Raw genomic sequence first — 115343 nt, forward strand, 5'->3', positions numbered from 1 at the left:
TGCGGTTTTACCCAGGCTTTATGAACAATCCATCAGAGGTTGAACACACATGGCTGCAAATGACGTACGTGCAAGCACCACCCCGTTGATCGAAAGGCGTTCGATCGACTACATCCCGGAAGCGGAAAGACACGGTCGTCTATTGAGTCAGTTCACCCTGTGGCTGGGTGCCAACCTGCAGATCACTGCCATCGTCACCGGGGCCCTGGCCGTGGTGCTCGGCGGTGATGTGTTCTGGTCGTTGATCGGTCTGTTGATCGGGCAACTGCTGGGCGGCGGCGTCATGGCGTTGCATGCGGCGCAAGGCCCGCAACTGGGCTTGCCGCAAATGATCTCCAGCCGCGTGCAGTTCGGCGTGTATGGAGCCGTGATCCCGCTGGTGCTGGTGTGCCTGATGTATGTCGGCTTTTCGGCCAGCGGTTCATTGCTGGCAGGGCAGGCGGTAGCGCAGTTGCTGCACGTCGAAGACTGGGTCGGCATCGTGCTGTTTGCCGGGCTGATCATGGTGTTTACCGTCTTCGGCTACCGCGTCATCCACGGCATCGGTCGCGTGGCCAGTGTGTTGGGGGTGGTGGCCTTCATCTACCTGTTCTACAAGCTGCTGGCGGGCAACGACGTGGGTGCCCTGCTGGACAACAAACATTTTTCCCTCAGCAGTTTCCTCCTGGCGATTTCGCTGTCGGCCTCCTGGCAGATCGCTTTTGGCCCGTATGTGGCGGACTACTCGCGCTACTTGCCACGTAGCACGTCAGCATCGAAAACCTTCTGGGCCGTGGGCCTGGGTTCGGTGATCGGGGCGCAGGCATCGATGGTGTTCGGTGTGTTCGCGGCGGCCCTGGCCGGCTCGCAATTCGCCCATCATGAGGTGTCATTTATCGTCGGCCTGGGCGGTACCGGGATTGTCGCGGCGCTGCTGTATTTCAGCATCGCCTTCGGCAAGGTCACGGTGACCACCCTCAATGCCTACGGCAGCTTCATGTCCATCGCGACGATCATCAGCGGCTTTCGTGGCAGCAGGCACATCTCGAGTGCGGTGCGCCTGCTGTACATCTTCCTGATGGTATCGATTGCCGCCGCGCTGGCGTTGCTGGGCAAGGACTCGTTCCTCAAGGACTTCTCCGCGTTCATCCTGTTCCTGCTCGCATTCTTCACGCCGTGGAGCGCGATCAACCTGGTGGATTTCTACTGCATCACCAAGGAACGCTACGACATTCCGGCGCTGTCCAACCCCAATGGTCGTTATGGCCGCTGGAACTTGATGGGCATCGGCATCTACGTGTTCGGCGTGCTGATCCAGATGCCGTTCATCTCCACGCATTTCTATACCGGCCCACTGGTCGCCAGCCTTGGCGACACCGATATCTCCTGGATCATCGGCCTGGTGGTGCCTGCTGCGCTGTATTACTGGGCTGCGAAAAAGTGGCACAGCGCGATTCCTGAACACCTGATCCTGCCGATAGAGCAGGGCGCTGCACCGACGACGACAAACGGGCTGGCCGCACAAGCCTGATGGGACGTGGACAGGGCAGGATGCCTACTGACTGCCGTAATCCATTTCAAGATTGGGAGCGTCACAACAATGAAAATGCATAAAACCCTGTTGGCCACTCTGTTCTCTGCAGGCTTGCTGGCCACTGCCGGCGCCCAGGCGGCCGGTTGGTGCGAGTCCGGCAAACCGGTGAAATTCGCCGGCCTGAACTGGGAAAGCGGCATGTTGCTTACCGACATCCTGCAGACCGTGCTGGAAAAAGGCTACGACTGCAAAACCGACAGCCTGCCGGGCAACTCCATCACCATGGAAAACGCCCTGAGCAGCAACGACATCCAGGTCTTCGCCGAGGAGTGGGTAGGCCGCAGCGAAGTGTGGAACAAGGCCGAGAAGGCCGGCAAAGTCGTCGGCGTCGGCGCCCCTGTGGTGGGCGCTGTCGAGGGCTGGTACGTGCCGCGCTACGTGATCGAAGGCGACGCCAAGCGCAAGCTTGAACCCAAGGCGCCGGACCTGAAAAACATCGCTGACCTGGCCAAGTACGCCTCGGTGTTCAAGGACCAGGAAGAGCCGTCCAAGGGCCGTTTCTACAACTGCCCGGCCGGCTGGACCTGCGAGCTGGACAACAGCGAAATGCTCAAGAGCTACGGCCTGGAAAGCACCTACACCAACTTCCGTCCAGGCACCGGCCCGGCGCTGGATGCGGCGGTGCTGTCGAGCTACAAGCGTGGCGAGCCGATCCTGTTCTACTACTGGTCGCCAACGCCGCTGATGGGCCAGGTCGACCTGGTCAAGCTTGAAGAAAAACCCGGCGTCGATAAAAGCGTGAGCATCAAGGTCGGCTTGTCCAAGACCTTCCACGAGCAGGCGCCGGAACTGGTGGCCGTGCTGGAAAAGGTCAACCTGCCGATCGACCTGCTGAACCAGAACCTGGGTCGCATGGCCAAGGAGCGAATTGAGTCGCCAAAACTGGCGAAAATTTTCCTCAAGGAACATCCTGAAGTCTGGCACGCCTGGGTGAGCGACGACGCAGCCAAGAAAATCGACGCGGCCTTGTAGGTCAAGTGTGCCCGGCTACCCTCAGGGGTGGCCGGGCGCCTGGCCACAACCCACTGGATCGAGAGCACGATATGTTTCCTGAGAGTTTTACGTTTTCCATTGCCGACTGGGTCAACGGTTGGGTGGATTCACTGGTCACCAACTACGGTGATGTGTTCCGGCACATCTCCGACACCCTGCTATGGGCCATCGTCAACCTGGAAGGGTTGCTGCGTGCGGCGCCCTGGTGGCTGATGCTGGCCATCGTCGGCGCAGTTGCCTGGCACGCCACCCGCAAGGTGGTGACCACGGCGGTGATCGTCGGCCTGCTGTTTCTGGTGGGTGCGGTCGGCCTGTGGGACAAGCTGATGCAGACGCTGGCGCTGATGATGGTCGCCACGGTGATCTCGGTGCTGATCGGCATCCCGCTGGGCATCCTGTCGGCGCGCAGCAATCGCCTGCGCTCGGTACTGATGCCGTTGCTCGACATCATGCAAACCATGCCCAGCTTCGTGTACCTGATCCCGGTGCTGATGCTGTTCGGCCTGGGCAAGGTCCCGGCGATCTTCGCCACGGTGATCTACGCCGCACCGCCGTTGATCCGCCTCACCGACCTGGGCATTCGCCAGGTCGACGGCGAAGTCATGGAAGCGATCAACGCCTTCGGTGCCAACCGTTGGCAACAACTGTTCGGCGTGCAACTGCCGCTGGCCCTGCCGAGCATCATGGCCGGGATCAACCAGACCACCATGATGGCGTTGTCGATGGTGGTGATCGCCTCGATGATCGGCGCCCGTGGGCTGGGTGAGGACGTCCTCGTCGGCATCCAGACCCTCAACGTCGGCCGTGGCCTCGAAGCCGGGCTGGCGATCGTGATTCTTGCAGTGGTCATCGACCGCATTACCCAGGCCTATGGTCGTCCACGGCATGAGGCGAGCAAATGACTACTGTCAGCAAAATCGAAGTCAAAAACGTCTTCAAGATCTTCGGCGCCCGTTCCAAGGATGCGCTGTCGCTGATCGGCCAAGGCAAGAGCAAAGACCAGGTCCTGGCCGAAACCGGTTGCGTGGTCGGGGTGAACGACTTGTCCCTGAGCATCGGCACCGGTGAGATCTTCGTGATCATGGGCCTTTCGGGTTCCGGCAAGTCCACGTTGGTGCGCCACTTCAATCGCCTGATCGACCCCACCAGCGGCGCGATCCTGGTCGACGGCGAAGACATCCTGCAACTGGATATGGAAGCGCTGCGTCAATTCCGTCGGCACAAGATCAGCATGGTGTTCCAGAGCTTCGGCCTGCTGCCCCACAAGAATGTGCTGGACAACGTCGCCTACGGCCTCAAGGTGCGTGGCGAAACCAAGCAGGTCTGCGCCGAACGTGCGCTGCACTGGATTGAAACCGTGGGCCTCAAGGGCTACGAAAACAAATACCCGCACCAGCTCTCCGGCGGCATGCGCCAGCGCGTCGGCCTCGCCCGTGCGCTCGCGGCCGACACCGACATCATCCTGATGGACGAAGCCTTCAGCGCCCTCGACCCGCTGATCCGCGCCGAAATGCAGGACCAGTTGCTCGAGCTGCAAAAGACCCTGCACAAGACCATCGTGTTCATCACCCACGACCTCGACGAGGCCGTGCGCATCGGCAACCGCATTGCGATCCTCAAGGACGGCAAGCTGATCCAGGTCGGCACCCCGCGCGAGATCCTGCATTCGCCGGCGGATGAGTATGTGGACCGGTTCGTCCAGCGGCGGGCGGCGGTGGTGTAGCTGATCATTCCCACGCTCTGCGTGGGAATGCATCCCGTGACGCTCTGCGTCACCTCTAACAGCGGGACGCAGAGCGTCCCAGGTGGCATTCCCACGCAGAGTGTGGGAACGATAAACATGAAGAGGTCAACGATGTCCCAGGCTGCAAAAATCATCATCGCCGACGCCCCCTTGCGCTGGCAGGACGTCGTCGCCGTCGCTCGCCATGGCGCGGTCCTCGAACTCTCGGGCCAGGCTTGGGCGCGGATCGACAATGCCCAGGCCATCGTGCAGCGCATCGTCACCAGCGGCGAGCGCGCCTATGGCGTGAACACCGGCTTGGGCGCGCTGTGCAACGTGTCGCTCAAGGGCGAGCAACTCAGCCAGCTGTCGCGCAATACCCTGCTGAGCCACGCCTGCGGCGTCGGCCCGGTGCTGAGCGACGAGCAGACCCGCGCGATCATTTGCGCGGCCGTCATCAACTACAGCCACGGCAAATCCGGCCTGCATCCGCAGGTGGTGCATTCGCTGCTGGCGCTGCTCAACCACGGCATCACGCCGCAAGTGCCGTCCCAGGGTTCGGTGGGTTACCTGACCCATATGGCCCATGTCGGCGTGGCCTTGCTCGGTGTCGGCACTGTGAGCTACCGGGGCCGGATCGTCGCGGCGCAACAGGCCCTCAGCGAAGAAGGTTTGCAGCCGGTGGTGCTTGGCGCCAAGGACGGCCTGTGCCTGGTCAACGGCACACCGTGCATGAGCGGCCTGAGCTGCCTGGCCCTGGCCGATGCGCATCACTTGCTGCAGTGGGCCGACGTGATCGGTGCCATGAGTTTTGAAGCCCAGCGCGGCCAGATCGATGCCTTCGATGCAGAAATCATCGCGCTCAAGCGGCACCCGGGCATGCAGCATGTCGGCATTAACCTGCGTGCGCTGCTCGACGGCAGTGAAGTGATCGCCAGCAGCAAAGGCATCCGCACCCAGGACGCGCTGAGCATCCGCTCGATCCCGCAGATCCACGGCGCGGCGCGCGACCAGGTGGAGCACGCGACCCGCCAGATCGAAACCGAACTCAACAGCGCCACCGACAACCCGCTGGTGCTCGGTACCCCGGACAATTACCGCGTGGTGTCCCAGGCCAACCCGCACGGGCAGTCCGTGGCGCTGGCCGCCGACATGCTGGCGATCGCCATGGCCGAAATCGGCTCGGTGGCCGAGCGCCGCCTGGACCGCCTGATCAACCCGCACGTCAGCGGCCTGCCGGCGTTCCTGGTCAGCAATCCCGGGGTCAACTCCGGGATGATGATCGTGCAGTACGTCGCCGCCTCGCTGTGCGGGCAGAACCGCCAGCTGGCGCAACCGGCGGTGCTCGACAACTTCGTCACCTCGGGCCTGCAGGAAGACCACTTGAGCATGGGCACCAACGCCGCGCTGAAGCTGCACCAGGTGCTGGCCAACGTCACGCAGATCCTCGCCATCGAGTACCTGCTGGCGGCCCAGGCCTTTGAATTCCTCAAGGAGCAGCGCTTCGGCGCGGGCACCGACAGCGCCTGGCGCCTGCTGCGTGAAGTGGTGCCGGCCTATGAGCAGGACCGCTGGCTGGCACCGGACATTGCGGCCGCCGCTGCATTGCTTCAGGACACTGCCGTGCTGCACCAGACAATTCCCCATTTGCACTGAAAATAATTCAAAAGGAGCATGAATGTGACTGCGCTAAACCTGATTCCAGGCCAACTGAGCCTCGCCCAACTGCGGGCCATCTACCAGCAGCCGGTAACCCTCAGTCTGGATGACAGCGCCTCGGCCCAGATCGAAGCCAGTGTCGCCTGCGTGGAGCAGATTCTCGCCGAGAACCGCACCGCCTATGGCATCAACACCGGTTTCGGCCTGCTGGCCTCGACCCGCATCGCCAGCGAAGACCTGGAAAACCTCCAGCGTTCGCTGGTGCTGTCCCACGCCGCCGGCGTTGGTGAGCCGATCAGCGATGCGCTGGTGCGGCTGGTCATGGTGCTCAAGGTCAACAGCCTGAGCCGCGGGTTCTCCGGGATTCGTCGGCAAGTGATCGACGCGCTGATCGCGCTGATCAACGCCGAGGTGTACCCGCATATCCCACTCAAGGGTTCGGTCGGTGCTTCCGGCGATTTGGCGCCATTGGCGCATATGTCGCTGGTGCTGCTCGGCGAAGGCAAGGCGCGCTACAAGGGTGAATGGCTGGAGGCGACCGCCGCGCTGAAAATCGCCGGCCTGACCCCGTTGACCCTGGCCGCCAAGGAAGGCCTGGCGCTGCTCAACGGCACCCAGGTGTCCACCGCGTATGCCCTGCGTGGCCTGTTCGAGGGCGAAGACCTGTTCGCCGGCGCGCTGGCGTGCGGTGCGCTCACCGTGGAAGCCGTGCTGGGTTCGCGCTCGCCGTTCGACGCGCGCATTCACGCCGCGCGTGGCCAGCGTGGGCAGATCGACTCGGCGGCGGCTTATCGCGACCTGCTGGGTGAAAGCAGCCAGGTCTCCCAGTCGCACCAGAACTGCGACAAGGTGCAAGACCCGTACTCCCTGCGTTGCCAGCCACAAGTCATGGGCGCGTGCCTGACCCAGTTCCGCCAGGCCGCCGAAGTGCTGGTGATCGAAGCCAACGCCGTGTCGGACAACCCCTTGGTATTTGCCGCTGAAGGCGATGTGATTTCCGGCGGTAACTTCCACGCCGAACCGGTGGCCATGGCCGCTGACAACATGGCGCTGGCCATCGCTGAAATCGGCTCGCTGAGCGAACGGCGTATTTCGCTGATGATGGACAAGCACATGTCGCAACTGCCGCCGTTCCTGGTGGGCAACGGCGGGGTCAACTCCGGCTTCATGATCGCCCAGGTGACTGCCGCCGCACTCGCCAGCGAGAACAAAGCGCTGGCGCATCCGCACAGCGTGGATAGCCTGCCAACGTCCGCCAACCAGGAAGACCACGTGTCGATGGCCCCCGCAGCCGGCAAGCGCCTGTGGGAAATGGCCGAAAACACCCGTGGAATCCTCGCCGTGGAATGGCTGGCAGCCGCCCAAGGCCTGGACCTGCGTGAAGGCTTGAAGACCTCGCCGAAGCTGGAAAAAGCGCGTGGCATCCTGCGCGACAAAGTGGCGTTCTACGACAAGGACCGCTTCTTCGCCCCGGACATCATCGCCGCCACCGACCTGCTCGCCAGCCGCTGCTTGAATGAACTGGTGCCGGCCAAGCTGTTGCCAAGTCTGTAACTGCTCGTTCCCGCGCGCTGCGTGGGAATGCCGCCCTGGACGCTCTGCGTCTGCTTTTAGAGCCGTGACGCGGAGCGTCATAGGATGCGTTCCCACGCAGGGCGTGGGAACGATCTTCTCTTCATAAGAATAATTAGGGACGAGAAATGCACCAGCAAGAAAAAGGTTTGAAACGCGGGCTATCAGCCCGACATATTCGCTTCATGGCACTGGGGTCGGCGATCGGCACCGGGCTGTTCTACGGCTCCGCCTCTGCCATCCAGATGGCGGGCCCCGCCGTGCTGCTGGCCTACCTGATCGGCGGCGCCGCGGTGTTCATGGTCATGCGCGCCCTCGGTGAAATGGCTGTGCACAACCCCGTGGCCGGCTCTTTCGGCCAGTACGCCAGCACCTACTTGGGCCCCATGGCCGGTTTTATCCTCGGCTGGACCTACGCCTTTGAAATGATCATCGTCTGCCTCGCCGACGTCACCGCCTTCGGCATCTACATGGGCTTCTGGTTTCCCGAGGTTGCGCGCTGGGTCTGGGTGCTCGGCATCGTGTTTCTGATCGGCGGCCTGAACCTGTGCAACGTCAAAGTGTTTGGCGAGATGGAGTTCTGGCTGTCGTTGCTCAAGGTCGGCGCCATCGTGGCGATGATCCTCGGCGGCTTCGGCATCATGCTGTTCGGCATCCATTCGGCGGGCGAAACGCACGCCAGCGGGATCAGCAACCTGTGGGCCCACGGCGGTTTCATGCCCAACGGCATCGGCGGCCTGATCGCCTCGTTCGCGGTGGTGATGTTCGCGTTTGGCGGCATCGAAATCATCGGTATCACTGCCGGTGAAGCCAAGGACCCGCAGCGCGTGATCCCCAAGGCGATCAATGCCGTGCCGCTGCGCATCCTGTTGTTCTATGTGCTGACCTTGTTTGTGCTGATGGCGATCTACCCGTGGCCGCAGATCGGCAGCCAGGGCAGCCCGTTCGTGCAGATTTTCAGCAACCTGGGCATCGGTTCGGCGGCGACTATTCTCAATATCGTGGTGATCTCGGCGGCGGTGTCGGCGATCAACAGCGACATCTTCGGCGCCGGGCGCATGATGTATGGCCTGGCCCAGCAAGGGCAGGCGCCCAAGGACTTTGCGCAATTGTCCAGGCACGGTGTGCCATGGATGACCGTGGTGGTGATGGGGGCGGCGTTGCTCGGCGGCGTGGTACTCAACTACCTGATTCCCGAAAACGTGTTCCTGCTGATCGCCTCGATTGCCACCTTTGCCACCGTGTGGGTGTGGCTGATGATCCTGTTTACCCAAGTCGCCATGCGCCGCTCCATGACCCAGGAGCAGGTGGCCGACTTGAAATTCCCGGTACCGTTCTGGCCCTACGCGCCGGCCGCGGCCATTGTGTTCATGCTGTTCGTGTTTGGCGTGCTGGGTTATTTCCCGGACACCCAGGCAGCCTTGCTGGTCGGGGCGGTGTGGATCGTGTTGCTGGTCGTTGCCTACCTGCTGTGGGTCAAGCCCGCTGCCGGGCAGGCGGCCAAGGTCCATTACGACCCGGCTTTGTCTCATCGATAACTTAGGGAGGCGTTGATGAAAACGCTTTGGCAACACTGCCACGTCGCAACCATGGCCGGCGGCAAATACTCGATCATCGAGGATGCCGCCATGGTGACCGCCGATTCGCTCATCGAGTGGATCGGCCCCCGCAGCCAGGTGCCGAGCGCGAATTACGCGCAGGTGCATGACCTGCAAGGCGCGTGGGTCACCCCCGGGCTGATCGACTGCCACACCCATACCGTGTTCGGTGGCAATCGCAGCAGCGAGTTCGAGCAGCGCCTCCAAGGCGTGAGCTACGCCGAGATCGCGGCCCAAGGCGGCGGGATTGCCAGCACCGTGCGTGCCACCCGCGCTGCCAGCGAGGACGAGCTGTTTGCCAGCGCCGAAAAGCGCCTGCGCAGTCTGCTGCGCGATGGCGTCACCACGGTAGAGATCAAGTCCGGCTACGGGCTGGACCTGGTCAACGAACGCAAGATGCTGCGCGTGGCGCGGCGCCTCGGTGAAGCGCTGCCGGTCAGCGTGCGGGCCACGTGCCTGGCGGCTCATGCGTTGCCGCCGGAGTACAAGGATCGCGCCGACGACTACATCGAACATATCTGCAGCGAGATGCTGCCGGCGCTGGCGGCGCAGGGGCTGGTGGATGCGGTCGACGCGTTCTGCGAATACCTGGCGTTTTCCCCGGCGCAGGTGGAGCGCGTGTTCAAGGTCGCCCAGCAACTCGGCCTGCCGGTGAAGCTGCACGCCGAGCAACTGTCCTCCTTGCATGGCTCCAGCCTGGCGGCGCGTTACCACGCGTTGTCGGCCGATCACCTGGAATTCATGACCGAGGAAGACGCCATCGCCATGGCCGCCGCCGGCACCGTCGCCGTGTTGCTGCCAGGGGCGTTCTACTTCCTGCGTGAAACCCAGTTGCCGCCGATGGAGGCGCTGCGCAAGCACGGTGTGAAAATCGCCATCGCCAGCGACCTCAACCCTGGCACCTCGCCGGCGTTGTCGGTGCGCCTGATGCTGAACATGGCCTGCACGCTGTTCCGCATGACCCCGGAAGAAGCCCTGGCCGGCGCCACCCAACATGCGGCCACCGCCCTCGGGATGGGCGACACCCATGGCTCGCTGGAGGTGGGCAAAGTCGCCGATTTCGTCGCCTGGCAGATTGATCGTCCCGCTGACCTGGCCTATTGGCTGGGCGGCGAGCTGGATAAACGCGTCGTGCGCCATGGCGTCGACGTCACCGTATGAGGAGTGCTGCTGTGGATAAGGTTCTCAATTTCAAACAAGGCCGTGTGCCGCTGCTGATCAGCATGCCCCACGCCGGCGTGCGCCTGACGCCTGCGGTGGAAGCGGGCCTGATCCCCGAGGCGCAAAGCCTGCCGGACACCGACTGGCATATCCCTACGCTGTATGACTTTGCCGAGGAACTGGGCGCCAGCACCCTGTCGGCCGAATACTCGCGATTTGTCATCGACTTGAACCGGCCTTCAGACGACAAACCCTTGTACGCCGGCGCCACTACCGGTCTGTACCCGGCGACCCTGTTCGATGGCGTGCCGTTGTTCCGCGAAGGCCTGGAGCCAAGCGAGGCCGAGCGTACCAGCTACCTGCAAAAGATCTGGGGCCCGTATCACCGCGCCCTGCAAGAAGAACTGGCGCGGCTCAAGGCCGAGTTCGGCTACGCATTGCTGTTCGATGCGCACTCGATCCGTTCGGTGATCCCGCACCTGTTCGACGGCAAGCTGCCGGACTTCAACCTCGGCACCTTCAACGGCGCGGCCTGCGACCCTGAGCTGGCGAGCCGGTTGGAAGCCATCTGCGCCGCGCATCCGCAGTACACCCACGTGCTCAATGGGCGTTTCAAAGGCGGGCATATCACTCGGCACTACGGCGACCCGGCGCAGGATATCCACGCCGTGCAGCTGGAGTTGTGCCAGAGCGCCTATATGGAAGAGTTTGAGCCGTTCCGTTATCGGCCTGACCTGGCCGAGCCGACGCGGGTGGTATTGAAGCAGTTGCTGGAAGGGGTGTTGGCCTGGGGGCAGCAGCACTACCGGTAGTTTTCGCTGCTGCTGCAACAGCTTTCGCGAGCAAGCCCACTCCCACACTTGACCAAGTTCCAACATGAGCGTGCGGTCTGAATGTGGGCGCGGGCTTGCTCGCGAAGGGGGCCCTCACAGTCGCCCCAGTGCAACTGCCGGTCGCCCCAGTTCGTGTGGACAGTGTTCTCGCTGGGTAAGGTTGTGGGTACGGCGCACCAGACGCCACTCCCCACAATAAAGCTGCCGAGTGAGACCTCTTTCATGAAAAGACTGTTCACCCGTTACCTGTTGACGCTTACCGGCGCCGCGCTGCTCAGTGCGCACGCCATGGCGGCTGAACCCGCCTCGTGCAAAACCGTGCGCATGGGCGTGGTCAGCTGGACCGACGTGGTCGCCACCTCGGGCATGGCCGATGTGCTGCTCAATGGCCTGGGCTACGACAGCAAACAGACCAGCGCCGTGCAGCAGATCATCTTTGCCGGCATCCGCGACAAACGCCTGGATATCTTCCTCGGCTACTGGAAGCCGGCGATGGACAACAACATCGCGCCGTTCCTGGCCGCCAAGCAGGTCAAGGTCTTCGACACGCCCAGCCTGGCCGACGCCCAAGCTACCTTGGCCGTGCCGCAATACGTGGCCGACGCCGGCTTGAAAACCTTCGCCGATATTGCCCGCTTCAAGGACCAGCTCGGCGGCAAGATCTATGGCATCGAGCCCGGCAGCGGCGCCAATACTGATATCCAGAAAATGATCGACACCAACCACTTCGGCCTGGGCGACTTCAAGCTGGTGGCCTCCGGCGAAGCCGGCATGCTCGCCGCCGTGCAGCGAGCGGTGAATCGCAAGGAGTTCGTGGTGTTCGTGGGCTGGACGCCGCACCCGATGAACATCAACATGAAAATGGCCTACCTCACCGGTAGCGAAGACGTGTTCGGCGCCAATGAGGGCCGTGCCACGGTGTCCACCGTCACCGCCCCGGATTTCGCCGAGCGCTGCCCCAACGCCAACCGCCTGCTGGAAAACCTGACCTTCACCGCCGCCCAGGAGAGCCAGTTGATGGTGCCGATCATGGCGCGCCAGTCGCCGCAGGACGTGGCCAAGCAGTGGTTGCGCGACCATCCGGAGGACTTGCAGCGCTGGCTGGCCGGGGTGACTGCATTTGATGGCAGCGATGGCGTGGCGTCCGTACAAGCCAAGCTGAAACCCTGAGCCGGGCTCGCTAGATCAAACAATGCAAAGCAAATGTGGGAGCGGGCTTGCTCGCGAATGCGATAGGTCAGCCAACTCATCAGGCGACTGATACACCGCCTTCGCGAGCAAGCCCGCTCCCACAGGTGGATCTCCATTGTCAGGGATATTTGCGCATGTACCCGATTTCTCCGCAGATGGCAGCTTTTGTCGCCAGGACCGAGTCCTTCACCAGCGACGACTCCTCCCTGGCTGGGCTGCGCCAAAACTACGACCGTATGTGCCAGGCGTTCACCCCACCCTTGCGTGAGGGGTTGACGCTCAAGGACTTCGCCCTCGGCGGCGTCGGTGTACGCAGCTACGTGCCGACGACGCCCATGCCGGCGCAGGGCTGGCCCTGTCTTCTCTATATGCACGGCGGCGGCTGGGTGGTCGGCGGGCTGGATTCCCATGACTTCATCTGCTTCGAACTGGCCAGCGCGTTGCAGGTGCTGGTGATCGCCATCGACTACCGCCTCGCGCCGGAACACCCGTTTCCGGCGGCCTATGAGGATTGCCGCGCGGTGTGGCAGGCGCTCCAGGCGGGGGCGGCACCGTATGCCATCGACCCCCAACGCCTGGCGGTGATCGGCGACAGTGCCGGCGGCAACCTGGCGGCGGCGCTATGCCTGGGTTTGCGCGACGACGGGCAGCCGTTGCCCCGGGCCCAAGTGTTGATCTACCCCGGCCTGGGTGGCCCGGCCGATTTGCCCTCGCGCCGCGATTGCATGGACGCGCCGCTGCTCAGCACCGCCGACACCGATTGCTACCTGGCACTTTACCTGCGCGGCGCGGGCAAGCCGTCGGCCTATGCGATGCCGCTGCTGGCCAGGGATTTCAGCGGCTTGCCCAAGGCACTGGTCGCCGTGGCCCAGTTCGACCCGCTGCGCGACGACGGCATACTTTACGCCGAACGCCTGCAACAGTCAGGCGTGGCCGCCGTGCTGTACCCCGGCAAAGGCCTGGTCCATGGCTGTTTGCGCGCGCGTGGCCAGGTGCCGGAAGTCGACCGGCTGTACGGCTATCTGTTGGACTACCTCAGGAGCGAAGGGCTGACACAGGTCTAAGTGCTCAAGGACATGCTCATTGCACAATTCGGGTTTATAGTGCCAGACGGCAAAATAAAAGACGTCCCCCCAGGGATGAACCCGACCCCCTACGGAGCGCGCAATGCAGACTTGGTACCCGCAGATCAAACCCTACGCCCGGCACGATCTGGCCGTCGATGACACCCACACGCTGTACGTCGATGAAAGTGGCTCCCCCGAGGGCTTGCCCGTTGTCTTCATTCATGGCGGCCCCGGTGCCGGTTGCGACGCCCAGAGCCGCTGCTATTTTGACCCGAACCTGTACCGCATCGTCACCTTCGACCAGCGCGGCTGCGGGCGCTCCACGCCACGCGCCAGCCTGGAAAACAACACCACCTGGGACCTGGTCGCCGACCTCGAGCGCATCCGCGAACACCTGGGCATCGACAAATGGGTGCTGTTCGGCGGTTCCTGGGGGTCAACCCTGGCGCTGGCCTACGCGCAAACCCATCCCGAGCGTGTGCATGGCCTGATCGTGCGCGGCATCTTCCTGGCCCGCCCTAAGGATATCCACTGGTTCTACCAGGAGGGCGCGAGCCGCCTGTTCCCGGACTACTGGCAGGACTACATCGCGCCGATCCCGGCCGATGAGCGTCATGACATGATCACGGCCTACCACAAGCGCCTGACCGGCAACGACCAGATCGCCCAGATGCACGCGGCCAAGGCCTGGTCCGGCTGGGAAGGGCGCATGCTCGGCCTGTGCCCGAGCCCGCAGCATGTGGAGCGTTTTTCCGAGCCGCAACGTGCGCTGTCGATTGCGCGCATCGAGTGCCACTACTTCACCAACAACTCCTTCCTGGAGCCCAACCAGCTGATTCGCGACATGCACAAGATCGCCCATCTGCCTGGCGTAATCATTCATGGGCGCTACGATATGATCTGCCCGCTGGATAACGCCTGGGAGCTGCATCAGGCCTGGCCCAACAGCGAGCTGCAGGTGATCCGCGAGGCGGGCCATGCCGCGTCCGAGCCGGGTATTACCGATGCGCTGGTGCGTGCGACCGCCGAAATGGCACGCCGCCTGCTTGATCTGCCGCCAGAAGAAGCATGAAGGGCCTGTTGCAACGGGTGCGTGGCGCCCGCGTCGAAGTAGATGGCGAAATCGTCGGGGCGATTGACCAGGGTTTGCTGGTGCTGGTGGCCGTGGAGCCGTCGGATACGCCCGAAAGTGCCGATAAGCTGCTGCACAAGCTGCTTAACTACCGTGTGTTCAGCGACAACGAGGGCAAGATGAACCTGTCGTTGAAGGACATCGGCGGTGGTTTGCTGCTGGTGTCGCAGTTCACGCTGGCGGCGGACACCAAAAGCGGGCTGCGGCCAAGCTTCTCCACGGCGGCACCGCCCGCCCTCGGAGCGGCGCTATTTGATCACTTGCTGTTACAAGCGCAACAATTGCATGGCAAGGTGGCGTCGGGGCGTTTTGGCGCCGATATGCAGGTGCATTTGGTCAATGATGGCCCTGTGACCTTCCTCTTACAGACATGAATGTATTAAAAACGACTTTAATGCCTAAAAACGCAGGGTTTCGCTACAAATACTTCGTTGTCCCTGATGCGTTGTCTCGCGGGCTACTAGATAATCGCGCGCTACGGGGATCAGCGTTGTTTGGTCCATTTTTGACTTAGGTAGAGACTTGTCCGATCGCCATTGGGGAATCATTTTGACCCAGGGGAGTCGGAACAATGCTCGCCAACCTGGCATATAGATAGCTGGCCGTTGGTTTTTTGATCTGTTTTCGGCGAGGGTTGCTCGTGATTGTTAGTCCCTGTAATGCACCAAAATTGTCTGCCAAACGGTTACGAAACGCACTGGTGACGGGCTCTGCCCTGTTTTGCCTGTTCGGCGCGGGTCAACTGTGGGCATTCAGTCTGGATGATGTGTCGGCCAAGGCAAAAGAGCTGGCCGGGCAGAAATACGAAGCTCCGCGCAGCAATCTGCCGAACGAATTCCGCGAAATGAAATTCGCTGACTACCAAAAGATTCGTTTCCGCAACGAAAAAGCCGAGTGGGCCGATCAGAACACCCCGTTCAAGCTGTCCTTCTATCACCAGGGTATGCATTTCGATACACCGGTGAAAATCAACGAAGTCACTGCCGACAGCGTCCAGGAAATCAAATACGACCCGACGCGCTTCGATTTCGGTGACGTCAAGTTTGATCCCAAGGCCACCGAACAGCTGGGTTATGCCGGTTTCCGCGTGCTGTACCCGATCAACAAGGGCGACAAGCAAGACGAAATCATGACCATGCTTGGCGCCAGCTACTTCCGCGTCGTGGGCAAGGACCAGGTCTACGGCCTGTCCGCCCGTGGCATGGCGATTGATACCGCGCTGCCGTCCGGTGAAGAATTCCCGCGTTTCACCGAGTTCTGGATCGAGCGCCCGAAGCCGGGTGACAAGCACCTGGTGATCTTCGCCCTGCTGGACTCGCCACGTGCCACCGGCGCCTACCGCTTGATCCTGCGTCCGGGCACCGACACCGTGGTCGACGTCAAATCCCAGATGTTCCTGCGCGACAAGGTCAGCAAGCTGGGCGTAGCCCCGTTGACCTCGATGTTCCTGTTCGGCGCCAACCAGCCGTCCAAGGTCCTCAACTACCGTCGCGAGCTGCACGATTCCAGCGGCCTGTCGATCCATGCCGGTAACGGCGAGTGGATCTGGCGCCCACTGAACAACCCTAAACACCTGTCGGTCAGCAACTTCACCGTCGAGAACCCGCGTGGGTTCGGCCTGCTGCAACGCGGTCGCAACTTCAGCCACTACGAAGACCTGGACGACAACTACGACAAGCGCCCAAGCGCCTGGATCGAGCCTGAAGGCGACTGGGGCAAGGGTTCCGTCGACCTGGTAGAGATCCCGACCGCCGACGAGACCAACGACAACATCGTGGCGTTCTGGAGCCCGGCCGAATTGCCGGAAGTCGGCAAGCCGCTGGATGTTGCCTATCGCCTGCACTGGACGCTGGACGACGCCGCGTTCCACTCGCCGGACAGCGCCTGGGTCAAGCAGACCCTGCGTTCCACCGGTGATGTGAAGCAATCGAACCTGATCCGTCAGCCGGATGGCAGCGTTGCCTACCTGGTCGACTTCGAAGGTCCGTCCCTGAAAAAACTGCTGCCGGACGCCCCGGTGCGCAGCCAGGTGAGCGTGGGTGACAACGCTGAAATCGTGGAAAACAGCGTGCGTTACAACGAGCACACCAAAGGCTGGCGCCTGACCCTGCGCATGAAGATCAAGGACGCAGGCAAGCCGACCGAAATGCGCGCCGCACTGGTGCAAGACATCGTGCAGCCGGAGCCGGAGCAGGTTTCGACGCAAGTGCTCAAGGCTGACAAGGTCCTGGCCAAGCAGCACGAGAAACAGGCCAAGAAAGACGCGAAAGACAAGGAAGCCAAGCAGCCAGAAGCTGCCCCAGCCACGCCGGAGCCGATCAAGACCGAGCAAGTCCTGACCGAAACCTGGAGCTATCAGTTGCCTGCCGATGAGTAATTCTCAAGTCCAGCCAGAGACTCTCTCCGAGTATCTGGCGCATCTCCCGATGACCGCTGAGCAGCGCGCCGAACTGGCGGGCTGCACATCCTTCACCGAGCTGCACGAGCGCTTGTCGTCGTCGACGTTCGATGCGCCGGTCGATGCCGCCCAGGCGTCGGTCGGCCGCCGGCTGACCCTGAACACGGCCGAAGAGCTGCAAGACGCCGAAATGCTCGCGCTCGACGCCAACGGCCGCGTGTGCCTCAAGGCCACGCCGCCGATTCGCCGTACCAAGGTCGTGCCTGAGCCATGGCGCACCAATATCCTGGTGCGTGGCTGGCGGCGCCTGACCGGTCGCACCAACCCGCCGAAGCCGCCGAAAGACGAGCGTGTGTTGCCGGCTGCGCGCTGGCGCACCGTCGGTTCGATCCGCCGCTACATCCTGCTGGTGCTGATGCTCGGCCAGACCATCGTCGCCGGCTGGTACATGAAAGGCATCATGCCGTACCAGGGCTGGTCGCTGGTCGACTTCGACGAGATCCGCAACCAGACCCTGCTGCAAACCGCCACCCAGGTACTGCCTTACGCCCTGCAAACCAGCATCCTGATCATGTTCGGGATCTTGTTCTGCTGGGTTTCGGCCGGTTTCTGGACCGCGCTGATGGGCTTCCTGGAGTTGCTCACCGGCCACGACAAATACCGGATCTCCGGTAAAAGTGCCGGCGACGAGCCGATCCCGAAAGATGCGCGTACCGCGTTGGTGATGCCGATCTGCAACGAAGACGTGCCGCGTGTGTTTGCGGGGCTGCGCGCGACGTTCGAGTCGGTGGCCGCCACCGGCGACCTGGATCGTTTCGACTTCTTCGTGCTCAGCGACAGTAATGACGCCGACATCTGTATCGCCGAGCAGCAAGCCTGGCTCGACGTGTGCCGCGAAGCCGGCGGCTTCGGCAAGATCTTCTATCGCCGCCGTCGCCGTCGCGTCAAACGCAAGAGCGGCAACCTCGACGACTTCTGCCGTCGTTGGGGCGGTGACTACAAGTACATGGTGGTCCTCGACGCCGACAGCGTGATGAGCGGCGAATGCCTGACCAGCCTGGTCCGCCTGATGGAAGCCACGCCGGATGCCGGGATTATCCAGACCGCGCCGCGTGCGTCGGGCATGGACACCCTGTATGCACGCATGCAGCAGTTCGCCACCCGCGTCTACGGCCCGCTGTTCACTGCCGGCCTGCACTTCTGGCAGCTGGGTGAATCCCACTACTGGGGTCACAACGCAATCATCCGCATGAAGCCGTTTATCGAGCACTGCGCCCTCGCGCCGTTGCCGGGCAAGGGTGCGTTTGCCGGTGCGATCCTCTCCCACGACTTCGTCGAGGCTGCGCTGATGCGCCGTGCCGGCTGGGGCGTGTGGATTGCCTACGACCTGCCGGGCAGCTACGAAGAGTTGCCGCCGAACCTGCTCGACGAACTCAAGCGTGACCGTCGCTGGTGCCACGGCAACCTGATGAACTTCCGCCTGTTCCTCGTCAAAGGCATGCACCCGGTGCACCGCGCGGTGTTCCTGACCGGTGTGATGTCTTATCTGTCGGCGCCGTTGTGGTTCTTCTTCCTGGTGTTGTCCACCGCGTTGCTGGCGGTCAACACCCTGATGGAGCCGCAGTACTTCATGGCGCCACGCCAGCTGTACCCGCTGTGGCCGCAATGGCATCCGGACAAGGCGGTGGCGCTGTTCTCCACCACCATCGTGCTGCTGTTCCTGCCCAAGTTGCTGAGCATCATCCTGATCTGGGCCAAGGGCGCGAAAGAGTTCGGCGGCAAGTTCAAGGTGACCTTGTCGATGCTGCTGGAGATGTTGTTCTCCATGCTGCTGGCGCCGGTGCGGATGATTTTCCACACGCGTTTCGTACTTGCCGCGTTCCTCGGCTGGGCCGCGACCTGGAATTCGCCGCAGCGTGACGACGACTCCACCCCCTGGAGCGAGGCGGTCAAGCGCCACGGTCCGCAAACCGTGCTCGGCTTCCTGTGGGCGCTCCTGGTGGTGTGGTTGAACCCAAGTTTCCTGTGGTGGCTGATCCCGATCGTCGGTTCGCTGATGCTGTCGATCCCGGTGTCGGTGATTTCCAGCCGGGTCAAGCTGGGCCTCAAGTCGCGTGACGAGAGCCTGTTCCTGATCCCTGAGGAATACAATCCGCCGCAAGCCCTGCTGTCGACCGAGAAGTACACCCACGAAAACCGTTGGCACGCGCTCAACGACGGCTTCGTGCGTTCGGTGGTCGACCCGCAGCAGAACGCCCTGGCCTGCGCCCTGGCGACCTCGCGGCACCGTGAAGCGGAGCCGATCGAGTATGTGCGTATCGAGCGTGTGCGTCATGCGTTGAAAGTCGGCCCTGCCGGCCTCAACAATGCCGAGCGCCTGGCCTTGCTCAGTGATCCGGTAGCCCTGGCCCGCCTGCACGAGCAGGTCTGGAGCGAAGGGCACCCCGAGTGGCTCGCCGCCTGGCGTGACTCGATCAAGGCCGACCCGCACGCGCCGTTGCTGCCGCTGCAACCGCTGTCGTCCCAGGCCCAACCGGCCTGATTCAGACGCCCCCGAGGATTCTCCTCGGGGGTGTTCGTGACGCGTGTCCTACAGCGTTTCGAGCCTCTTCCGTATCTCTCTAACTCCTTGTTATTTCGAAACAAAAGACCCTCGCCCGAGGCGTATTGCCGTGCGCGCGGCTGGGTTAGCATCGCCCCGAATTTGACGTAGTCACAGGGGGATTCATGAGTAAACGGTATTGTTCGGCACTGCTGATAGTCGCTGTCGCGTGGCTGCACATCGGCCTGGTCCAGGCCGGGGCCATTGATGACGCCGTTCGGCGCGGCGTGCTCAAGGTGGGCACTACGCCCACTTACGTTCCGTTTGAAATGACCGACAAACAGGGGCATATCGTCGGCTTTGAAATCGACCTGCTCAAGGTGATGAGCCAGGCCCTGGGGGTGGAGCTGGAGCTGGTCAGCGTGCCCTATACGGAGCTGATGCCGGGGTTGCTGGCGAAGAAGTTCGACCTGATCGGCAGCGGCATGACGGTCACCCAGGAGCGCAACCTGAAGCTGAATTTCAGCGACTCTTTCATCGTGGTCGGCCAGTCCGTTCTGCTGCACCCCAGCCTGCTCGGCAAGGTCGGCAGCGTTGAAGACCTCGACGACGCCAGCTACCGCATCGCCACCACCGAAGGCACCACGGGCGAGGCGGCGGCGCAACGCTTTCTCGCCGCAGCGCGATTAAGCACCTTTGCCACGCCGGAGGAGGGCGTGCATCAGGTGGTGACCGGTGCGGCCGATGCCTTTATCCACGATGCGCCCTACAACCTGATTGCCCTGGGGCGTCCGGAAAACAGCGCGCTGCTGGCCCTGGAGCAGCCGTTCACCTTCGAGCCACTGGCGTTTGGAGTAAAAAAGGGCGATTTCGACAGCCTCAACTGGATCAACCATTTCCTCAATCAGATCGCCCAGGACGGCACCTATGATCGCTTGCACGACAAGTGGTTTAAAGACACAGCCTGGTTGAAGGAAATCCACTGAAAGTCATAACTTCTTACACATCAATCCGTTGGCGCTTTGCCGTGTGCATGCGTCTAGTCCTGCGCTTGGCTGCACCGTTGTGGGGCCTTTGCGACATACGCCGATAACAATTACCCGTGAAACCTTTGTGACAGGCATCGAGTGGGTTAGGATCGCACCCCGAAATGGTGCAGCCCGTTTGCGCGCCGACCTCATAAGAAACGTTCAGGGGACTTGATGATGAAAAAGTATCTTTCGATGCTGCTGCTCGGCGTCACGGCGCTGGTTGCCGCCACTGCGGCCCAGGCCGGCGCCATCGACGATGCGGTCAAGCGCGGCACGCTGAAAGTCGGCATGGACCCGACCTACATGCCGTTCGAGATGACCGACAAGCGTGGCGAGATCATCGGCTTCGAAGTCGACATCCTCAAGGCCCTGGCCAAGTCCATGGGCGTCAAGCTGGAGCTGGTCTCCACCGGTTATGACGGGATCATCCCGGCGTTCCTTACCGGCAAGTTCGACATGATCGGCAGCGGCATGACCCTGACCCAGGAGCGCAACCTGCGCCTGAACTTCAGCGAACCCTTCATCGTCGTCGGCCAGACCCTGCTGATTCGCAAGGACCTGGAAGGCACCATCAAGTCCTACAAGGACTTGAACGACGAGAAATACCGCTTGACCTCCAAGCTCGGCACCACCGGTGAGATGGTCGCCAAGAAGCTGATCTCCAAGGCCAAGTACCACGGCTATGACAACGAGCAGGAAGGCGTGCTGGACGTGGTCAACGGCAAGGCCGACGCCTTTGTGTATGACGCCCCCTACAACGTGGTTGCCGAGAAAAAAGTCGGTAACGGCAAGCTGGTATTCCTGGAAGAACCCTTCACCTTCGAACCATTGGCGTTTGGCCTGAAAAAGGGTGACTACGACAGCATCAACTACATCAACAACTTCCTGCACCAGATCCGCAACGACGGCACCTACGATCGTATCCATGACAAGTGGTTCAAGAGCTCCGAGTGGCTCAAGGACATGGAATAAGGCCGAGACCGAGTTGCCTGTATCGCAGGCAAGCCAGCTCCCACAGTTGACCGAGTTGTCAGGGCTGACATCGAACATTGTGGGAGCGGGCTTGCCCGCGATGGCGGCCTGCCTGGCGATACAATTTTCCGGAACCTGAAATGAAACAGAAAAAAGCCCAATGGCCCTGGCACCTGCTGACCGTGGTCGTGCTGGTCGGCCTAGCCGGCGCGTTGTACTACGCCACGTCGATGATGTCCTACGAATGGCGCTGGAATCGCGTACCGCAGTACTTCGCCTATCAGGCCGAAACGTCGCAGCGTGCCGCCGATATCTCCACCGTGGTCGAGCTGGTGCGCAAAGGCGATGTGGCCGAAGTGACCCTGCGCAACGATGCCGGCGTGGAGCAGAAGCTCAGCGTGGCCGACAACAGCCTGCAAGTGGCGCGCGGTGACGATGTGGCCGAGGGCGATGTGGTCGGTGTGACCCGGCATTGGGCGTTGGGGCCACTGATGTGGGGCTTGTGGACCACGTTGTGGCTGTCGGTGGTGTCCGGCATTCTCGGTTTGGCGATTGGTTTGGCGACCGGGTTGTGCCGTCTGTCCACTAATCCGACCTCACGCGATCTATCGACGATCTACGTCGAACTGGTGCGTGGTACGCCGCTGTTGGTGCAGATCTTCATTTTCTACTTCTTTATCGGCACGGTCCTCAACCTGTCCCGCGAGTTTGCCGGGATCGCCGCACTGTCGCTGTTCACTGGTGCCTATGTGGCCGAGATTGTTCGTGCCGGCGTGCAGTCCATCACCCGTGGCCAGAACGAAGCCGCGCGCTCCCTGGGCCTGAGTGCCAGCCAGTCGATGCGCCACGTGGTCCTGCCGCAGGCGTTCAAGCGCGTGCTGCCGCCGCTGGCCGGGCAATTTATCAGCCTGGTGAAAGACACCTCGCTGGTGTCGGTGATCGCGATTACCGAACTGCTCAAGAGTGGCCGCGAGGTGATCACCACCTCGTTCTCGCCGTTTGAAATCCTGTTCTGCGTGGCAGGCCTGTACCTGCTGATCAACCTGCCGCTGTCGAAAATGGCCAGCCGGCTTGAGCGGAGGCTCGCGCAAAGTGATTGAAGTCCGCGATCTGGTAAAAGTCTTCGACACCCGTGGCCATGTGGTGCGCGCGGTGGATAACGTCACCACTCAAGTCGCCAAGGGCGAAGTGCTGGTGGTCATTGGCCCGTCGGGGTCCGGCAAGTCGACGTTCCTGCGCTGCCTCAACGGCCTGGAGGAATTCGATTCGGGTTCGGTGAGCATCGACGGCCTGCAACTGGCCGACCCGAAAACCGACGTGAACGCCTATCGCCGTGAAGTCGGCATGGTGTTCCAGCATTTCAACCTGTTCCCGCACATGACCGTGCTGGAAAACCTGTGCCTGGCGCAAAAAGTCGTGCGCAAGCGCGGCAAGCAGGAGCGCGAGGCCAAGGCCCTGGCGCTGCTGGAAAAGGTCGGTATTGCGCAGAAAGCCAACGAGTTCCCGTCGCGGCTGTCCGGCGGCCAGCAACAACGCGTGGCGATTGCCCGGGCGCTGGCGATGGAACCCAAGGTGATGCTGTTCGACGAACCGACCTCGGCGCTCGACCCGGAAATGGTCGGCGAAGTGCTGGACGTCATGAAGACCCTGGCCCTGGAAGGCATGACCATGGTCTGCGTGACCCACGAAATGGGCTTTGCCCGGGAAGTGGCGGACCGGGTGCTGTTCTTCGATCACGGCAAATTGCTCGAGGACGCGGCCCCGGCCGAGTTCTTCGACGCGCCGAAAGACCCACGGGCCCAGGCATTCTTGCGTCAGGTCCTGTAACGCGCGAGGGGCGCTCAGACCTTGAACCGCCCCACACACTGTTGCAGATCCGTTCCCAGCCGCGCCAGTTCGAGACTCGCCTCCGCCGTCTGCTCACTGGCGGTGGCGGTCTGTTCCGAGGCGTCGCGGACTTTCAAGACACTGCGATTGATCTCCTCGGCGACTGCACTTTGCTCTTCGGCGGCTGCGGCGATCTGCGGGTTCATCTCCTGAATGACCGCCACGGTGCGGGCGATCTCGGTCAGGGCATCCCCGGCGTTGCGCGTCAGGGTGACGCTGTTGTCGGTCAGGGTGCGGCTGTAGTCCATGATGTCGGCCACTTGTTGCGTGCCGCTGTGCAAGCCCCCGATCAGCCCCTCGATTTCCTCGGCAGACTGTTGGGTCCGTTGCGCCAGGCTGCGGACCTCATCGGCAACCACCGCAAAGCCTCGGCCAGCTTCGCCAGCGCGTGCGGCTTCTATCGCGGCGTTGAGCGCCAGCAAGTTGGTCTGCTGTGACACCGACTTGATCACCTCCAGCACGCTGCCGATCTTCTGACTCTCGCGTTGCAGCGCCAGCATGGCCTGGCTCGAGCGCGCCATCTCATGGGCCAGGTGTTCAATCTGCGCGACGGCATCCGTCACCACCTGATCGCCCAATTCGGCTTGTTGATTGGCTTCGGCCGCGGCGATGGACGCCTGCTCGGCGTGGCGCGCCACCTCCTGGGCAGTGGCCAGCATCTGGTTCATGGCTGTCGCGACCTGCTCGGTTTCATCGCGCTGATGACTGACCCCGGCACGGGTTTGCACGGTGATGGCCGACAGCTCCTCGGCAGCACTGGCGATTTGCCGGGCGTTGTCGCTGATATTGCCAATCAGCCCCCGCAGGTTCAGGGTCATTTGCGCCATGCTGCGTTGCAACTGGCCCAGCTCGTCCCTACGCCTGGTTTGTATGTCGTGGCTCAGGTCGCCCTCGGCAATGCGATGGGCGACCTCCAGTGCCTTGCGCAGCGGCTTGACGATTTGCCCGGCAATCACCCAGGCGGCCAGCGCACCGAGGAGCAACGCAGCAGCGGTAACCCCCAGCATCTGGGTGCGGGCTTGCTCAGCTTCACTGTCGCGCCTGTAGGTCTGGTCCCGGCTCAATAGATCGCTTTGCGCGAGCAGTTGATCCAGCTGTTGCTCCAGTTGGTTTTGCGTATTTTCCGTGTTCAGTTGGGTGTCCTTGAGACGCGTGAGGTAAGTGCGGGTGCCGAGTACGGTATTTTTCAGCAGGTCGCTGTCCACCGGTAGTTTCGCCACGGCGGCCTGGGCGGTTTCCAGGCTGCGCTCTGCGTCACCGTTCGCCTGCGCGTAGGCCTCCAGCGAACTGGCGGCCCACGCTGGGCTTTGCGCGCGATCTTCGGCCTGCTCGATGGCCTGGCGCAGGTCTTCGATGGCATCCAGGGCTTTTGCGTCCTCCTGGTCAGGCAGGTCGCTGGCCAGTTGCGCCAGGACGTCGCCGGTACGCGATGAGCTTTGTTTCAGCTGTTCACGGGCGCCCTCGCGCTTTTCAACCAGCAGGGGCACGTCCTTGAGAGTGGTTTTGAACGACGCTGAAATGCGCGTCATTTCCTGCAGGTATTCGATGGGTTTGGGCATTTTGAGTCGGCCGGAAAGCTCCACCAGGAGCTCGTCGACTTTGCCCATGCTGACACTCAATTTATTCAGGCTGTTGTTATCGTCGAGGGTGCGATAAACAATTCTGTCGGCGCGCAGTTCTTCACCCGTCACCGCCAGTTGCGCAATTATCGTCAGCGTTTGTGATCGATAAAGCGAGGCGGCCAGGGCCTGCCAACCGGTGACGGCAATCACCAGGCTCAGGGCCAGGACCAGCGAGAATCCCAGGACCAGCTTGAGGGTGACGCTGGCGTCACCCAACAGGTGCGTCATTCGAGCAAACATGGTGACCCCTCCAACAAGAGAACGACGGGCGTTCTTGAGGTGCGCAAGCACATTGAACTGACTGAACGCTAGTTCTCGGGGCGCGACGGCGGGGCTGATAAGTGCGTAGGAAATTTCACAGGGTATGCGCGGCGACCCGGGACAGGTCGCCACGCGGGGCGGGCATCAGACGCGGAAGCGGCTGACCAGCGCTTGCAGGTGCGTGCCCAGGCGCGCCAGTTCGGTACTCGACGCGGCGGTTTCTTCGCTGGCCGCAGCGGTCTGTTCCGAGATGTCGCGCACATTGAGCACGCTGCGGTTGATCTCTTCGGCCACGGCGCTTTGCTGCTCGGCGGCGGTGGCGATCTGCGAGTTCATCGCCTGGATGGTCGATACCGTACGGGTGATGCTGCCCAGGGCGCTGCCGGCACGGCGGGTCAGCTCGACGCTGCTGTCGGTGAGGCCACGGCTGTTGTCCATGATGTTCGCTACCTGCTGGGTGCCGCTTTGCAGGCCGACAATCAGCTCCTCGATCTCCTCGGTGGACTTCTGGGTGCGCTGGGCCAGGCTGCGCACTTCATCGGCCACTACCGCGAAGCCGCGGCCGGCTTCACCGGCCCGCGCGGCCTCGATCGCCGCGTTGAGGGCCAGCAGGTTGGTTTGCTGGGCCACGGACTTGATCACATCAAGCACGCTGCCGATCTTGTCGCTTTCGCGCTGCAGATGGCCCATGGCCTCGGTGGAGTTACCCACCTCGGTGGCCAGGCGTTCGATCTGGGCGATGGCTTCGCCGACGACCTTGTCGCCTTCACGGGCTTGCTGGTCGGCGGCTACAGCGGCCTCAGAAGCTTCCTCGGCGTTGCGCGCCACTTCCTGCACCGTGGCAGCCATTTCATTCATGGCGGTGGCGACTTGGTCGGTTTCGACTTTCTGGCTGTTGACGCCGGCGCTGGTCTGCTCCGTCACGGCCGACAACTGCTCGGCGGCGCTGGCAATCTGAGTGACGCCGTCGCTGATGCCGCCGATCAGTTCGCGCAGGCCTACGGTCATGCTTTGCATGGCGCGTTGCAGCTGGCCCAGCTCGTCCTTGCGCAGGGAAGTGAGGTTGTGGCTCAGGTCGCCGGAGGCTACGCGCTCGGCGACTTTGAGGGTCTGGTTCAGCGGAATGACGATCTGGCGCGTGATGGCCCAGGCGGCGACGACGCCGAAGATCAGCGCCAGTGCGGTGGCCAGCAGCAGCAACTGTTTGGCTTGCGCTGCGTCGGTATCGCGCACCACTGTCTGGGAAGCCGTGAGTTTTTCGCTATGACCCAGCAGCACATCGCCCTGGCTGTTCATGATTGCCAGGGCCGCAGCACTGGCGACCTGGGAGTCACGGTACTGGCTGACGGCCGCGCGATAAGCTTGCAGCGAAACGCTGGCCTCTTGCAGGTTGGCCTGGAACTCGGCCGGCAGTTGGCCTTCGAGTTCGGTGATTTTCTTCAGGGCGTTGTCGATGGCATCCAGCGCCGGCTGCTCGGCCTCGACTTTGCCGCTGTAGGTGTAGCCGCGCACCTGGAAGCGTGATTGCTGGATCAGCTTGCTCAGGTCGACCACTCGATTGAACTGGGTGACGCTGTCCCCTTGCAGCAGGGTTTTTTCGACTTCGTTGATCTTGGCGACGGCGTTGTCGGCGGTGTCGCCGAGTTTGCTGCGAGCGCCTTCACGCTTTAGACCGGCCTGGACCATGGCGCCGAAGGCCTTTTTGTATTGGTTCAAGGCGTCCAGTTGTTGCTCGACCAGGGCCTTGTCGTCGGGTTGCTCGATCAGGGACTCGGCAGTTTTCAGGCCGTTTTCCAGCTGTGTGATCAGGTCATTGACCGCGCCGGTGCCCTGTTCGCCACGGCGGGTTTCGAAGTCCAGGCGCGCCAGGCGCAGGTCTTTGGTCAGCCCGGTGAGGCTGGAGATGAAGCCCAGCTTGTCACCACGGCTGATCACCTCGCCCAGCCCGGTCCAGCCGGTGAACGTGATCAACAGGGTCAGGATCAACACCAGGCCAAAACCTATGCCCAGCTTGCGGTTGACGCTTACATTCCCCAGCTTTTCGGCTAACCAACGATACATGCTGCGATCTCCCCTGGAACAAGGCTTGGACTTATCCAGGGGTTATCGGCAGAGCGGGAAGATTCTGTAGGCGGAAGGGGTTGTGGCGGGCTTGCTCCGTGTTGGACTGTGCAGCAGGCCCAATCCAGCAGAGTGCGGTGGGTCAGGTGTTCATGAGTGGTGGGTTTGGGGCCGCTTCGCAGCCCAACGCGGGGCAAGCCCGCTCACCACAAAAAGCAGATCAGCCACAAAATCTTACTGCCTTAGTCGGCTCGCGCCCTGAAACGCGTTCATCCGCAACAAGTGGGGGCTCAGAACAGCCGGGCGAGCAGGGCGGTGACGGCGGTTTCGACCCGCAGGATGCGCGCGCCCAGCTGGACTGGCTGCATGCCGGCCTTGCTCAGCAGGTCCACTTCATAGGGGATCCAGCCACCTTCCGGGCCAATGGCCAGGGTCACCGGCGTATCCAGCCCGCGCGGGCACGCCGGGTAATCGCCCGGATGGCCGATCAGGCCCAGGGTGCCCTCGGTCATGGCCGGCAGGCGGTCTTCGACGAAGGGTTTGAAGCGCTTCTCGATGATGATCTCGGGCAGCACGGTGTCGCGCGCCTGTTCAAGGCCGAGGATCAGTTGCTCGCGGATCGCCTCGGGTTCCAGGAACGGGGTTTGCCAGAAACTCTTTTCGACCCGATAGCTGTTGACCAGCACCACCTTGGGCACGCCCATGGCTGCCACGGTCTGCAGCACCCGCCGCAGCATCTTCGGGCGCGGCAGGGCCAGCAGCAGGGTCAGCGGCAGTTTGGCCGGGGGCGGCAGGTCGAAGCTCACTTGCAGCTCGGCTTCGTGTGCTTCAAGGCGTTGCAGTTGCGCATTGCCCATCAGCCCGCCAATGCGGCCGACACGCAGGTTGTCGCCGACCGCCGCGCGGTGGACGTCCTGCATATGCACCAGGCGCCGATCACGCAAGATGACGCGGTCGGCCGCGATGAAGTCGGCCTCTTCGAGCAGCAGCAGGTTCACGGCTGGGTCGCTGGCGGCTGGTCGTCGTCGGCGGGTTGGTCATCCGGATGTTCGCCGCGCTTGCTGATCAAGGCGCTGAACAGGATGCCGATCTCGAACAGCATCCACATCGGCACGGCGAGCAGGGTCTGGGAGAAAATGTCCGGCGGCGTGAGGATCATGCCGACCACAAAGCAGCCGATGATCACGTACGGGCGGATTTTCTTCAGGTACTTCACGTCGACCACGCCGATCCACACCAGCAGCACCACCGCCACCGGGATTTCGAAGGCCACGCCGAAGGCGAAGAACAGCGTCATCACGAAGTCGAGGTAGCTGGTGATGTCGGTCATCATCTCCACGCCGGCCGGGGTGGCGGCAGCGAAGAACTTGAAGATCAGCGGGAACACCAGGAAGTAGGCGAACGCCATGCCGGTGTAGAACAGCAGGATGCTCGACACCAGCAGCGGCACGGCGATGCGTTTCTCATGCTTGTACAGCCCCGGCGCGATAAAGCCCCAGATCTGGTGCAGGATCACCGGGATGGCCAGGAACAGCGAGACCATCATGGTCAGCTTCAGCGGCGTGAGGAACGGCGACGAGACGTCGGTGGCGATCATCGTCGCGCCGGCCGGCAGGTACTGGCGCAAGGGCGTGGAGACGAAGGTGTAGATCTGCTGGGTGAAGGCGAACAGCCCGGCAAAGATGATGAAGATGGCCGCTACGCAACGCAGCAGGCGGGTACGCAACTCGGTGAGGTGCGAGACCAGCGGCATGTGCTGGTCGTTTTCCGGTTTATCAGCGCTCATGGGGCTCGCGGCGGCAATGTAGGGTCATGGGGAGCGGGCGACGCAACGGGCGTCGGCGCTGGCTCTGTCGGGGCGGGAACGCTCGGTGCCGGGGTCGGTTCCACCACGGGCGCAGGCTCGGCCACGGCGGGCGGCGCAATACTGTGTTCCACCACGGGCTCCGCCGGTTTGGCGGGTTCCTGTACCGGAGACAGGATTTTGCGCGCTTCCTGCTCCAACGACAGGATATGTTCGTTGTGCAGCTGGCGACGGATCTCGTCGGCGCCGATTTCCCGTTCAACTTCCTGTTTGATGGCGTTGAAACTGCGTTTCAGGCGCCCGATCCACAGGCCGGCCGTGCGCGCGGCACCGGGCAGGCGTTCCGGCCCGAGTACCAGCAAGGCAACCAGGCCGACGAGGAGCAGTTCAGAGAAGCTGATACCAAACATTAGTCAGTGCTCACGAGTCTTTGCGGGTCGGCTCTTCGACTTTTTCAGCCTGCACGTCGAAGGTACGACGTTCGGTGATCGGCTGGGTGGCCTGTGGGTGCACAGGCTGGGCCGGAGGCACCGGGTTGACGACCGGGTCGGCCGGCTTCTCATCGTCGTTCATGGCTTTGCGAAAGCCCTTGATCGACTCGCCCACGTCGGTGCCGAGGTTTTTCAGTTTCTTGGTGCCGAACACCAGTACCACCACCACCAGAATGACGATCCAGTGTTTCCAGTCAAAAATGCCCATGCTGCAATTCCTCTGTAAAAGTTATTCAGGCGGACGGGCGCGAGGCCTTTTCGGCATGCCCGGACAAGCCGAAGCGACGGTCCAGTTCATCCAGCACTGCCTGTGGATGCTGCCCCAGTTGGGCGAGCATGACCAGGCTGTGGAACCACAAGTCGGCAGTTTCGTAGATCACATCACTGCAGTCGCCACTGACCTGGGCGTCCTTGGCGGCGATGATGGTCTCGATGGATTCTTCGCCGAGTTTTTCCAGAATCTTGTTCAAGCCCTTGTGGTACAGGCTGGCGACATAGGAGCTGTCGGCGTCCGCGCCTTTGCGGTCTTCCAGCACCTGGGCCACACGGTTCAGGGTATCGCTCATGTTCAGTGTCCTGCGGAGTAGATGGCGTGCGGGTCTTTGAGCACCGGCTCGACAACCTTCCATTCGCCGTTCTCGAACACGCGATAGAAGCAGCTGTGACGGCCGGTGTGGCAGGCGATGTCGCCGATCTGCTCGACCATCAGGATCACCACGTCGGCGTCGCAGTCGATGCGCATCTCGTGCAGGGTCTGCACATGCCCGGACTCTTCGCCCTTGCGCCACAGTTTGCCACGTGAGCGTGACCAGTAGATGGCACGCTGCTCAGCGGCAGTCAGGCTCAGCGCCTCGCGGTTCATCCAGGCCATCATCAGGACGCGCCCGGTCTTGTAGTCCTGGGCAATGGCCGGCACCAGGCCGTCACTGTCCCACTTGATCTCGTCCAGCCAGTCTTTCATGTTCGGCTCCGGCAATTTGCGACAGTGTATAACCGGATTGGCTATCGACGCACGATCAGATAAACACCCACGGCGACCATGATGCCGGCCGGCCAGTGGCCCAATTGGTTCAGCGGCCCGCCGATGGCCAGCATCACGCCACCCACCAGGTGCGCCGCGCCGAGCAGGCGCAGGAACCAGTCGTCCTTGCGCTTCTGCCATGGTGGCGCCGGGTCCTTGGCATGGGGCTGGGACATGCGCTCCAGCAGGTCGCGGGTCATGTTGGCCAGGTGCGGCAGCTGTTCCATCTGGCTGTGCAGGTTGCCCAGCAAGGTTTTCGGGCTGACGCGCTCGCGCATCCAGCGTTCGAGGAACGGCTGCGCGGTGTTCCACAAGTCGAGGTCCGGGTAGAGCTGGCGGCCCAGGCCTTCGATGTTCAGCAAGGTCTTCTGCAGCAGCACCAGTTGCGGCTGCACTTCCATATTGAAGCGGCGCGCGGTCTGGAACAGGCGCATCAGCACCTGGCCGAAGGAAATATCTTTTAATGGTTTTTCGAAGATCGGCTCGCACACGGTGCGGATCGCCGCTTCGAATTCATTCAGCTTGGTTTCTGCCGGCACCCAGCCTGAGTCGATGTGCAACTGCGCCACGCGCCGGTAGTCACGCTTGAAGAAGGCGAACAGGTTGCGCGCCAGGTAGTCCTGGTCTTCCGGGGTCAGGCTGCCGACGATGCCGCAGTCGATCGCGATGTATTGCGGGCTCCACGGGTTGACGGTGCTGACGAAGATGTTGCCCGGGTGCATGTCGGCGTGGAAGAAGCTGTCGCGGAACACCTGGGTGAAGAAGATCTCCACGCCGCGCTCGGCGAGCATCTTCATGTCGGTACGCTGGTCGGCGAGGGTGGCGAGGTCAGTGACCTGCACGCCGTAGATGCGCTCCATCACCAGCACTTTCGGGCGGCACCAGTCCCAATACACTTGTGGCACATAGAGCAACGGCGAGCCTTCGAAGTTGCGCTTGAGCTGGCTGGCGTTGGCCGCCTCGCGCAACAGGTCGAGTTCGTCGTAGATGGTTTTTTCGTAGTCGGCGACCACGTCCACCGGGTGCAGCAGGCGTGCATCCGCCGAGAAACGCTCGGCGGCGCGGGCGAGGATGAACAGCCACGCCAGGTCCTGGCCGATGATCGGCTTGAGGCCCGGACGAATTACCTTCACCACCACTTCTTCGCCGGTCTTGAGTTGCGCCGCGTGCACCTGCGCCACCGAGGCCGAAGCCAGGGGCTCGACGTCGAAGCGGCTGAACACCTCGCTGATCTTCTTGCCCAGCTGGTCTTCGATGAGCTTCATCGACTGCTGGGAATCAAATGGCGGTACGCGGTCCTGCAACAGCATCAGTTCGTCGGCGATGTCTTCCGGCAGCAGGTCGCGGCGGGTCGACAGGATCTGCCCGAACTTGATGAAGATCGGCCCCAGGTCCTGCAGCGCCAGGCGCAGGCGCGCGCCACGGCTCAGCTCCAGCTGTTTGCGCGGGAACCAGCGCCACGGCAGCACATAGCGCACCGCGAGCAGGAACCACGGCAGGGGCAGGGCGAACAGCAGGTCATCGAGGCGGTAGCGGATTACGACGCGCTGGATACGAAACAAACGGCGGACGGCGAGCAGCTTCATGCGTTATCGCTTGGATCAAGGGAACGGCTCAGGCGCTCGAAGCGGGCCTCGAGGCGTTCCAGGTCGATTTTGGCCTTGTCGAGTTCACGAAAGCGCGCTTGCGCTTCCCGTTCTCCGACCAGGGTGCGCGATTCTTCGCTCAGGTATTCGGCGAGGTTCTGATTGAGGCTGGCGAACCCCTGCTGGTACCAGCGCGAGCGGCTGCGCAGGTGTCCGCTGATCAGTTGGGTGGCCACGGGGCCGATCCAGCGGGACAGCTCGTATTCCCAGTCCAGCTCCAGGTCCTGCAGCACGGCGGCCAGGTCCATCAGCACCGCGCTGTCGCCTTCCAGCTCCACTTCGGGGCTGTGCAGGATGGCGGTCTTGTTGCGACTGAGCGCCAGGTGCAACAGGCTCGAGGCCGGCGCACGCAGGGTGCAGTCGGCCTCGGCGGCCCATTGGGTCGCGAGCAGCAGGCCTTCATCGCTGGGCAGGATAAACAGCTGCAAGGCGGGGCTGCGGCAGTCGACGGCAATCACCTTGCCGGTCAAGTGCGCCAGCCGCGCCAGGGCGGTGCTGTCCAGGCGCAGCACACGGTTGAGGCCGTGCTCTACGCTGGCGAGGAGGCCCGCGAACAACATCAGGGCTTGATGCCGCGGTGCAGGGCGACGATGCCCGAGGTCATGTTGTGGTAGGTCACGCGGTCGAAACCGGCCTCTACCATCATCGACTTCAGGGTTTCCTGGTCGGGGTGCATGCGGATCGATTCGGCCAGGTAGCGGTAGCTCTCGGCGTCATTGGTGATCAGCTTGCCCATCAGCGGCATGAAGGCGAACGAGTAGGTGTCGTAGACCTTCGACATCAGCGCATTGGTCGGCTTGGAGAACTCCAGGACCAACAGGCGGCCGCCCGGCTTGAGGACGCGCAGCATCGAGCGGATCGCATCTTCCTTGTGGGTCACGTTGCGCAGGCCGAAGGCGATGGTCACGCAGTCGAAATGGTTGTCGGGGAACGGCAGTTTTTCTGCGTCGGCCTGGACGAATTCGATGTTGCCGGCCACGCCCTTGTCGAGCAGGCGGTCACGGCCGACCTTGAGCATCGAACCGTTGATGTCCGCCAGGACCACCTGGCCGGTCGGGCCAACCAGCTTGGAGAACTTGGCTGCCAGGTCGCCCGTGCCGCCGGCGATATCCAGCACGCGGTTGCCGGTGCGGACACCCGACAGCTCGATGGTGAAGCGTTTCCACAGGCGGTGCATGCCGCCGGAGAGCACGTCGTTCATCAGGTCGTACTTGGCCGCTACGGAGTGGAACACCTCAGCGACTTTTTCCGCTTTCTGGCTTTCCGGGACGTTCTTGAAGCCGAAGTGAGTGGTGGGTTCGGCATCGCTGCCTTTGCGCTGATCAGTCATATCGCTGTCACCAAAAGAGAATGCGGGACATGATAATCCCCAAGGCCTGCTTTGTCTTGGCAAGGCTGCAGGTAAGATGGGCGGTCACCGAGACCTTTTGCCGCATCGAAGGTATTCAAATCCCTATAAAGAGGAGTCATTGCAATGGCCCGTATAACCGTTGAACGTGCACATTCCCTGGGTAAAGAAGGCGCACGGGCAAAGGCCGACAAGTTGGCGCACAAACTCCAGGAGCAATATGGCCTCGAGCCGTCGTGGTCCGGCGATACCTTGAACCTCAAGCGTTCGGGGGTTAAAGGCACGGTAGTCGTCGCTGATGATTCACTGCGTATTGATGTGGAACTGGGGCTGTTGATGTCGGCCATGAGTGGCACGATCAAATCCGAAATCGAGAAAGCCCTGGATAAAGCCTTGGCCTGATCCGCGTGTACTTAGGGTGCCGATTCTAATTTTCCAGCCTACTTTGTGCCCAAGCCCTCAACTCCTGTGGGCCGTTCCTCCCCCCTTTTTCGCGTGAGGTGCACCATGGCCAAAGTTATTCTGAAGAAAAAAATCGACGCCCAGACCACTGCCCTGAGTGACGTTAAAACCTATGCCCGCAAGATTTGGCTGGCGGGTCTTGGTGCCTACGCCAAGGTCGGAAGCGAGGGCAGCGACTACTTCAAAGAGCTGGTTAAGACTGGTCAACATGTTGAAAGTAAAGGCAAAAAAGTTGCAGTTGAACAACTTGATGCTGCCAACAGTCAGATTGATCAAGTAAAGAGTAATGTCTCCGCGGTCAAAGGTCTGGTAGAAGTTCAGCTGGATAAAGTTGAAAAAGCTTTTGATACTCGTGTCGCCAGTGCCTTGAATCGAATCGGCATTGCGTCTAAACATGACGTGGAGACACTCTCTGCTAAGCTCGAAGAGCTGACGGCATTGCTCGAACGTGTCGCGCGTAAACACTAAGGAGACATCGGGATGGCTGTTAAAAAGACTACTCAGAAAGAAGGCAGCTCGTGGGTCGGGAAAGTTGAAGAATATTCCCGCAAGATCTGGCTGGCTGGTTTAGGCGTTTACTCGAAGATCGACAGTGACGGCAGTAAACTCTTCGAGACTTTGGTCAAGGACGGCGAAAAGGCCGAGAAGTTGACCAAGAGCACAGTTGGTAAACAAGTTAATGCCGCCAAGGCGACTGCCGGTTCGCGCATCAGTGATGCGAAGAAACAGGTACTGGGTACTTGGAGCGAGCTTGAAGGGGCACTGGATACTCGCCTCAACAAAGCTATCTCGCGACTGGGCGTGCCTAGCCGTACTGAAGTGAAGGCCCTGCACACCAAGGTCGATACCTTGACCAAGCAAATCGAAAAACTCACGGGCGCCAAAGTGGCTCCGGTTAAAACCGCTGCGGCGAAACCGGCTGCCAAGCCAGCGGCCAAAACCGCTGCTGCCAAACCGGCCGCCAAAACCGCTGCCAAGCCTCTGGTGAAAGCTGCCGCCAAGCCTGCTGCCAAACCTGCGGCCAAGGCCCCTGCGAAAGCCGCGGCGAAACCCGCCGCCAAGCCTGCAGCCAAGACCGCCGCGGCCAAACCGGCCGCCAAGCCTGCGGCTAAACCTGTAGCGGCTAAAGCTGCAGCCAAGCCAGCGGCTAAACCGGCTGCCAAGCCTGCCGCCAAAGCAGCAGCAAAACCCGCCGCCAAGCCGGCAGCGAAAACCGCAGCAGCCAAACCTGCCGCCAAGCCAGCTGCCAAGCCTGCTGCCGCGAAACCGGCTGCCAAGCCCGCTGCTGCCAAACCGGCCGCCGCGAAGAAGCCCGCTGCAGCGAAAAAACCCACAGCGGCCAAGCCCGCCGTAGCGGCCAAGCCTGCCACCGCACCAGCGCCAACCGCGTCCTCAGCCAACTCGGTTTCCGCACCGACGTCCGCTGCTGTCACCCCGACTGCAACGCCGGTAACCCCGACGCCATCCAGTCAGTCCTGATTTCTACAGGACAGAAAAAAACGCTCGGCCTACAGAGGTCGGGCGTTTTTTTTAATTTTTAATCGGTGTGATCCAGGTATTTGAGGGCCAATCGCTCGGTCGCCTGGCGTGCCGGCAACATCAAGTGCGGCGCCACCAGCATCATGATCTGGTACACCACCACCCGCACTTCGCCGTCGCGGTCGATAATGCGCTGGTAGTCCAGGGAGAACAACAGGGTCAGGGTGATCTGCTCCACCAGTTGCCCCAGTGCCTGGGTATCGCTGACCAGTTGCCCCGCCGTCTTCAACCGCGCCAGCAATGACGCCAGGGTGCGCTTGAGTGCAGTCAACAGGCCACGAATCCCCTTGGCCAGCTTCGGCAGGCGGCCGGCCAGGTTGGACAGGTCCTGGAACAAAAAACGGTAGTGCGCCATGCGCTCGACGATCAGGTGCAGGAACAGCCAGTAATCCTGGGCCTCCAGTTGCGCATCTGCCGGTGGGTCGAGCAGCGGCGCCAGCTCGTTCTGGAAGCGCTCGAACAGCCCGAGCACCAGCGGCTCCTTGCCATGGAAGTGGTAGTAGAGGTTGCCGGGGCTGATCCCCATTTCATTGGCCACCTCCATGGTCGACACGTTCGGTTCGCCCTTCTGGTTGAACAACTGCAGGGCACATTCAAGGATACGGTCGCGGGTCTTCATCCAGTCTTCTTAATGTGATCGTTGAGCTCAGCGCACCCGCACGTAAGTGCCTGGCGCCGCTTCCATCGGTGGATAGTTCTGGTTGCCCAGGGCGGTGAGGGTTTCGCGCTGTACGCCCGAGCGTTGCTGGATCCAGGTCAGCCACTGTGGCCACCAGCTGCCTTCGACGTGATCGGCGTCGTAGTACCAGGCACGCGGGTCGCTGCTCAGCTTGGGGTTTTCGACGTAGTTGGCCTTGGGGTTGCCCGGCGGGTTGAGGATGCTCTGGATATGCCCGCTGTTGGACAGCACGAAGCGCCGCTCGCCGCCCAGCAGTTGGGTGGAGCGGTACACCGCGTCCCACGGCGTGATGTGGTCGTTGATCCCGGCGACGCTGAAGCTGTCCACCGTGACCTTCTGCAAGTCGATGGGCGTGCCGCACACCTCCAGGCCGCCCGGATGGCTCAACGGGTTGTGCTTGAAGAAATCCAGCAGGTCGCCATGCAGTGCGGCGGGCAGGCGCGTGTTGTCATTGTTCCAGTACAGGATGTCGAACGCCGGTGGCTCCTTGCCCAGCAGGTAATTGTTGATCCAGTAATTCCAGATCAGGTCATTGGGACGCATCCAGGCGAACACGCGCGCCATGTCGCGGCCGTCGAGCACGCCTTGCTGGTAGGAGCGGCGCTTGGCCGCCTCCAGGGTTTGCTCGTCGACAAACAGCGTGGCGGGGCTGTCGATCTGGCTGTCCAGCAGGCTCACCAGGTAGCTGGCACTGGAGATGCGCCGCAGCTGGCGCTTGGCTTGCAGATGGCCTTGCAGGGCCGCGATGGTCAGGCCGCCGGCGCAGGCGCCCATCAGGTTGACTTCACGGGCCCCGGTGATCGCCCGGCACACGTTCAGCGCTTCTTCCAGCGCGGCCACATAGGTGGACAGGCCCCATTCGCGATGGCGTACGTCCGGGTTGCGCCAACTGACGATGAACGTCTGCAGGCCGTTCTTCAGCGCGTACTGCACAAAACTGTTGGCCGGGCTCAGGTCGAAAATGTAGTACTTATTGATTTGCGGCGGCACGATCAGCAGCGGCTTGGCGTACTGCTTTTCGCTCATGGGCTTGTATTGGATCAGCTCCAGCAGCTCGTTGCGAAACACTACCGAGCCCGGCGTGGTGGCCACGGTCTTGCCGACCTCGAAGGCCTGCTTGCTCACCTGGCGTGGCAGGCCGTGGTTGTGCAGCAGGTCGTCGAACAGGTTGCTCACGCCGCGCACCACGCTGTTGCCGCCGGAGTTGAGCAGCTCCTTGATGGCCAGCGGGTTGAGTAGAGTGTTCGACGGCGAGACGGCGTCGTTGATCAGGGCGAAGGCAAAATGCGCACGGGCGCGGTCATCGGCGCTCAAGGTGCTGTCATCGATCCAGTGGCGGGTCTGCTTCTGCCAGCTCAGATAGGCTTGCAGGCTGCGCCGGTAGAAGGGGTTGAGGGCCCAGGTCGGGTCGACAAAGCGGCTGTCGCGGGGATTGGGCTCGTGAACCGTTTCCCCCAGCAGTACGCGGCCCAGTTGACCGCCCAGCGCGAGCGCGTGACGGGCGGTATGCACCGGGTTGCGCAAGCCATGGGCGGCGACGCTGCGCAGGGTCGACAGCAGATCCCGGCCGCGCAGGCCGGTGATCGCATTTTGCGCGTTGATGAACGCAGCGGGGGTGGGCGCCGGGTTCGTCACGGGTCTTTCTCGCATGAGCCAACACTCCTTCGTCAAGCCATCAACAGGCACGCCAATTCAGAACCATAGCCGGTTCTCGGCAAGTTGCGCGGCGGCGCAGTCCTTACACCGCCGGTCGCGGGTGAATCACCGCCCGCAGACGCTCCTCCTCGAGAAACTTCATGATGATCGGAGCCACGGCTTCCGCGCGGGTGATCAGGAACAGATGGCCGTCATCGATGATGTGCAACTGCGCGTTGGGAATGCGCCAGGCCAGCATGCGCATGTTGATCAGCGGGATCAGCGGGTCGTCGTCCCCGGCCAGCACCAGGGTCGGCTGGCGGATCTTGTGCAGCCAATGAATGCTGGTCCAGCCAAGCCCCGCGAACAGCTGCCAGTAGTAGCCGAGCTTGCCGGCCGAGCGCACTTTGCTGGCGTGTTCGGCGGCCAATTTCGAGTCGCGGCGGAACGAGCCGCCGTAGATCATCGGCGCAATGCGCACCACATGAGAGGGCTGGATATAGCGCCGTGGGCTCGCCATCAGCCACAGCACCTTGGGTTTGCCCGGCACCATAAAGGCGCCGGCGGCGGTGGCGGCCAGGATCAGCTTCTTGCAGCGCTCCGGGTAGTCATAGGCAAACTGCTGCGCCAGCGCGCCGCCCCAGGACACGCCCACCGCGTTGACCTGGCCGTAATCCAGGTAATCGAGCATGCGCGCCGTGAGCTTGGCCAAACCAGGAAACCGGTACGGCCGGCTGGGCGTCGAGGAACCGCCCACGCCCGGCACGTCGAAGGCGATCACTTCCAAGTCCGGGTCCAGGGCCTGGACGAACGGAAACACCAACTCAAGGTTGGCGCCGATGCCGTTGAAGATCAGCAACGGCGTCAAGTGCGGCTTGCCCGGGCGCACCGCCGTGCGGATGGTCTGGCCATCCAGGTCGATGGTGCGGAAGATGAACGGTTGCGGCATGCTCGAGCCCTGTCAGGTGGTGCATAGGTCTAATGGGCGGTGCGGTCCCGGTGGGAGCTGGCTTGCCTGCGATGAGGCCGGCACCTGCAACAGCTCTGCTGGCTGACCCACCGCTATCGCAGGCAAGCCAGCTCCCACACTGATCTCGTTTCAGCCACGCATTCTGGTTACCGTTCGTGAACGTATGTCCCCGGCGCAGCCTCAGCTGCGGCGTAAGTTTTATTACCCAAAGTTGTCGGCGCCTTCTTCAGTTTCCCCGCCCGCTCCGCCTGCCAGGCCTGCCAATGCAGCCACCAGGAATCGGTGTGCTTGGTGGCATTCTCCTGCCATTCCAGCGCCTTGCCCGCCAAGCCATCGCTGGTCTGGTAGCGCGCCTTGGGGTTGCCCGGCGGGTTGAGGATGCTCTGGATATGCCCGCTGCTGGACAACACAAACTCGACCTTGCCGCCAAACAGCTGCGCCGACTTGTAGCAGGACTGCCAGGGTGTGATGTGGTCGTTGGTACCGGCCAGTGAATAGATATCGGCGGTGACCTGCTTGAGGTCGATCGGCGTGCCGCACACTTCCAGTGCATTGGCGCGCACCAGTGGGTTGTTCTTGAACAGTTCGATCAGGTCGCCGTGGAAGGCCGCCGGCAAGCGCGTGGTGTCGTTGTTCCAGAACAGGATGTCGAACACCGGCGGCTCGTTGCCGAGCAGGTAGTTGTTCACCCAGTAATTCCAGATCAGGTCGTTGGGGCGCATCCAGGCGAATACCTTGGCCATGTCGCGGCCTTCCAGCACGCCGGCCTGGTAGGAGTGGCGCTTGGCCGCTTCAAGGGTCTGCTCGTCGACGAACAGCGCCACCTGGGTGTCCAGCGTGGTGTCCAGCACACTCACCAGCAGGGTCAGGGCGTTGACCTTCTTCTCGCCCAGCGCCGCGTAGTGGCCCAGCAGCGCGGTGCAGGTGATGCCGCCGGAACAGGCGCCGAGCATGTTGATGTCTTTGCTGCCGGTGATCGCGGTGACCACATCGACGGCTTCTTTCAGCGCTTCGATATAGGTCGACAAGCCCCACTCGCGCTGCGCCTTGGTCGGGTTGCGCCAGCTGACGATGAACGTCTGCTGGCCATTGCGCAGGCAGAAGCGCGCCAGGCTTTTATCCGGGCTCAGGTCGAACACATAGAATTTGTTGATCTGCGGCGGTACCACCAGCAATGGGCGCTCGTGCACCTGCTCGGTGGTCGGCTTGTACTGGATCAGCTCCAGCACGTCGTTGCGAAACACCACGGCGCCTTCGGTGGTGCCCAGGGTCTTGCCGACTTCAAACGCACCCATGTTGACCTGGCTCGGCATGCCGCCGTTGTGCACCATGTCCTTGGCCAGGTGGGACAGGCCATCGAGCAGGCTCTTGCCGCCGGTTTCAAAGAAGCGCTTGACCGCCGCCGGGTTGGCCGCGCTGTTGGTGGGGGCCATGGCTTCGGTCATCAGGTTGATCACGAAGTGGCCGCGGCTGATGTCCTGTTCCGACAGGTTGCTGTCGCCGATCCACTCGTGCAGTTCTTTGCGCCACGCCAGGTAGGTCTGCAGGTAGCGTTTATAGAGCGGGTTCTGGGTCCAGGCCGGATCATTGAAGCGACGGTCGTCGCTCTCGGGCTGCAGCTGCGATTTGCCGAACATCACGTTCTTCAATTCGACACCGAAGTGGGCCACATGCTTGACGCTGTGCAACGGTTGCTTGATGGCTTGGGTCAGCACCATCTTCGCCGAGGCGAGTAAATCCTTTTTTCGTAACGCGATGATCGGGTTGAGCCCCAAGGTGTTTTCCGAGGCCTGGCGTTTCAAGTCATCGTTATTCTTGTTACTCATCTACGACGCTCCATTGTCCGAAAGACGAGTACCGGGTACCGCTGCGCACCAGGTTTCGATACACAACACAAGCCAGGTACTGCGACTCGGGTGACCGTTGATACCGCATCGTCAAATGCAGGGAACTTGCCAGTTCCATTGGTTACCCGAGTTTAATTTTTTTCGCAAGCGGGCCAATCATTGGCCACGCGACAGGGCATTCAAGCAGATGAAATTAGAAAATGCCCTCTAAAGAGCAAGAAGCCTGGGCTAGAGCATCAGGCGCACGACCGATTCACTCGGATCACGGGTTTTGCCGGCAGCCTTGAGCTCGACGAGATAATCGGCCCACAGCGTGTCCTGACGCACGGCCAGTTGGTAGAGGTAGTCCCAGGTGAACAAACCGCTGTCATGCCCGTCGTCGAAGGTCAATTTCAGTGCGTACTGACCGGCCGGCTCGATCTTGGTCAAGCGGACATTGAGTTTGCCGAATTGCAGGATGGGTTTGCCGTGGCCTTGGACCTCGGCCGACGGCGAGTGCACCCGCAGCAGTTCGGCAGGCAACTGGTAGACCTCGTCGGGCCCGTAGGTGAGGCCGAGGGTATTGGAGGTTTTGTGCAGGTTGATGGCGGTAGGCAGTTTGGTCATTTGGGGAACCGCTCGGAGATGATCCTGAAGGAACCGGATCAATGTGGTCGCTGGGCGTGTGTGGGAGCTGGCTTGCCTGCGATAGCATCACCGCGGTGCTTCTGGCACTACGCGGCGACCCCATCGCGGGCAAGCCCGGCTCCCACAAAAGCCAGCGCTCACACAAGCTGGTCCGATGTAAGGCTTACAGGATATAACGAGACAGATCTTCGTTCTGCGCCAATTCGCCCAAGTGGCTGTTGACGTAGTCGGCATCGATCTTGATCGCCTCGCCATTCTGCGCGCCCGCCATGTCGCCAGCGCTGAAGGACACTTCCTCAAGCAGGCGCTCCAGCAGGGTGTGCAGGCGACGGGCACCGATGTTCTCGGTCTTCTCGTTGACCTGCCAGGCAATCTCCGCCAGGCGCTTGATGCCGTCCGGCAGGAACTCGATGCCCAGGCCTTCGGTTTTCAGCAGCTCACGGTACTGCTCGGTCAGCGACGCGTGCGGCTCGCTGAGGATGCGCTCGAAGTCGCCCGGGGTCAGCGCCTTGAGCTCGACGCGAATCGGCAGCCGGCCTTGCAGCTCGGGTACCAGGTCGCTGGGCTTGCTCAGGTGGAACGCACCGGAGGCGATAAACAGGATGTGGTCGGTCTTGACCATGCCCAGCTTGGTGTTCACGGTGCAACCTTCGATCAGCGGCAGCAGATCGCGCTGCACGCCTTCACGGGACACATCGACGCCGCCGGCGTTGCCGCGCTTGGCCACCTTGTCGATCTCATCGATAAACACGATGCCGTGCTGCTCGACCGCTTCCAGGGCCTTGGCCTTGAGCTCTTCCTCGTTCACCAGGCGCCCGGCTTCTTCGTCGCGCACCAGCTTCAGTGCTTCCTTCACCTTGAGCTTGCGGCTTTTCTTCTTGCCCTTGCCCATGTTGGCGAACAGGTTCTGCAACTGGCTGGTCATTTCTTCCATGCCAGGTGGTGCGGAGATGTCGACGCCGGAAACTTCGGCGACTTCGATCTCGATTTCCTTGTCGTCCAGCTGGCCTTCACGCAGGCGCTTGCGGAACAGCTGGCGGGTGTTGGAATCCGAGGCCGGTGCGGCGTCTTCGTTGAAGCCCATGCGCGCCGGTGGCAGCAGGGCGTCGAGGATGCGTTCTTCGGCGGCGTCTTCGGCGCGGTGGCTGACCTTGGTCATTTCCTGTTCGCGCAGCAGCTTCAGCGCGGCGTCGGCCAGGTCACGAATGATCGACTCGACGTCGCGGCCCACATAGCCCACTTCGGTGAACTTGGTGGCTTCGACCTTGATGAACGGCGCGTTGGCCAGCTTGGCCAGGCGCCGGGCGATCTCGGTCTTGCCCACGCCGGTCGGGCCGATCATCAGGATGTTCTTGGGGGTTACTTCAACGCGCAGTTCTTCGGGCAGTTGCATCCGGCGCCAGCGATTACGCAGCGCAATGGCAACGGCGCGCTTGGCATCGTCCTGGCCGATGATATGGCGATTGAGTTCATGGACGATTTCGCGGGGAGTCATGGACATAGTGTTTGGCGGCCTCAAGCAGGAATAAGCCTACGGCTTACTCGGCGAGGTCCTGCTCCTCAATGGTGAAGTTGTGGTTGGTGAACACGCAGATGTCGCCGGCAATGCCCAAGGCAGTCTCGACGATTTCGCGGGCCGACAGGTCGGTCTTCTTCAACAGTGCGCTGGCAGCCGCTTGTGCGTAGCCACCACCGGAACCCATGGCGATCAGGCCGTGTTCGGGCTCAACCACATCACCGTTACCGGTGATGATCAGGGACGCGTCTTTGTTGGCGACTGCCAGCATGGCTTCCAGGCGGCTGAGGGAGCGGTCGGTGCGCCATTCTTTGGCAAGCTCGACAGCGGCGCGCACGAGGTGGCCCTGATGTTTTTCAAGCTGGCCTTCGAAACGTTCGAAGAGGGTGAAGGCGTCGGCGGTAGCGCCGGCAAAGCCCGCGAGAACCTGGCCGTGGTACAGGCGACGGACTTTTTTCGCGTTGCCTTTCATCACGGTGTTGCCAAGGGAAACCTGGCCGTCGCCGCCCATGACGACTTTGCCGTGGCGACGTACTGAAACGATGGTGGTCAAGGGGAGAGTCTCCACGCAGCGGGGCGAAAATGCCCTGATGGAAACTCATATGGGGGTGGCGGGGGGGATTTCAACCGTAGGGGTTTAAGGCGGACGAGTGGTGTTTATCGGTCTGACAAATTTTTTAAGCGCACACCAAAACCAAATGTGGGAGCGGGCTTGCCTGCGATGGTGGTGTGTCAGTCACTGAAAATATTGACTGTTACACCGCCATCGCCGGCAAGCCAGCTCTCACATGGGCCCTACTGTGTTGTCAGATTCAGCGGCTCTGGCGTTGTTGTAACAACAGGTTGCTAAACCCGGCGCCGGCCAGTTGTTTCTGTGCGACGGTCAGCTGTTCGCGGTTGCTGAACGGCCCTACCAGGACGCGATACCAGGTCGCGTCCTTGACCGTGCCGGACTCCACCGTCACCGTCTGGCCGAGCAGGATGATCTGCGCACGCACACGATCCGCATCCGCCTGTTTCGGGAACGAGCCCGCCTGCAGGAAGAACTTGGTCACCGGCGCCGCCTTGGTCTCTGCAACCGGCGGGGCTGGTGGCGGGGTGATCCCGGCCAGCGCCGCCTGGGCCCGTGCGGTGTCGATTTTCGCCGCTTCCGCAGGCGTTACCGGAGTGGTCGGCACTTGCGGCGTCGGCAGGGTTTTCTCCGGCACGGCGTCGGGCGGCACGATCACTTCCGATTCTGGCAGCAGCGTGTAGAAGTCGTACTTCGGCTTCACCGGTGCAGTCGGGCTCGGCGCAGTCTTGTTGGCTTCGGCGATTTTGGTGGCCTTCTGCTGCTCCTGCTTGACGCGTTTGACGTCATCGCCCTTGCCCGGCTCCAGCTTCATCAGAATCACCACAAACGCGCCGACCGCCAGGCCGATGGCCATCCACAACCAGCCTGGAATAGGCTTCTTCGCCGGTGCCTGGTAGCGGCTCGCGCCGCGCTTGGGTGCAGGTTTTTTCTTGGCAGCCAACTTACATACGCTCCAGGGTTTCCAGGCCTAACAGTTCCAGGCCTTGCTTGAGGGTCCGTCCAGCCAGTGCGGCGAGGCGCAGGCGACTTTGCTTCTGGGCTTCGTCGTCGGCGGTGAGGATCGGGCAATTCTCGTAGAAGCTGGAGAACAGACCGGCGACTTCGTACAGGTAGGTGCAGAGGATATGCGGCGTGCCTTTCTCGCCGACGCTGTTCAGGACTTCGCCGAATTGCGCCAGTTTCGCGGCCAGTTCCTGCTCATGCGGGGCCTGGAGCACGATCTGGCCTTCGACTGCGCTGAAATCCTTGCCGAGCTTGCGGAACACCCCGGCTACGCGGGTGTAGGCGTACAGCAGGTACGGCGCGGTGTTGCCTTCGAAGTTGAGCATCAGTTCGAAGTTGAAGCTGTAGTCGCTGGTGCGGTGCTTGGACAGGTCGGCGTATTTCACCGCGCCAATCCCCACCACGCGGGCGATGTTGCGCAGGTCGGCCTCGGCCAGCTCCGGGTTCTTTTCCTTCACCAGGTTGTAGGCACGCTCCTGGGCTTCGGTCAGCAGGTCGATCAGCTTCACGGTGCCGCCGTCGCGGGTCTTGAACGGGCGGCCATCGGCGCCGTTCATGGTGCCGAAACCCATGTGTTCCATGTGCATCGGGTGGGTGACAAACCCTGCGCGCCGCGCCACTTCGAACACCTGCTGGAAGTGCAGGGCCTGGCGCTGGTCGACGAAATACAGCGCACGGTCGGCTTTCAGCACGCCGCTGCGGTAGCGCACGGCCGCCAGGTCAGTGGTGGCGTAGAGGTAGCCGCCATCGGCCTTGACGATGATTACCGGCAGCGGCTCGCCGTCGGCAGTCTTGAATTCTTCGAGGAACACGCACTGGGCGCCGTTGCTTTCGACCAGCAGGCCCTTGGCCTTGAGGTCGTTGACCACGTTGATCAGGTCATCGTTGTAGGCGCTTTCGCCCATCACGTCGGCCGGGGTCAACTTGACGTTAAGCAGCTCGTAGATTTCCTGGCAGTGCGACAGCGAGATCTCCCGGAAGCGGCCCCACAGCTCCAGGCATTCCTTGTCACCGGCCTGCAGCTTGACCACCAGGCCACGGGCGCGGTCGGCGAATTCTTCGGATTCGTCGAAACGCTTCTTGGCGGCGCGGTAGAAGTTCTCCAGGTCTGCCAGCTCGTTGCTGGTGATCGGGTTTTCCTGCAGATACGCCATCAACATGCCGAACTGGGTACCCCAGTCGCCCACGTGGTTCTGGCGGATCACGGTGTCGCCGAGGAACTCCAGCACGCGTGCCACGCCGTCGCCGATGATGGTCGAACGCAGGTGGCCGACGTGCATTTCCTTGGCCAGGTTGGGTGCCGACAGGTCAATTGCCACGCGCTCGAGCGGGCCGGCCTTGCGCACGCCGATTTTTTCGTCAGCCAGGGCCGCGTCCAGGCGGGACGCCAGGGCCTGGGTGTTCTGGAAGAAGTTGATAAAGCCCGGGCCGGCGATTTCGGCCTTGGTGACCTGCGGGTCGGCGGGCAGGGCGGCGATGATTTTTTCCGCTAGGTCGCGCGGTTTCATGCCCGCAGGCTTGGCGAGCATCATCGCGATGTTGCTGGCGAAGTCGCCGTGGGTCTTGTCGCGGGTGTTTTCCACCTGGATCGCCGGCGTCAGGCCTTCAGGCAACACACCTTCGTTGACGAGTTGGGTGAGGGCTTGTTGGATCAGCTGGCGAATGGTGTCTTTCATGGTGTTCTCTTTCGACCGCAAGCGGCGGCGCGCGATGCGCAGGTGGAAAAACTGGGCATTATCCGTGGCGAGGGCGGGCTTGCCAACCGTTCAGGTTCTTCGGCAGACCTGCGGGCCTCATCGCGGGCAAGCCCGCTGCCACATTTAAGGGTATTCACATTTCAAAACGTGGGAGCCGGCTTGCCTGGGATAGCGATTTTGAAATCAGTACAAATCTACCGGGTCTACGTCCAACGACCATCGCACTTGCCGGCCACTGGGCATTTGCTCCAGGGCAAGCAACCAGCTACTTAATAGCCGATGCAGCGGTGCACGGGAGGTTGCCTGCAAGAGTAGCTGAGCACGATAGCGTCCGGCGCGGCGCTCCATGGGCGCGGGCACCGGGCCGAGCAATTCGATGCCGGTCAGACCCAGCTCGACGAGCAAACGTTCGGCGGCGCTGCAGGCTTCATCCAGGAAACCTTCGGCCTGCCCGGGTTTATGCGCTTCGGCACGCAGCAGCGCCAAATGGGCAAAGGGTGGCAGTCCGGCGGAACGGCGCTCGCTCAGCGCCTGCTCGGCGAAGGCAAAGTAGCCTTGTTCTGTCAGTTGGATCAGCAGCGGATGGTCGGCCAAATGCGTCTGGATAATCACTTTGCCCGGCTCTTCGGCGCGTCCGGCGCGGCCCGCCACCTGCACGATCAACTGCGCCATGCGCTCGCTGGCGCGGAAGTCGCCGGAGAACAGGCCACCATCGGCATCCAGGATCGACACCAGGGTCACCCGTGGAAAATGATGCCCTTTGGCAAGCATCTGCGTGCCCACCAGAATGCATGGCTGGCCTTTCTGAATGGTGGCAAACAACTGATTCATCGCGTCTTTGCGCGAGGTGCTGTCGCGGTCGACTCGCAGCACCGGGTAGTCGGGGAACAGAATGCCCAGGCGTTCCTCGGCGCGCTCGGTGCCTGCGCCCACCGGCCGCAGGTCGACCTTGCCGCACTGCGGGCAGTGGCGCGGCACGCGTTCCACATGGCCGCAGTGATGGCAGCGCAATTCGCCGTAGCGCTGGTGCACGGTCATGCGCGCATCGCAGCGCTCGCACTCCGACATCCAGCCGCAGTCATGGCACAGCAGGGTCGGCGCAAAGCCACGGCGATTGAGAAACACCAATACCTGCTGGCCGGCGGCGAGGGTCTGGCCGATGGCTTGCTGCATGGGGCCGGAGATGCCGCTGTCGAGTGGACGACTCTTGACGTCCAGGCGCAGGAAACGTGGCTGTTTGGCGCCCCCCGCGCGTTCATTCAAGCGTAGGAGTCCATACCGGCCGGTGTAAGCGTTATGCAGGCTTTCCAGGGATGGCGTGGCCGAGCCCAGCACAATCGGGATGTCTTCCTGGCGCGCGCGCACCAGCGCCAGGTCGCGGGCGTGATAACGCAGGCCTTCCTGCTGTTTATAGGAGCCGTCGTGCTCCTCGTCGATGATGATCAGCCCGGGGTTCTTCATCGGCGTGAACAGCGCCGAACGCGTGCCGATAATAATGTCGGCCTCGCCGTCGCGCGCCGCCAGCCACGACTCCAGGCGCTCCCGGTCGTTGACCGCCGAGTGCACCAGGGCAATGCGCGCATTGAAGCGCTGCTCGAAGCGCGCCAGGGTTTGCGGGCCCAGGTTGATCTCCGGGATCAACACCAGCGCCTGTTTGCCGGCCTGCAGGGTTTCACGGATCAGTTGCAGATAGACTTCGGTCTTGCCGCTGCCGGTGACACCAGCCAGCAGGAACGCGTGGAAACTGTCGAAGCCTGCGCGAATGGCTTCGTACGCGGCGCGTTGTTCGGTGTTCAGCGGTAGCTCGGGCTGGGCCAGCCAGTGTTCGTGGCGCGGGTCCGGGGCGTGCTTGCGGATTTCCACCTGCACCAGGCCCTTGGCCAACAGCAGGTCGAGGCTGTCCTTGCTCAGCATCAGCTTGCTCAACAGCTGATGCGCGACGCCGTGAGGATGTTGCGCCAGGGTGGCCAGGGCTTCACGCTGGCGCGGCGCGCGGGCGATGCGCGGGTCGTCGAGGCGCGCACCGGGCACCATCGACCAGAAGCGTTCCTGGCGCGCTTCGGCCAACTCGCCCTGGCGCAACAGCACCGGCAGTGCCCAGCTCAAGGTATCGCCGAGGCTGTGCTGGTAATACTGGGCGGTCCACAGGCACAGCTTGAACAGCTCCGGCGGCAGCGGTGGCGTGGCATCAAGGATCGCCAGGGCCGGCTTGAGCTTTTCGGCCGGCACTTCGCTGTGGTCGGCGACTTCCACCAGGATGCCGATCATCTCCCGCCGCCCGAATGGCACACGCACGCGCATGCCCGGCTGCAGCTGCGCCCGCAGCACGCCGGCCGGGGCCCGGTAGTCGAACAGGCGGCGCAGGGGCGAGGGCAGGGCTAGGCGCAAAATGGCGTCGGGCACGCGAGGGGTCTCATCTATAAAGGCAGGCAGTGGCGCAGGGGCGGGAGCCTAGCAGACCTGCGGTAGAGGTGTCCCGTCTCTGGTACAGGAGGCAGCACTTCTGTGGGCGCCGGGCGGGTTATGGTGGGCAGGCTTGCCCGGTGGTGTGCCGCAATTTTTCTGATGAAAGGGGCTTTTATGTGTGTAAACGAACGGAGGCGCCGCTTGCGTGATTAAAAAGGTCTGGTAGAATCCGCGGCCTAATTACGTGCGGTATTCGACAATAGTGTCGAGTGGCGGCACGCTAGCCCGAGGAAGTCACCATGAAAGCCGATATCCATCCAGCGTACGAAACCATCGAAGTCACCTGCAGCTGCGGCAACAAGTTCGAAACGCGTTCGAACCTGTGCAAGCCACTGGGTACTGACGTATGCAACGAGTGCCACCCGTTCTACACCGGTAAGCAGAAAACTCTGGACACCGGCGGCCGTGTACAGCGCTTCGCAGATCGCTTTGGTGCTTTCGGCAAGAAGCCTGCTGCTACTCCAGCAGAGTAAGGCTCAAAAGCCTTATGGGCTTTTGCCAGCTGTTGAAAAAGGCGTCCCTTGTGGGCGCCTTTTTTGTGCCTGTGATTTGGCTGTCGGCTGCGCAGGCCGAGGCGTTCTGCCCGGCACCGACATCCCTGGCCCGTGTGGAAGTGCAGCGCGTGGTGGATGGCGACACGGTACGCCTCAAGGATGGCCGCAGCGTGCGGCTGATCGGTATCAATGCGCCGGAGACCGGCAAGAAGGGCCGTGCGGACGAACCCTACGCCGTCGCCGCCCGTCAGCGCTTACAGGCGCTGGTCCAGGCCAGCGATGGCCGTGTCGGCCTGGTGGTGGGGCGCGAGCGTAAAGATCATTACGGGCGCACCCTGGCTCATCTCTATGGTGCCGACGGCAAGAACCTTGAAGCCCAACTGTTGGCCGAAGGGCTGGGCTTCCAGGTGGGTGTGGCGCCGAATGTTGACCTCGTCAGCTGTCAGCAGGCCGCTGAAAACACTGCCCGCAAGGCGCGGCTCGGTCTTTGGCGGCAATCGCCGGTGCAGGCCGTCACGCAACTCAAGCGTTCCGGGTTTGCCGTGGTCAGTGGCCGGGTCAGCAAGGTCGAGCGCAATCGGGGCGGCGTCTGGATTGAGCTGCAGGGTTCACTGGTATTACGCATCGCCCCGGCTCTGGTCAGCCAATTCGACAGTGCCCTGCTCAATGGTCTGCAAGGGCGCACTGTTGAGGCGCGTGGTTGGCTGCAGGATCGTTCGCGACGCGGCGGCCTGAAAAACGGCCAGGCACGTTGGCTGCTGCCACTGACCGATCCCGGGATGCTTAAATCGACGCTTTAAGAAAAATTGTAGACATTTTTTAAGTCGATTGTGAACAGTTGAGCCCTTGTATCCCGCGGCTCTTGGCCGAAAGTCTTAGTGCAGGGCCCTTGACACCTGTGACTGCCCAGTCTTGTAGGGACTTTGCGACACGCGTATCCTCGGCGGTCCGTCGACCAACAGTAAAAGCGGAATGCCGATATGTCTGATTTGAAAACTGCCGCTCTCGAATATCATGCCCATCCTCGTCCAGGAAAGCTGAGTGTAGAGCTCACCAAAGCCACTGCCACCGCCCGCGACCTGTCGCTGGCCTACAGCCCTGGCGTTGCCGAGCCCGTACGTGAAATCGCCCGCGACCCTGAACTGGCGTACAAGTACACCGGCAAAGGCAACCTGGTTGCAGTGATTTCCGATGGCACCGCGATCCTGGGCCTGGGTAACCTCGGCCCATTGGCTTCCAAGCCAGTCATGGAAGGTAAAGGCGTGCTGTTCAAGCGCTTCGCCGGCATCGACGTTTTCGACATCGAAGTCGACTCCGAAAGCCCGCAGGCCTTCATCGACACCGTCAAGCGCATTTCCATCACCTTCGGTGGCATCAACCTGGAAGACATCAAGGCACCTGAGTGCTTCGAGATCGAAAAGGCCCTGATCGAGCAGTGCGACATTCCGGTATTCCACGATGACCAGCACGGCACCGCGATCGTTACCGCAGCCGGCATGATCAACGCCCTGGAAATCGCTGGCAAAACCCTGGCTGACGCCAAGATCGTCTGCCTGGGCGCTGGCGCTGCGGCCATCTCCTGCATGAAGTTGCTGGTGAGCATGGGCGCCAAGCTGGAAAACATCTTCATGGTCGACAGCAAGGGCGTGGTCCAGTCCGAGCGTACCGACCTGAACCAGTACAAGGCGATGTTTGCCCACGCCACCGAGAAGCGCACCCTGGCTGACGCCCTCGATGGTGCCGACGTGTTCGTCGGCCTGTCCGGTCCGAACCTGCTGAGCGCCGAAGGCCTGAAGTCCATGGCGGCCAACCCGATCGTGTTCGCCTGCTCCAACCCTGATCCAGAAATCTCTCCGGAACTGGCGCACGCCACCCGCAGCGACGTGATCATGGCGACCGGCCGTTCGGACTACCCGAACCAGGTCAACAACGTACTGGGCTTCCCGTTCATCTTCCGTGGTGCCCTGGACGTTCGCGCCAAGCGCATCAACGAAGAAATGAAAGTCGCCGCCGCCAACGCCCTGCGCGAACTGGCCAAGCTGCCGGTCCCTCAGGAAGTGTGCGACGCCTACGGTGGCATCAAGCTGGAATTCGGCCGTGAGTACATCATTCCGAAACCAATGGATAAGCGCCTGATCACCCTGATCTCCGATGCCGTGGCCAAGGCCGCGATCGAGACCGGTGTGGCTACCCTGCCGTATCCGAAGCACTACCCGCTGCAAAGCGTGGATGATGTGTTCAACGGCTAAGCCGTTGTAGCGCACAACAAAAAGCCCCGGCTCGTGAGAGTCGGGGCTTTTTGTTGGCTGGCAATTAGCTCGAGCCTTGCGGTGAGCTAAAGGTGGGAGCGGGCTTGCTCGCTCCCATATTGGATCTGTGCTCAGCCACAGATCGGATTAGAACAAGTCGATCGGCGCCGCCTCATCCGCTGGCAGCGGGCTGCCCGGCGCAACGCCATTGCCCAGCTCGTTGACCGACGGCGGGGTGTCTTCGCTCTTGAACAGTTCGAAGTACGCATTCGGCGTGCTTGGCGAGGCCGCACGGCCACTGACCGGATCGATCCGCAGGCTGAGGATGCCTTCCGGCTCGGGTTGGGTATGCAGCGGCTTGTCCTTCAGGGCGGCGCCCATGTAGCTCATCCAGATCGGCAGCGCGACGGTGCCGCCGAACTCGCGACGGCCGAGGCTTTCCGGCTGGTCGTAGCCGGTCCACACGGTGGTCACGTAGTCGGCGTTGTAGCCGGAGAACCAGGCGTCCTTGGAATCGTTGGTGGTACCGGTCTTGCCTGCGATATCCGCCCGGCCCAGGGCCAGGGCGCGACGGCCAGTGCCTTTCTTGATCACGTCTTCCAGGATGCTGTTGAGGATATAGGTGGTACGGCCATCCACCACGCGCTCGGCCACGGCAGGTGCCTGCGGCTCGGTCGGGGCCGTGGCATTTGCCGCAGGCTGTGTACCTGGGGTCGGCTCGATGGTGATACCGCCGTTGCCCGGGGCCGCCACGCCATCGGTGGCCGCCACGCCGTTGACCACGTCACCCGGCACGCGTGGCGGGTTGGCGGTGAACAGGGTGTCGCCATTGCGGCTTTCGATCTTGTCGATCAGGTACGGCGTGATCTTGTAGCCGCCGTTGGCAAAGGTGCTCCAGCCGGTGGCGATCTCCATCGGCGTGAGGGTCGCGGTGCCCAGGGCCAGCGACAGGTTCGGCGGCAGGTCCGACTTGTTGAAGCCAAAGCGGGTGATGTAGTCGATGGTCTTGCCCACGCCCATCGCTTGCAGCAGTCGGATCGACACCAGGTTGCGCGACTTGTACAGCGCCTCGCGGATGCGGATCGGGCCGAGGAAGGTGTTGGTGTCGTTTTTCGGGCGCCAGACCTTGTCCAGGTACTCGTCGACAAACACGATCGGTGCATCGTTGACCAGGCTGGCGGCGGTATAACCGTTATCCAGTGCGGCGCTGTAGATGAACGGCTTGAAGCTCGACCCTGGTTGGCGCTTGGCCTGGGTGGCGCGGTTGTAGTTGCTCTGCTCGAAGGCGAAGCCACCGACCAGCGCGCGGATCGCACCGTTCTGTGGGTCCAGCGATACCAGCGCGCCCTGGGCCAGCGGCACTTGGCTGAATTTGAGGCTGTCGTCCTTCTGGCGCTGCACGCGGATCAGGTCACCGACTTGCGCGACGTCCGACGGCTGCTTGGGCATCGGGCCCATGCTGTTGGTGTTCAGGAACGGGCGTGCCCATTTCATGCTGTCCCACGCCACATGTGCTTCGCCGGTGCGGGTCAGGACCTGCAAGCCATCTTTCTTCACCTGGGTGACGATGGCGGGCTCCAGGCCACTGATCGGGCGTTGCTTGCCCAGCTCGGTGGTCCAGGCGCTCAGGGTCTTGCCCGGCAGGCGCGATTCCGGGCCACGGTAGCCGTGGCGCTGGTCGTAGGTGACCAGGCCGGAATGCACCGACGTGTTGGCGATTTCCTGCAGGTCGCTCGGCACGGTGGTGGTCACGCGGAAACCTTCGGTGTAGGCCTCGCTGCCGTAGCGGCCGACCATCTCGGCGCGCGCCATTTCAGCGATATACGGCGCGTTCACTTCTGGCGTCGGTACGTGATAACTGGCGTTCAGCGGCTCGGCCACGGCGCTTTCGTAAGCGGCCTGGTCGATCTTGCCCAGCTTGTACATGCGCCCCAGGATCCAGTCGCGACGCTCCTTGCTGCGCGCCGGGTTGGCCAGCGGGTTGAAGCGCGACGGGGCCTTGGGCAGGCCGGCGATCATCGCCATCTGCGCCAGGCTGGCGTCACGGATCGACTTGCCGTAGTACACCTGTGAAGCCGCCTCGATCCCGTAGGCACGGTTGCCCAGATAGATTTTGTTGACGTACAGCTCGAGGATTTCATCCTTGGTCAGCTGGCGTTCGATCTGCAGCGCCAGGAGGATCTCGGTGGCTTTACGCGAAAAGCTGCGCTCGCTGGTGAGGAAGAAGTTCTTCGCCACCTGCATGGTGATGGTGCTGCCGCCGGATTGAATGTGTCCGCTTTTTACCAATTGTGTGGCTGCGCGCACCAGGCTGCTGGGGTCGACGCCATAGTGGTTGGCAAAATTATCGTCTTCGGCCGACAACAAGGCGCTGATGAAATTGGGTGGAATGTCGGCAAAACGGATCGGTGTGCGGCGCATTTCGCCGAACTCCGCGATCAGTTTTTCATCGCTGCTGTAGACCCGCAAAGGAATCTGCAACTGGATACTTCTCAGGGCCTCTACGGAGGGCAAACCCGGACTAAGGTAGAGATAGGCCCCGCTGAGCACGAGCAGCAGCCCGCAGACGATCGCGACAATGGAGTACCCGAAAAACTTCAGCAGACGAATCAAGGCTTTTGGATTTCCAGAGAAAAGAATGAGTTAGGCGTCGGGGCATGCATGGCAAACGATGGATCAACCCGAGCTGCAGATAAAAAGCGGGAAAAAACGCTGGGCATTAAAGCATTTTTCGGCTTCGGACGTCATTCGCACAGGTTCAACAAATCGACCGAATGCATGGCGCCCGACGGCAATCAGGCGGTATGACAGGCAAAGCCTTAGGGAGTTTTATGCGAAAGGGATTTTTCAGGCGAAAAACCGACACCCTCCTGGGCGTCGATATCAATGACACGGCCATCAGCCTGGTCGAGTTGAGTCGTTCAACCGCCGGTTACACCATTCAAGGCTACGCCACCCAGGCGCTGCCGGCCCATGCGGTGGTGGATGGTACCTTGCTGGATCTCGAGGGGATCGGGCGTGCCCTGCAGGCTGCATTGGCACGGCTGCGAACCTCGGCGCGCGGGGCTGCCGTGGCGGTGTCCGGGCCCTCGGTGATCACGCGGGTGATCGAAATGGAAGCAGGCCTCAGCGACGACGAGATGACATGGATGATCCAGATGGAGGCGGACCAGTACATCCCCTACCCATTGGATGACGTGAGCATCGACTTTCAGGTGCAAGGGCAATTGTCCCAGGACCCGACGCGGGTGCAGGTGCTGCTGGCTGCGTGCCTGAAGGCGCAGGTGGAGGCGCGCGAGGCGGTTTTGGCGCTGGCCGGGCTGGTGCCGAAGGTGGTGGACGTCGAAGCGTTTGCATTGGCGCGCGCTTGCAGTCAGGATTTCGCCAGCTTCACGCCGGGCCATCGAGTCGATGGTGCACAATGGGCCTTGGATGCCCAAGGGATGGGAATTGCTTGCGGGTTGGCCCTGAGGAGTTTCGCTTGATGACACGAATCAATCTTTTGCCTTGGCGCCAGGCGCTGGCAGAGCGGCGACGCAAGTACTTCCTCGCGTGTTTGCTGGCGTTCGCCTGCGTGGCGCTCGCAGCCGTGTGGCTGGCGGACCAGGTGATCGACCAGGCGATTGACCGGCAAGTGACGCGCAATGACCACCTCGGCAAGGAAGTCGGCGTGCTCGATTCGCGCATCAAGACCATCGACGACCTGCAGGAGCAAAGCCAGCAACTGGCAGAGCGCATGAAGGTCGTACAGGACCTGCACGACTCCCGCTCATCCGGCGCCCAACTGCTGGACCAGTTGGCCCGCGCGGTGCCTGAAGGGGTACACCTGCATGAAGTCGTGGCGAAGGGCGACACGCTGAGCATCAGCGGCAGTGCTGAATCGAGCCAGGACATCGCCCAGTTGATGCGCCGCCTGGAGGCGTCTGAAGGCGCCCACGCCACGCGGCTGCAGCATGTGCGCACCGAAGGCATGCGCGGCAACAATGAATTCCAGCTGATGGTGCGCCAGGGAGAGTCCACCGAGGCTCAACCATGAGCCTGCCCAGGCTCGATATTTCTGCACTCACTCACAACGCTGCAAAATGGCCCCTACCTGGCAAGGCCCTGCTGGGCTGTGCGCTGGTGGGCGTGGTGCTGGTGATGGGTGAGTGGATGTACCTGGGCCCGTCGCGGGAGCGGTTGCAGCAGCTGGAGCGCGAGGACGTCGCTTTGCAGCAGCAGCTTGCGCAAAAAAGCGCCTTGTCGGCCAGCCTCGAGGCACGGGTCCATGAGCTTGCACTCAGGCAGGCGAAGTTCGACGAGCTATTGCAGGCGCTGCCCGCCGAATCGCAGATGCCCGCTTTGCTGGAAGACACCGCTCGGTTGGCGCTGGCCAATGGTTTGCTGATCGAAAGCATCGCCCCGCTGGATGAGCAGCCACGGTCTTTGCACAGCGAGCAGCCGGTGCAGATCGGCGTGACGGGCGCTTACCACGACCTGGCCACGTTCGTGAGTGCCTTGGGCGGCCTGGCACGACTCACCACGGTGCACGATGTCGCCCTGCGCCGTGATGGCAAGCTGCTGCGCCTGGACCTGCTGGCCAGGACCTATTGGCATGCGCAGCAGGGGCGTGGCATAGCCGTTCAGGCACAGCCGTTTGTCTACGATGCCTTTGGCCTGCGCGACCCGTTCCAGCCGCTTGCCGTCCAGGTCGATCATGTGCGTGGACGCGCGGCCCCTGCGCCGGACCTCACCCGGGCGCGAGGTATTCTCGAAAGCCTGGCGGTGGATCAGCTCGAAATGGTCGGCACCTTGTCTCGCGGGCTGCAGACCTATGCCTTGCTGCGTGCCGCCTCCACGGTGCATCGCCTTGCGGTCGGGGATTACCTGGGGCCGGACCACGGCCGGGTGACGGCCATCCATGAGGGGCATATAGAGCTGGTGGAATTGTTCCCCGATGAACAGGGCGCATGGCTGGAGCGTCCGCGAACCCTCGCGTTAAACGTCAACTCATAACGGAATAAACCAATGAAAAGGACTTTCTCGTCCTTCGGTGTGGCGCTATGGATAGCGTTCACGGCACCGATGGCTGCTGCTGTGCCCAATCGTGTGGATCTGATCCAGCTGCCGCCCCCCGGCAGCGCGGTATCGAACACCTATACCGGCGACAAGCTGAACCTCAACTTCCAGAACATCGAGCTGCGCACCGTGCTGCAGCAAATCGCCGATGTCGCGGGCCTCAACCTGGTGGCCAGCGACGACGTGCAGGGTTCGATCACCCTGCGCCTCAAGGATGTGCCGTGGGATCAGGCGCTCGACCTGGTGCTGCAGGCCAAGGGCCTGGATAAGCGGCTGAAGGCCGGTGTATTGCTGGTGGCGCCTGCCGAGGAGCTGGCTGCCCGCGAACTGTTGACGCTGGAGTCGCGCAAACAGATGGCCGAGCTGGCGCCCTTGCGCCGCGAGCTGCTGCAGGTCAATTACGCCAAGGCCGCGGACCTGGCCAAGCTGTTCCAGTCGGTGGCTGGCCTTGAAGGCAGCACCGATGAGCGCGGCTCGGTGGCGGTGGACGACCGCACCAATAACATCATCGCCTACCAGACCCGCGAGCGTTTGGACGAGCTGCGGCGAATCGTGGCGCAGCTGGATATCCCGGTGCGCCAGGTGATGATCGAGGCGAGGATTGTCGAGGCCAATGTCGATTACGACAAAAGCCTGGGCGTGCGTTGGGGAGGTGGACTCAGTCGCGGTGGTTGGGGGGCTGGCGGCATTCAGAAACCTTTGCCCGACGGCATGGAGCCTGTGGAAAACCCGGCCAGCGCACCGTTTGTCGATATGGGCTCGCTGGCCGGTACCTCCGGCCTGGGCATCGCCTTCATCACCGATAATTTGCTGCTGGACCTTGAGCTGACCGCCATGGAGAAAACCGGTAACGGGGAAATTGTCTCGCAACCCAAAGTGGTCACCTCTGACAAGGAAACCGCACGCATCCTCAAGGGCACCGAGATTCCCTACCAGGAATCCAGCTCCAGCGGTGCCACGTCGGTGTCGTTCAAGGAGGCTTCGCTGTCGCTGGAAGTCACCCCGCAGATCACACCGGACGGCTGGGTGATCATGGAGGTCAAGGTCACCAAGGATGAGCCCGACTACCTGAACAAGCTCAATGACGTGCCGCCGATCAAGAAAAACGAGGTCAACGCCAAGGTGCTGGTCAAGGATGGGGAGACCATCGTGATTGGCGGGGTTTTCTCCAATACCCAAAGCAAAGTGGTAGATAAAGTGCCATTTTTGGGCGATGTGCCGTATCTTGGCCGCCTTTTCCGGCGCGATGTGCTGGCGGAGAAAAAATCCGAGCTGCTGGTATTCCTGACTCCGCGTATTATGAATAACCAGGCGATTGCTGTGAGTCGTTGATTCTGTGCGAAATTTGATTCTTGTAGGACCGATGGGGGCTGGAAAAAGCACCATCGGCCGTTTGCTGGCCAAAGAGCTGCGCCTGCCATTCAAAGATTCCGACAAGGAAATTGAATTGCGCACGGGTGCCAATATCCCATGGATCTTCGATAAGGAAGGCGAACTGGGCTTTCGCGACCGCGAGCAGGCGATGATTGCCGAGCTGTGCGGCTGCGATGGCGTGGTATTGGCGACCGGCGGTGGCGCGGTGATGCGCGAGGAAAACCGCCGGGCGCTGCATGCCGGCGGTCGCGTGGTCTATCTGCATGCGTCGGTGGAACAGCAAGTGGGCCGTACCGCCCGCGATCGCAATCGCCCGTTGTTACGCACCGCCGACCCGGCCAAGACCCTGCGGGATCTGCTGACGCTGCGCGACCCGCTGTATCGGGAGATCGCCGATCTGGTGGTGGAAACCGATGAGCGGCCACCGCGGATGGTGGTGCTCGACATTCTTGAGCGCCTGCAACGGCTGCCACCCCGTTAAAGCCAGGCCCGAAATGCGCTATTCTCGGCGGCGCGCTATCACCCTTGCGGGTGTGGCGTAGAGCCATCAGGCAACGTCTGATCTGGACGTTACCGGTCGTCAATACATCTTCAACGCGGGGACACATGCAGACACTTAAGGTCGATCTAGGCGAGCGCAGCTACCCGATCCATATTGGCGAAGGTCTGCTGGACCAGCCCGAGTTGCTCGCACCGCATATTGCCGGGCGGCAAGTGGCGATCATCTCCAACGAAACGGTCGCGCCGCTGTATCTTGAGCGTCTGAGCCGCAGCCTGTCGGCGTATTCCGTGATCTCGGTGATCTTGCCCGACGGCGAAGCCCACAAGAACTGGGAAACCCTGCAACTGATCTTTGATGGCCTGCTGACCGCACGTCATGACCGTCGTACCACCGTGGTCGCCCTGGGCGGCGGTGTGATCGGTGACATGGCCGGCTTTGCGGCCGCCTGCTATCAGCGTGGCGTGGACTTTATCCAGGTGCCGACCACCTTGCTGTCCCAGGTCGATTCCTCGGTGGGTGGCAAGACCGGTATCAACCACCCGCTGGGCAAGAACATGGTTGGCGCGTTCTACCAGCCCCAAGCCGTGCTGATCGACACCGCGACCCTCAACACCTTGCCGCCGCGCGAGCTGTCGGCCGGGTTGGCGGAAGTCATCAAGTACGGGCTGATCTGTGACGAGCCGTTCCTCACCTGGCTCGAAGAGCACGTAGACGCCCTGCGCAACCTGGACCAGGCGGCACTCACCGAAGCGATTTCCCGCTCCTGCGCCGCCAAGGCGCTGGTGGTGAATGCCGACGAACGGGAGTCCGGTGTACGGGCCACCTTGAACCTGGGTCACACCTTCGGCCATGCGATCGAAACCCATATGGGCTATGGTGTGTGGTTGCATGGGGAGGCCGTTGCGGCTGGCACTGTGATGGCATTGGAGATGTCGCACCGCCTGGGCTGGATCAGTGCCCAGGAGCGTGATCGTGGTATCCGCCTGTTCCAGCGCGCCGGTTTGCCGGTCATCCCGCCTGAGGAGATGACCGAGGCGGACTTCCTCGAACATATGGCGATAGACAAGAAAGTGATCGACGGTCGACTGCGACTGGTGCTGCTGCGCCACATGGGCGAAGCAGTGGTGACCGACGATTATCCGAAAGAGATTTTACAGGCCACGCTGGGAGCGGATTACCGCGCCCTGGCCCAGCTTAAAGGTTAATAAGATCCCGATGACTAGTTTGCATGCCGACGAGGCGTTCCTCGGCCATTACCAGCTCAGCCACGACCCCTTTGCTCCACGGGTGCCTGGCTTCAAATTTTTCCCGGCCCAGCGCAAGCCGGTGCTTGGGCAGTTGCACCATCTGGCGCGCTACAGCCAACTGCTGCTGGTGGTGACCGGCCCGTTGGGCAGCGGCAAGACTCTGCTGCGCCAGGCCCTGGTGGCCAGCACCAACAAGCAGTCGGTACAGAGCGTGGTGGTCTCGGCTCGCGGCGCTGGTGATGCAGCGGGCGTATTGCGCCAAGTGGCCCAGGCGTTGGACGTGTCCACTGCCGAGCCGAATGCGATCCTCAAGCAGGTGGTGCAATTGGGCCTGACCGGCCAGGAAGTCTACCTGCTGGTGGATGACGCCGAACAACTCGACGAATCCGCCCTGGAAGCACTGCTGGCGCTGGCGGCGGGTACGCCCGAAGGTCGCCCCCATGTGTTCCTGTTCGGTGAGTCGTCGTTGATCGCCGATCTGGAGCAGATCAGTGGCGATCAGGAGCTGTTCCACGTCATCGAATTGCAGCCGTACGAAGAGGAAGAAACCCGCGAATACCTGGCTCAACGCCTTGAAGGCGCAGGGCAGGGCATCGAACTTTTCTCCGCTGCGCAGATCTCTGATATTCACGAAAGCTCCGACGGCTGGCCTGGCACCATCAACCAGGTCGCCCGCGATGCCATGATCGAAGCCATGATTGCCAGCCGCTCTGCGGTCAAGCGTCCAAAGATGGGGTTCACTATGCCTAAGAAGCACGTATTGGCGATTTCCGCCGTTGTCGTGGTCGCCGTTGCCGCTGCCTGGCTGATCCCGGGTCGCAGCAAGGCACCGACGACTGCCGGCGCGCCAACCGAACAGGCGCAGTTGCCACTGGGCAAGCCCACGCCAAATGTCGAGTTCGCCAACTCCGGCCAACCGACCAACCTGCCGATGGTCGGCCAGCCGGTGATGCGCGGCCCGCTCGCCGAAGAAGCCGGCGGCATCTCCGAAGGCGACGACGGCGTGCCGGTGGAAGGCTCCAGCGCCACGCCGCCGACGGTCACCACCACTGCACCACCTGCGGGTGTGCCAGCGGGCCAGCCGGCCGCCAAGCCGACGCCGGCACCTACCGTCGCCACGGCCAAGCCTGCGCCAGTGACCAAGCCGGTCGCCCCGGCGCCAGCCGCCAAGCCCGCTCCGGCATCGGCTGCCAAGCCTGCAGAAAAACCCGCCGCCACCGTTGCCAAGGCTGGCGCCGCCGGCAGCAGCTGGTACACCAGCCAGCCGACCGGTAACTTCGTGGTGCAGATCCTCGGCACCAGCTCCGAAGCCAACGCCCAGGCGTTCGTGAAAGAGCAGGGTGGCGAGTACCGTTATTTCAAGAAAGTGCTCAACGGCAAGCCTCTCTACGTGATCACCTACGGCAGTTTCTCCAGCCGTGCCGCTGCTGATTCTGCGATCAAAACCTTGCCAGCGAAGGTCCAGGCTGGTAAACCTTGGCCACGCACTGTTGCCAGCGTTCAACAAGAACTCGCAACAACTCGCTGAAGATCCGGCGGCCTTACCCAGGCCGCCCTCCCGGCACCTCAAAAAAACTACAACAGCGTGCAGCCCTGAAGGCCGCGCGCTTTGTGGTGTCTGCGTCACAGTAGCTTTTGAGTCGTAGCGGTCAGAATTAAAAAAGTTTTGACTAGCACAGCATATCGCTTTAAACCTTTCATAAATGCGACATAGATTTGCGACATTTCGTCGCTAAATTTGTGAGCGTTCGTGTCGGTGTGTACAATGACCTCCCTTTTGCCCCCGCTAAGCCGGCGTACGTTCGGCGTGGAAGGTAACCGGTTGAATTGAAAAGAAATTTGCCTCGATATAAGAGGCAGCCTGGTGAGAAAGTGTCTATGAAAGCAGGTCTGTACCAACCCGATGAATTCAAGGATAACTGCGGTTTCGGCCTGATAGCCCATATGCAGGGCGAGCCCAGTCATACCCTTTTGCAAACGGCCATCGAGGCCCTGACCTGCATGACCCACCGTGGTGGGATCAACGCCGACGGCAAGACCGGTGACGGTTGTGGCTTGCTGATTCAAAAGCCCGACCAGTTCCTGCGTGCTGTCGCCAAGGAGCATTTCGGCACCGATTTGCCCAAGCAGTACGCCGTGGGCATGGTGTTCTTCAACCAGGACCCGGTCAAAGCCGAAGCCGCTCGCGAGAACATGAACCGCGAGATCCTGGCTGCCGGCCTGCAACTCGTCGGCTGGCGCAAAGTGCCGATCGACACCAGCGTGCTCGGCCGCCTGGCCCTGGAGCGCCTGCCGCAGATCGAGCAAGTGTTCATTGCCGGTGATGGCCTGAGCGACCAGGACATGGCGATCAAGCTGTTCACCTCGCGTCGTCGTTCGTCCGTGGCCAACGCCGCCGACACCGACCACTACATCTGCAGCTTTTCCCACAAGACCATCATTTATAAAGGCCTGATGATGCCGGCGGACTTGACCGCCTTCTATCCAGACCTGAGCGATGAGCGCCTGCAAACCGCGATCTGCGTGTTCCACCAGCGCTTCTCCACCAACACCCTGCCGAAATGGCCGCTGGCCCAGCCATTCCGCTTCCTCGCCCACAACGGCGAGATCAACACCATCACCGGCAACCGCAACTGGGCCGTGGCCCGTCGCACCAAGTTCGCCAACGATTTGATGGACCTGGAAGAGCTCGGCCCGCTGGTCAACCGCGTCGGTTCCGACTCCTCCAGCATGGACAACATGCTCGAGCTGATGGTCACCGGTGGCATCGACCTGTTCCGTGGCGTGCGCATGATCATTCCGCCAGCGTGGCAGAACGTCGAAACCATGGACCCGGATCTGCGTGCATTCTACGAGTACAACTCGATGCACATGGAGCCGTGGGACGGTCCGGCCGGCGTGGTCATGACCGACGGTCGCTACGCCGTGTGCCTGCTCGACCGCAACGGCCTGCGCCCGGCGCGTTGGGTGACTACCACCAACGGTTTCATCACCCTGGCGTCGGAAATCGGCGTGTGGAACTACCAGCCCGAAGACGTGATCGCCAAGGGCCGTGTAGGCCCTGGCCAGATCCTGGCCGTGGACACCGAGACCGGGCAGATCCTCGACACCGACGCGATCGACAACCGCTTGAAGTCGCGTCACCCGTACAAGCAATGGCTGCGCAAGAACGCCCTGCGCATCCAGGCGACCATGGAAGACAACGACCACGGTTCGGCTTTCTACGACGTCGACCAGCTCAAGCAGTACATGAAGATGTACCAGGTCACCTTCGAGGAACGCGACCAGGTGCTGCGTCCGCTTGGCGAGCAAGGCTACGAGGCGGTCGGCTCCATGGGCGACGACACGCCGATGGCCGTGCTGTCCCAGCGCGTGCGCACGCCGTACGACTATTTCCGCCAGCAGTTCGCCCAGGTGACCAACCCGCCGATCGATCCGCTGCGTGAAGCCATCGTGATGTCCCTGGAAGTCTGCCTCGGTGCCGAGCGCAACATCTTCCAGGAATCGCCTGAGCACGCTTCTCGCGTGATCCTCAGCTCGCCAGTGATTTCGCCGGCCAAGTGGCGCTCGCTGATGACCCTGGATCGCCCGGGCTTCGACCGCCAGATCATCGACCTCAACTACGACGAGAGCCTCGGCCTTGAAGCCGCTGTGCGCAATGTCGCCGACCAGGCCGAAGAAGCCGTGCGCGCCGGTCGTACCCAGATCGTGCTGACCGACCGTCACATCGCGCCGGGCAAGCTGCCGATCCACGCGTCCCTGGCCACCGGCGCGGTACACCACCGCCTGACCGAAAAAGGCCTGCGCTGCGATTCCAACATCCTCGTCGAAACCGCTACCGCCCGCGACCCGCATCACTTTGCGGTGCTGATCGGCTTCGGCGCCTCGGCGGTGTACCCGTTCCTGGCGTACGAAGTCCTCGGCGACCTGATCCGTACCGGCGAAGTCCTCGGCGACCTCTACGAGGTGTTCAAGAACTACCGTAAAGGCATCACCAAGGGCCTGCTGAAGATCCTGTCGAAGATGGGCATCTCCACCGTCACTTCGTACCGTGGCGCGCAACTGTTCGAGGCCATCGGCCTGTCCGAAGAAGTTTGCGAGCTGAGCTTCCGTGGTGTGCCGAGCCGTATCAAGGGCGCGCGTTTCGTCGATATCGAAGCCGAGCAGAAAGCCCTGGCGGCCGAAGCCTGGAGCGCGCGCAAGCCGATCCAGCAAGGCGGCCTGCTGAAGTTCGTCCACGGCGGCGAATACCATGCGTACAACCCGGACGTGGTCAACACCCTGCAAGCTGCCGTGCAGCAGGGCGACTACGCCAAGTTCAAGGAATACACGAGCCTGGTGGATAACCGCCCGGTGTCGATGATCCGCGACCTGTTCAAGGTGAAGACCCTGGACACCGCGATGGACATCAACGAAGTCGAGCCGCTGGAATCGATCCTCAAGCGCTTCGACTCCGCCGGTATTTCCCTGGGCGCCTTGTCGCCCGAGGCTCACGAAGCCTTGGCCGAAGCCATGAACCGCCTGGGTGCGCGTTCCAACTCCGGTGAAGGCGGTGAGGACCCGGCGCGCTATGGCACCATCAAGAGTTCGAAAATCAAGCAGGTGGCCACCGGCCGTTTTGGTGTGACTCCGGAATACCTGGTCAACGCCGAAGTGCTGCAAATCAAGGTTGCCCAGGGCGCCAAGCCCGGTGAGGGCGGCCAACTGCCAGGCGGCAAGGTCAACGGCCTGATCGCCAAGCTGCGTTACGCAGTACCCGGCGTGACCCTGATCTCGCCACCGCCGCACCACGACATCTATTCGATCGAAGACTTGTCGCAGCTGATTTTTGACTTGAAACAAGTCAACCCGCAGGCGCTGGTCTCGGTGAAGCTGGTGGCGGAAGCCGGCGTGGGCACCATCGCCGCTGGCGTGGCCAAGGCCTATGCCGACCTGATCACTATCTCCGGCTACGACGGCGGCACCGGCGCATCGCCGCTGACCTCGATCAAGTACGCCGGCGCGCCGTGGGAACTCGGCCTGGCCGAAACCCACCAGACCCTGCGCGGCAACGACCTGCGCGGCAAGGTCCGGGTGCAGACCGACGGCGGCCTGAAAACCGGCCTCGACGTGATCAAGGCTGCGATCCTCGGCGCCGAGAGCTTCGGCTTCGGTACTGCGCCAATGATCGCCCTGGGCTGCAAATACCTGCGCATCTGCCACCTGAACAACTGCGCCACCGGCGTCGCGACCCAGAACGAGAAGCTGCGCAAGGATCACTACATCGGCACCGTCGACATGGTGGTGAACTTCTTCACCTACGTCGCCGAAGAGACCCGTGAGTGGCTGGCCAAGCTGGGTGTGCGTTCCCTCGAAGAGCTGATCGGGCGTACCGACCTGCTGGATATCCTCGAAGGTCAGACCGCCAAGCAGAACCACCTCGACCTGACACCGCTGTTGGGCAGTGATCACATCCCGGCCGACAAGCCGCAATTCTGCCAGGTGGATCGCAACCCGCCGTTCGACAAAGGCCTGTTGGCCGAGAAGATGGTCGAGATGGCCAGTTCCTCGATCAACGATGCCAGCGGTGGCGAGTTCGCCCTGGATATCTGCAACTGCGACCGTTCCATCGGCGCACGGATCTCCGGCGAAATCGCGCGCAAGCACGGCAACCAGGGGATGGCGAAAGCACCGATCACCTTCCGCTTCAAGGGCACCGCTGGCCAGAGTTTCGGCGTGTGGAACGCCGGCGGCCTGCACATGTACCTGGAAGGCGATGCAAACGACTACGTGGGCAAGGGCATGACCGGCGGCAAGCTGGTGATCGTCCCGCCTGCAGGCAGCGTGTACAAGACCCAGGACAGTGCCATCATCGGCAACACCTGCTTGTACGGCGCCACCGGTGGCAAGCTGTTCGCCGCCGGTACGGCCGGTGAGCGTTTCGCCGTGCGTAACTCCGGTGCCCACACCGTGGTGGAAGGTACCGGCGATCACTGCTGCGAGTACATGACCGGTGGCTTTGTCGCGGTACTGGGCAAGACTGGTTACAACTTCGGTTCGGGCATGACCGGCGGTTTCGCCTACGTGCTCGACCAGGACAACACCTTCGTCGACAAGGTCAACCACGAGTTGGTCGAGATCCAGCGGATCAGCGGCGAAGCCATGGAATCCTACCGGAACCACTTGCAGCACGTGCTGGACGAGTACGTCGAGGAGACCGGCAGCGAATGGGGTCGTAACCTCGCCGAAAACCTCGATGATTACCTGCGTCGTTTCTGGCTGGTCAAGCCCAAGGCTGCCAACCTGAAGTCGTTGCTTTCCAGCATCCGTGCCAACCCGCAATAAGAGCAGTCGCCAGCGGCAAGCTTCAAGCCGCAAGTGAAATGCAGTGCGCGGTATGCCGGTTAATGTGATTTTCTTGCAGCTTCAAGCTTGCCGCTTGGAGCTGTCGTGTAAGAGGTTTTGAAGATGGGCGAACGTCTCAATAACGACTTCCAATTCATCGATGTCGGGCGCAAAGATCCGAAGAAGAAACTGTTGCGTCAACGCAAGAAGGAGTTCGTGGAAATCTACGAACCCTTCAAGCCCCAGCACTCGGCCGACCAGGCCCACCGCTGCCTGGGTTGCGGTAACCCGTATTGCGAATGGAAGTGCCCGGTGCACAACTTCATTCCCAACTGGCTCAAGTTGGTGGCCGAGGGCAACATCCTTGCCGCCGCCGAGCTGTCGCACCAGACCAACACCTTGCCGGAAGTGTGTGGCCGGGTGTGCCCGCAGGATCGTCTGTGCGAAGGTGCGTGCACCCTCAACGACGGCTTCGGCGCGGTGACGATCGGTTCGGTGGAGAAGTACATCACCGACACCGCCTTCGCCATGGGCTGGCGTCCGGACATGTCCAAGGTCAAGCCGACCGGCAAGCGTGTTGCGATCATCGGCGCGGGCCCGGCGGGCCTGGGCTGTGCCGACGTGCTGGTGCGTGGCGGCGTGACTCCGGTGGTGTTCGACAAGAACCCGGAAATCGGTGGCCTGCTGACCTTCGGCATCCCCGAGTTCAAGCTGGAAAAAACCGTCCTGAGCAATCGCCGTGAAGTCTTCACCGGCATGGGTATCGAGTTCCGTCTCAATACCGAAATCGGCAAAGACATCACCATGGAGCAACTGCTCGAGGAGTACGATGCGGTGTTCATGGGCATGGGCACCTACACCTACATGAAGGGCGGCTTTGCCGGTGAGGACCTGCCGGGGGTGTATGACGCACTGGATTTCCTGATCGCCAACGTCAATCGCAACCTGGGCTTTGAAAAGTCGCCGGAAGATTTCGTCGACATGAAAGGCAAGAAGGTCGTGGTACTCGGCGGTGGCGACACCGCGATGGACTGCAACCGTACCTCGATCCGCCAGGGCGCCAAGTCGGTGACCTGTGCGTACCGCCGTGACGAAGCGAACATGCCCGGCTCGCGCAAAGAAGTGAAGAACGCCAAGGAAGAAGGGGTGAAATTCCTCTACAACCGCCAGCCGATCGCTATCGTCGGTGAAGACCGCGTCGAAGGCGTGAAGGTGGTCGAGACCCGTCTCGGCGAACCGGATGCCCGTGGCCGTCGCAGCCCCGAGCCGATCCCGGGTTCCGAAGAGATCATCCCGGCCGATGCCGTGGTCATCGCATTCGGTTTCCGCCCAAGCCCGGCGCCGTGGTTCGAACAGTTCCAGATCCAGACCGACAGCCAGGGCCGCGTCGTCGCCCCGGAACAAGGCCAGTACAAGCACCAGACCAGCAACCCGAAAATCTTCGCCGGTGGCGATATGGTGCGCGGTTCTGACCTGGTCGTGACGGCGATCTTCGAAGGGCGCAATGCCGCTGAAGGGATCCTGGATTACCTGCAGGTCTGATCAAATTTCAGTTTGAAATGCGATCAAATGTGGGAGCTGGCTTGCCTGCGATGCAGGCAACCCGGTCTGTCAACCAGACCCGGTTGATGCTATCGCAGGCAAGCCAGCTCCCACACAAACCTCATTTCACATTGAGGTTTGTGCCGCCACTCATTGCGACAAATTGACCCGATAGACAAAAGGCACGGCGCATTCCGTGCCTTTTGCGTCGCGCTCTGAGAAAATGCCCGCACTTTTTTTGCGGATGCCGACATGACTGCCCTCAAGAACGACCGTTTCCTTCGTGCCCTGCTCAAGCAACCCGTGGACGTCACCCCTGTGTGGATGATGCGCCAGGCCGGTCGCTACTTGCCGGAATACCGCGCCAGTCGCGCCAACGCCGGCGATTTCATGAGCCTGTGCATGAATCCTGCGTTCGCCTGCGAAGTCACCATGCAGCCGCTGGACCGCTACCCACAACTGGACGCGGCCATCCTCTTTTCCGACATCCTCACCATCCCCGACGCCATGGGCCAAGGCCTGTATTTTGAAACCGGCGAAGGCCCGCGTTTCAAGAAAGTCGTCAGCACCCTGGCCGATATCGAAGCCCTGCCGATTCCTGATCCGCACAAGGACCTCGGCTATGTGATGGACGCCGTCAGCACCATCCGCCGCGAGCTGAATGGCCGCGTGCCGCTGATCGGCTTCTCCGGCAGCCCATGGACCCTGGCCACCTACATGGTCGAAGGCGGCTCGTCGAAAGACTTCCGCAAGACCAAGGCTATGCTCTACGACAACCCGCAGGCCATGCACCTGCTGCTGGACAAGCTGGCGCAGTCGGTCACCTCCTACCTCAACGGCCAGATCATGGCCGGTGCCCAGGCAGTACAGATCTTCGATACCTGGGGCGGCAACCTGTCGGCCGCGGCGTATCAGGAATTTTCCCTGGCCTATATGCGCAAAATCGTCAGCGGCCTGATCCGCGAGCACGAAGGCCGTAAAGTGCCGGTCATCATGTTCACCAAGGGCGGCGGCCTGTGGCTCGAAAGCATCGCCGATGCCGGTGCCGATGCATTGGGCCTGGACTGGACCTGCGACCTGGGCGATGCCCGTCGTCGGGTCGGCAACCAGGTTGCCCTGCAAGGCAACATGGACCCGACCGTGCTGTACGCCAAGCCGGAAGCGATCCGCACCGAAGTCGGACGCATCCTGGCCAGCTATGGCAAGGGCACCGGTCACGTGTTCAACCTCGGTCATGGCATCACCCCGGAAGTGAACCCGGAGCACGCTGGTGCGTTCCTGCAGGCGGTGCACGAACTGTCCGCGCAATACCACAACTAACACGCAAAACAACTGTGGGAGCGGGCTTGCTCGCGAATGCGGTGTATCAGTCATGAATGTATCAACTGACACTCCGGATTCGCGAGCAAGCCCGCTCCCACATTCAAAGCAGGATTGCCTCAGGCCTTCACATCCCCAGCGGCGGCAACTTCGCCAGCTTCAACGCCACCAGCAACGCCCCAATCAACAGCGCGACGATAAACGCCCCAATCCCGTTCCACCCGGCAAAGTGCCAGAAGAACCCGCCCGCCGTACCGGCGATACTCGACCCCACGTAATAGCAGAACAAGTACAGCGACGACGCCTGCCCCTTGGCCTTGACGGCGCGGCGGCCGATCCAGCTGCTGGCCACCGAGTGGGCGCCGAAGAAGCCGAAGGTAAAGATCAGCATGCCCGGCACCACCAGCCACAGCGGGGTGAACAGGGTCAGCGCCATGCCGGCGAGCATCAGCACGATCGTGCCCCACAGCACGCGACGGCGGCCGAGTCGGTCGGCCAGGGAGCCGATTTTCGCCGAGCTGTAGATGCCCGAGAGGTACACCAGCGACAGCAGGCCGACCACGGCCTGGCTCAGTTCGTAGGGCGAGGCCAGCAAGCGATAGCCGATGTAGTTGAACATCGTCACGAACGCGCCCATCAGCAGGAACGCCTCAAGGAACAACCACGGCAGGCCCGCGTCCTTGAAGTGCATGACAAAACCATCCACCAGGTTGCGCGGCTTGAGGCTGCTGGCGCGGAAGTTGCGCGATTCGGGAAGGATTTTCCAGAACACGGTAGCGGCGATCAATGCCAGCGCGCCGATGATCAGCATCGCGGTGTGCCAGCTGACGAAGTCGATCAACACGCCGATGATCAGGCGCCCGCTCATGCCGCCAATCGCGTTGCCACCGATGTACAGGCCCATTGCCAGGCCGATGTGCTGCGGATGGATCTCTTCGCTCAGGTAGGTCATTGCCACGGCGGCCAGGCCGCTCAGCGACAGGCCTACCAGCGCGCGCATCAGCAGGATGCCCTCCCAGGTTGGCATCAGGCCACTGGCGATGGTCGCCAGCGCCGCACAGAACAGTGCGGACACCATCACCGGCTTGCGTCCCAGCCGGTCGGAAATCGGCCCGGTGATCAGCAAGCCGCACGCCAGCATCGCCGTCGCCACCGAGAGGATCAGGCTGCTTTGCGCGGCATTGATGGAAAACTCGTGGGACAACGCCGGCATCATCGGCTGCACGCAATACAACAGGGCAAAGGTGGCAAACCCGCCGGAAAACAGCGCCAGCACCGTGCGCATGAACATCGGCGTGCCTTTTTCAATGTACTCGTCGTTGAGCTGCGCCACCACCTCATCCAAGGCGGTGGGTGGGACTTCTTGCGCGAAGGGAGCAACAGCAGATTTCACGGGGGACCTCGGGGAGGAAGAGCGTGCCAGGACTGGCAATGCTGAAAAGAATATAGCTGGCTAATGATTCTTTCCAATATATTGTTCGACCTGTTTGATAGCTTTAACGACCTAATGAGGCTTGCATGGAATTGCGTCACTTGCGGTATTTCATCGCCGTTGCCGAAGAACTGCATTTTGGCCGCGCTGCGCAGGTGCTGGGCATCTCGCAACCGCCCTTGAGCCAGCAGATCCAGGCGCTGGAGCAAGAGGTGGGCGCGCGTTTGTTTGAACGTACCAATCGTCGGGTCGAGCTGAGTGAGGCTGGTCGACTGTTCCTGCAGGAGGCGCGCCTGGTGCTGGCGCAGGTCGACAAGGCGGCGGACGTCGCGCGTCGGGCTCAATTGGGTGAACTGGGGGAACTGAAGATCGGCTTTACCTCGTCGGCGCCCTTCAACTCCAGCATCCCCCAGGCGATCTTCGCCTTTCGCCAGGCGTTCCCGGCCGTGCACTTGAACCTGCAGGAAATGAGCAGCACCGAGGTGGCCGAATCGCTGGTGGATGAGTCGATCCAGGTCGGGCTGATGCGTCCGCTGCCGTTGCCGGATTCACTGAGTGTGGTCGAGTTGATGCGCGAGCCGCTGGTGGCCGTATTGAACGCCGGTCACCCGTTGGTGCAGGGCAGCGAACGAGGTTTGCACCTGGCGCAACTGGCGCAGGAGCCGTTCGTGTTTTTCCCGCGTACGTACGGTAGTGGCCTGTATGCGCAACTGCTCAATCTGGCGCGTGATGCCGGCTTCAGCCCGCACTTCGCCCAGGAGGCGGGCGAGGCGATGACCATCATCGGCCTGGTAGCGGCGGGGCTGGGCGTTTCGGTGTTGCCAGCGTCGTACCAGCGCATCCGCATTGATGGGGTGGTGTATCGCACGCTGCTGGACCAGGAGGCGGTAACGGCGGTGTGGCTGGTGCAGCGCAAGGGCGTACAGACGCCGATGGCGAAGGCGTTCGTGGAGTTGTTGACGCGTAAGGCTGCCCGATAAACTTGGGCAAGCAGGCGGTTGTGGCAAGCGGGCTTGCCACAGAGGTCGTGCCTGGCTCTGGTCTTACTTCGACGTACCCGTTTGCCCAGACGACTGCGCCGAAGTTCCGGCCTCATTTACGCCAACGCTGCGCAATGCCGCCATGATGTCGCGATCAAGCATGCTCACCCAACGGTTGTAGTTGCGATGGATCTTGCCGTCCTTGTAGCCCAGGTCGCGGCTGTCGCGGTAGGTGATGGCGTAGCTGTTGCGGGTGTAGCGGATGTCGATCGCTGCGTAGTACTGGTTGCGCACGTTGATCTCGGCCTGTACCAGTTGCGGGCTCAGGCGTTGCACCGTCCACTCGCGCTTTTGCAGGGCGTTGATGATCACCGTTTTCATTTTTTCTTCGCTGACCTGGTTGGCAACCGGCAGCTCGTGCTGGGTGTTGAGGATCGGCTTGCTGGTGCAGCCGGCGGTGGTCAACAGGGCCAGGGTGATCAGGGTAGCGCGTAGCAAGGAAGACATTCCGTTTTCTCCAATCGATTAAAAAGTCAGGACCAGCGGCGGAAAATCAGCGATGTATTGACGCCGCCAAAGGCAAAGTTGTTGTTCATCACGTAGTCGTGATGCATCTCGCGAAACTCACCCTGCAGGTAATCCAGTTCGCCGCATTGCGGGTCGATGGCGTCCAGGTTGAAGGTGTGCACGTACTGGTCGCGGTTCATCATCTCGATGCTGAACCACGATTCCAGCGCACCACAGGCGCCCAGCGTGTGGCCCAGGAAGCTCTTCTGCGAACTGATGGGCATGCGGCTGCCGAACAGGCTGCTGGTCGCCAGCGTCTCGGCGATGTCGCCTTGATCGGTGGCGGTGCCGTGGCCGTTGACGTAGCCGATCGCGCCAGGCTCGAGCCCGGCATCTTCCAGGGCCAGCTCCATGGCGCGGCGCATGGTTTTCTGTTCCGGGCGGGTGGTGTGCTGGCCGTCGGCGTTGCTGCCGAAGCCGACGATCTCGGCGTGGATATGCGCCCCTCGCGCCAACGCATGTTCGAGTTCTTCGAGCACCAGCATGCCGCCGCCCTCGCCGATCACCAGGCCATCGCGGCCAGTGTCGTAAGGGCGTGGGCTGGTCTGCGGCGCATCGTTTTTCAGGCTGGTGGCGTAGAGCGCGTCAAACACCATGGCTTCGGTCGGGCACAGCTCTTCGGCGCCGCCGGCGAGCATCAGCGGCAAGCGCCCGAACTTGATCGCCTCGTAGGCATAGCCGATGCCCTGGCTGCCGCTGGTGCAGGCGCTGGATGTAGGGATCAGCCGCCCGGTCAGGCCAAAGAAGATGCTGATATTCGCCGCCGTGGTGTGCGGCATCATGCGCACGTAGGAGTTGGCATTCAGGCCCTCGGCCACTGAGTTCAGCAGCATATTGCCAAACGCCTTGATCTCGTCGGTGCTGCCGGTGGACGAGCCGCAGGCCACGCCCATGCGCCCGTCCTTGATCGACTCGTCGCCGAGCAGACCGGCATCCTTCAACGCCTGCTCCGCCGCCCACACCGCCAGGCGCGAGACGCGGCCCATGCTGCGCAGTTGCTTGCGCGTCCAGTGGCTGGGCACGACGAAGTTGTCGATCGGCCCGGCCAGGCGCGTGTTCAGTTCGGTAAAGCGGTCCCACTCGTCCATGCGCCGGATGCCGCTGCGGTTGGCGCGAAAGTTGGCCGCGATGGTTTCCCAATCGCTGCCCAGGGAGGTCATGCCGGCCATGCCGGTGACGACAACGCGTTTCATCAGCACAGGCCTCCGTTCACGGCCAACACCTGGCGCGTGATATAGCCGGCTTCGGCCGACATGAGGAAATTCACCGCGCCGGCGACTTCTTCCGGGGTGCCCATGCGTTGCGCCGGGATCATCTTCATCAGTTCTTCCACCGGTACGTTTTCATCCAGCATGGCCGTGTCGATCAGGCCGGGGGCGACGCAGTTGACGGTGATCTTGCGCTTGCCCAGCTCGATGGCCAGCGCCTTGGCTGCGCCGATCAGGCCGGCCTTGGAGGCACTGTAGTTGACCTGGCCCCGGTTGCCGATCAGCCCGGACACCGAGGTAATGCACACGATACGCCCGGCCGCACGGCGCCGAATCATCGGCATCATCACTGGGTGCAGCACGTTATAGAAACCGTCGAGGTTGGTGCGCATCACCACGTCCCAATCGTCTTCCGACAGGGCCGGGAAGGCGCCGTCGCGGGTCAGGCCGGCATTCAGCACCACACCGTAATAGGCGCCATGTTGCTCCACGTCCGCCTCGAGGATTTCCTTGCAGCGCGCGCGGTCCGCCACGTCGAACTGCAGCACCCGTGCGTTGCGGCCCAGCGCCTCAACCTCGGCCTTCACGGCATCGGCTTCGGCACGGCCACTGCGGCAATGCAGCACGATGTCGTGCCCGGCCTGGGCCAGGCGCAGCGCGATGGCGCGGCCAATGCCACGGCTGGAGCCGGTGACCAGTACGGATTCAGTCATGGCGTTTCGTCCTTCGATTCTTCTAAATAGTTGGCCGCCTGTGGCGGTCGAAATACGTTCAGGCGGGCGCTGGCCTGGATACCGTCACCGGTCAGGTGGCATTCGAACACACCCATGCCGTTGTCGTCTTCCAGCGAGCGCAGGCCGTGGATCGTCAGCTCGGCGCCTGCCGGGAAGTGTTCCACGTTGCACTCGAACTTGCGCGTGCCAAGCAAAAAGCCCAGCTCCACGGCGGCGCCTTTCTGGCGCGCGCGGCAACCGGCATAGGCGGCGACGCTTTGCGCCATCAGCTCGATGCCGACCCAGGCCGGCAGGCTGCCGTCCGGGCGATTGAACAGGCCGCCGGGCTTGACGGTCGTGCGGGTGCGAACCTGCTCTTCATCGAACGACAGCACCTGGTCGATCAGGATCATGTCGCCCGCGTGGGGCAGCAGTTCGGCGAGTGGCCAATCGATCATGGTGCCTCTGCGATAATCAGGCTGACGTTATTGCCGCCGAAGGCAAACGAGTTGCTCATCAGGCAGCGTTTTTCCAAGCGGGCACCCGGCTGTACCCAGTGCAGCGCGGGCAGCGCCGGGTCGGCCTGGCCGTCCCACACGTGCGGTGGCAGTTGGTTGTGGGTCAGGCTCAGCCAGCAGAACGCCGCTTCCAGCGCGCCCGCAGCACCCAGGGTGTGGCCGCTCATGGGTTTGGTCGACGAGCAGGCCACGCCGGCGGGGAACAGGCTGGCGACGGCCAGGCTTTCCATCGCGTCATTATGCTGGGTGGCCGTGCCGTGCAGGTTCAAGTAGCCGATCTGTTCGGGGGCCAGTTTCGCGCTGGCCAAGGCCTTGCGCATCGCTTGCAAAGCGCCTTTGCCGCTGGGCTCCGGCGCCGAGATATGGTGCGCGTCGCAACTCGCGCCGCTGCCCAGCAAGGCAATCGGCGACGGCTGCCTGCTCATCAGAAACAACACCGCCGCCTCGCCGATGTTGATGCCGTTGCGGTTGCGCGAAAACGGATTGCAGCGCTGGTCCGACACCGCCTCGAGCGAGCTGAACCCATTGAGGGTGAGCTTGCACAAGCTGTCGACGCCGCCGCAGATCACTGCATCGCACACGCCCAGGTCCAGCAGGCGCTGGGCGCTCATCAGCGCGCGGGCGCTGGAGGTGCACGCAGTGGAAATCACATAGGCCGGGCCGCTCGTTTGCAGCCAGTCGGCAAGGAAGTTTGCCGGCGCGCTGAGCTCCTGTTGCTGGTAGTCATAGTCGCCGGGGAACTGCTTATCGCGCAGGTAATGGGCAATGCCGCGACTGGCCTCATCGATCCCCGAGGTGCTGGTGCCCAGCACAATGGCGACACGTGCCGCGCCGTAGCGCTGGATCGCCTGGCGAATCTCGCCCTCGATCTGCAGCGCCGCCTCCAGCAGCAGCTGGTTGTTGCGGCTGCTCTGCTGGCCCAGCTCGGGTGGGATGGTCGCCAGCTCGCCGTGCACACCGGCCACCGGCAGCACTCGCTCCGGGACCCAGCCGCTTTCGGCGCGCATGCCCGAACAGTCACCGGCGAACAGGCTGCGGCTGACCTCGGCCTGGCCGCGGCCCAGCGCGCAGATCACACCGAGTACATTGAGATAGGCGGTCATCGCGCGACTCCCAGCGGCGTAATGCGATAGCTCAACGGCTGCCCGCTGATGTTCACGCGAAATACCTCGGACGACTGATACACGATTTGCCAATGGCCCGGCAGGGTGCGCGTCAGGTCCATCGCCTGCGCGTCGGGGTACAGCGCGCGCAGGTCGTCCGCCGAAGTCAGGGCAAACAGCAGGGCGGCGAACAGCTCGCGCGCCTGGGGATTGGGCGGCAGCAAGCCATCGGCCTGCCACTGCCCATTGATCAGTATCTGCCGGGCCTGGGGGATACCCAGGGGATCCATCATCGACCAGCGAATGCCGCCGTCCTCGCGCTGGATCACCAGCAGCCAATCCTGGCGCTGGGCACCTTCCTGGCGTTGCACATGCAATTGCATCGGCAGGGTCAGAGTGGGCATTTTTCCGGGCAGCGGCGCCTGGCTGGCGCAGGCGCTCAGCAGCAACAGGCAGCCGATCAGCAGCAGGCGCATCATGCGGGCGCACCCGCCAAGGGTTTGCGCGCGACGCAATTGACCAGGGTTTCTTCGCGCTGGCCCACCGGCGGCGCCTTGCGCAGGCCCCAGCGTTCCAGCAGGCCGAAATCGCTGGAGCGGCTCCACCACAGATAGGGGTACGAGACGTTCTGCGCGCCGAACTCAAAGCCCTGCTCGCGCAGCATCTGCAGGTACTCTTCGGCGCTCTTCTGCACGTGCATCGGGTGGCGGAACAGCCAGCGGATCACCCAGGTGTCGATATACGCTTCGGTGGATTCGGCAAACAGCAGGTAGCCCCCCGGCTTGAGCACGCGGTAGAACTCTTTCAGCGCGCGATGTTGTTCCACCAGATGGTGGAACGTCTGGTGGCAGAACAGGATATCGACGCTGGCGTCCGGCACTTCGAGGGTGGCGCAGTCGCTGCCGATCAGCTCCACGGCGAGGCCCTGGCGCGTGGCTTCCTCGCGGCTCAGTTGGAGGCTGTGAGGGTCGGCATCCAGCCCGATCAGGCGCGAGGGGGCAAACACTTGCTGCAGCAGCTTGAAGGATTTGCCCTGGCCGCAACCGGCGTCGAGCAAGACCGGCGCCTGGGGCAATGCCTCGCTGAACAGGCCGCGCAGGTCGTTGATCGCCACGCGCAGCACATGGTGCTGCCAGGTGTGGCTGCGCAGGAACCAGAAACCGAACCTGGTTTCCTCGACGTAATTCTTACTCAGGTACTGACTGCTCACGCGGCATCCCCTGCACAAATCTCCGATAACATCCGCAACCGCCGCTTGGGCTCGCTGACAAACGGGTTGCGCTCATCCCAGGCATAGCCGGCGAGGATCGAGCTGATCATCCGGCGAATCTCCGGCGAGCTGCCGGGGTGGAAAATCACATCCTGGAACGTCCCCGCATACCAACCTTCGACGTAGCAACGGAAGGTGTCGACACCCCGCTTGAGCGGTTCGGCGAATTCGCTTTGCCAGTCCACCGTTTCGCCGCTCAGCTGACGATGCAACAAACCGGCGGCCATGCTCGCCGAGCGCATGGCGATGGTCACGCCGGACGAAAACACCGGGTCGAGGAATTCTGCGGCGTTGCCCAGCAGCGCGAAGCCCGGGCCGTGCAAGGTTTTGACGTTGGCCGAGTAGCCGCCGATGGTGCGCGCGGGGGTATCCCACACGGCGTTGTGCAGCACGCCGGACAGGCTTGGGGTTTCGTCGATAAAACCGCGTAGGCAGGCGTCGAGGTCCGCGTCGCGGCCGTCGAAATGCTCCTTCGCCGCGACCACGCCGACCGAGCAGCGGCCATTGCTGAACGGGATGGTCCAGAACCAGATATCGCGCTGTGTCGGATGGGTGGTCACCAGGATCTTGGTGCGATCAAACCCAGGATGTTCGATGCGGTCTTCGACGTGGGTGAACACCGCCTGGCGCAGCGGGAAATTCGACGGCGCCTCGAGGTCGAGCAAGCGCGGCAAGACACGGCCGTAGCCGCTGGCGTCGAGCACGAACCTGGCCTTGAGATGGTATTCGCTGCCGTTCTCGCGGCGCACGTGCAGGTAGCGCGATTCGCCTTTGAAATCCACGCCAACGATGGTTTCGCCGTAGCGAATATCGACGCCCTGCAGCGCCGCCTGATCGGCCAGCAATTTGTCGAACTCGCCGCGTTGCACCTGGAAGGTGGTCGGTTTGCCGTTGCTGAAGGTGTCGCCAAAATCGAATGCGCTGTAGCGCTCGCCCCAGGCGAACGCAGCGCCGGTTTTCACCTGGAAGCCCGCGGCCTGCACGGCGTCGAGCATGCCGGCTTCCTCGATGAAGTCGATGCAGTGCGACAGCAGGCTCTCGCCGATCGAGAACCGTGGGAAGTGCTGGCGCTCGATGATCAATACATCATGCCCCTTGCGCTTTAACAGCGCGGCGGCGATGGCACCGGATGGACCGGCACCGATCACCACCACCTGGCGACGTTCCATTTCAACTGTAGGCACGAGGGCTCCTTGCCGCATTGGCGATAATCACATTCATGAGGCGTGCTTCTGGTGGCCCGCCCAAGGCGCCAGCATAAAGCTGAACGCCAGGCCCAGGCTGACCGACAGGCCGAAATTACTCACCGCCGGGGTACTCGACACCGCCAGCAGGCCGAACGACAACCAGGTCGTCAGCGCTGCCAGCAGCGTGCCTAAAAGGCTGACGGCCGGGCCGCCGATCTGTTCGCGCATCAAAATCGCGTAGTCGACGCTGATGGCCGTGACCAGCAGCAGGCCGAACAGGCTGAACAGGGTCAGCGGCTGGCCCAGCCAACCCAGGCTGGCCAGGCTGCACAGCGCCGCCAGCAAGGGCAGGGCGACGATACGCAAGGCGCCGGCAAAGCCGAATGGCAGGATCAGCAGCAGCACGATCAGCACGCAGGACATCAACTTCAGTTCGGCCGCGCTGATCTGCGTATCGGCGAACACGCGGTTCAAGTCGCCCAGGCGATCCACCAGTTGCACACCCGGCAGATCCAGTGCTTGCACCCGCAGCAGCGCCGGGTTGTTCAAGCCTTGCAGGCTGACCATCGCCGCCACGCCGCCGCCGTCGACCTGGCCAAGCCACAAGGTGCGCCAAGGCTCGGCCAGGGGGCCGACGAGTGCGGCGTCGATGTCTTCGGTGGGCAACGCTTGCAGCTGCGCGACTTCGGCTTGCAGGGCAGTGGCGGGCACACCGAGGTCCAGCAGCGGCTGCCAATGTTGCGGGAGTTGGTTCAAGGCGTCGCGCAGTTGCTGCTGCTCGGCCGGCAGGTTGACCAGTTGGTTGAGCGCCAGGTACCCCTGGAGCTTGTCCATGTTCACCAGTTGATCCAGGCGCTGGCTCAGGGCGGCCTGGCGCTCCAGCAACTGCTGCTGGTCGTCCGCGCGCACCAGGAAAAACTGGCTGGTGGGCTGGAACCCGGTAATCCGCGCGACGGCCTGCGCCTCTTGCAGCAATTGCGGCGGCGCACCGATCCATTGGCGGATATCGTTCTTGCTGTTCAGGTGCCACAGGCCACCTGCGCAGAACAGCAGCACCATTGCCAGCAACACCGGGCTCGGCACGCGCTTGAGCAAGGAAGCCCGCACCAGCCACAGGCATTCGGCGATGCGCAGCGGCCATTGCGCCGGGCGCAGTTCCACACCCTTGAGCAGCGCGGGCAACAGGCACACGGCCGACAGGTAAGCACCGATCAGCCCGGCGGCGGAGAACACGGCAATCTGGGTCAGTGCCGGGAACGGCGTCCAGGCCAGCGCCAGGTAGCCGATGCAACTGGTGGCGAGGCTCAGGCTCAGCCCCGGCAGGGTGAGCCGCAACGCCGGCCAACTGCGCCAGGGGTTCATGCTCCAGCTCTTCGACAGGTAATGCAGCGGGTAATCCACCGCCACGCCGATCAGGCTGGAGCCCAGTACCAGGGTCATCACATGCATATGACCGAACAGCGCCACACAGGCCACCGCGCCAAACAGCATGCCCACCAGCACCGGCACAAAGGCCAGCAGCACGCGCCAACGGCGGAACGCCAGCAACAGCAGCAACAGAATACCGACGGTCGCGCCGCCGCCGACCCAGGTGATTTCCCGTGTGGCCTGCTGCTGACCGTTGGCCGCGTAGAGCAGACCGCTGGCCGCGAGCAATTGCGCGCCTTGCCCGCTGGCCTGTTCGCGACTGGCCTGGAGCAGCGCCGCCACTTGCAGCGGCAGTTTCATGTCAAAGGCATTGCCGGTGGTGCGCGCACGCAGCAGCACCCAGCTTTTGCCGTCGGCATCGGCGATCAACGCGCCGCTGCCGATATCCAGTTGCACCGAACCGTGTTGCGGCTGGCTGTTCTGGATACGCCCGGTCAGGCCCAGCCAGTCATCCTGGCTCGGCACCAGGCTGAAGCCGGTGAAGGGGTCGAACAGCGCCTGTACACGCTGCTGGATAAACGCGCCGGGCTGTTCGATCAGTTGCGCGCGGTCTTTGGCCGAGAGCATCGCCAGCCGACCGCGCAGCAGTTGCTCGCGCAGCGCGGGCAAGTCGGCTTGCAGGTTCCATTGCACTTTTTCGAACAGGCCGCTGGCCTGCCACTGCTCGCCCAGTTGCTGCGCGACCGCAACGGCTGTCTGCCGATCAGCATGGCCCACCAGCACCAGCATCTCGCGGTTCAGCGGCTCCTGCATGCGCTGTTCGGCCTGCAGTTCCAGGGCATCCGGCGTGTTGCCCGGCACCAGTTCCATCAAGTTGGCGGACAGCGGGGCGCCGTGGCGCCACTGCCAGCCGGCCAGGGCCAGCACGGCCACCAGCAGGATCAGGAACAGGCGCGGCAGCAAGCGTTCACTGGGCAAAGTCGTGTTGCTCCGCATCGCTCAACGGCTGGCTGGCGGTGCTGTCCTGCATGCGCAGCACGGTGCTGTCGCCCTGGGTTTCCAGCAGCTCGATGGTTTGCACCAGCTCGCCGCCGTCGATATTGATCTGGGTGAATACTTGTTTTAACAGCAGCGAGCGTGGGATCAGCGTCAGCTTCCATTGCCGGGCTTCGCCTTGCAGCTGCAGCTCGAAGTCGCGTTGCAAGCCGCTGCTGTCGCCCTGCAGCACGGCGAGGAACAGGCGGTTCTGCTCGGCGCCGGCGCTCTTGTTCGGCAGCAGTTGCCAGCCGTTGGCATCACGCCGGGCGATGCCCAGGGCGCTGATGCGGTAGTCCTGTTGCAGCGGGGTTTTCAGCAGCCATAGCAGGCCGTGGTCCTTGGCGAGTACGAAGGTGCCTTTGCTGACCAGCGGCTGCGGCAGGGCGCGCAGGTGTTTTTCCTGGATGAAGCTGCCGTGGATCACCGAGGGCTTTGCCAGTTGAGCGCTGAGTTGTTGCAAGTCGAAAGCATGGGCGCTGAAACTGAGCAGCAACACGATCCCTGTGGGAGCGAGCTTGCTCGCGAAAAACCTGAGGGCGCTGCGCAGTGTCAGGCGGATCGCATTATCGTTAACGTCCTTCGCGGGCAAGCCCGCTCCCACAGGGGTCAGCATTTCAGAGCCCTTTCGACGGCGTCGGTGAATATTCTGGGTGAGGCCAATTGCATCTCGCGGCTGGCGATTTCAACGGCGACTTGCACCGTGCTGGCACGGGTCAGGCGTTCGCCGCTGGCAAGGTCGGTGATCAGGTAATTGACCTTCAAGCGGTTCTCCCATTCCACCAGGCTCGCGCGCACATTGATGGTCTGTCCAAAGGTCGCGCCGCGCACGTAGCGCAGCTGCATATCGATCACCGGCCAGGCGTAGCCGGATTCGAGCATCGCCGTGTAGTTATGGCCGATCTTGTCCAGCAGCGCGCAACGCGCCACTTCCAGGTATTTGACGTAGTGCCCGTGCCACACCACGTTCATGGTGTCGATGTCGAAAAACGGCACCAGGATTTCGCTGTCGCTGTGCAGAACGCCCTGACTACGCATGCAGCCTCCAGTGTTGCTCGGCAATGCGCTTGAGGCACAGGCGCAGCTCGCCTTCGAGGGCACGGTCCTCGATGACCGGCGGGAAGTCCTTGGCGAGTGCTGCATGCATGGCGGCCAAGGCTGGCGGCAAAGGCCGCGCATCCTCGGCCTGGGCACGCAGCCACACGCCCTGGTTGGCGGCGAGCAGGGTGGCAGCGGCGACCTGTTCGGTCAGCTCCAGCACACGGATCGCATCGCGCGCAGCGATGGTGCCCATGCTCACCTTGTCCTGGTTATGGCACTCGGTGGAGCGCGAGAACACGCTGGCCGGCATGGTGTTTTTCAGCGCCTCGGCGGTCCAGGCGCTGGTGCCGATCTGCACCGCCTTGAAGCCGTGGTTGATCATCGCGCGCTCGGCCGGCGCGCCGGACAGGTTGCTCGGCAGGCCATGGTTGTAGCGCACGTCTACCAACAGCGCGAGCTGGCGGTCGAGGAGGTCGGCGACGTTGGCCACCAGGGTCTTGAGGCTGTCCATGGCAAAGGCGATATGCCCGCCGTAGAAGTGCCCGCCGTGCAGCACGCGTTCTTCCTCGGCGTCGATGATCGGGTTGTCGTTGGCGCTGTTCAGTTCGATCTCGATAAACGAGCGCAGCCAGTTCAGGCTGTCGGCCAACACCCCGAGCACATGCGGGGCGCAGCGCAGCGAGTAGCGATCCTGCAGGCGATGCAGCGGCGCGGTCGGCGCATCGATGGCCAGGTCCTTGCGCAGCCAGGCGGCGACTTGCATCTGCCCCGGGTGCGGCTTGGCGGCGAACAGGCGCTCGTCGAAGTGCTCCGGGTTGCCTTGCAGCGCCACCACGTTCAGCGCGGTGATGCGCGTCGCCAGTTGCAGCAGGTAGTCGGCCCGGGCGAAGGCCAGGCAGGCGAGGCCGGTCATCACGGCGGTGCCGTTCATCAGCGCCAGGGCCTCCTTGGGACGCAGCACCAGCGGGTCCCAACCCAGTTCGCGATGCACATCGGCAGCCTGGCGCCGCTCGCCACGGAACATGACCTCGCGCTCGCCGGACAGGGTCGCGGCCACGTAGGACAGTGGGGTCAGGTCACCGCTGGCGCCGACTGAGCCTTCTTCCGGAATCAGCGGCAGCACATCGTGTTCGAGGAACGCATGCAGGCGCTCGAGCAGTTCCACGCGCACCCCGGAAACCCCATGGCACAGCGACTGCAAGCGCGCCGCCAGCACGGCGCGAGTGGCTTGGGCGTCGAGCAACTTGCCCAGGCCGCAGCCGTGAAAGGTGTACAGGTGACGCGGCAGCGCCTCGACGTGGTGCAATGGCACCGCCACCACGCAGGAGTCGCCGTAGCCGGTGGTCACGCCGTAGATCACGCCTTCCTTGTCCAGCAGCGAGTCTAAGAACTGCGCGCCCTTGGCGATGCGCTGGCGATAGGCAGCGTCATCCTGCAAATGTGTGGGCACCTGACGGTTGGCCAGGGCCAGCACGTCTTCGATGCGCAGGGGGCGTTCGCCAAAGGTTACCGGCTCAAGATGCGTCGTCATCGGTCTTCCAGAAAGGGTAAAAGTTGAACCATTGTTGGGGCGCTTCCAGGCAGAACTGGCCCAGGCGTGCGGCATAGCGCGCGGTCCACAGGGCGATGATCTGCTCGCGGGTGCTGCGTTTCCATTCGATCAACTGCGCGAACGGCTCGATGGTCAGGTGATAGCGGCCCTGGTGTTTCAGGCACATCAGCAGGTTGACCGGGCATTTCAGCAGGCCGGCCAGCAACCATGGGCCTTGGGGAAAGGCGGCGTCGTGGCCGAGGAAATCCACCCGTACCGTGCGCCCGCCATGCAGCGGCACGCGGTCGCCAGCGATGGCCAGCCACTCGCCGTCGTCCAGGCGCTGGCTGAGCAACAGCATGGTGGCCGGGTCCAGCTCGCTGACCTGGATCAGGCGCAAGTGGGTCGCGCCGGCTTCGCCCAGCAGACGGTTGAAGCGCTCGGCGTGCTTGGTATGCACCAGCACGTTCATGGTGACCTGCTCGCCGATTTCCGCCAGCGCGCGGCACACTTCAAGGTTGCCCAGGTGCGCGCCCACCAGCATCTGCCCGCGCCCGCCACGCAGTTGCCCGCGCAGTTGCGCCGGGTCGTTGATTTCGATCTGCTCGATACGCAGCTTGCCGTTCCACACGTCGAGCTTGTCCAGCAGCGAGTCGGCGAAGGCCATGAATTGGCCGAAGACCTTTTTATGGGTCGGGCGCAATTCATCGCGTCCGCTCCACTCGGCCAGGCGCTGCTGATATTGCCAGGCGCTCTGGCGCGCGGTGCGGCCGAACAGGAAGAAGTACAGCACGATGCCGTACAGCACCGGGCTCAGCAGGCGGCGGCCGAGCACCTTGGCGGCGACGGCCGTGAGTTTCATCAGCCAGAAGCTGCCGCGTTCTTCGCGGTCGGCCCAGTGTTTGCTGCTGTCGCTCATGCCTGCCACCGTCGCCACAGGATCATCGGCGCGCGTACCAACATGCCGAAGAACAACCGGGTGTGCATGGCCGAGATGCGCACGTTGTCGCGGAACAAACGAAAGTGCGACAGGCCGTCGGTGGGGTAATGCACCTGCGTCGGCAGCCAGCGCATCGGCTGGTTACGCCAGGCCAGGCGCACCAGGATGTCGGAGTCGAAGTCCATGCGCGTGCCGATATAGGCCGAGTCCATCAGCGCCAGCGTCGGCGCCAGCGGGTACACGCGAAAGCCGCACATCGAGTCGCGGATCTGCAGCGACAGGGTGTTGATCCACACCCACACGTGGGTCAGATAGCGCGCGTACAGGCGACCCTTGGGCACGCTGTCGTCGTATTCGGGATAGCCGCAGATGACCGCGTCGGGGTGCCGGCGCGAGGTGTCGATAAACGTCTCGACTTCACGCAAATCGTGCTGGCCGTCGGCATCCACTTGCAGGGCATGGCTGAAGCCCAGGCGTGCGGCTTCGCGGAAACCGGCCATGACCGCGCCACCTTTGCCCTGGTTGTTCGGCAGGGTCAGCAGGGTGACGTTTTCGAGGCGTGCCAGCTGTGCCAACACCGCCGCGCAGGCCGGACTGCTGCCGTCGTCGACCAACAGGCACGGCAGGCCGCTGTCCAACAGGCTGCGGACCACGGCTGGCACGGCGGCTTCATGGTTGTAGACCGGGATCAGGGCGCAGGGGTTATGCATGGCTCACCCAATCGGCGGGTAGCGTGCTTCCTGCGGTGAATGGATTTTCTGCGGTGAGCACGCTCCCTTTGGTTAGCAAGCTCCTTGTGATGAGCAAGCTCCCTGTGGTTAGCAAGCTCCCTGTGATGAGCAAGCTCCCTGTGGTGAGCGGGCTTGCCCCGCGTTGGGCTGCGAAGCGGCCCCAATAAGGTCGACGGGGTCTTCCAGGCATACCGAGTTGGCTGGTTTTGGGGCTGCTTCGCAGCCCAACGCGGGGCAAGCCCGCTCGCCACAACAAGCCCGCTCGCCACAAAAAGCCTGTTTGCCACAAAAAGCCTGCTTGCCACGACGAACCTGCTTGCCACAAGAGGTTATGCATTTTTCGCCTCCAGCACTATCCGGCCACTGGAGCAGGCCGCCACGCTATTGCGGTAGGCGAAGTACAGCTTGGCGCGCTCTGTATCAAAGCGCAGGTGCAGTTCGATACGGTCGCCCGGGCGTACCAGTTGCTGGAACTTGAGCACTTCCATGCCGGCAAAGGTCGTCGGCAGGTCCAGCAGTTGCTGGCCGAGGTTGAAGGCCCATTCCACCTGTACCACGCCGGGCAGCACCGGAGTGACCGGGAAGTGGCCGCTGAAGTAAGCCAGGTCCGGCGGCACACTCAGTTGCAGGGTCCATTCGCCATCCGCTTTTACCTGCTCCAGCACTTCCGGGGCTTTTGGTCGTGGCGCCAGCAGCAGTGCTTCGACGTCGGCCTGCGGGAGCTTGCCCTGGCTGTTCAGCGGCAATTGGCGCAGCAGGCGCCAGCGCCGCGGCAGGGCCAGGGCTTCGCAATGCTGGCTGAGGTGCTGGCGCAGGGTTTGGGTGACGGTGCGCCGGCCCTGGTTGCGCAGGGCGTGCAGGCCTTCGGCGCTCAACACCACCAACGCGCCGAGGGACGCGCGATTTTCCTGTACCACGCCCAGGCGGGTTTCGGCGACCCAAGCGTGAGCCATCAGCGCCTGTTCGAGCATCGGCAGCGAGATGCGTTTTTCTTCCAGCTTGACGATGCGGTCCAGGCGACCCAGCAGCTCGAAACGGCCATCTGGATGGATTCGGGCAGCGTCGGCAGTCTGTTCAATATGCCCGGCGGGCAGGTAAGGCGAGGCGATACGCAGCGCGCCGTCGGCGTCCTGGCTCAGTTGCACGTCGGCGAATGGTTGCCAGGGTTGCGCGCCCTGGCGCCAGGCGATGCCGCCGGTCTCGGAGCTGCCGAGGATTTCCGTCGGCCATTGCTCCAGGCGCTCGTAAAGGCTGGTGGCCGCCTCGAGGGGCAAGGCGCCGCCGGACGAGAACACTCTCGCCACCTGGCTCAGTGCCGGCCAGTCGAGGTTGTCGCCCATGCGCTTGAGCAGCGCCGGGCTGGCGACCCAGGCAAAGTGCGGGTGCTCGCGGCTGGCGCGCTGCAGGTCTTCGGGGAATGCCAGTTGCCTGCGCACAAAAGTGCGACCGGCGCACAGCGGCCACAGCACACGGAACAGCAAGCCGTAGATATGCTGGGTGGCGACGCTGCCGATGATGCACGCGTCTTTCACGTCCGCGCCCCACAAGGCTTCCAGCGCCTGGACTTCATTGGCCAACTGACGCAGGGTCTTGTCGATGCGCTTGGGCTCGCCGCTGGAGCCCGAGGTGCACAGGCTCAGTTGGCAGGCGTCAAGGTCGAGGGCAGCAGGGCTCAAGGGCGACTGATACAGCGCGTCGAGGTCGGCAGCTTCCACCAGCCAGGCGTCGACGGCCTCGTCCCAGCGTTGGCGGGTCTGGGGTTGCAGGTCGGCGGGCAGCAGCACGCTGACCCCGGCACGCCAGGCGCCCAGCAGGGCAATCGCCAGTACGCCGGCGTCTTCCAGGTGCACGGCCAGGCGCTGGATGCCAAGCGCCTGCAGGCCTGCGGCCAGGCTCAGGGCGTGTTCCCACAGTTCAGCGTGATTCATTGCAGGTTCGGTGGTCACCAAACGCTGTTGCAGCGGCTCGAGCAACAGGTGCTCAAGTTTCAACCCTTTCATACGCGGCCTCGAACCCTTTGTCGTACCAGCCATTCCACGGCAAACAACAGCCCCATCAGCCCGTAGGCGATCAGGCCGTTGTACAACGTCCACCAACTCAGCGGCGCCCACAGGGTGAGCGCGGCGGCGAGCAGGCCATTACACAGAAAAAAAACACTCCACACCACGGTGACCTGGCGCGTATACACAATCGCGTGGGGGGGCAGCTGCGGGTCGGTCATGCGCGCCAGGCGCTCGACCATCGGCGGGCCGTATTTCAGGCTCAGGCCGAACAGCGCGAGCATGAACGCGCTGACCAGGCTCGGGTACCAGCGCAGCAGGTGCGGGTTGTCGAACCAGGCCAGCAACAGGCAGAACACGATCACGGCCACCGCCATCCAGCGGCTGCCGGGGCGCCGCGCACCGGTCAACGCGCGCAACAGCCACAAACTGCCGAGCAGCAGGCCGAATTGCCACGGCGCGAAGTGCTCGGTGCCGTAATACACCGCAAAGGGGTACAGCAGCCCCGCCAGCAACAGGCCAAGGCCGATCAGCCGGCTCATGCGGCCGGCGTGACCAGACGGTACACCGCCTCTACCACGTCGTTGACGGTGCGCACGGCCTTGAACTCTTCGGCAGCGATCTTCTTGCCGGTCTGGCGCTTGATATGGTCGATCAGGTCGACGGCGTCGATGCTGTCGATTTCCAGGTCCTGGTACAGGTTGGCGTCGAGAGTGACGCGCTCAGGCGGCAGTTCAAACAGTTCCACCAAGGCATCGCGCAGGGTGTTGAAAATATCGTCACGAGTTTGCATGGTCCGGTCTCAAGCTGCCTGTCTGGCCGTGACGAACGCCGCGAGGCTGGCCACGTTGGTGAAGTGATTGCGGGTGTCCTTGGCGTCGGCATCGATTTTGATGTCGTACTTTTTCTGGATCGCGAGGCCCAATTCCAGGGCGTCGACCGAATCCAGGCCCAGGCCTTCGCCGAACAGGGTTTGTTCGCTGCCGATGTCGTCGGCGCTGATGTCTTCCAGGCCCAGGGCCTCGATGATCAGCGTCTTTATGTCGTGCTCAAGGCGGTGTTGGTCGCTCATCTTCGGCGAGCTCCTTAATAAAATAGTGGTGCAGGTAATCGTTGAGCTTGCGTGAAGCCTGGGGCGCAGGCCCCAATGCCGCGAAGGCCTGTGGTTCTATATCGGCACCCACCCGCAAACTGAAGTGCACGCGGCATTTTGGGATGCGATACCAGGGTTCGGCCTTGGTCAGGGTGGTGGGGCTGACCTTGATCACCACGGGGGTGATGATTGTCGCACCGCGCAGCGCAATGGCGGCGCCCCCGCGATGAAAGGCAGGCGCCGCGCCGGGTGTGGTGCGGGTGCCTTCCGGAAAGATGATCAGGGTTTGCCCGGCCTGCAGCGCGCCAGCGGCGGCATCGAGCATCTCGGCGCTGCCGTCGTTGCTGATATAACCCGCGTCGCGCACCGGTCCTCGGGTGAACGGGTTTTGCCACAGGCTTTGCTTGACCACACAGTTGGCCTGGCGCACCAGGCCAATCAGGAACACCACATCGATCAGCGACGGGTGGTTGGCGATGATCATCTGGCCCGGGCGGCCGAGCTTTTCCGCGCCTTCGACACTGAAGGTCAGCACCCCGGCGCGTTGCATCAGGCGGATAAAGAACCAGAACAGCCAGCTGATGGTGTGACGGGCGCGGCGCCGGTGTTGGGTGGCGTCGCCCGGCAGGCAGCTGAGCAGGGGGAACACCAGCAAACGCAGGCACAGCCCGCCGAAACCGAACAGCACGAAGCTGGCTGCGGTGGCGATCAGGCGCCAGTAGTAGGCGTCCCGGGGTTTGTCGGTCAAGGCTTGCGTTGCCAGTTCCATACGCGGTTCTTCCAGGCATGTTGGCAGGCGACCTGGTCGGTGAGCAGGGTGCGCAGCAGGTTCAGGGCGTGAGGCCACTGGGTTTGAGTGGGTTGGACAGTGCCGGGGCTGAGTTCCAACTGCCACTCGTCGCCGGGCGTCAGCAGCAGGCCGAGGGCGTAGGGAAAGGGCACGTCGTGGATCCAGCTGGCGTAGGCCTCGGGCGGCTGTTCTTCGGTGATCACCAGCAAGACCGCCGAGGCGCCCTCGTTGAGCAGCGCGGCGGCTTCGAGCATGCCGTGCTCCAGGCCATCACCGGCGGCCGCCAGGGCGGTCATTTCGCTGGTTTCATTACGCAGGATCGACCACAGGCCAATCACCGCGTTATGCACCGACAGGCTGAACTGGGTCGGCGACAGTGGCTGGTCGTTGGCCAGGTCAGTGAGGATATCGAGGGTGCGCGGGGTCTCGCCGTGCCGGGAAATAAACACCAGGGGCAAGTCCTGCAGGCCTTCGGCCAGTGGCCAGCCCACGCTGAAGGCCATGCGCGCCAGGCGGCTCAGGCGCCGGCGCTGCATGGCCGGCAGGAATGACACGTCGGGGCAGGCTTCGCTTTCGGGCAGCAACACCGGATTCCGGCACCAGGCGTGCCAGTCGTCCGCGCTCTCCAGGCCAGGGGCCCAGGCGCGCCATTGGGCGATGTTGAAAGTGATCACTGAGAAGATATCCCGCCCCTGCGGGCTTCCATGTGCAGCCGTTGGCCCCGAATACCGGGACAGGGAGCAGTAGCCGAATGGCGCGCATTATCCCGTTGCCGTGGGGTTCTAGCAAACTTTGGTAAATATTTGTGCACGGCTGATTACAAATTAGTGGAGGGGATTTACACATTGTCGGTTACCGAAGGTCGGCTGGGTTGTCGGACCCTTCCTGATTCTTCGTGTGTGACGTACTACATGCCGACTTTAATGCAGCAGTGCATGGATGAACGAGGTAGCTAACAGGCGCTTTTGCCCTCTACACTCGGACATTCATTGATACACGGAGGTTTTTCCATGCGGCGTGTGGTGTTCAATCAGAAAGGCGGCGTTGGCAAGTCCAGCATCGCCTGCAACCTGGCGGCGGTCAGCGCCAGTGAAGGCTATCGAACCCTGTTGGTGGACCTCGATGCACAAGCCAACTCAACCCAGTACCTCACCGGGCTGACGGGCGACGATATCCCCATGGGGATCGCGGATTTTTTCAAGCAAACCCTCTCATCCGGGCCGTTTTCCAAGAAAAACCAGGTCGATATCTACGAAACGCCATTCGACAACTTGCACGTCATCACCGCGACTGCTGAACTGGCGGACCTGCAGCCCAAGCTTGAGGCCAAGCACAAGATCAACAAGCTGCGAAAGCTGCTGGACGAATTGAGCGAAGATTACGACCGGATCTACCTGGATACGCCGCCGGCCCTGAATTTCTATGCGGTTTCGGCGCTGATTGCCGCCGATCGTGTGCTGATCCCCTTCGATTGCGACAGCTTCTCGCGCCAGGCCTTGTATGGCCTGCTGGCGGAAATCGAAGAATTGAAGGAAGACCACAACGAAGGCCTGGAAGTGGAAGGCATCGTGGTCAATCAGTTCCAGGCGCGGGCGAGCTTGCCGCAGCAGATGCTCGACGAGTTGATCGCCGAAGGCCTGCCGGTGCTGCCGGTGTACCTGGCCAGTTCGGTACGCATGCGCGAGTCGCACCAGGAGAGCAAGCCGTTGATCCACCTGGACCCACGGCACAAGCTCACGCAGCAATTTGTGGAGCTGCATAACCTGCTGGAAAACGCCTGATCTGACAGGCAATGCTGACCTTAATGTGAAATGCAATCAGTGTGGGAGCTGGCTTGCCTGCGATGGCATCGCCTCGGTGTATCAGGCAGACCGAATCGCCTGCATCGCAGGCAAGCCAGCTCCCACATTTTGTTTTGCGTTCTGGCACGAAGATTTGGATTTGTCCCACACAGGCTGTAGGACAGGTCTGGCAATTGGGGTTCTGCCTTGTATCGTTGCCTACAGGTAAGACAGAATCCGCCGGCTTGTGCGTCTGGAGGGGTGTCTCTTAAGGTTCGTCGGTCGCTGAATGTTCAGTGACCGGGTTTAGTAGCCCAATCAGACGAAAGCATGTGCGCCGCTCCATCATCATGGCAGCTGTGCGCAGGGCACCTTCGGGTGCGCCGGTTTTTGCTTTCGTTCCCGGTCTACTAACCTGCGTACAGCTGCCGCCCTCGTTTAGTAGCGAGTAGGTGATGGTCCTATCAGAGAACGAAAAGCATGCTATTTACCGTCACACCCAACCTCTCCACCGAAACCCTCGTGCTAAACAGCTACGAAACCTTCTCTTCCGTGCGCACCCTGTTACTCAACTTGTCCAACGACCTCACCGGCGAACACCGCGACCTGGCACTGGCCATCCACCAGTTGAGTGAGCTGGGCGTACTGCTGGTCGGTCTGATCATGGACCGCGAAGCCCCGCTGGCCTGAGGTTAAACGCGGTCAAAAAATGTGGGAGCGGGCTTGCTCGCGAATGCGGTGTGTCATTCAGCCTATGCATCGACTGACACTGCGCATTCGCGAGCAAGCCCGCTCCCACATTTGATAGGTGTTGTTCTCAGGGGGGAGTTATACGCCCTGGCTGCGTAACCACGCCATCAACTGCGGCAACGGAAACGCCCCACTCTGGCGCGCCACTTCGCGGCCGTTCTTGAACAGAATCAAACTCGGGATCGAGCGAATCCCCAACTGCGCCGACAACTGCTGATTCGCTTCGCTGTCGAGCTTGGCCAATCGGCACTTGCCCTCCAGCTGCCCAGCCGCTTGCTCAAACACCGGCGCAAATGACTTGCACGGCCCGCACCATTCAGCCCAGACATCCACCAGCAACGGCAAATCGCCTTTGATCTGACTGGTGTAGTCACCTTGTTTCAGCTCGAACGGCGTGTTCAGCAAAACCTGCTGCTTGCAGCGCCCGCATTTTGGCGCATCGCCCAGGCGTTCGCCGGGGATGCGGTTGAGGCCGTTGCAATGGGGGCACGGGATTACGAGAGGTTCGGACATGGTGGGCTCCTGGAATGACCAATAGGTTCTATGTGGAGCCGGGGCAGATAGTTATCAAGGTTGTAGTGAGCGGGACAAGCCCGCTCACTACAACAGTAGCGCCTACGACGAACAACTGATCTCCAAATGCTTGCCCCAATCCGGCGGGCGTTGCGCGTATTGCTCCACGCCCGCTTGCTCCTCGAACGGCTTGGAAAGCACCTCGTGCAGCCGCCGCACTTCGCTGTAATCGCCGGACTCGGCGGCGGTGATGGCGTTTTGTGCGAGGTAGTTGCGCAGGATGTACAGCGGGTTGACCGCATGCATGCGCGCGCGTCGCTGTTCTTCAGTGTATGCCCCGTCCCTTGCAACGCGGGCTGTGTAGCGCTCGGCCCAGGCGTCGAAACCGGCCAGGTCGACAAAATCATCACGCAAGCGGGTCACGGCCAGTGCCGCTGGTTCATCGCCCAGGCGCCGGAAGAACAGGGTGTAATCCACACCGCTGTTCTGCATCAGCTTCAATAAGCGCTCGACCAGCGCCTGATCATCGTCCTCGGCGGTGGTCAGCCCCAAACGACGGCGCATCAGGTCCAGGTAGTGGGCCTGATACAGCGGCAGGTACAGGCCCAGCGCTTCCTTCAAGGCATCGACGCTGATGAACGGCGTCAACGCCTGCGCCAGGGCGCTGAGGTTCCATTGGCCGATCGGCACCTGGTTGCTGAAGGAATAGCGCCCTTCATGGTCCGAGTGGTTGCAGATGAAGTGCGCGTCAAAGTCGTCGAGAAACGCAAACGGCCCGAAGTCGAAGGTGATGCCGAGGATCGACATGTTGTCGGTGTTCATCACGCCGTGGCAGAAGCCGTAGGCCTGCCATTTGGCAATCATCTCGGCATTGCGCTCGACGATCTCACGGAACATCGCCAGGTACGGCTCAGGCTGCTCGCGGCACTCGGGGTAGTGCAGGTTGAGCACGTGCTCGGCCAATTGCGCCTGCTGTTCGGGCTTTTTGGTGTAGTAGAAATATTCGAAATGGCCGAAGCGGACATGGCTGTGGGCCAGGCGCAGCACCATCGCGCCGCGCTCCTGTTTCTCACGCCACACCGGGGTATCGGAGCCGACCACGCAGAGGGCCCGGCTGCTGGGAATGCCCAGCGCGTGCAGCGCTTCTGAGGCCAGGAACTCCCGAATCGACGAACGCAGCACCGCGCGCCCATCGCCCATGCGCGAGTACGGCGTCATGCCGGCGCCCTTGAGGTGCAGGTCCCAGTGCTCGCCGGCCTGGTTGTACACCTCGCCCAGCAGCAGCCCCCGCCCATCGCCCAATTGTGGCGTGTAGCCACCGAACTGATGCCCGGAATAGACCATCGCCCGCGGTTCCGCCTCGGCCCACAGCTTGTGGCCGCCAAACAGCTCGGCGAACACCGGCGTTTCAGCCACGGCCGGGTCGAGGTCGAGCAAGGCCATGGCGGCATCGCTCGCCACCACAAGGCGCGGCGCATCGAGGGGTTCAGGCAGGACGTGGGTTGAGAACGCGTCGCCCAGGCGTGCGAAGCGGTTGTCGAAGGTCAGTTCGTCGAGGGCTTTCACCGGCCATCTCCAGCAGAATGTCCGAGCATTCTGCTGGGGATAGGGCGTTTAGTCGAGTTTACCCGGCGGCGGTTCTTGCACGCCGCCGTCATTGGCGGGTTTGGCCGGGGTGTCGACTTCGACCAGTTTGTATTCCTGGCCGTGGAGGTTCTTCAGGTAGACCTCCATCTGGCGGAACGAAATGTTGATGTGCTCTTTCTTGAATTCGCGGTTGATAAAGCGGTTCACTTCGTCGATCACCGGGTTGCGGTCGCCCAGGTCGCGCACGTGCATGCGCAGTTCGTGGTCGAGGGTGCTTTCGCCGAAGTTGAGGAAGTACACGTGTGGCTCCGGTTCCTTGAGCACTCGCGGGTTCTCGCGGGCGGCCTTGAGCAGGAGTTCCTTCACGCGGTCCAGGTCGGAGCCGTAGTCCACGCCAAGCTTGAGCGTGACGCGGGTGATGGTGTCGGTCAGTGACCAGTTGATCAGTTGCCCGGTGATGAAGGTCTTGTTCGGGACAATGATGTCCTTGCGGTCGAAATCGGTGATGGTGGTGGCGCGGATGCGGATCTTGCTCACCGTGCCCGACAGGTTGCCGATGGTGATGGTGTCGCCGATCCGCACCGGGCGTTCGAACAGGATCATGATGCCGGAGATGAAGTTGGCGAAGATCTCCTGCATCCCGAAGCCCAATCCCACCGACAGCGCCGCGACCAGCCATTGCAGCTTGTCCCAGCTCACGCCGAGGGTCGACAGGGTCGAGACAAAGCCGACGCCGGCAATCACATAGGACAGCAAGGTGGTGGTCGCGTACGCGCTGCCCTGGGCCAGGTCCAGCTTGGACAGCACCAGCACTTCCAGCAAGCCGGGCAGGTTGCGCGCGAGGGCGAAGGTGATGCCGACAATGATCGACGCCCCCAGCAGGTCGCCGATGCTGATCGGCACCATGCTGATATTGGCGCCGGTGCCGCTGGTGTATTCGTAGAGCGTGACGTTGTCGAGGTAGGAGAACACGGTGATCAGGTCTTTCCAGACCCAATACAGCGCCGCGATAAAACCGCCGAGCAAGGCCAGGCGGATCAGGCGCATGGATTGTTCGTTGACCTGCTCGATGTCCAGCGTCGGCTCTTCGATCACTGCCTCGCCATCGCCGGCTTCCTTGGCAGCCTGGCGTTTGGCCAGGGCCCGTGCGTAAGCCAGGCGCCGCGCGGCGACACCCAGGCCGCGTACGAAGGTGGCTTCGATCACCAACCAGAACATCAACAGGTACAGGGTGTTGATCAGCCGGTCGCTGAGTTTGAGCGCGGTGTAGTAGTAGCCGAACAGCACCGCGATAAACAGCGCGATGGGCAGGGCGGTGAACAGCAGGCCCACGGCTTTGCGAAACAGCGAGGCTTTTTCATGCGTCGGGCTGTTCAGCAACAGGCGCCCCAGCAGCCAGGCCATCAGTGCGTAGCACAGCAGCACCACGCCGATGCCCAGCACGTCGTCGGCCAATGCCGCCGGTTGATGCTCGGCAATTGCCACCACCGCCACCAGGGCCAGCACCACCAGCCCGAGCTTGCGCACCCAGCCCTGGAGGAATTCGACCTGGGGTTTCTCCCAACGGAAGTGCAGCTCGGCCACGCCACCCGGCGCGAGGATGCGGTAGGCGGTGTAGAACACCAGCCACGCCTGGGCGATCTGCAGCAAGGCCGCGCCGAGGTTGGCGTTTTGCCCACGGGCGTCAATCTGCAGCGCATACCCGCACAGCGCCAGGCCCAGGGCTACCGGCATCGCCAGCAGGATATTGATCAGGATGGCCTGCGGCGTGTGCCACTGGCTGTCGCGCTTGAAGTGACCGATGTCCAGGTGGACCTTGTTCAGGCGCTGGTACAGGGCCTTGCGGCGCCACAACAGCGCGCCGATCAACAGCAGCAGCGGCAGGAACAGCAGCGGACGCTGGGTCAGGCCGTCGTACAACTCGCTGACGCTGGAAGCCCAGGGCAGGGTGGTGACTTGCTTGCTCAGGTGCGCCGGCACGGTTTCCAGCCACTCGGTGTCCAGCGGCTTGTTGCTGGGGATCCAGAACATTTGCTCATCCAGCGTCGCGCGCAGGGTGGTGGCGGTGCTGAGCAGTTGTTTCTGGTTCAGTTGCAGGGTGATGGATTCGTTCAGCAGCGCGCTCAGTTCACGGCTCAGGCGCTCCAGCAGGTCGCTGCGGGTGATCGCCAGCTCCAGCAGGGTGCGACGCAATTGTGGCGTGACGTCTTCCGGTGGCTGGTTGGCCAGCAGGTTGTCGACGTAGGTGCTCGGGGAGCTGATCAGCTCGCGCTGCTGGTTGACCTCGAACTGGTACAGGCGAATGTTGGCGATGTCATCGGCCAGGTCGCGGTCCACCGTCAGGCGCGGCAATGCCTGCTTCTGTTTGTAGAGAATCTTGGAGAGCAGCAGGCTGCCCTTGAGCACGTTGATCTGCTCGTCCAGCGCCGAATCGCTCTGGGTCACGGTGTCCAGTTGCTGCTTGGTCTGCAGGTTTTTCTGGGTCAGGTCGTTGAGGCGGTCGGTGCTTTTGAGCAGGTAGTCGGACAGTTTCAGGTTGGCCGCGCTCTCGGTGGCCAGCAGGCTGCTGCCGCCGGCCTTCTGCGCCTCGATGGACTGCTGGGTTACCGTCTGCTGGGACTGGGCCAGGCGTTTCTGGTTGATCAGGGTTTGCAGGTCCTGGATTTCCTGCTCCAGGCGCGCGGTTTTCTCCACCACCAGGTCGTGCTGGCTATTGCCCAGGTCTTGCAGTTGGCTGTTGCCGGCCAGTTCCTGGCGACGCAAAGGGATCAGCGCATTCAGGGCGGCGAGTTCGGCGTTCAGTTGGTTGCGCTGGTCGCCGCTGATGGTTTTGCCATTGTCCTTGCCGGCCTTGAGGATCGCATTGATCTGCTGGATGCGCGTCTGGCTGTTGCTGATTTCGGTCTGGGCGCGCTCGGGGCGGGTCTGGGCGGCAATGGTCAGGCTGTTGGCGTCTGCCAGTTCTTTTTGCAGGTCACCTTGCTGGGTGGTGCGCTGCACCAGCAGTTGTTCCAGCTGTGGCACCGGCAGGCTGGCGTAGCGCTGGGCGACCGGGATGACCTTGGTTGCCTTGAGCCGGGTCAGCTCACGCTGGTTGTCGGTGGTCTGGCGCGGGGCGTCCTCCAGCTGGCGCTTGAGGTCGATGAGGCGCTGCTCGTAATCCTGCTTGTTGCCCAGGTAATTCAGGGTCTGCTGCAGGATCGACTGCAACGCCTTCATGTCGGCGTCGGGCAGCTTGCGGTCGGGCAGCTTGTCCAGGGATTGCTGGATGGCGTCGGCGCTGGGCGGGTCGGCGGCGTGTACGCTGCCGACACAAAGGGTCAGGCCCAGCAGGGCAGTGGCGAGAAAAGTGCGCAGGATTGGCATAGAGACCGGTCGAGCAAGGTGAAGAATCGGGGCGTTGTCGCCCCGCAGTTTAGAGGAAGAGTCCGGGACCCGGGCGACTTCCTTCGGGGAATCTGACGCCGACTTTGCCGATCTTGTTCCCGTCCATGACCGCGACGGTCCAGATGGTGTTGTTCCATTCCACCTGGTCGCCCACCACCGGCGCGCCGCCGACTTTCTGGGTGATGAAGCGGCTGAGGGGCATGTCCGGGTCGATGCCTTCGAGCTTGAGGCCGTACAGGGCGGAAACCGCGCCCAACTGGGCGTCGCCTTCAAGCACGAAGTCGCCGAAGAAGCGCAGGTCCAGGCCGCGTTGCGGTGCCTGGCTGAACAGTTTGCCCAGGGCTGGCAGGTTGTGTTCGTGGCCGATCACACAGAGCAGGTCGTCGACTTCCAGCACCGTACTACCCGACGGATGGAGCAGTTGCTGGCCACGGAACAGCGCGGCGATCCGCGTGCCTTCGGGCATTTTCAGCTCGCGCAGAGCTGCGCCGATGCACCATTTTTCCGCGCCCAGGCGGTAGACGAACAGCTCCCACTCGCTGGTGACGTGCACTTCCAGGGCCGCGCGCGAGATGGGCGCAGGGTCCGGCGGTACCGTCACTTTAAGCAGCTTGGCCACCCACGGCAGGCTGGTGCCCTGCACCAGCAATGACACCAGCACGATAAAGAAGGCGAGGTTGAAGTACAGCTGCGCATGCGGCAGGCCGGCCATCAGCGGGAACACCGCCAGGATGATCGGCACCGCGCCACGCAGGCCAACCCAGGCGATGAAGGCTTTTTCGCGGCCATGGAACGCCTTGAACGGCAGCAGGCCGACCATCACCGACAGCGGCCGCGCGAACAGGATCATCCACAGCGCCAGGCCCAGGGCCGGCAGCGCGATCGGCAGCAAGTCGTGGGGCGTGACCAGCAGGCCCAGCACCAAAAACATGCCGATCTGCGCGAGCCAGGCCATGCCGTCGAGCATATGCAAAATGCCATGACGGCTGCGCACCGGGCGGTTGCCGATCACCAGGCCGCACAGGTACACGGCGAGGAAGCCGCTGCCGTGCAGGGCGTTGGTCAGGGCGAACACCACCAGGCCGCCGGCGATCACCAGGATCGGGTACAAGCCCGTGGCCAGGTTGATGCGGTTGACCATCTGCAGCATCAGCCAGCCGCCGCCCAGGCCGACGATGCCGCCGATGCCGAACTCGCGCACCAGGTGCGTCAGCAGGCTCCAGTGCAGGCCGGTCTGGCCGCTGGCAAGCATGTCGATCAGGGTAACGGTGAGGAACACCGCCATCGGGTCGTTGCTGCCGGACTCGATTTCCAGGCTGGCGGTGACCCGCTCGTTCAGGCCCTTGCCGCCCAGCAGCGAGAACACTGCCGCGGCGTCCGTGGAGCCGACGATGGCGCCGATCAACAGGCCCTGGATGATATTGAGGTCAAACAGCCAGGCCGCGGCCATGCCGGTGAGGCCGGTGGTGATCAGCACCCCGACCGTGGCCAGCGACAACGCCGGCCACAACGCTACGCGAAAGCTCGCGACCCGCGTGCGCAGGCCGCCGTCCAGCAGGATCACGGCCAGCGCGAGGTTGCCCACCAGGTAGGCGGTCGGGTAGTTATCGAAAATGATGCCGCCGCCATCGACGCCGGCGACCATGCCCACGGCCAGGATGATCACCAGGATCGGGATGCCCAGGCGGGACGAAAGAGAACTCACCAGAATGCTTGCACCCACCAGCAACGCGCCGATCAAGAACAGGCTGTTGATGGTCGTCGCATTCAAAGGCAGTACTCCATGAGTAAACAAGACGGGGCGCAAACTGACCATGCAGTCTGCGTGCCAGCGATTCTAACCTGTTGAATTGCTGCGCTGTCAAAAAGGTTTCGTGGCGCGATGAAGATCAAATGTGGGAGCTGGCTTGCCTGCGATAGCATCGCCTCGGTGAGCCTGATTCACCGAGGTGCCTGCATCGCAGGCAAGCCAGCTCCCACAAGGGATCAGCGCTGCCAGGAGGGCTTTGGTTCAGAGGCGGAACCGCCCCACCATCCCATTCAAATCCACCGCCAGGCGCGACAGCTCACTGCTCGCCGCACTTGTCTGGCTGGCGCCGGTGGCGGATTGCACCGACAAATCACGGATGTTCACCAGGTTACGGTCCACTTCCCGCGCCACTTGCGCTTGCTCTTCCGCCGCGCTGGCGATCACCAGGTTGCGCTCGTTGATCTCCACGATGGCGGTGTTGATGGTGTCCAGCGACATCCCCGCGCCCTTGGCGATGTTGAGTGTCGATTCCGCACGTTCGGTGCTGTTGCGCATCGAGTCCACCGCGTGCTCGGTGCCGGCCTGGATGCTGCCGATCATCCGCTCGATCTCGCTGGTGGACTGCTGGGTACGGTGGGCCAGGGCGCGCACTTCATCGGCAACCACGGCGAAGCCACGGCCGGCTTCCCCGGCACGCGCGGCTTCAATGGCGGCGTTGAGGGCCAGCAGGTTGGTCTGGTCGGCCAGGCCGCGAATCACGTCCAGCACCTTGCCGATATCCCGGGACTCATTGGCCAGGTCGCCGATCAAGGTAGCGGTGGCTTGCACGTCGCCGCTCATGCGCTCGATCGCGCTGACGGTTTCCTGTACCAGGTCACGCCCGTCGCCGGCGGAAGTGGTGGCATTGCGCGAGGCTTCGGAGGTGCTCACCGCATTGCGCGCGACTTCTTCGACGGCGCTGGTCATCTCGTTGACGGCCGTGGCGGCCTGTTCGATTTCGTTGTTTTGCTGGGTCAGGCCGCGGGCGCTTTCGTCGGTGACGGCGTTCAGCTCTTCAGCCGCCGATGCCAGCTGGGTGGCGGAGCCGGCGATACGCTGCAGGGTGTCGCGCAGCTTGTCCTGCATCTTGGCCATGGCCGCCAAAAGGCGCCCGGCTTCGTCGTTGCCGTCAATCTTGATCGGCCGCGTCAGGTTGCCTTCGGCGATTTCTTCAGCGGCGCCCAATGCCTGGGAAATCGGCAAGGTGATGCTGCGGGTCAGCAGCCAGGCGAACAGCAGGGTCAGCGCGGTGGCGATTACCAGCAGGCCCACCACCAGGTCAAAGGCCAGATCGTACTGGTCTTCGGCTTGCTGGTTGGTGGCCAGGGCCATCTTGTTATTGAGGTCCAGCAGGCGCGTGAGCACCGCGTTGACCTGCTCGGAGTTGCTCAGCAGTTCGGTGTTGAGCAGGCTGCGCAACTCGTCCACCTGATTGGCGCGCGACAGGCTTTTCATGCGCTCTTCGATCTGATGGTACTGGCCGAGCAGGCGCACGTATTCGTCGTAGGTCGAACGCTCCTCGCTGCTCTCGATCAGCTTCTCGTAGACCGCCTGGGCCGTGCGGATCTGCTGGTTGCGCAGCTCGAAAGCCTCGAGGGTTTTTTGTTGCACCTCCGGCTCGCGGTTGGTCAGCAAGCGATAGGACAGGACCCGCAGGCGCAAAGTGAGTTGGGTGAACTCATCCAGGGCGCGAATGCTCGGCACGCTGGACAGCGTGATGTCTTCGGTGGCGCCACGGATTTTGCTCATCTGGTTCAGGGCGAACACACCGAGAAACAACATCAGGGCACCAATCAGCGCGAAGCCGAGGAAGGCCCTCGGAGCAATATTCATATTACGAAGCGACATGCGGAAATCCTGGGGAGAAGCGCGATCCGTGCGGTCATGAGACGGGGTGTCCCTCTCTATCGGACGTACGACTAAAGTCTAAAGGGCGCTGTGCGTTTTTGTCGCACCTGACGAGGGGTTGCGCTGATTCAGGAACCAGATGGGGGAAATGCAGTCACTAAGGCTCGAAAGCGTGGCCCGGCCCTTAAAAAACGGGCTGCGCGCCGGGGATAACCCTGGCATCCGAGGTGAATTTTCTTTATCGTCACCGCCCTTTGAAAAAGCCCGAGAAATCAAAATGTTAGAAGCATCCCTCAGCCAACTGGAACAACTGGTCAGCGACCTGGTACAGCAGAATCAGGATCTACTGGGCAGCAACGAATCCCTCAAGGCCGAACTGGCTCGCGCCAAGGATGAGAACGACAGCCTGCAATTGAACCTGATGGAACAGGAAGAAAAGCATGGCGCCACCGCCGCGCGTATCCAGGCGTTGGTTGAGCGCGTGAGCGCAGGGCCTGTCAGCGCATGAATGAAGGGATAAAGGTCGTTTCGATTCTCGGAGAGGATTACTCGATCAAGGCACCGGCAGGGGAGGACAAGACCCTGATGCACGCCGTGACCATGCTCAAGGCGTCCCTGGCCACCACCAAGAAAAAGTACCCTACCCTGATCGGTGACAAGCTACTGGTGCTGGCGGCGCTGAACCTGTGCGCCGAGCAGATCGAAATGCAGCAGGCTCACCAGCAGGAACTCGACCGTTACCAAGAGCAAGTCAGCGCCACGGTCGATGTGATTTCCAAGGTGATCGGACAGCCTTAGGGGTCAGAACCACTCATCCTGCATGCCGAGGCACGTGTCATCACGTGCTTCGAGAATCGCCAGTTCATGATGGCAGCTTGGTACTTCCCATGTCAGGAAGTACCGAGCGGCCTGGAGCTTGCCTTTATAGAAGGCCACATCCGCCGCATTGCCCCTGACCAAGCCTTCCTCGGCGCGAATCGCCTGTTCCAGCCAGCGCCAGCCAATCACCGTATGCCCGAATACCTTCAGGTACAGCGCCGAATTCGCCAGGCTGCTGTTGACCTTGCCGTGGGCGAGATCCGTCAGCAGGCCGATGGTCACGCTTTGCAGGCGGTTAACCAAGTGCTCCAGCGGTTCCCTGAGTGGGGTGAGGCTTGGGTATTGCTGAGCACGCGCACCGGTTTCGGCGATCAGTCTGATGAGTTGCTTCAAGCCCGCCCCGCCGTTCTGTGCGAGCTTGCGCCCGAGCAAATCCAGGGATTGGATGCCATGGGTGCCTTCATGGATCGGGTTCAGGCGGTTGTCGCGGTAATACTGCTCTACCGGGTATTCACGGGTGTAGCCGTGGCCGCCGAGAATCTGGATCGCCAACTCGTTGGCCTTGAGGCAGAACTCCGAGGGCCAGGATTTGACGATCGGGGTCAGCAAGTCCAGCAGTTCGTGGGCGTGCTTGCGCTCGGCTTCGGTTTCCAGGGTGGTGGTGTCGTCGAACAGCCGCGCGGCGTAGAGGCCCAGATCGAAGGCGCCTTCCACGTAGGATTTCTGGGTCAGCAGCATGCGTTTTATGTCCGCGTGCTGAATGATCGAGACCGGTGCGGTGGTCGGATCCTTGCTGTCCGGCAGACGTCCCTGCGGACGCTCGCGGGCGTACTCCAAGGAATAGAGGTAGCCGGCGTAACCGAGCATGACTGCGCCCATGCCCACGCCGATGCGCGCCTCATTCATCATCTGGAACATGCAGCTCAGGCCCTGATGCGGCTTGCCCACCAGATAGCCGACACAGTGGCCGTTATCGCCGAAATTCAGCGCCGTGGACGTGGTGCCGCGCCAGCCCATCTTGTGGAACAGCCCCGCCAGCAACACGTCGTTGCGTTCCCCCAGGCTGCCGTCGTCGTTGACCAGGAACTTGGGCACGATAAACAGCGAAATGCCCTTCACCCCAGGCGGCGCGTCCGGCAGCTTGGCCAGCACCATATGCACGATGTTTTCCGACAGTGGGTGATCGCCGCCGGAAATGAAAATCTTGTTGCCTTTGAGTCGATAGCTACCGTCAGCCGCTGGCTCTGCGCGTGTACGAATATCCGACAGGGATGAACCGGCATGTGGCTCGGTGAGGGCCATGGTGCCGAAGAAGCGGCCCTCGATCATCGGCTGCAGGAAGCGTTGTTTCTGCTCCTCGGTGCCGAAGCTTTCAATCAGGTTGGCGGCGCCCATGGTCAGGAACGGATACGACGTGGACGCGGCGTTGGCCGATTGGAAATGCGCGAAACAGGCCTGGGACAGCAGGGTGGGCAGTTGCATGCCGCCCGCTTCGAAACTGCGCGCCGCGTTGAGAAAGCCGGCTTCGAGGAACGCATCCACCGCCGGCTTCACTTCCGGAATCAGGATGGCATTGCCGTTTTCGTAGCGCGGTTCGTTTTCGTCATTCTTGCGGTTGTGCGGTGCGAAGTACTTCTCGGCAATGCTGCGCGCCGTGCTGATGGCTGCATCGAAGGTTTCGCGATTGTGCTCTGCAAACCGCTCGCGCTGGGTCAGGCCCTCGGCATCGAGGACTTCATACAGCTCGAAAGCCAGATTGCGGGAACTGAGCAGCGTCTCGGACATGGCGGCTTACCTTTGAAAAGTATGCCGCAGTCTAGAAGCGCTGATAAAAAGGGGGAAGGAACATAGATGGGGGTGATGGGAGGACACAAGGTTCAGCTACAAGCTACAAGCTACAAGCTACAAGCTACAAGCTACAAGCTGCTTGAGGCTTGAGGCTTGAGGCTTGAGGCTTGCAGCTTGCAGCTTGCAGCTTAGAAGGTTTAGCCGATGGTCATCAGGCTGGCGTTACCGCCTGCTGCAGCGGTGTTAACGCTCAACGCCCGTTCAATCACCAGGCGTTCCAATGCAATCGCGGTCTCGCCTTGCGACAAACCATGCACGCCGACAATCGCCCCGCCACGCTGGGCCACTTGCTGGCACACCGCACGCAGTTGATCGGAATCACCGTGGTGCAGGACGGCGTCGAACACCACGTCATCCTTGGTCCAGTCGGCCACGCGCTTGATCTTCGCCTGAATCTCCTTCGGCAGGCGTGGGAACAAGGCCTTGGTCAGGTCGGTTTCCGGCCATACCGCAGAACCGCCAACAGCCAGCACCGCCGCCAGTTGAGTCAGCAGGTCGCCTTCTACGTCCGCCAGGCACAGCACGTGCTCGCGGGGCAGGATGGCGTAGCTGTTGCGCTCGCCAGTCGGGCCAGCCAACTGACGGGTGATACCGCTTTGCGATTGCGCGGCGAACTGGTTGCACAGGGCGCTCAGGTCGCTGAACTGATTGCTGTCAGCCCAGGTTTTCAGGGCTGTCAGCGGTTGGCTCATGGCGTCGCGCAGGCGCACATCCGGTGCGGTCAGCTTGTCGCCACGCACGAAGGATTGTTCGATCGCATCGGTAGGACGAGTCGACAGCAGGCGGTACAGGTACAACGGACCACCGGCTTTCGGGCCGGTCCCCGACAGGCCTTCGCCGCCGAACGGCTGCACGCCGACCACGGCACCAACAATGTTGCGGTTGACGTAGACGTTACCGGCATTGACGTTGTCGATCACCTTGGCGATGGTCTCGTCGATACGGGTGTGCACGCCCAGGGTCAGGCCATAGCCGGACGCATTGATCTGCGCGATGAGCTGGTCGATCTCTTTGCGCTTGTAGCGCACCACGTGCAGCACCGGGCCGAAGATCTCGCGTTGCAGTTCGTCGAAGCTTTCCAGCTCGATCAGGGTCGGCATCACGAAGGTGCCACGCTTGATCTCTTCGCCGTCGGCAATGGCCACCTGGTACACGTTGCGGCCTTTGTCGCGCATGGCCTGGATGTGTTTCTCGATACCGGCCTTGGCTTCGGCGTCGATCACCGGGCCGATGTCCACGGACAGGCGCTCCGGGTTACCCAGGCGGCATTCAGCCATGGCTCCCTTGAGCATTTCGATCACGCGGTCTGCCGAATCTTCCTGCAGGCACAGGACACGCAGGGCCGAGCAACGCTGGCCGGCACTGTCGAAGGCCGAGGACACCACGTCGATGACCACTTGCTCGGTCAGCGCCGAAGAATCGACGATCATCGCGTTCTGGCCACCGGTTTCGGCGATCAGCGGGATCGGACGGCCCTGGGCATCCAGGCGGCCGGCGACATTGCGTTGCAGCAGGCGCGCGACCTCGGTGGAGCCAGTGAACATCACACCTTTGACGCGTTCATCGCCGACCAGGCGCGCACCGACGCTTTCGCCCTGGCCCGGCAGCAGTTGCAGCACGCCTTTCGGAATACCGGCTTCGAGCAGGATGCGCACGGCTTGGGCAGCCACCAGCGGCGTTTGCTCCGCAGGCTTGGCCAGTACCGGGTTGCCGGCAGCCAGTGCGGCAGCGACCTGGCCACTGAAGATTGCCAGCGGGAAGTTCCACGGGCTGATGCAGACCACCGGGCCCAGTGGGCGGTGGGCGTCGTTGGTGAAATCGTTGCGTGCCTGCACCGCGTAGTAGCGCAGGAAGTCCACGGCTTCGCGCACTTCGGCGATGGCGTTGGCGAAGGTCTTGCCGGCTTCGCGAGCCAGCAGGCCCATCAGTGGCTGGATCTCGCCCTCCATCAGGTCGGCGGCACGTTCCAGGATCGCGGCGCGCTCGGCGGGCGGGGTGGCCTGCCAGATCGGGCCGGCATTGATGGCGCACTGGATGGCGTTGTCGACGTCTTCGACGGTGGCTTCCTGTACGTGACCGACCACATCACGCAGGTCGGACGGGTTCAGCACCGGTGCAGCAGGCTGGTCGCTGGAGGCGCAACCGAGCATCGGCGCGGCCTTCCAGTGGTTGTGCGCGGTGGCAAGCAACGCGCAGGACAGCGACGCCAGACGGTGTTCGTTGGCCAGGTCGATGCCGGCCGAGTTGGCGCGGTCGCTGCCATACAGGTCGCGGGGCAGCGGGATACGCGGGTGCGGCAGACCGAAGCCGCCTTCCAGCGTCGCCATCTGCTCGATGCTGGCCACTGGATCGGCCACCAGCTCCTGGATCGAGATGGACTGGTCGGCAATCCGGTTGACGAACGAGGTGTTGGCGCCGTTTTCCAGCAGGCGACGCACCAGGTACGCCAGCAGCGTTTCGTGGGTACCAACCGGTGCGTACACGCGGCACGGACGATTCAGTTTGCCGTCGGAGACCTTGCCTACGACTTGCTCGTACAGTGGCTCACCCATGCCGTGCAGGCATTGGAACTCGTACTGGCCGGGGTAATAGTTCTGACCAGCGATATGGTAGATGGCCGACAAGGTGTGGGCGTTATGCGTGGCGAACTGCGGGTAGATGACTTCCGGCACCGACAGCAGTTTGCGTGCACAGGCGATGTAGGAAACGTCGGTGTACACCTTGCGGGTGTAGACCGGATAGCCTTCCAGGCCTTCAACCTGTGCGCGCTTGATTTCGCTGTCCCAGTACGCGCCTTTCACCAGGCGGATCATCAGGCGATGGCGGCTGCGGCGGGCCAGGTCGATAACGTAGTCGATCACATACGGGCAACGCTTCTGGTAGGCCTGGATCACAAAGCCGATGCCGTTCCAGCCGGTCAGCTGTGGTTCGAAGCACAGGCGTTCGAGCAGATCCAGCGACAGCTCCAGGCGATCGGCTTCTTCGGCGTCGATGTTCAGGCCGATGTCGTATTGCTTGGCCAGCAGGGTCAGGGACAGCAGGCGCGGGTACAGCTCGTCCATCACGCGCTCGTATTGCGCACGGCTGTAACGCGGGTGCAAGGCCGACAGCTTGATGGAGATGCCTGGGCCTTCATAAATCCCACGACCGTGAGAGGCTTTGCCGATCGAGTGGATGGCTTGTTCGTACGAGGCCAGGTACTTCTGGGCATCGTGCTCGGTCAGGGCGGCTTCCCCGAGCATGTCGTAGGAGTAGCGGAAGCCCTTGGCTTCGAACTTGCTCGCGTTGGCCAGGGCTTCGGCGATGGTTTCGCCGGTGACGAACTGCTCGCCCATCAGGCGCATGGCCATGTCGACGCCCTTGCGGATCATCGGCTCGCCGCTCTTGCCGATGATGCGGCTCAGGGACGAGGTCAAGCCTGCTTCGTTATGCGTGGCGACCAGTTTGCCGGTCAGCAACAGGCCCCAGGTGGCGGCGTTGACGAACAGCGACGGGCTGTTGCCCAGGTGCGGCTGCCAGTTGCCGGTGCTGATCTTGTCGCGGATCAGCGCGTCGCGGGTGCCCTTGTCCGGGATGCGCAGCAGCGCTTCGGCCAGGCACATCAGTGCGACACCTTCCTGGGATGACAGGGAAAATTCCTGCAGCAGGCCCTGAACAATACCGGCACGGCCGCCGGCACTCTTCTGATTACGTAGTTTCTCGGCAATCGAGGCGGCCAGCTTGTTGGTGGCTTCGGCCATGGGCTGCGGCAGGCGGGCCTGCTCGATCAGCATCGGCACCACTTCCGGCTCAGGGCGACGGTAAGCGGCGGTGATCGAGGCGCGCAGCACGGATTGCGGCAGGATGCTCTCGGCAAACTCCAGGAAGCACTGGTGGGCGTGGTCGGCCTGGACTTCGCCGGCGTCATCCGCGTCCTTGCTGCTCAAGCCATTCAGCTCGGTCAGGGTTGCACCACCCTCGAGTTTCTCCAGGTAATTGAAAATCGCCTGCTTGATCAGCCAGTGCGGCGTGCGATCAATCGAGGTCGCGGCGGCCTTCAGGCGTTCGCGGGTCGGGTCGTCGAGTTTGACCCCAAGGGTGGTCGTAGCCATTTTTTTATCCTCATGGGTGCCACTACCGAGTGGCATCAGCTGGCGGCAAGATTAGCTTTGCGCCTGCGGAGGTGCAACCGGGTGCAACCCATTTTCTTCATGAATTTTTCGATCGTGATCGGGAAAAAATTTGGCCCTCGACGGAATTCGCTGCGTGTTGGTGCATTTGCTTCTGAGATCGGCTGTTCTTGCTCCGAAAAGGAGCAAAAACGCGCTGTTTGCTGCAATACACGCCTAGGTGCAACTTATTCTCAAGAAACTGGTTGCACCTTATTTGCTTTGTTGAATAGCATTCGCGCCCAAGGTGCAACCACCTTTACGGTTCGGTTCATCGGCTGACGGCTTTCCTGGGGAAACGTCAGTCATAAATGCGCGGCACGCCGGTTCGTCTCCCCAACTAGCAATGGGGTAGCCGTCCGCGAGACCGCTGCTACATAAAAACAAAGCCAGGGCGTCACTCATATGAGCGTTAGTAATCCCACCCTGATCACGTTTGTGATCTACATCGCAGCAATGGTGCTGATCGGCTTCATGGCCTATCGCTCCACCAACAACCTTTCCGACTACATCCTCGGCGGTCGCAGCCTCGGCAGCGTGGTCACTGCCCTGTCGGCCGGTGCTTCGGATATGAGCGGCTGGCTGTTGATGGGCTTGCCGGGCGCGATCTACATGTCCGGCCTGTCGGAAAGCTGGATCGCCATCGGCCTGATCGTCGGTGCCTACCTCAACTGGCTGTTCGTGGCCGGTCGCCTGCGGGTACAGACCGAGCACAACGGCGACGCCCTGACCCTGCCGGACTACTTCTCCAGCCGTTTCGAAGATAAAAGCGGCCTGCTGCGGATCATCTCTGCGGTGGTGATCCTGGTGTTCTTCACTATCTATTGCGCTTCCGGCATCGTGGCCGGCGCCCGCCTGTTCGAAAGCACCTTCGGCATGTCCTACGAGACTGCGCTGTGGGCCGGCGCGGCTGCGACGATTGCCTACACCTTTGTGGGTGGTTTCCTGGCGGTGAGCTGGACCGATACCGTACAAGCCACGCTGATGATTTTCGCGCTGATCCTCACGCCGATCATCGTGCTGCTGGCCACCGGTGGCGTCGACACCACCTTCCTGGCGATCGAAGCCAAGAACCCCGACAACTTCAACATGCTGAAGAACACCACGTTCATCGGCATTATCTCGCTGATGGGCTGGGGCTTGGGTTACTTCGGCCAGCCGCACATCCTCGCGCGTTTCATGGCAGCGGACTCGGTGAAGTCGATTGCCAATGCGCGTCGCATCTCCATGACCTGGATGATCCTGTGCCTGGGCGGTACCGTGGCGGTGGGCTTCTTCGGTATCGCCTACTTCTCGGCGCACCCGGAAGTGGCCGGCCCGGTCAACGAGAACCACGAGCGTGTGTTCATTGAGCTGGCCAAGCTGCTGTTCAACCCATGGATTGCGGGCGTGTTGCTGTCGGCCATCCTGGCAGCGGTCATGAGCACCTTGAGCTGCCAGCTGCTGGTATGTTCGAGCGCGCTGACCGAAGACTTCTACAAGACCTTCCTGCGCAAAAATGCTTCCCAGGTCGAGCTGGTGTGGGTCGGCCGCGCCATGGTGCTGGTGGTGGCGCTGATCGCTATCGCCATGGCTGCCAACCCGAACAACCGTGTGCTGGGCCTGGTGAGCTATGCCTGGGCCGGCTTCGGTGCCGCGTTCGGTCCTGTGGTACTGATCTCGGTGATCTGGAAAGGCATGACCCGCAACGGCGCACTGGCCGGGATCCTGGTCGGCGCGATCACCGTAATCGTGTGGAAGCACTTCGAATTGCTCGGCCTGTACGAAATCATCCCAGGCTTCATCTTCGCCAGCCTGGCGATCTACTTCGTCAGCAAGCTGGGCGCACCGACCGCCGGCATGATCGAGCGTTTTGATGCTGCGGAAAAAGACTACAACCTCAACAAGTAATTCGCCGGGCGCTGAGCGCCTGATGAGTTAAAGAAAAGGCCCGCATCCTACGGATGGCGGGCCTTTTTTGCGTGTGATTTCAGACGAGTCAAAGAAGATTCTGACGCTCCTATGTAGGGTTTTACTGATTTGCAGTGAGCATGCTCTTTAGCGTGGAGCAGTGGTGCAGAATCTGCCGCCTACCCCTCGCAGAGAAACACCGGATGTTCGCTCCTGCCAATCAAAGTGCCTTTACCCTGACCCTGGATGGGGTGCCGAGTGAGCTCAAGGTGTTCGAGTTTCACGGCACCGAAGCCATCAGCCAGCCCTATTGTTTTGACCTTGAGCTGGTCAGCGAGCAGCCTGACCTGGACCTGGAAAGCTTGCTGCATCGCCAGGTGTACCTTGGCTTCGATGCCCAGGGACGCGGGGTGCATGGCCTGGTCTACCGCGTGGCGCAGGGCGACTCCGGGCGACGCCTCACGCGCTATCAGCTCAGCCTGGTGCCCCAGCTGGCGTACCTGCAGCACAGCAGCCACCAGCGGATCTTCCAGCAGCAGACGGTGCCACAGATTGTGGCGCGGGTATTGGTGGGGCAGGGCATCCAGAGCGACCAATTCCAGTTCAGCCTGAGTGGTACTTACCCACCGCGCGAGTATTGCGTGCAGTTCGGCGAGACTGATCTGGCGTTCATTCAGCGGCTATGTGCGGAGGTGGGGATTCACTATCACTTCCAGCATTCGCCCGAAGCGCACTTGTTGGTCTTTGGCGATGACCAGACGGTGTTTGCCCAGGCTGAACAGTCCACGCCGTATGCGCCCGGCTCCGGAATGGTGGCTGAGGCGCAGGCAATCAAGCGGTTTGCCGTGCGCTTGGCCACGCGTACCACGTCGGTCAATCTACGCGACTATGACTTTCAAAAACCGCGCCTCGTCCTGGAGAGTGCGGCCGCCGGTGAGCAGCTTCCCACGCTTGAGCAGCAGGTTTTCCCCGGCCATTTCAACGACCGTGCCCATGGCAAATATCTGGCGCAGCGTGGGCTGGAGCGTCATCGCAGTGATTACCAGCTGGCCCATGGCAGCGGTGATGTGCCGGCGCTGGCCAGTGGTCGGTTCCTCAGGCTGAGCGGGCACCCGCGCGAGGCTTGGAATGATGTGTGGCTGGTGCGCGAGGTGACGCATGCAGGCAAGCAACCGCAGGTATTGGAAGAGGCTGTTACGGCGGTGTCTGGCACAGCGTTTCGCCAGGGTTATCGCAATGAATTTGTCGCCGCGCCGTGGGCAGTGATCTTTCGCCCGCCATTGCCTGAGCAGCCGCGCCCGGTTATTTCGGGTTATCAGAGTGCCGTAGTCACCGGCCCCGCCGACAGTGAGATCCATTGCGACGAATATGGGCGGGTCAAGGTGCAACTGGCCTGGGATCGCGGCGGTGAACATGACGAGCATTCCAGTTGCTGGCTGCGGGTCGCCAGTGGCTGGGCGCATGACCGCTATGGCTCGGTGCTGATCCCCAGGGTCGGCATGGAGGTGCTGGTGGGTTTCGTCAATGGTGACATGGACATGCCGCTGGTGATGGGGTGCGTGCCCAACGCGGCGACGACGTTGCCCCTCGACCTGCCCGCAGAAAAGACCCGCAGCATTTTCCGCAGCCAAAGCAGCCCCGGTGGGGGCGGCTATAACGAGTTGCGCATTGAGGATCGCAAGGGCGCCGAGGAAATCTACCTGCGTGCCCAGCGGGATTGGACCCAACATGTGCTGCATGATCAGCAGGTGCAGGTGGATAACCGGCGGCGGGTGAGGGTGGGTGGTGAATCGCACCATGAACTGCAGGGCGAAGAACAACGCATCACCCATGGCAATCGGCTGACTGAACTCAAGCAGGACGATCACCTGGTGGTCGGCGGCTCGCAGCAGATGCGGGCCGGGCGAACCATCCAGATCGGCGCGGGGCAGAGTGTGGTCATCGATGCCGGTGCGAGTGTGACGATTCAGGCGGGCGGGCAATCGATCACGCTGTCCTCGGGCGGCATATTCAGCAGCGTGCCGATTCAACTGGGCGGTGCTCCCGCTGCGGCGGCCGCACCGTTGCTGCCCGGTTTGAAGGAGACATTGCTCGCAGTGATTGCCGCGCCATTAAGTCGTGTGCAGATAGCCAGCCTGAAACGCAGCGCACCCTTTTGCGAGGAGTGCGAGCGATGCAAGAACGGCCAGTGCGATCTGGCCGGTCAATCCCCCCGGGCAAGGAGTCCAGCCTGATGCCTCCACATTTGACGCCTGGCGCCTGGTTGGCCGAATGCCCTTTGCTTGCCCATGAGCGGCTTTTCGCGGTGTTGGGCAGTGCCAGCGAGGCCAAGCCGTATGCTGCCTGGCAAGCCATGGCGGCGGGGAATCTGCCGCACCCCGTGTGGGCCGGCACCGCCTACGCTGACTGGGATGAGGTCATGCCTTATGTGGGCATTGTCGAGCCGGGTAGCGCTTTCCTCGATTGGATTGCTGCCAGCGCCGCCACGGATTGGGGGTGGTTGGCGATATCGTCCAGCCCGCTGGAGACCGTGCTTGCGCACCTGCAAGGCCTGACCAAGGTGTACCTGCCCGATAACCAGGAGGTGTTTTTGCGCTTCTGGGATGGGGTTCAGTTTCACCCGATCTTGCAGGCGTTGGGCGGCGAGGCGGGGAAGGTGCTGCCAGTGTTCAAGCGGTATCTGATCAATGGTCAACCGCTGGCGGTGGTACCGGGGCCCGTGACCGAGGCCAACCCCTGCCCCTGGTGGCGGGTGCCTGCGCCAGTACTGGAGCATCTGGCAGCGCAACCGCCGCACATTCTGGTCGACAACCTGCTGCAATGGCTCGAAGAGCAGCGCCCGGACGTGTACACGGCGTTTACGCCGGCGACCCTGCGGCACAAGGTCACCTATTGTGTGCGCCGTGCGCAGATCAGCCACGAGGCGCTGGCCGACTACCTGGTTTCAGAGTCGGGTTGAGTCGAGTGCCTGTTGCAGGTCCTCGACCAGGTCTTCGATCGCCTCGATACCGACTGACAGGCGGATCATCTCCGGCTTCACGCCGGCCTTGGCCTGCTCCTGCTGGTTCATTTGCCGATGGGTGGTGGAGGCTGGGTGACAGGCCAGGGATTTGGCATCGCCGATGTTCACTAGGCGCTTGAAGATCTGCAGCGCATCGTAGAAACGCACGCCGGCCTCATAGCCGCCCTTCAAGCCGAAGGACAGGATCGCCGACGGTTTGCCCTGCATGTATTTCTGCGCCAGCGCATGGTGCGGGTGATCCGGCAGGCCTGCGTAGCTGACCCACTCCACGTCGGCATGGTCTTGCAGGAACTGCGCAATTTTAAGCGCGTTCTCGGTGTGGCGCTCCATGCGCAGGGCCAGGGTTTCCAGGCCTTGGAGCAGCAGGAACGCATTCATCGGCGCAAGGGCGGCGCCGGTGTTGCGCAAGGGCACGGTACGGGCGCGGGCGATAAAAGCGGCAGGGCCGAATTTCTCGGTGTAGACCACGCCGTGATAGGCCGGCTCGGGCTGGTTGAGGCCGGGAAATTTATCCGCGTATTTCGTCCACGGGAACGTCCCGCTGTCGACGATCACGCCGCCCAGGGAGTTGCCGTGGCCACCCACGTATTTGGTCACCGAGTGCACCACGATGTCGGCGCCGAACTGGATCGGCTTGCACAGGATCGGCGTGGCCACGGTGTTGTCGACCATCAGCGGTACGCCACGGGCATGAGCGACGTCGGCCAGGGCTTCGATGTCGATGATATTGCCTGCCGGGTTGCCGATGCTTTCGCAGTAGACCAGCTTGGTGTTGTCGTCGATCAGTTCGGCAATGGCCTCGGCGGAGTCGTTGCGGGCGAAGCGCACGTCCACGCCGAAGCTGGGCAGCAGGTGGGCGAACAGGGTGTAGGTGCCACCATACAGCTGCGGGGTGGTGACGATATTGTCACCGGCACGGGTCAGGGTCTGGATCGCATAGTGGATTGCAGCGCTGCCAGCCGAGACGGCGAGGGCAGCGATCCCGCCTTCGAGGGCCGCCATGCGTTGTTCCAGCACATCGTTGGTGGGGTTCATGATCCGTGTGTAGATATTGCCGGGCACATCCAGGTTGAACAGGTCGGCGCCGTGTTGGGCGTTATCGAATTCGAAGGCGACGTTCTGGTAGATCGGCACGGCGACGGCCTTGGTGGTCGGGTCCGACTTGAAACCGTGGTGCAGTGCAAGGGTGGCGTCTTTCATGATGGTTATTGACCTCCTTGGATTCCTGGATGCCCCCGTCGAGAACGCTGGGGGCTGGTTGCCTGCGATGGCATCACCGCGCACTACGGGTAATACCGCGTCACTTGCGTCGCGGGCAAGCCCGCGTCCACCCGGGGCATTAGATTGTTTTCGGGGGTATGCCTGCGTTTGCGACATAAGCACCGCCCGACACGCAGCCCTGCACCTTTGCCCGTGTAGAAGGTAAACTTCGCCCCCTGCGCAGGAGCAACCATGAATTATCGTCACGCCTTTCACGCCGGCAACCACGCCGATGTCTTCAAACACCTGACCTTGACCCGCCTCATCGCCCTGATGTCGCGCAAGGAGCAGCCGTTCGCCTACCTCGATACCCACGCCGGCATTGGTCTGTACGACCTGCAGGGCGACCAGGCCAACCGCACCGGTGAATACCTGGAAGGCATCGCCCGCCTGTGGGGCGCGAGCGACCTGCCGCCGCTGACCGCCGACTACATGCGCGTGTTGCATGAGATGAACCCGGACGGTCAGTTGCGCTACTACCCAGGCTCACCTGAGCTGGCACGACGCCTCACCCGGCCGCAGGACCGCGTGTTGCTCAACGAAAAACACCCCGAAGATGGCGTGCTGCTCAAGGACAACATGAAGGGTGATCGCCGGGTCAAGGTGCACCTCGGCGAAGGCTGGCATGTGCCTCGCGCACTGCTGCCGGTGCCGGAAAAGCGTGCGCTGATGCTCATCGACCCGCCGTTCGAGCAACTCGATGAAATGCAACGCTGCGCCGCCTCCCTCAAGGAAGCGATAGGCCGGATGCGTCAAACCGTGGCGGCGATCTGGTACCCGGTGAAGGACCAGCGCATGTTGCGCCGTTTCTACCAGGACCTGGCCGGCAGCGGTGCGCCGAAGTTGCTGCGGGTGGAATTGCTGGTGCATCCGCTAGACACGCCAAACACCCTGACCGGCTCGGGCCTGGCGATCGCCAACCCGCCGTGGGGCCTGGAAGAGGAATTGCGTGAGCTGCTGCCGTGGCTGTCCAAGAAGCTTGGCCAGACCCAGGGTGGGTGGCAGATGGATTGGCTCATAGCGGAATAGTTACAAGCCGCAAGCTGCAAGTGACAGCAGCGAACACAACTTGCAGCTTGTAGCTTGCGGCTTATGGCTTGTCGCTCCGATCTTCAGATCGGACAGGTCACGCCCGTGCCGCCAATCCCGCAGTAGCCCTGCGGATTCTTCGCCAGGTACTGCTGGTGGTATGCCTCGGCGAAGTACACCGTCGGTGCTTCTTCGATTTGCGTGGTGATCGCACCCAGGCCGGCCTTGTTCAGTTCTTGCTGATACGCCTGTGCGCTGGCCTTCGCCGCGGCCAATTGCTCAGGCGTGGTCGCATAGATTACCGAGCGGTACTGGCTGCCGATGTCATTGCCCTGGCGCATGCCCTGGGTCGGGTTGTGCAATTCCCAGAACATTTTCAGCAGGTCTTCATACTTGACCTTGGCCTGGTCGTATACCACCAGCACCACTTCGCTGTGGCCGGTCAGTCCCGAGCAGACTTCTTCATAGGTCGGATTCGGTGTGAAGCCGCCGGCGTAGCCGACCACGGTGCTGACCACGCCATCGCGCTGCCAGAACCTGCGCTCGGCACCCCAGAAGCACCCCAGGCCGAATATCGCGAAGCCGACATCATCCAGAAACGGGCCCAGCAGCGGGTTGCCGTTGACGAAGTGCGTCTGCGGCAGGTTCATCGGAGTTTCACGGCCAGGCAAAGCTTGTTCTTGAGTAGGCAGCACGTTTTTGTTCACCAGAATTTCCGAGCGCAAGACCATGGGCAGTCCTCTCAGTCAGATTGAGTTAGGTAAGAATTCAGACCGCCAGTGTGCCCGAGTGTTACGGCGCTGTCAGGCGATTGGCCCGCGCGGGTAGCGCTTGAGCTTCTCGAGCAGCTCTGCACCCGGGATCGGCCGGTCGAACAGGTAGCCCTGGCCTACGTCGCAACGATGCCGGCGCAGGAAGGCCAGTTGCTCGGAGGTTTCGACGCCTTCGGCCACCACCTTGAGCTTGAGGTTGTGGGCCATGGCGATCACCGCCGAGGTGATTTCCATGTCGTCCTGGTTGTCCGGGATTTCGTGGATAAAGCTGCGATCGATCTTGATGATGTCGATGGGGAATTTTTTCAAGTAGCTGAGCGACGAGTAACCGGTACCGAAGTCGTCCATGGCCAGGGTCAGGCCGAAGCTTTTCAATTGGTCCAGTTGCAGGCGCGTATCTTCCGTGGCCTCCAGCAGCAGGCCTTCGGTCAGTTCGAGCTCGAGCAGGTTGGCCGGCAGCTGTTCTTCCTTGAGGATCGTGGCGATGGACGCCACCAGGTCCGGGTCGGAGAACTGCTTGGGCGACAGGTTGATCGCCACCTGCAGGTTGCCCATGCCGGCGGCGCTCAATTGCCGGCTCATGCGGCAGGCCTGGCGGGCGATCCATTTGCCGATGGGGATGATCAGCCCGGTTTCTTCGGCCACGCTGATGAACTGGTCGGGGCGGATCATGCCTTTTTCC

Annotated in this window: 97 protein-coding genes and 3 pseudogenes (1 of these 100 running past the window's edge); 45 read left to right on the forward strand and 55 right to left on the reverse strand. The window is 62.4% G+C overall.

From position 1 onward, the window contains the following. Positions 1-49: 49 nt before the first annotated feature. The 19 genes and pseudogenes from NTD80_RS07430 to NTD80_RS07520 all read left to right on the forward strand — a co-directional run bounded on the left by NTD80_RS07430 (position 50) and on the right by NTD80_RS07520 (position 23272). Positions 50-1510 (forward strand): purine-cytosine permease family protein, encoded by a 1461-nt coding sequence (locus tag NTD80_RS07430; RefSeq protein WP_262132930.1) that lies wholly within the window; start codon positions 50-52, stop codon positions 1508-1510. Positions 1511-1579: 69 nt separating this feature from the next. Next, positions 1580-2545 carry an ABC transporter substrate-binding protein gene (locus NTD80_RS07435; RefSeq protein ID WP_065899842.1) on the forward strand — a complete coding sequence of 322 codons (966 nt, stop codon included), beginning with the start codon at positions 1580-1582 and terminating at the stop codon, positions 2543-2545. Between the two features lie 71 nt (positions 2546-2616). Next, positions 2617-3468, forward strand: a complete 852-nt coding sequence (locus NTD80_RS07440) for an ABC transporter permease (protein WP_012721776.1) — start codon at positions 2617-2619, stop codon at positions 3466-3468. Further along, positions 3465-4289, forward strand: coding sequence for a glycine betaine/L-proline ABC transporter ATP-binding protein (locus NTD80_RS07445; RefSeq protein ID WP_262132932.1), 825 nt, complete (start codon positions 3465-3467; stop codon positions 4287-4289). The genes NTD80_RS07440 and NTD80_RS07445 overlap by 4 nt, the downstream gene beginning before the upstream one ends. 132 nt (positions 4290-4421) lie before the next feature. Further along, positions 4422-5945 (forward strand): histidine ammonia-lyase, encoded by a 1524-nt coding sequence (gene hutH / locus NTD80_RS07450; RefSeq protein ID WP_262132934.1) that lies wholly within the window; start codon positions 4422-4424, stop codon positions 5943-5945. Positions 5946-5963: 18 nt separating this feature from the next. After that, entirely contained in the window at positions 5964-7502 is a 1539-nt protein-coding gene (gene hutH / locus NTD80_RS07455; RefSeq protein ID WP_120447424.1) for a histidine ammonia-lyase, read from the forward strand. Positions 7503-7648: 146 nt separating this feature from the next. Next, positions 7649-9058, forward strand: a complete 1410-nt coding sequence (locus NTD80_RS07460; protein ID WP_262132937.1) for an amino acid permease — start codon at positions 7649-7651, stop codon at positions 9056-9058. Positions 9059-9073: 15 nt separating this feature from the next. Then, entirely contained in the window at positions 9074-10279 is a 1206-nt protein-coding gene (gene hutI / locus NTD80_RS07465) for an imidazolonepropionase (RefSeq protein ID WP_262132938.1), read from the forward strand. 11 nt (positions 10280-10290) lie between these two features. After that, the gene (gene hutG, locus NTD80_RS07470; protein ID WP_262132940.1) at positions 10291-11091 is read left to right on the forward strand and encodes an N-formylglutamate deformylase; all 801 of its coding nucleotides are present in this window, start codon (positions 10291-10293) and stop codon (positions 11089-11091) included. A 243-nt stretch (positions 11092-11334) separates the two neighbouring features. Next, on the forward strand, positions 11335-12282 hold the full coding sequence (locus NTD80_RS07475; protein WP_262132942.1) for a choline ABC transporter substrate-binding protein: 948 nt from the start codon (positions 11335-11337) through the stop codon (positions 12280-12282). Positions 12283-12437: 155 nt separating this feature from the next. Next, positions 12438-13367, forward strand: a complete 930-nt coding sequence (locus tag NTD80_RS07480) for an alpha/beta hydrolase (protein ID WP_262132943.1) — start codon at positions 12438-12440, stop codon at positions 13365-13367. Between the two features lie 103 nt (positions 13368-13470). Next, positions 13471-14442 carry a prolyl aminopeptidase gene (pip, locus tag NTD80_RS07485; RefSeq protein ID WP_262132944.1) on the forward strand — a complete coding sequence of 324 codons (972 nt, stop codon included), beginning with the start codon at positions 13471-13473 and terminating at the stop codon, positions 14440-14442. Beyond that, positions 14439-14876, forward strand: a complete 438-nt coding sequence (gene dtd / locus NTD80_RS07490) for a D-aminoacyl-tRNA deacylase (protein ID WP_262132945.1) — start codon at positions 14439-14441, stop codon at positions 14874-14876. Before pip ends, dtd begins: the two co-directional genes overlap by 4 nt. Before the next feature lie 323 nt (positions 14877-15199). Then, the gene (locus NTD80_RS07495) at positions 15200-16879 is read left to right on the forward strand and encodes a glucan biosynthesis protein G (RefSeq protein WP_207200698.1); all 1680 of its coding nucleotides are present in this window, start codon (positions 15200-15202) and stop codon (positions 16877-16879) included. After that, positions 16872-19444 (forward strand): annotated as a pseudogene (gene mdoH / locus NTD80_RS07500) (glucans biosynthesis glucosyltransferase MdoH); the annotation flags it as partial. The gene NTD80_RS07495 and the pseudogene mdoH, both read left to right, overlap by 8 nt. A 183-nt stretch (positions 19445-19627) precedes the next feature. Next, on the forward strand, positions 19628-20428 hold the full coding sequence (locus NTD80_RS07505) for a transporter substrate-binding domain-containing protein (protein ID WP_262132946.1): 801 nt from the start codon (positions 19628-19630) through the stop codon (positions 20426-20428). Positions 20429-20647: 219 nt separating this feature from the next. Beyond that, positions 20648-21445 (forward strand): transporter substrate-binding domain-containing protein, encoded by a 798-nt coding sequence (locus NTD80_RS07510; RefSeq protein ID WP_065899930.1) that lies wholly within the window; start codon positions 20648-20650, stop codon positions 21443-21445. 140 nt (positions 21446-21585) lie between these two features. Continuing rightward, complete coding sequence (locus NTD80_RS07515) at positions 21586-22545, forward strand: amino acid ABC transporter permease (RefSeq protein ID WP_262132948.1); 960 nt, start codon at positions 21586-21588, stop codon at positions 22543-22545. Then, positions 22538-23272 carry an amino acid ABC transporter ATP-binding protein gene (locus NTD80_RS07520; protein ID WP_058423697.1) on the forward strand — a complete coding sequence of 245 codons (735 nt, stop codon included), beginning with the start codon at positions 22538-22540 and terminating at the stop codon, positions 23270-23272. The genes NTD80_RS07515 and NTD80_RS07520 overlap by 8 nt, the downstream gene beginning before the upstream one ends. 14 nt (positions 23273-23286) lie before the next feature. Here the strand turns inward: NTD80_RS07520 and NTD80_RS07525 are convergent, their stop codons facing one another. From NTD80_RS07525 to ubiE, 12 genes and pseudogenes are all read right to left on the reverse strand, one after another. Beyond that, positions 23287-25194: a methyl-accepting chemotaxis protein gene (locus tag NTD80_RS07525; protein ID WP_262132950.1), complete on the reverse strand. Its 1908-nt coding sequence runs from the start codon at positions 25192-25194 to the stop codon at positions 23287-23289. Positions 25195-25359: 165 nt separating this feature from the next. After that, a complete protein-coding gene (locus tag NTD80_RS31305; protein ID WP_410017410.1) occupies positions 25360-26232 on the reverse strand; it encodes a methyl-accepting chemotaxis protein in 873 nt (290 codons plus the stop codon). 33 nt (positions 26233-26265) lie between these two features. Further along, positions 26266-27276, reverse strand: a pseudogene (locus NTD80_RS31310) (methyl-accepting chemotaxis protein); the annotation flags it as partial. Between the two features lie 290 nt (positions 27277-27566). Further along, positions 27567-28274 carry a 16S rRNA (uracil(1498)-N(3))-methyltransferase gene (locus NTD80_RS07535; RefSeq protein ID WP_262132952.1) on the reverse strand — a complete coding sequence of 236 codons (708 nt, stop codon included), beginning with the start codon at positions 28272-28274 and terminating at the stop codon, positions 27567-27569. Next, a complete protein-coding gene (tatC, locus tag NTD80_RS07540; RefSeq protein WP_065899881.1) occupies positions 28271-29062 on the reverse strand; it encodes a twin-arginine translocase subunit TatC in 792 nt (263 codons plus the stop codon). The genes NTD80_RS07535 and tatC overlap by 4 nt, the downstream gene beginning before the upstream one ends. Beyond that, positions 29059-29490 (reverse strand): Sec-independent protein translocase protein TatB, encoded by a 432-nt coding sequence (gene tatB / locus NTD80_RS07545; protein WP_262132955.1) that lies wholly within the window; start codon positions 29488-29490, stop codon positions 29059-29061. Before tatB ends, tatC begins: the two co-directional genes overlap by 4 nt. A gap of 10 nt (positions 29491-29500) precedes the next feature. After that, the gene (locus NTD80_RS07550) at positions 29501-29779 is read right to left on the reverse strand and encodes a twin-arginine translocase TatA/TatE family subunit (RefSeq protein WP_012721795.1); all 279 of its coding nucleotides are present in this window, start codon (positions 29777-29779) and stop codon (positions 29501-29503) included. Positions 29780-29804: 25 nt separating this feature from the next. Next, positions 29805-30137: a phosphoribosyl-ATP diphosphatase gene (locus NTD80_RS07555; protein ID WP_065899885.1), complete on the reverse strand. Its 333-nt coding sequence runs from the start codon at positions 30135-30137 to the stop codon at positions 29805-29807. Between the two features lie 2 nt (positions 30138-30139). Next, positions 30140-30532: a phosphoribosyl-AMP cyclohydrolase gene (gene hisI, locus NTD80_RS07560; protein ID WP_065899886.1), complete on the reverse strand. Its 393-nt coding sequence runs from the start codon at positions 30530-30532 to the stop codon at positions 30140-30142. Positions 30533-30573: 41 nt separating this feature from the next. Then, complete coding sequence (gene ubiB / locus NTD80_RS07565) at positions 30574-32178, reverse strand: ubiquinone biosynthesis regulatory protein kinase UbiB (RefSeq protein WP_065899888.1); 1605 nt, start codon at positions 32176-32178, stop codon at positions 30574-30576. Then, positions 32175-32798, reverse strand: a complete 624-nt coding sequence (locus tag NTD80_RS07570) for an SCP2 domain-containing protein (protein WP_201143378.1) — start codon at positions 32796-32798, stop codon at positions 32175-32177. Before NTD80_RS07570 ends, ubiB begins: the two co-directional genes overlap by 4 nt. After that, positions 32798-33568, reverse strand: a complete 771-nt coding sequence (ubiE, locus tag NTD80_RS07575; RefSeq protein WP_003171186.1) for a bifunctional demethylmenaquinone methyltransferase/2-methoxy-6-polyprenyl-1,4-benzoquinol methylase UbiE — start codon at positions 33566-33568, stop codon at positions 32798-32800. Before ubiE ends, NTD80_RS07570 begins: the two co-directional genes overlap by 1 nt. Before the next feature lie 144 nt (positions 33569-33712). Between ubiE and NTD80_RS07580 the strand changes: the two genes are divergently transcribed. The 3 genes from NTD80_RS07580 to NTD80_RS07590 all read left to right on the forward strand — a co-directional run bounded on the left by NTD80_RS07580 (position 33713) and on the right by NTD80_RS07590 (position 35527). Further along, a complete protein-coding gene (locus tag NTD80_RS07580) occupies positions 33713-33988 on the forward strand; it encodes a polyhydroxyalkanoic acid system family protein (RefSeq protein WP_065899890.1) in 276 nt (91 codons plus the stop codon). A gap of 105 nt (positions 33989-34093) precedes the next feature. Further along, the gene (locus NTD80_RS07585) at positions 34094-34516 is read left to right on the forward strand and encodes a phasin family protein (RefSeq protein WP_065899891.1); all 423 of its coding nucleotides are present in this window, start codon (positions 34094-34096) and stop codon (positions 34514-34516) included. Between the two features lie 12 nt (positions 34517-34528). Further along, positions 34529-35527, forward strand: coding sequence for a phasin family protein (locus NTD80_RS07590; RefSeq protein ID WP_262132962.1), 999 nt, complete (start codon positions 34529-34531; stop codon positions 35525-35527). A 58-nt stretch (positions 35528-35585) separates the two neighbouring features. On the opposite strand, the gene NTD80_RS07595 is transcribed toward NTD80_RS07590, so the two are convergent. The 10 genes from NTD80_RS07595 to NTD80_RS07640 form a co-directional block, all read right to left on the reverse strand. Continuing rightward, on the reverse strand, positions 35586-36206 hold the full coding sequence (locus NTD80_RS07595; RefSeq protein ID WP_262132963.1) for a TetR/AcrR family transcriptional regulator: 621 nt from the start codon (positions 36204-36206) through the stop codon (positions 35586-35588). A 27-nt stretch (positions 36207-36233) separates the two neighbouring features. Further along, positions 36234-37916 carry a class II poly(R)-hydroxyalkanoic acid synthase gene (phaC, locus tag NTD80_RS07600; protein WP_065899895.1) on the reverse strand — a complete coding sequence of 561 codons (1683 nt, stop codon included), beginning with the start codon at positions 37914-37916 and terminating at the stop codon, positions 36234-36236. An 88-nt stretch (positions 37917-38004) separates the two neighbouring features. Continuing rightward, positions 38005-38850, reverse strand: a complete 846-nt coding sequence (gene phaZ, locus NTD80_RS07605) for a poly(3-hydroxyalkanoate) depolymerase (RefSeq protein ID WP_262132966.1) — start codon at positions 38848-38850, stop codon at positions 38005-38007. Between the two features lie 167 nt (positions 38851-39017). After that, positions 39018-40697 (reverse strand): class II poly(R)-hydroxyalkanoic acid synthase, encoded by a 1680-nt coding sequence (gene phaC / locus NTD80_RS07610; RefSeq protein ID WP_106805380.1) that lies wholly within the window; start codon positions 40695-40697, stop codon positions 39018-39020. A 249-nt stretch (positions 40698-40946) separates the two neighbouring features. Next, positions 40947-41324, reverse strand: coding sequence for a DUF971 domain-containing protein (locus NTD80_RS07615; RefSeq protein ID WP_262132968.1), 378 nt, complete (start codon positions 41322-41324; stop codon positions 40947-40949). A 184-nt stretch (positions 41325-41508) separates the two neighbouring features. Further along, the gene (hslU, locus tag NTD80_RS07620) at positions 41509-42846 is read right to left on the reverse strand and encodes an ATP-dependent protease ATPase subunit HslU (RefSeq protein ID WP_065899903.1); all 1338 of its coding nucleotides are present in this window, start codon (positions 42844-42846) and stop codon (positions 41509-41511) included. 37 nt (positions 42847-42883) lie between these two features. Then, positions 42884-43414 (reverse strand): ATP-dependent protease subunit HslV, encoded by a 531-nt coding sequence (gene hslV / locus NTD80_RS07625; RefSeq protein ID WP_010563201.1) that lies wholly within the window; start codon positions 43412-43414, stop codon positions 42884-42886. A gap of 259 nt (positions 43415-43673) precedes the next feature. Continuing rightward, positions 43674-44375 carry an SPOR domain-containing protein gene (locus NTD80_RS07630; protein WP_065899905.1) on the reverse strand — a complete coding sequence of 234 codons (702 nt, stop codon included), beginning with the start codon at positions 44373-44375 and terminating at the stop codon, positions 43674-43676. A gap of 1 nt (position 44376) precedes the next feature. Then, positions 44377-46113 (reverse strand): arginine--tRNA ligase, encoded by a 1737-nt coding sequence (gene argS / locus NTD80_RS07635; protein ID WP_065899907.1) that lies wholly within the window; start codon positions 46111-46113, stop codon positions 44377-44379. A gap of 204 nt (positions 46114-46317) precedes the next feature. Continuing rightward, entirely contained in the window at positions 46318-48537 is a 2220-nt protein-coding gene (locus tag NTD80_RS07640) for a primosomal protein N' (RefSeq protein ID WP_065899909.1), read from the reverse strand. Between the two features lie 302 nt (positions 48538-48839). Here NTD80_RS07640 and rpmE point away from each other — a divergent pair, with 302 nt between their 5' ends. The 3 genes from rpmE to NTD80_RS07655 all read left to right on the forward strand — a co-directional run bounded on the left by rpmE (position 48840) and on the right by NTD80_RS07655 (position 51343). Continuing rightward, positions 48840-49073, forward strand: a complete 234-nt coding sequence (gene rpmE / locus NTD80_RS07645) for a 50S ribosomal protein L31 (RefSeq protein WP_005784030.1) — start codon at positions 48840-48842, stop codon at positions 49071-49073. A gap of 14 nt (positions 49074-49087) precedes the next feature. After that, positions 49088-49894 (forward strand): thermonuclease family protein, encoded by an 807-nt coding sequence (locus NTD80_RS07650; RefSeq protein ID WP_262132972.1) that lies wholly within the window; start codon positions 49088-49090, stop codon positions 49892-49894. 180 nt (positions 49895-50074) lie between these two features. Beyond that, positions 50075-51343: a malic enzyme-like NAD(P)-binding protein gene (locus NTD80_RS07655; RefSeq protein ID WP_065899913.1), complete on the forward strand. Its 1269-nt coding sequence runs from the start codon at positions 50075-50077 to the stop codon at positions 51341-51343. Between the two features lie 147 nt (positions 51344-51490). Here NTD80_RS07655 and NTD80_RS07660 read toward each other — a convergent pair whose 3' ends face one another. Further along, positions 51491-53953: a penicillin-binding protein 1A gene (locus NTD80_RS07660; RefSeq protein ID WP_371920715.1), complete on the reverse strand. Its 2463-nt coding sequence runs from the start codon at positions 53951-53953 to the stop codon at positions 51491-51493. Between the two features lie 221 nt (positions 53954-54174). Here NTD80_RS07660 and pilM point away from each other — a divergent pair, with 221 nt between their 5' ends. From pilM to hemE, 10 genes are all read left to right on the forward strand, one after another. Beyond that, positions 54175-54828 carry a type IV pilus biogenesis protein PilM gene (pilM, locus tag NTD80_RS07665; protein ID WP_262132975.1) on the forward strand — a complete coding sequence of 218 codons (654 nt, stop codon included), beginning with the start codon at positions 54175-54177 and terminating at the stop codon, positions 54826-54828. After that, positions 54828-55379 (forward strand): PilN domain-containing protein, encoded by a 552-nt coding sequence (locus tag NTD80_RS07670; RefSeq protein ID WP_065899935.1) that lies wholly within the window; start codon positions 54828-54830, stop codon positions 55377-55379. Before pilM ends, NTD80_RS07670 begins: the two co-directional genes overlap by 1 nt. Next, complete coding sequence (locus tag NTD80_RS07675) at positions 55376-56338, forward strand: pilus assembly protein PilP (protein ID WP_262132977.1); 963 nt, start codon at positions 55376-55378, stop codon at positions 56336-56338. Before NTD80_RS07670 ends, NTD80_RS07675 begins: the two co-directional genes overlap by 4 nt. Before the next feature lie 69 nt (positions 56339-56407). Continuing rightward, the gene (locus NTD80_RS07680; protein WP_262133172.1) at positions 56408-57733 is read left to right on the forward strand and encodes a type IV pilus secretin PilQ; all 1326 of its coding nucleotides are present in this window, start codon (positions 56408-56410) and stop codon (positions 57731-57733) included. A 4-nt stretch (positions 57734-57737) separates the two neighbouring features. Continuing rightward, positions 57738-58256 carry a shikimate kinase AroK gene (gene aroK, locus NTD80_RS07685; protein ID WP_065899941.1) on the forward strand — a complete coding sequence of 173 codons (519 nt, stop codon included), beginning with the start codon at positions 57738-57740 and terminating at the stop codon, positions 58254-58256. Positions 58257-58381: 125 nt separating this feature from the next. Continuing rightward, positions 58382-59482 (forward strand): 3-dehydroquinate synthase, encoded by a 1101-nt coding sequence (aroB, locus tag NTD80_RS07690; RefSeq protein ID WP_065899943.1) that lies wholly within the window; start codon positions 58382-58384, stop codon positions 59480-59482. A 10-nt stretch (positions 59483-59492) separates the two neighbouring features. Further along, entirely contained in the window at positions 59493-61052 is a 1560-nt protein-coding gene (locus NTD80_RS07695; RefSeq protein WP_262132978.1) for an SPOR domain-containing protein, read from the forward strand. Between the two features lie 350 nt (positions 61053-61402). After that, positions 61403-65848 carry a glutamate synthase large subunit gene (gltB, locus tag NTD80_RS07700; protein ID WP_065899947.1) on the forward strand — a complete coding sequence of 1482 codons (4446 nt, stop codon included), beginning with the start codon at positions 61403-61405 and terminating at the stop codon, positions 65846-65848. A 123-nt stretch (positions 65849-65971) separates the two neighbouring features. Beyond that, a complete protein-coding gene (locus NTD80_RS07705; RefSeq protein WP_262132981.1) occupies positions 65972-67390 on the forward strand; it encodes an FAD-dependent oxidoreductase in 1419 nt (472 codons plus the stop codon). A gap of 252 nt (positions 67391-67642) precedes the next feature. Further along, the gene (gene hemE, locus NTD80_RS07710; RefSeq protein WP_065899950.1) at positions 67643-68710 is read left to right on the forward strand and encodes a uroporphyrinogen decarboxylase; all 1068 of its coding nucleotides are present in this window, start codon (positions 67643-67645) and stop codon (positions 68708-68710) included. A 127-nt stretch (positions 68711-68837) separates the two neighbouring features. Here the strand turns inward: hemE and NTD80_RS07715 are convergent, their stop codons facing one another. Continuing rightward, the gene (locus NTD80_RS07715; RefSeq protein ID WP_410017411.1) at positions 68838-70055 is read right to left on the reverse strand and encodes an MFS transporter; all 1218 of its coding nucleotides are present in this window, start codon (positions 70053-70055) and stop codon (positions 68838-68840) included. Between the two features lie 173 nt (positions 70056-70228). Here NTD80_RS07715 and NTD80_RS07720 point away from each other — a divergent pair, with 173 nt between their 5' ends. Next, the gene (locus NTD80_RS07720) at positions 70229-71122 is read left to right on the forward strand and encodes a LysR family transcriptional regulator (protein ID WP_262132985.1); all 894 of its coding nucleotides are present in this window, start codon (positions 70229-70231) and stop codon (positions 71120-71122) included. Positions 71123-71185: 63 nt separating this feature from the next. Here NTD80_RS07720 and NTD80_RS07725 read toward each other — a convergent pair whose 3' ends face one another. From NTD80_RS07725 to NTD80_RS07820, 20 genes are all read right to left on the reverse strand, one after another. Further along, complete coding sequence (locus NTD80_RS07725) at positions 71186-71629, reverse strand: hypothetical protein (protein ID WP_262132986.1); 444 nt, start codon at positions 71627-71629, stop codon at positions 71186-71188. A gap of 26 nt (positions 71630-71655) precedes the next feature. Further along, positions 71656-72882: a beta-ketoacyl-ACP synthase gene (locus tag NTD80_RS07730; protein ID WP_262132987.1), complete on the reverse strand. Its 1227-nt coding sequence runs from the start codon at positions 72880-72882 to the stop codon at positions 71656-71658. Then, on the reverse strand, positions 72882-73610 hold the full coding sequence (gene fabG, locus NTD80_RS07735; protein ID WP_262132989.1) for a 3-oxoacyl-ACP reductase FabG: 729 nt from the start codon (positions 73608-73610) through the stop codon (positions 72882-72884). The genes NTD80_RS07730 and fabG overlap by 1 nt, the downstream gene beginning before the upstream one ends. Beyond that, complete coding sequence (locus NTD80_RS07740) at positions 73607-74068, reverse strand: hotdog family protein (protein WP_120447446.1); 462 nt, start codon at positions 74066-74068, stop codon at positions 73607-73609. Before NTD80_RS07740 ends, fabG begins: the two co-directional genes overlap by 4 nt. Further along, entirely contained in the window at positions 74065-75231 is a 1167-nt protein-coding gene (locus NTD80_RS07745) for a beta-ketoacyl-[acyl-carrier-protein] synthase family protein (RefSeq protein WP_262132991.1), read from the reverse strand. The genes NTD80_RS07740 and NTD80_RS07745 overlap by 4 nt, the downstream gene beginning before the upstream one ends. Further along, positions 75228-75710 carry a hypothetical protein gene (locus NTD80_RS07750; protein ID WP_262132993.1) on the reverse strand — a complete coding sequence of 161 codons (483 nt, stop codon included), beginning with the start codon at positions 75708-75710 and terminating at the stop codon, positions 75228-75230. The genes NTD80_RS07745 and NTD80_RS07750 overlap by 4 nt, the downstream gene beginning before the upstream one ends. Next, positions 75707-76441 carry a class I SAM-dependent methyltransferase gene (locus NTD80_RS07755; protein WP_262132995.1) on the reverse strand — a complete coding sequence of 245 codons (735 nt, stop codon included), beginning with the start codon at positions 76439-76441 and terminating at the stop codon, positions 75707-75709. The genes NTD80_RS07750 and NTD80_RS07755 overlap by 4 nt, the downstream gene beginning before the upstream one ends. Further along, entirely contained in the window at positions 76438-77685 is a 1248-nt protein-coding gene (locus tag NTD80_RS07760) for an NAD(P)/FAD-dependent oxidoreductase (protein WP_065899968.1), read from the reverse strand. The genes NTD80_RS07755 and NTD80_RS07760 overlap by 4 nt, the downstream gene beginning before the upstream one ends. 33 nt (positions 77686-77718) lie before the next feature. Then, positions 77719-80034, reverse strand: a complete 2316-nt coding sequence (locus NTD80_RS07765; protein WP_262132997.1) for an MMPL family transporter — start codon at positions 80032-80034, stop codon at positions 77719-77721. Beyond that, complete coding sequence (locus NTD80_RS07770) at positions 80024-80707, reverse strand: outer membrane lipoprotein carrier protein LolA (protein ID WP_262132999.1); 684 nt, start codon at positions 80705-80707, stop codon at positions 80024-80026. Before NTD80_RS07770 ends, NTD80_RS07765 begins: the two co-directional genes overlap by 11 nt. Next, positions 80701-81129, reverse strand: coding sequence for an acyl-CoA thioesterase (locus NTD80_RS07775; RefSeq protein ID WP_065899971.1), 429 nt, complete (start codon positions 81127-81129; stop codon positions 80701-80703). The genes NTD80_RS07770 and NTD80_RS07775 overlap by 7 nt, the downstream gene beginning before the upstream one ends. After that, a complete protein-coding gene (hutH, locus tag NTD80_RS07780; RefSeq protein ID WP_065899973.1) occupies positions 81122-82663 on the reverse strand; it encodes a histidine ammonia-lyase in 1542 nt (513 codons plus the stop codon). Before hutH (NTD80_RS07780) ends, NTD80_RS07775 begins: the two co-directional genes overlap by 8 nt. Further along, the gene (locus NTD80_RS07785) at positions 82647-83582 is read right to left on the reverse strand and encodes a glycosyl transferase (protein ID WP_262133000.1); all 936 of its coding nucleotides are present in this window, start codon (positions 83580-83582) and stop codon (positions 82647-82649) included. Before NTD80_RS07785 ends, hutH (NTD80_RS07780) begins: the two co-directional genes overlap by 17 nt. Further along, the gene (locus NTD80_RS07790; RefSeq protein WP_262133001.1) at positions 83579-84313 is read right to left on the reverse strand and encodes a glycosyltransferase family 2 protein; all 735 of its coding nucleotides are present in this window, start codon (positions 84311-84313) and stop codon (positions 83579-83581) included. The genes NTD80_RS07785 and NTD80_RS07790 overlap by 4 nt, the downstream gene beginning before the upstream one ends. Positions 84314-84663: 350 nt before the next feature. Next, on the reverse strand, positions 84664-86334 hold the full coding sequence (locus NTD80_RS07795; protein ID WP_262133002.1) for an AMP-binding protein: 1671 nt from the start codon (positions 86332-86334) through the stop codon (positions 84664-84666). Continuing rightward, positions 86331-86876 carry a hypothetical protein gene (locus tag NTD80_RS07800; protein WP_065899980.1) on the reverse strand — a complete coding sequence of 182 codons (546 nt, stop codon included), beginning with the start codon at positions 86874-86876 and terminating at the stop codon, positions 86331-86333. Before NTD80_RS07800 ends, NTD80_RS07795 begins: the two co-directional genes overlap by 4 nt. Then, positions 86873-87127 (reverse strand): acyl carrier protein, encoded by a 255-nt coding sequence (locus NTD80_RS07805; protein ID WP_016979215.1) that lies wholly within the window; start codon positions 87125-87127, stop codon positions 86873-86875. Before NTD80_RS07805 ends, NTD80_RS07800 begins: the two co-directional genes overlap by 4 nt. A gap of 9 nt (positions 87128-87136) precedes the next feature. Then, complete coding sequence (locus tag NTD80_RS07810; protein WP_262133004.1) at positions 87137-87406, reverse strand: phosphopantetheine-binding protein; 270 nt, start codon at positions 87404-87406, stop codon at positions 87137-87139. Beyond that, positions 87384-88196: a lysophospholipid acyltransferase family protein gene (locus tag NTD80_RS07815; protein WP_065899984.1), complete on the reverse strand. Its 813-nt coding sequence runs from the start codon at positions 88194-88196 to the stop codon at positions 87384-87386. Before NTD80_RS07815 ends, NTD80_RS07810 begins: the two co-directional genes overlap by 23 nt. Beyond that, complete coding sequence (locus NTD80_RS07820; RefSeq protein ID WP_065899986.1) at positions 88172-88891, reverse strand: beta-ketoacyl synthase chain length factor; 720 nt, start codon at positions 88889-88891, stop codon at positions 88172-88174. The genes NTD80_RS07815 and NTD80_RS07820 overlap by 25 nt, the downstream gene beginning before the upstream one ends. Before the next feature lie 336 nt (positions 88892-89227). Between NTD80_RS07820 and NTD80_RS07825 the strand changes: the two genes are divergently transcribed. Both NTD80_RS07825 and NTD80_RS07830 read left to right on the forward strand, forming a co-directional pair. Next, positions 89228-89998, forward strand: a complete 771-nt coding sequence (locus NTD80_RS07825) for a ParA family protein (protein WP_065899988.1) — start codon at positions 89228-89230, stop codon at positions 89996-89998. A 480-nt stretch (positions 89999-90478) separates the two neighbouring features. After that, a complete protein-coding gene (locus NTD80_RS07830) occupies positions 90479-90688 on the forward strand; it encodes a DUF6124 family protein (protein WP_262133006.1) in 210 nt (69 codons plus the stop codon). Positions 90689-90826: 138 nt separating this feature from the next. Here the strand turns inward: NTD80_RS07830 and trxC are convergent, their stop codons facing one another. The 6 genes and pseudogenes from trxC to NTD80_RS31320 all read right to left on the reverse strand — a co-directional run. Further along, positions 90827-91261, reverse strand: coding sequence for a thioredoxin TrxC (gene trxC, locus NTD80_RS07835; RefSeq protein ID WP_262133007.1), 435 nt, complete (start codon positions 91259-91261; stop codon positions 90827-90829). A 102-nt stretch (positions 91262-91363) separates the two neighbouring features. Continuing rightward, complete coding sequence (gene selO / locus NTD80_RS07840; RefSeq protein ID WP_262133009.1) at positions 91364-92827, reverse strand: protein adenylyltransferase SelO; 1464 nt, start codon at positions 92825-92827, stop codon at positions 91364-91366. Between the two features lie 48 nt (positions 92828-92875). After that, entirely contained in the window at positions 92876-96214 is a 3339-nt protein-coding gene (mscK, locus tag NTD80_RS07845; protein ID WP_106805357.1) for a mechanosensitive channel MscK, read from the reverse strand. 49 nt (positions 96215-96263) lie between these two features. Continuing rightward, positions 96264-98006, reverse strand: coding sequence for a potassium/proton antiporter (locus tag NTD80_RS07850; RefSeq protein WP_065899995.1), 1743 nt, complete (start codon positions 98004-98006; stop codon positions 96264-96266). 240 nt (positions 98007-98246) lie between these two features. Beyond that, positions 98247-99119, reverse strand: a complete 873-nt coding sequence (locus NTD80_RS31315) for a methyl-accepting chemotaxis protein (RefSeq protein WP_370694346.1) — start codon at positions 99117-99119, stop codon at positions 98247-98249. Positions 99120-99149: 30 nt separating this feature from the next. Beyond that, positions 99150-99872, reverse strand: a pseudogene (locus NTD80_RS31320) (MCP four helix bundle domain-containing protein); the annotation flags it as partial. Positions 99873-100149: 277 nt separating this feature from the next. Here NTD80_RS31320 and NTD80_RS07860 point away from each other — a divergent pair. Next, positions 100150-100380: a hypothetical protein gene (locus NTD80_RS07860; protein WP_012721849.1), complete on the forward strand. Its 231-nt coding sequence runs from the start codon at positions 100150-100152 to the stop codon at positions 100378-100380. After that, positions 100377-100670: a cell division protein ZapA gene (locus tag NTD80_RS07865; RefSeq protein WP_065899998.1), complete on the forward strand. Its 294-nt coding sequence runs from the start codon at positions 100377-100379 to the stop codon at positions 100668-100670. Before NTD80_RS07860 ends, NTD80_RS07865 begins: the two co-directional genes overlap by 4 nt. A gap of 3 nt (positions 100671-100673) precedes the next feature. Here NTD80_RS07865 and NTD80_RS07870 read toward each other — a convergent pair whose 3' ends face one another. Together NTD80_RS07870 and putA are read right to left on the reverse strand one after the other, a co-directional pair. After that, a complete protein-coding gene (locus NTD80_RS07870; protein WP_262133013.1) occupies positions 100674-102476 on the reverse strand; it encodes an acyl-CoA dehydrogenase in 1803 nt (600 codons plus the stop codon). A gap of 200 nt (positions 102477-102676) precedes the next feature. Continuing rightward, positions 102677-106630: a trifunctional transcriptional regulator/proline dehydrogenase/L-glutamate gamma-semialdehyde dehydrogenase gene (gene putA, locus NTD80_RS07875; RefSeq protein WP_262133014.1), complete on the reverse strand. Its 3954-nt coding sequence runs from the start codon at positions 106628-106630 to the stop codon at positions 102677-102679. Positions 106631-106711: 81 nt separating this feature from the next. Here putA and NTD80_RS07880 point away from each other — a divergent pair, with 81 nt between their 5' ends. The 4 genes from NTD80_RS07880 (at position 106712) to NTD80_RS07895 (ending at position 111536) form a co-directional block, all read left to right on the forward strand. Next, complete coding sequence (locus NTD80_RS07880) at positions 106712-106969, forward strand: hypothetical protein (protein WP_262133016.1); 258 nt, start codon at positions 106712-106714, stop codon at positions 106967-106969. A gap of 123 nt (positions 106970-107092) precedes the next feature. Further along, the gene (putP, locus tag NTD80_RS07885) at positions 107093-108577 is read left to right on the forward strand and encodes a sodium/proline symporter PutP (protein WP_065900004.1); all 1485 of its coding nucleotides are present in this window, start codon (positions 107093-107095) and stop codon (positions 108575-108577) included. A gap of 203 nt (positions 108578-108780) precedes the next feature. Beyond that, positions 108781-110811 (forward strand): type VI secretion system tip protein VgrG, encoded by a 2031-nt coding sequence (locus tag NTD80_RS07890; RefSeq protein ID WP_262133019.1) that lies wholly within the window; start codon positions 108781-108783, stop codon positions 110809-110811. Then, positions 110811-111536 (forward strand): DUF4123 domain-containing protein, encoded by a 726-nt coding sequence (locus NTD80_RS07895; protein ID WP_262133021.1) that lies wholly within the window; start codon positions 110811-110813, stop codon positions 111534-111536. The genes NTD80_RS07890 and NTD80_RS07895 overlap by 1 nt, the downstream gene beginning before the upstream one ends. Here the strand turns inward: NTD80_RS07895 and NTD80_RS07900 are convergent. Continuing rightward, positions 111522-112799: an O-acetylhomoserine aminocarboxypropyltransferase/cysteine synthase family protein gene (locus tag NTD80_RS07900; RefSeq protein WP_262133023.1), complete on the reverse strand. Its 1278-nt coding sequence runs from the start codon at positions 112797-112799 to the stop codon at positions 111522-111524. The two genes, NTD80_RS07895 and NTD80_RS07900, sit on opposite strands and share 15 nt — an antisense overlap. Positions 112800-113051: 252 nt before the next feature. Here NTD80_RS07900 and NTD80_RS07905 point away from each other — a divergent pair, with 252 nt between their 5' ends. Next, positions 113052-113888, forward strand: a complete 837-nt coding sequence (locus NTD80_RS07905; protein WP_262133025.1) for a 23S rRNA (adenine(2030)-N(6))-methyltransferase RlmJ — start codon at positions 113052-113054, stop codon at positions 113886-113888. An 83-nt stretch (positions 113889-113971) separates the two neighbouring features. Here NTD80_RS07905 and msrA read toward each other — a convergent pair whose 3' ends face one another. Together msrA and NTD80_RS07915 are read right to left on the reverse strand one after the other, a co-directional pair. Then, a complete protein-coding gene (gene msrA, locus NTD80_RS07910; RefSeq protein ID WP_262133027.1) occupies positions 113972-114619 on the reverse strand; it encodes a peptide-methionine (S)-S-oxide reductase MsrA in 648 nt (215 codons plus the stop codon). A 72-nt stretch (positions 114620-114691) separates the two neighbouring features. Next, positions 114692-115343 carry the end of a putative bifunctional diguanylate cyclase/phosphodiesterase gene (locus NTD80_RS07915; protein WP_065900016.1) on the reverse strand. 2042 nt of this gene lie beyond the right edge of the window, so only the last 652 of its 2694 coding nucleotides appear in the window; the start codon falls outside the window, past its right edge — the gene reads right to left on this strand; it ends in the stop codon at positions 114692-114694.

Source organism: Pseudomonas sp. 13B_2.1_Bac1, assembly GCF_025466155.1.
Lineage (GTDB): Bacteria > Pseudomonadota > Gammaproteobacteria > Pseudomonadales > Pseudomonadaceae > Aquipseudomonas > Aquipseudomonas aylmerensis.

Excerpts from the sequence above, each read along its gene's own strand:
- NTD80_RS07430 (WP_262132930.1), top strand. The coding sequence starts at position 50 with ATGGCTGCAAATGACGTACGTGCAAGCACCACCCCGTTGATCGAAAGG.
- NTD80_RS07435 (WP_065899842.1), top strand. The coding sequence starts at position 1,580 with ATGAAAATGCATAAAACCCTGTTGGCCACTCTGTTCTCTGCAGGCTTG.
- NTD80_RS07440 (WP_012721776.1), top strand. The coding sequence starts at position 2,617 with ATGTTTCCTGAGAGTTTTACGTTTTCCATTGCCGACTGGGTCAACGGT.
- NTD80_RS07445 (WP_262132932.1), top strand. The coding sequence starts at position 3,465 with ATGACTACTGTCAGCAAAATCGAAGTCAAAAACGTCTTCAAGATCTTC.
- hutH (WP_262132934.1), top strand. The coding sequence starts at position 4,422 with ATGTCCCAGGCTGCAAAAATCATCATCGCCGACGCCCCCTTGCGCTGG.
- hutH (WP_120447424.1), top strand. The coding sequence starts at position 5,964 with ATGAATGTGACTGCGCTAAACCTGATTCCAGGCCAACTGAGCCTCGCC.
- NTD80_RS07460 (WP_262132937.1), top strand. The coding sequence starts at position 7,649 with ATGCACCAGCAAGAAAAAGGTTTGAAACGCGGGCTATCAGCCCGACAT.
- hutI (WP_262132938.1), top strand. The coding sequence starts at position 9,074 with ATGAAAACGCTTTGGCAACACTGCCACGTCGCAACCATGGCCGGCGGC.
- NTD80_RS07475 (WP_262132942.1), top strand. The coding sequence starts at position 11,335 with ATGAAAAGACTGTTCACCCGTTACCTGTTGACGCTTACCGGCGCCGCG.
- NTD80_RS07480 (WP_262132943.1), top strand. The coding sequence starts at position 12,438 with ATGTACCCGATTTCTCCGCAGATGGCAGCTTTTGTCGCCAGGACCGAG.
- pip (WP_262132944.1), top strand. The coding sequence starts at position 13,471 with ATGCAGACTTGGTACCCGCAGATCAAACCCTACGCCCGGCACGATCTG.
- dtd (WP_262132945.1), top strand. The coding sequence starts at position 14,439 with ATGAAGGGCCTGTTGCAACGGGTGCGTGGCGCCCGCGTCGAAGTAGAT.
- NTD80_RS07505 (WP_262132946.1), top strand. The coding sequence starts at position 19,628 with ATGAGTAAACGGTATTGTTCGGCACTGCTGATAGTCGCTGTCGCGTGG.
- NTD80_RS07510 (WP_065899930.1), top strand. The coding sequence starts at position 20,648 with ATGAAAAAGTATCTTTCGATGCTGCTGCTCGGCGTCACGGCGCTGGTT.
- NTD80_RS07515 (WP_262132948.1), top strand. The coding sequence starts at position 21,586 with ATGAAACAGAAAAAAGCCCAATGGCCCTGGCACCTGCTGACCGTGGTC.
- NTD80_RS07525 (WP_262132950.1), bottom strand. The coding sequence starts at position 25,194 with ATGTTTGCTCGAATGACGCACCTGTTGGGTGACGCCAGCGTCACCCTC.
- NTD80_RS31305 (WP_410017410.1), bottom strand. The coding sequence starts at position 26,232 with ATGCAAAGCATGACCGTAGGCCTGCGCGAACTGATCGGCGGCATCAGC.
- tatC (WP_065899881.1), bottom strand. The coding sequence starts at position 29,062 with ATGAGCGCTGATAAACCGGAAAACGACCAGCACATGCCGCTGGTCTCG.
- tatB (WP_262132955.1), bottom strand. The coding sequence starts at position 29,490 with ATGTTTGGTATCAGCTTCTCTGAACTGCTCCTCGTCGGCCTGGTTGCC.
- NTD80_RS07550 (WP_012721795.1), bottom strand. The coding sequence starts at position 29,779 with ATGGGCATTTTTGACTGGAAACACTGGATCGTCATTCTGGTGGTGGTG.
- NTD80_RS07555 (WP_065899885.1), bottom strand. The coding sequence starts at position 30,137 with ATGAGCGATACCCTGAACCGTGTGGCCCAGGTGCTGGAAGACCGCAAA.
- hisI (WP_065899886.1), bottom strand. The coding sequence starts at position 30,532 with ATGAAAGACTGGCTGGACGAGATCAAGTGGGACAGTGACGGCCTGGTG.
- ubiB (WP_065899888.1), bottom strand. The coding sequence starts at position 32,178 with ATGAAGCTGCTCGCCGTCCGCCGTTTGTTTCGTATCCAGCGCGTCGTA.
- NTD80_RS07570 (WP_201143378.1), bottom strand. The coding sequence starts at position 32,798 with ATGTTGTTCGCGGGCCTCCTCGCCAGCGTAGAGCACGGCCTCAACCGT.
- ubiE (WP_003171186.1), bottom strand. The coding sequence starts at position 33,568 with ATGACTGATCAGCGCAAAGGCAGCGATGCCGAACCCACCACTCACTTC.
- NTD80_RS07580 (WP_065899890.1), top strand. The coding sequence starts at position 33,713 with ATGGCCCGTATAACCGTTGAACGTGCACATTCCCTGGGTAAAGAAGGC.
- NTD80_RS07585 (WP_065899891.1), top strand. The coding sequence starts at position 34,094 with ATGGCCAAAGTTATTCTGAAGAAAAAAATCGACGCCCAGACCACTGCC.
- NTD80_RS07590 (WP_262132962.1), top strand. The coding sequence starts at position 34,529 with ATGGCTGTTAAAAAGACTACTCAGAAAGAAGGCAGCTCGTGGGTCGGG.
- NTD80_RS07595 (WP_262132963.1), bottom strand. The coding sequence starts at position 36,206 with ATGAAGACCCGCGACCGTATCCTTGAATGTGCCCTGCAGTTGTTCAAC.
- phaC (WP_065899895.1), bottom strand. The coding sequence starts at position 37,916 with ATGCGAGAAAGACCCGTGACGAACCCGGCGCCCACCCCCGCTGCGTTC.
- phaZ (WP_262132966.1), bottom strand. The coding sequence starts at position 38,850 with ATGCCGCAACCGTTCATCTTCCGCACCATCGACCTGGATGGCCAGACC.
- phaC (WP_106805380.1), bottom strand. The coding sequence starts at position 40,697 with ATGAGTAACAAGAATAACGATGACTTGAAACGCCAGGCCTCGGAAAAC.
- NTD80_RS07615 (WP_262132968.1), bottom strand. The coding sequence starts at position 41,324 with ATGACCAAACTGCCTACCGCCATCAACCTGCACAAAACCTCCAATACC.
- hslU (WP_065899903.1), bottom strand. The coding sequence starts at position 42,846 with ATGTCCATGACTCCCCGCGAAATCGTCCATGAACTCAATCGCCATATC.
- argS (WP_065899907.1), bottom strand. The coding sequence starts at position 46,113 with ATGAAAGACACCATTCGCCAGCTGATCCAACAAGCCCTCACCCAACTC.
- rpmE (WP_005784030.1), top strand. The coding sequence starts at position 48,840 with ATGAAAGCCGATATCCATCCAGCGTACGAAACCATCGAAGTCACCTGC.
- NTD80_RS07650 (WP_262132972.1), top strand. The coding sequence starts at position 49,088 with ATGGGCTTTTGCCAGCTGTTGAAAAAGGCGTCCCTTGTGGGCGCCTTT.
- NTD80_RS07655 (WP_065899913.1), top strand. The coding sequence starts at position 50,075 with ATGTCTGATTTGAAAACTGCCGCTCTCGAATATCATGCCCATCCTCGT.
- pilM (WP_262132975.1), top strand. The coding sequence starts at position 54,175 with ATGCGAAAGGGATTTTTCAGGCGAAAAACCGACACCCTCCTGGGCGTC.
- NTD80_RS07670 (WP_065899935.1), top strand. The coding sequence starts at position 54,828 with ATGACACGAATCAATCTTTTGCCTTGGCGCCAGGCGCTGGCAGAGCGG.
- NTD80_RS07675 (WP_262132977.1), top strand. The coding sequence starts at position 55,376 with ATGAGCCTGCCCAGGCTCGATATTTCTGCACTCACTCACAACGCTGCA.
- NTD80_RS07680 (WP_262133172.1), top strand. The coding sequence starts at position 56,408 with ATGGCTGCTGCTGTGCCCAATCGTGTGGATCTGATCCAGCTGCCGCCC.
- aroB (WP_065899943.1), top strand. The coding sequence starts at position 58,382 with ATGCAGACACTTAAGGTCGATCTAGGCGAGCGCAGCTACCCGATCCAT.
- NTD80_RS07695 (WP_262132978.1), top strand. The coding sequence starts at position 59,493 with ATGACTAGTTTGCATGCCGACGAGGCGTTCCTCGGCCATTACCAGCTC.
- gltB (WP_065899947.1), top strand. The coding sequence starts at position 61,403 with ATGAAAGCAGGTCTGTACCAACCCGATGAATTCAAGGATAACTGCGGT.
- NTD80_RS07705 (WP_262132981.1), top strand. The coding sequence starts at position 65,972 with ATGGGCGAACGTCTCAATAACGACTTCCAATTCATCGATGTCGGGCGC.
- hemE (WP_065899950.1), top strand. The coding sequence starts at position 67,643 with ATGACTGCCCTCAAGAACGACCGTTTCCTTCGTGCCCTGCTCAAGCAA.
- NTD80_RS07720 (WP_262132985.1), top strand. The coding sequence starts at position 70,229 with ATGGAATTGCGTCACTTGCGGTATTTCATCGCCGTTGCCGAAGAACTG.
- NTD80_RS07725 (WP_262132986.1), bottom strand. The coding sequence starts at position 71,629 with ATGTCTTCCTTGCTACGCGCTACCCTGATCACCCTGGCCCTGTTGACC.
- NTD80_RS07730 (WP_262132987.1), bottom strand. The coding sequence starts at position 72,882 with ATGAAACGCGTTGTCGTCACCGGCATGGCCGGCATGACCTCCCTGGGC.
- fabG (WP_262132989.1), bottom strand. The coding sequence starts at position 73,610 with ATGACTGAATCCGTACTGGTCACCGGCTCCAGCCGTGGCATTGGCCGC.
- NTD80_RS07740 (WP_120447446.1), bottom strand. The coding sequence starts at position 74,068 with ATGATCGATTGGCCACTCGCCGAACTGCTGCCCCACGCGGGCGACATG.
- NTD80_RS07745 (WP_262132991.1), bottom strand. The coding sequence starts at position 75,231 with ATGACCGCCTATCTCAATGTACTCGGTGTGATCTGCGCGCTGGGCCGC.
- NTD80_RS07750 (WP_262132993.1), bottom strand. The coding sequence starts at position 75,710 with ATGATGCGCCTGCTGCTGATCGGCTGCCTGTTGCTGCTGAGCGCCTGC.
- NTD80_RS07770 (WP_262132999.1), bottom strand. The coding sequence starts at position 80,707 with ATGCTGACCCCTGTGGGAGCGGGCTTGCCCGCGAAGGACGTTAACGAT.
- NTD80_RS07775 (WP_065899971.1), bottom strand. The coding sequence starts at position 81,129 with ATGCGTAGTCAGGGCGTTCTGCACAGCGACAGCGAAATCCTGGTGCCG.
- hutH (WP_065899973.1), bottom strand. The coding sequence starts at position 82,663 with ATGACGACGCATCTTGAGCCGGTAACCTTTGGCGAACGCCCCCTGCGC.
- NTD80_RS07785 (WP_262133000.1), bottom strand. The coding sequence starts at position 83,582 with ATGAGCGACAGCAGCAAACACTGGGCCGACCGCGAAGAACGCGGCAGC.
- NTD80_RS07790 (WP_262133001.1), bottom strand. The coding sequence starts at position 84,313 with ATGCATAACCCCTGCGCCCTGATCCCGGTCTACAACCATGAAGCCGCC.
- NTD80_RS07795 (WP_262133002.1), bottom strand. The coding sequence starts at position 86,334 with ATGAAAGGGTTGAAACTTGAGCACCTGTTGCTCGAGCCGCTGCAACAG.
- NTD80_RS07800 (WP_065899980.1), bottom strand. The coding sequence starts at position 86,876 with ATGAGCCGGCTGATCGGCCTTGGCCTGTTGCTGGCGGGGCTGCTGTAC.
- NTD80_RS07805 (WP_016979215.1), bottom strand. The coding sequence starts at position 87,127 with ATGCAAACTCGTGACGATATTTTCAACACCCTGCGCGATGCCTTGGTG.
- NTD80_RS07810 (WP_262133004.1), bottom strand. The coding sequence starts at position 87,406 with ATGAGCGACCAACACCGCCTTGAGCACGACATAAAGACGCTGATCATC.
- NTD80_RS07815 (WP_065899984.1), bottom strand. The coding sequence starts at position 88,196 with ATGGAACTGGCAACGCAAGCCTTGACCGACAAACCCCGGGACGCCTAC.
- NTD80_RS07825 (WP_065899988.1), top strand. The coding sequence starts at position 89,228 with ATGCGGCGTGTGGTGTTCAATCAGAAAGGCGGCGTTGGCAAGTCCAGC.
- NTD80_RS07830 (WP_262133006.1), top strand. The coding sequence starts at position 90,479 with ATGCTATTTACCGTCACACCCAACCTCTCCACCGAAACCCTCGTGCTA.
- trxC (WP_262133007.1), bottom strand. The coding sequence starts at position 91,261 with ATGTCCGAACCTCTCGTAATCCCGTGCCCCCATTGCAACGGCCTCAAC.
- mscK (WP_106805357.1), bottom strand. The coding sequence starts at position 96,214 with ATGCCAATCCTGCGCACTTTTCTCGCCACTGCCCTGCTGGGCCTGACC.
- NTD80_RS31315 (WP_370694346.1), bottom strand. The coding sequence starts at position 99,119 with ATGGCCAAGATGCAGGACAAGCTGCGCGACACCCTGCAGCGTATCGCC.
- NTD80_RS07860 (WP_012721849.1), top strand. The coding sequence starts at position 100,150 with ATGTTAGAAGCATCCCTCAGCCAACTGGAACAACTGGTCAGCGACCTG.
- NTD80_RS07865 (WP_065899998.1), top strand. The coding sequence starts at position 100,377 with ATGAATGAAGGGATAAAGGTCGTTTCGATTCTCGGAGAGGATTACTCG.
- NTD80_RS07870 (WP_262133013.1), bottom strand. The coding sequence starts at position 102,476 with ATGTCCGAGACGCTGCTCAGTTCCCGCAATCTGGCTTTCGAGCTGTAT.
- putA (WP_262133014.1), bottom strand. The coding sequence starts at position 106,630 with ATGGCTACGACCACCCTTGGGGTCAAACTCGACGACCCGACCCGCGAA.
- putP (WP_065900004.1), top strand. The coding sequence starts at position 107,093 with ATGAGCGTTAGTAATCCCACCCTGATCACGTTTGTGATCTACATCGCA.
- NTD80_RS07890 (WP_262133019.1), top strand. The coding sequence starts at position 108,781 with ATGTTCGCTCCTGCCAATCAAAGTGCCTTTACCCTGACCCTGGATGGG.
- NTD80_RS07895 (WP_262133021.1), top strand. The coding sequence starts at position 110,811 with ATGCCTCCACATTTGACGCCTGGCGCCTGGTTGGCCGAATGCCCTTTG.
- NTD80_RS07900 (WP_262133023.1), bottom strand. The coding sequence starts at position 112,799 with ATGAAAGACGCCACCCTTGCACTGCACCACGGTTTCAAGTCGGACCCG.
- NTD80_RS07905 (WP_262133025.1), top strand. The coding sequence starts at position 113,052 with ATGAATTATCGTCACGCCTTTCACGCCGGCAACCACGCCGATGTCTTC.
- msrA (WP_262133027.1), bottom strand. The coding sequence starts at position 114,619 with ATGGTCTTGCGCTCGGAAATTCTGGTGAACAAAAACGTGCTGCCTACT.